100 protein-coding genes, 3 tRNA genes and 1 other RNA gene (1 of these 104 only partly in view) are annotated in these 112,872 nt (G+C 56.7%); 62 read left to right on the top strand and 42 right to left on the bottom strand.

What is annotated here, in order from left to right; all coding sequences use genetic code 11:
• The 3 genes in view from ACLPGZ_RS07315 to rsmA are tightly spaced (at most 8 nt apart) and all read left to right on the top strand, a layout consistent with a single transcriptional unit that may run on beyond the window.
• Positions 1 to 1,856, top strand: the 3' portion of a protein-coding gene (locus ACLPGZ_RS07315) for an LPS-assembly protein LptD (protein ID WP_309544372.1). The gene continues 532 nt to the left of window position 1, outside the view; only the last 1,856 of its 2,388 coding nucleotides appear in the window; its start codon lies off the left edge, out of view; it ends in the stop codon at positions 1,854 to 1,856.
• Positions 1,849 to 3,300: a peptidylprolyl isomerase gene (locus tag ACLPGZ_RS07310; RefSeq protein WP_035271041.1), complete on the top strand. Its 1,452-nt coding sequence runs from the start codon at positions 1,849 to 1,851 to the stop codon at positions 3,298 to 3,300. Before ACLPGZ_RS07315 ends, ACLPGZ_RS07310 begins: the two co-directional genes overlap by 8 nt.
• A gap of 8 nt (positions 3,301 to 3,308) precedes the next feature.
• A complete protein-coding gene (gene rsmA / locus ACLPGZ_RS07305) occupies positions 3,309 to 4,100 on the top strand; it encodes a 16S rRNA (adenine(1518)-N(6)/adenine(1519)-N(6))-dimethyltransferase RsmA (protein WP_137431391.1) in 792 nt (263 codons plus the stop codon).
• A 166-nt stretch (positions 4,101 to 4,266) separates the two neighbouring features.
• Here rsmA and ACLPGZ_RS07300 read toward each other — a convergent pair whose 3' ends face one another.
• The 7 genes from ACLPGZ_RS07300 to glyQ form a co-directional block, all read right to left on the bottom strand.
• The gene (locus ACLPGZ_RS07300; protein WP_239055177.1) at positions 4,267 to 5,496 is read right to left on the bottom strand and encodes a nucleoside recognition domain-containing protein; all 1,230 of its coding nucleotides are present in this window, start codon (positions 5,494 to 5,496) and stop codon (positions 4,267 to 4,269) included.
• 192 nt (positions 5,497 to 5,688) lie between these two features.
• Positions 5,689 to 6,084: a lactoylglutathione lyase gene (gloA, locus tag ACLPGZ_RS07295; protein WP_035271035.1), complete on the bottom strand. Its 396-nt coding sequence runs from the start codon at positions 6,082 to 6,084 to the stop codon at positions 5,689 to 5,691.
• Positions 6,085 to 6,113: 29 nt separating this feature from the next.
• A complete protein-coding gene (locus tag ACLPGZ_RS07290) occupies positions 6,114 to 6,995 on the bottom strand; it encodes a M48 family metallopeptidase (RefSeq protein ID WP_060185621.1) in 882 nt (293 codons plus the stop codon).
• The gene (locus tag ACLPGZ_RS07285) at positions 6,961 to 7,710 is read right to left on the bottom strand and encodes a lysophospholipid acyltransferase family protein (protein ID WP_009454973.1); all 750 of its coding nucleotides are present in this window, start codon (positions 7,708 to 7,710) and stop codon (positions 6,961 to 6,963) included. Before ACLPGZ_RS07285 ends, ACLPGZ_RS07290 begins: the two co-directional genes overlap by 35 nt.
• A 1-nt stretch (position 7,711) precedes the next feature.
• Complete coding sequence (gene gmhB, locus ACLPGZ_RS07280; protein ID WP_026485199.1) at positions 7,712 to 8,251, bottom strand: D-glycero-beta-D-manno-heptose 1,7-bisphosphate 7-phosphatase; 540 nt, start codon at positions 8,249 to 8,251, stop codon at positions 7,712 to 7,714.
• Positions 8,251 to 10,383 carry a glycine--tRNA ligase subunit beta gene (glyS, locus tag ACLPGZ_RS07275; RefSeq protein ID WP_239055178.1) on the bottom strand — a complete coding sequence of 711 codons (2,133 nt, stop codon included), beginning with the start codon at positions 10,381 to 10,383 and terminating at the stop codon, positions 8,251 to 8,253. Before glyS ends, gmhB begins: the two co-directional genes overlap by 1 nt.
• Positions 10,383 to 11,288, bottom strand: a complete 906-nt coding sequence (gene glyQ / locus ACLPGZ_RS07270; protein WP_026485201.1) for a glycine--tRNA ligase subunit alpha — start codon at positions 11,286 to 11,288, stop codon at positions 10,383 to 10,385. The genes glyS and glyQ overlap by 1 nt, the downstream gene beginning before the upstream one ends.
• Here glyQ and ACLPGZ_RS07265 point away from each other — a divergent pair.
• From ACLPGZ_RS07265 to ACLPGZ_RS07255, 3 genes are read left to right on the top strand one after another with little or no spacing between them, the layout of a single operon-like run.
• Positions 11,235 to 11,480 (top strand): hypothetical protein, encoded by a 246-nt coding sequence (locus ACLPGZ_RS07265; protein WP_162089543.1) that lies wholly within the window; start codon positions 11,235 to 11,237, stop codon positions 11,478 to 11,480. The genes glyQ and ACLPGZ_RS07265 overlap by 54 nt on opposite strands.
• A gap of 50 nt (positions 11,481 to 11,530) precedes the next feature.
• Entirely contained in the window at positions 11,531 to 12,298 is a 768-nt protein-coding gene (locus tag ACLPGZ_RS07260) for a crotonase/enoyl-CoA hydratase family protein (RefSeq protein ID WP_060185623.1), read from the top strand.
• 39 nt (positions 12,299 to 12,337) lie between these two features.
• Positions 12,338 to 13,858 carry a fumarate hydratase gene (locus ACLPGZ_RS07255; RefSeq protein ID WP_239055179.1) on the top strand — a complete coding sequence of 507 codons (1,521 nt, stop codon included), beginning with the start codon at positions 12,338 to 12,340 and terminating at the stop codon, positions 13,856 to 13,858.
• Positions 13,859 to 14,183: 325 nt separating this feature from the next.
• Here the strand turns inward: ACLPGZ_RS07255 and ACLPGZ_RS07250 are convergent, their stop codons facing one another.
• Positions 14,184 to 14,771, bottom strand: a complete 588-nt coding sequence (locus tag ACLPGZ_RS07250; protein ID WP_035271028.1) for a TetR/AcrR family transcriptional regulator — start codon at positions 14,769 to 14,771, stop codon at positions 14,184 to 14,186.
• A gap of 133 nt (positions 14,772 to 14,904) precedes the next feature.
• Here ACLPGZ_RS07250 and ACLPGZ_RS07245 point away from each other — a divergent pair, with 133 nt between their 5' ends.
• From ACLPGZ_RS07245 to ACLPGZ_RS07225, 5 genes are all read left to right on the top strand, one after another.
• The gene (locus ACLPGZ_RS07245) at positions 14,905 to 16,107 is read left to right on the top strand and encodes an MFS transporter (RefSeq protein ID WP_239055180.1); all 1,203 of its coding nucleotides are present in this window, start codon (positions 14,905 to 14,907) and stop codon (positions 16,105 to 16,107) included.
• A gap of 24 nt (positions 16,108 to 16,131) precedes the next feature.
• Positions 16,132 to 17,319, top strand: a complete 1,188-nt coding sequence (locus ACLPGZ_RS07240; protein WP_429641107.1) for an MFS transporter — start codon at positions 16,132 to 16,134, stop codon at positions 17,317 to 17,319.
• Between the two features lie 219 nt (positions 17,320 to 17,538).
• On the top strand, positions 17,539 to 17,817 hold the full coding sequence (locus tag ACLPGZ_RS07235) for a hypothetical protein (RefSeq protein WP_022983473.1): 279 nt from the start codon (positions 17,539 to 17,541) through the stop codon (positions 17,815 to 17,817).
• A gap of 139 nt (positions 17,818 to 17,956) precedes the next feature.
• The gene (locus tag ACLPGZ_RS07230; RefSeq protein WP_009461276.1) at positions 17,957 to 19,162 is read left to right on the top strand and encodes a putative DNA modification/repair radical SAM protein; all 1,206 of its coding nucleotides are present in this window, start codon (positions 17,957 to 17,959) and stop codon (positions 19,160 to 19,162) included.
• A 52-nt stretch (positions 19,163 to 19,214) separates the two neighbouring features.
• On the top strand, positions 19,215 to 20,735 hold the full coding sequence (locus ACLPGZ_RS07225) for a UdgX family uracil-DNA binding protein (protein WP_239055183.1): 1,521 nt from the start codon (positions 19,215 to 19,217) through the stop codon (positions 20,733 to 20,735).
• Here ACLPGZ_RS07225 and folK read toward each other — a convergent pair.
• Genes folK through hda form a run of 4 tightly spaced genes read right to left on the bottom strand, consistent with a single transcriptional unit; the run spans position 20,719 to position 23,994 of the window.
• Positions 20,719 to 21,171, bottom strand: a complete 453-nt coding sequence (folK, locus tag ACLPGZ_RS07220) for a 2-amino-4-hydroxy-6-hydroxymethyldihydropteridine diphosphokinase (RefSeq protein WP_060185774.1) — start codon at positions 21,169 to 21,171, stop codon at positions 20,719 to 20,721. The genes ACLPGZ_RS07225 and folK overlap by 17 nt on opposite strands.
• A gap of 29 nt (positions 21,172 to 21,200) precedes the next feature.
• On the bottom strand, positions 21,201 to 22,580 hold the full coding sequence (gene pcnB / locus ACLPGZ_RS07215; RefSeq protein ID WP_009461279.1) for a polynucleotide adenylyltransferase PcnB: 1,380 nt from the start codon (positions 22,578 to 22,580) through the stop codon (positions 21,201 to 21,203).
• 10 nt (positions 22,581 to 22,590) lie between these two features.
• The gene (locus ACLPGZ_RS07210; protein WP_009461280.1) at positions 22,591 to 23,292 is read right to left on the bottom strand and encodes an HAD family hydrolase; all 702 of its coding nucleotides are present in this window, start codon (positions 23,290 to 23,292) and stop codon (positions 22,591 to 22,593) included.
• Positions 23,293 to 23,295: 3 nt separating this feature from the next.
• Positions 23,296 to 23,994, bottom strand: coding sequence for a DnaA regulatory inactivator Hda (gene hda, locus ACLPGZ_RS07205; RefSeq protein WP_022983475.1), 699 nt, complete (start codon positions 23,992 to 23,994; stop codon positions 23,296 to 23,298).
• Between the two features lie 54 nt (positions 23,995 to 24,048).
• On the opposite strand from hda, the gene purM reads away from it, so the two are divergent.
• On the top strand, positions 24,049 to 25,098 hold the full coding sequence (gene purM, locus ACLPGZ_RS07200; protein WP_022983476.1) for a phosphoribosylformylglycinamidine cyclo-ligase: 1,050 nt from the start codon (positions 24,049 to 24,051) through the stop codon (positions 25,096 to 25,098).
• Between the two features lie 285 nt (positions 25,099 to 25,383).
• Positions 25,384 to 26,844 (top strand): NCS1 family nucleobase:cation symporter-1, encoded by a 1,461-nt coding sequence (locus ACLPGZ_RS07195; protein WP_022983477.1) that lies wholly within the window; start codon positions 25,384 to 25,386, stop codon positions 26,842 to 26,844.
• 100 nt (positions 26,845 to 26,944) lie between these two features.
• Here ACLPGZ_RS07195 and miaA read toward each other — a convergent pair whose 3' ends face one another.
• Both miaA and mutL read right to left on the bottom strand, forming a co-directional pair.
• Positions 26,945 to 27,883 (bottom strand): tRNA (adenosine(37)-N6)-dimethylallyltransferase MiaA, encoded by a 939-nt coding sequence (gene miaA / locus ACLPGZ_RS07190; protein WP_115634191.1) that lies wholly within the window; start codon positions 27,881 to 27,883, stop codon positions 26,945 to 26,947.
• Positions 27,880 to 29,751: a DNA mismatch repair endonuclease MutL gene (mutL, locus tag ACLPGZ_RS07185; protein ID WP_239055184.1), complete on the bottom strand. Its 1,872-nt coding sequence runs from the start codon at positions 29,749 to 29,751 to the stop codon at positions 27,880 to 27,882. Before mutL ends, miaA begins: the two co-directional genes overlap by 4 nt.
• 145 nt (positions 29,752 to 29,896) lie before the next feature.
• On the opposite strand from mutL, the gene ACLPGZ_RS07180 reads away from it, so the two are divergent.
• Positions 29,897 to 30,547, top strand: a complete 651-nt coding sequence (locus tag ACLPGZ_RS07180; protein ID WP_026485215.1) for a VTT domain-containing protein — start codon at positions 29,897 to 29,899, stop codon at positions 30,545 to 30,547.
• Positions 30,548 to 31,141: 594 nt separating this feature from the next.
• On the opposite strand, the gene ACLPGZ_RS07175 is transcribed toward ACLPGZ_RS07180, so the two are convergent.
• From ACLPGZ_RS07175 to ACLPGZ_RS07165, 3 genes are read right to left on the bottom strand one after another with little or no spacing between them, the layout of a single operon-like run.
• Positions 31,142 to 32,509, bottom strand: coding sequence for an N-acetylmuramoyl-L-alanine amidase (locus tag ACLPGZ_RS07175; protein ID WP_009461284.1), 1,368 nt, complete (start codon positions 32,507 to 32,509; stop codon positions 31,142 to 31,144).
• Positions 32,473 to 32,973, bottom strand: coding sequence for a bifunctional alanine racemase/tRNA (adenosine(37)-N6)-threonylcarbamoyltransferase complex ATPase subunit type 1 TsaE (locus ACLPGZ_RS07170; RefSeq protein ID WP_009461285.1), 501 nt, complete (start codon positions 32,971 to 32,973; stop codon positions 32,473 to 32,475). The genes ACLPGZ_RS07175 and ACLPGZ_RS07170 overlap by 37 nt, the downstream gene beginning before the upstream one ends.
• A 9-nt stretch (positions 32,974 to 32,982) precedes the next feature.
• The gene (locus ACLPGZ_RS07165; protein WP_009461286.1) at positions 32,983 to 33,879 is read right to left on the bottom strand and encodes an AEC family transporter; all 897 of its coding nucleotides are present in this window, start codon (positions 33,877 to 33,879) and stop codon (positions 32,983 to 32,985) included.
• A gap of 208 nt (positions 33,880 to 34,087) precedes the next feature.
• Here ACLPGZ_RS07165 and ACLPGZ_RS07160 point away from each other — a divergent pair, with 208 nt between their 5' ends.
• A complete protein-coding gene (locus ACLPGZ_RS07160; protein ID WP_022983479.1) occupies positions 34,088 to 35,026 on the top strand; it encodes a tripartite tricarboxylate transporter substrate binding protein BugE in 939 nt (312 codons plus the stop codon).
• 72 nt (positions 35,027 to 35,098) lie between these two features.
• Here the strand turns inward: ACLPGZ_RS07160 and ACLPGZ_RS07155 are convergent, their stop codons facing one another.
• A complete protein-coding gene (locus ACLPGZ_RS07155; protein WP_035271015.1) occupies positions 35,099 to 37,387 on the bottom strand; it encodes an NADP-dependent malic enzyme in 2,289 nt (762 codons plus the stop codon).
• Positions 37,388 to 37,530: 143 nt separating this feature from the next.
• Here ACLPGZ_RS07155 and ACLPGZ_RS07150 point away from each other — a divergent pair, with 143 nt between their 5' ends.
• Complete coding sequence (locus tag ACLPGZ_RS07150) at positions 37,531 to 38,532, top strand: LysR substrate-binding domain-containing protein (RefSeq protein WP_035275544.1); 1,002 nt, start codon at positions 37,531 to 37,533, stop codon at positions 38,530 to 38,532.
• A 218-nt stretch (positions 38,533 to 38,750) separates the two neighbouring features.
• Here the strand turns inward: ACLPGZ_RS07150 and ACLPGZ_RS07145 are convergent, their stop codons facing one another.
• Genes ACLPGZ_RS07145 through dctP form a run of 6 tightly spaced genes read right to left on the bottom strand, consistent with a single transcriptional unit; the run spans position 38,751 to position 44,756 of the window.
• Complete coding sequence (locus tag ACLPGZ_RS07145; RefSeq protein ID WP_088450989.1) at positions 38,751 to 40,235, bottom strand: aldehyde dehydrogenase; 1,485 nt, start codon at positions 40,233 to 40,235, stop codon at positions 38,751 to 38,753.
• On the bottom strand, positions 40,236 to 41,123 hold the full coding sequence (gene dapA / locus ACLPGZ_RS07140; RefSeq protein ID WP_035271009.1) for a 4-hydroxy-tetrahydrodipicolinate synthase: 888 nt from the start codon (positions 41,121 to 41,123) through the stop codon (positions 40,236 to 40,238).
• A gap of 35 nt (positions 41,124 to 41,158) precedes the next feature.
• Positions 41,159 to 41,809: a GntR family transcriptional regulator gene (locus ACLPGZ_RS07135; protein ID WP_035271006.1), complete on the bottom strand. Its 651-nt coding sequence runs from the start codon at positions 41,807 to 41,809 to the stop codon at positions 41,159 to 41,161.
• 24 nt (positions 41,810 to 41,833) lie between these two features.
• Positions 41,834 to 43,153 carry a TRAP transporter large permease gene (locus ACLPGZ_RS07130; protein WP_045930984.1) on the bottom strand — a complete coding sequence of 440 codons (1,320 nt, stop codon included), beginning with the start codon at positions 43,151 to 43,153 and terminating at the stop codon, positions 41,834 to 41,836.
• The gene (locus ACLPGZ_RS07125) at positions 43,150 to 43,671 is read right to left on the bottom strand and encodes a TRAP transporter small permease subunit (RefSeq protein ID WP_009461299.1); all 522 of its coding nucleotides are present in this window, start codon (positions 43,669 to 43,671) and stop codon (positions 43,150 to 43,152) included. Before ACLPGZ_RS07125 ends, ACLPGZ_RS07130 begins: the two co-directional genes overlap by 4 nt.
• Positions 43,672 to 43,697: 26 nt before the next feature.
• Positions 43,698 to 44,756 carry a TRAP transporter substrate-binding protein DctP gene (gene dctP / locus ACLPGZ_RS07120; RefSeq protein WP_035271004.1) on the bottom strand — a complete coding sequence of 353 codons (1,059 nt, stop codon included), beginning with the start codon at positions 44,754 to 44,756 and terminating at the stop codon, positions 43,698 to 43,700.
• On the opposite strand from dctP, the gene ACLPGZ_RS07115 reads away from it, so the two are divergent.
• The 3 genes from ACLPGZ_RS07115 to ACLPGZ_RS07105 all read left to right on the top strand — a co-directional run bounded on the left by ACLPGZ_RS07115 (position 44,755) and on the right by ACLPGZ_RS07105 (position 46,831).
• Positions 44,755 to 45,030: a hypothetical protein gene (locus ACLPGZ_RS07115; RefSeq protein WP_239055186.1), complete on the top strand. Its 276-nt coding sequence runs from the start codon at positions 44,755 to 44,757 to the stop codon at positions 45,028 to 45,030. The genes dctP and ACLPGZ_RS07115 overlap by 2 nt on opposite strands.
• Positions 45,031 to 45,309: 279 nt before the next feature.
• A tRNA-Arg gene (locus ACLPGZ_RS07110) sits at positions 45,310 to 45,384 on the top strand.
• 967 nt (positions 45,385 to 46,351) lie between these two features.
• On the top strand, positions 46,352 to 46,831 hold the full coding sequence (locus tag ACLPGZ_RS07105; protein ID WP_026485221.1) for a low affinity iron permease family protein: 480 nt from the start codon (positions 46,352 to 46,354) through the stop codon (positions 46,829 to 46,831).
• Between the two features lie 28 nt (positions 46,832 to 46,859).
• Here ACLPGZ_RS07105 and ACLPGZ_RS07100 read toward each other — a convergent pair whose 3' ends face one another.
• The gene (locus ACLPGZ_RS07100) at positions 46,860 to 47,471 is read right to left on the bottom strand and encodes a hypothetical protein (RefSeq protein WP_035270998.1); all 612 of its coding nucleotides are present in this window, start codon (positions 47,469 to 47,471) and stop codon (positions 46,860 to 46,862) included.
• Between the two features lie 325 nt (positions 47,472 to 47,796).
• Here ACLPGZ_RS07100 and ACLPGZ_RS07095 point away from each other — a divergent pair, with 325 nt between their 5' ends.
• The gene (locus ACLPGZ_RS07095) at positions 47,797 to 48,222 is read left to right on the top strand and encodes a PACE efflux transporter (protein ID WP_009461311.1); all 426 of its coding nucleotides are present in this window, start codon (positions 47,797 to 47,799) and stop codon (positions 48,220 to 48,222) included.
• A gap of 62 nt (positions 48,223 to 48,284) precedes the next feature.
• Here the strand turns inward: ACLPGZ_RS07095 and ACLPGZ_RS07090 are convergent, their stop codons facing one another.
• A complete protein-coding gene (locus ACLPGZ_RS07090; protein ID WP_203145041.1) occupies positions 48,285 to 48,674 on the bottom strand; it encodes a winged helix-turn-helix transcriptional regulator in 390 nt (129 codons plus the stop codon).
• A 151-nt stretch (positions 48,675 to 48,825) separates the two neighbouring features.
• On the opposite strand from ACLPGZ_RS07090, the gene ACLPGZ_RS07085 reads away from it, so the two are divergent.
• Positions 48,826 to 49,437, top strand: a complete 612-nt coding sequence (locus tag ACLPGZ_RS07085) for an NAD(P)-dependent oxidoreductase (RefSeq protein ID WP_009461315.1) — start codon at positions 48,826 to 48,828, stop codon at positions 49,435 to 49,437.
• A 16-nt stretch (positions 49,438 to 49,453) separates the two neighbouring features.
• The gene (locus ACLPGZ_RS07080) at positions 49,454 to 49,933 is read left to right on the top strand and encodes a nuclear transport factor 2 family protein (RefSeq protein ID WP_239055188.1); all 480 of its coding nucleotides are present in this window, start codon (positions 49,454 to 49,456) and stop codon (positions 49,931 to 49,933) included.
• Positions 49,934 to 50,155: 222 nt separating this feature from the next.
• Here ACLPGZ_RS07080 and ACLPGZ_RS07075 read toward each other — a convergent pair whose 3' ends face one another.
• The 3 genes from ACLPGZ_RS07075 to xerD all read right to left on the bottom strand — a co-directional run bounded on the left by ACLPGZ_RS07075 (position 50,156) and on the right by xerD (position 53,091).
• The gene (locus tag ACLPGZ_RS07075; RefSeq protein WP_060185640.1) at positions 50,156 to 51,379 is read right to left on the bottom strand and encodes an MFS transporter; all 1,224 of its coding nucleotides are present in this window, start codon (positions 51,377 to 51,379) and stop codon (positions 50,156 to 50,158) included.
• A gap of 305 nt (positions 51,380 to 51,684) precedes the next feature.
• Positions 51,685 to 52,179, bottom strand: coding sequence for a Cys-tRNA(Pro) deacylase (gene ybaK, locus ACLPGZ_RS07070; protein ID WP_035270993.1), 495 nt, complete (start codon positions 52,177 to 52,179; stop codon positions 51,685 to 51,687).
• A gap of 15 nt (positions 52,180 to 52,194) precedes the next feature.
• The gene (xerD, locus tag ACLPGZ_RS07065; RefSeq protein WP_239055189.1) at positions 52,195 to 53,091 is read right to left on the bottom strand and encodes a site-specific tyrosine recombinase XerD; all 897 of its coding nucleotides are present in this window, start codon (positions 53,089 to 53,091) and stop codon (positions 52,195 to 52,197) included.
• 187 nt (positions 53,092 to 53,278) lie between these two features.
• On the opposite strand from xerD, the gene modA reads away from it, so the two are divergent.
• From modA to ACLPGZ_RS07050, 3 genes are read left to right on the top strand one after another with little or no spacing between them, the layout of a single operon-like run.
• Positions 53,279 to 54,028 carry a molybdate ABC transporter substrate-binding protein gene (modA, locus tag ACLPGZ_RS07060; RefSeq protein ID WP_026485228.1) on the top strand — a complete coding sequence of 250 codons (750 nt, stop codon included), beginning with the start codon at positions 53,279 to 53,281 and terminating at the stop codon, positions 54,026 to 54,028.
• 18 nt (positions 54,029 to 54,046) lie between these two features.
• Positions 54,047 to 54,727 carry a molybdate ABC transporter permease subunit gene (modB, locus tag ACLPGZ_RS07055; protein WP_009461324.1) on the top strand — a complete coding sequence of 227 codons (681 nt, stop codon included), beginning with the start codon at positions 54,047 to 54,049 and terminating at the stop codon, positions 54,725 to 54,727.
• Positions 54,724 to 55,425 (top strand): sulfate/molybdate ABC transporter ATP-binding protein, encoded by a 702-nt coding sequence (locus ACLPGZ_RS07050; protein WP_035270991.1) that lies wholly within the window; start codon positions 54,724 to 54,726, stop codon positions 55,423 to 55,425. The genes modB and ACLPGZ_RS07050 overlap by 4 nt, the downstream gene beginning before the upstream one ends.
• Here the strand turns inward: ACLPGZ_RS07050 and ACLPGZ_RS07045 are convergent.
• On the bottom strand, positions 55,415 to 56,227 hold the full coding sequence (locus tag ACLPGZ_RS07045) for a TOBE domain-containing protein (RefSeq protein WP_239055191.1): 813 nt from the start codon (positions 56,225 to 56,227) through the stop codon (positions 55,415 to 55,417). The genes ACLPGZ_RS07050 and ACLPGZ_RS07045 overlap by 11 nt on opposite strands.
• 108 nt (positions 56,228 to 56,335) lie before the next feature.
• On the opposite strand from ACLPGZ_RS07045, the gene ACLPGZ_RS07040 reads away from it, so the two are divergent.
• The 13 genes from ACLPGZ_RS07040 (at position 56,336) to ACLPGZ_RS06980 (ending at position 74,264) form a co-directional block, all read left to right on the top strand.
• Positions 56,336 to 58,984 carry a hypothetical protein gene (locus ACLPGZ_RS07040; RefSeq protein WP_239055192.1) on the top strand — a complete coding sequence of 883 codons (2,649 nt, stop codon included), beginning with the start codon at positions 56,336 to 56,338 and terminating at the stop codon, positions 58,982 to 58,984.
• Positions 58,984 to 62,286: a UvrD-helicase domain-containing protein gene (locus ACLPGZ_RS07035; protein WP_239055193.1), complete on the top strand. Its 3,303-nt coding sequence runs from the start codon at positions 58,984 to 58,986 to the stop codon at positions 62,284 to 62,286. Before ACLPGZ_RS07040 ends, ACLPGZ_RS07035 begins: the two co-directional genes overlap by 1 nt.
• 16 nt (positions 62,287 to 62,302) lie before the next feature.
• An RNA gene (gene ffs / locus ACLPGZ_RS07030) (signal recognition particle sRNA small type) lies at positions 62,303 to 62,400 on the top strand.
• A 115-nt stretch (positions 62,401 to 62,515) separates the two neighbouring features.
• A complete protein-coding gene (gene dnaX, locus ACLPGZ_RS07025) occupies positions 62,516 to 64,909 on the top strand; it encodes a DNA polymerase III subunit gamma/tau (protein WP_239055194.1) in 2,394 nt (797 codons plus the stop codon).
• Between the two features lie 41 nt (positions 64,910 to 64,950).
• Positions 64,951 to 65,277 carry a YbaB/EbfC family nucleoid-associated protein gene (locus ACLPGZ_RS07020; RefSeq protein WP_009463063.1) on the top strand — a complete coding sequence of 109 codons (327 nt, stop codon included), beginning with the start codon at positions 64,951 to 64,953 and terminating at the stop codon, positions 65,275 to 65,277.
• Positions 65,277 to 65,888, top strand: a complete 612-nt coding sequence (gene recR, locus ACLPGZ_RS07015) for a recombination mediator RecR (protein ID WP_003803396.1) — start codon at positions 65,277 to 65,279, stop codon at positions 65,886 to 65,888. Before ACLPGZ_RS07020 ends, recR begins: the two co-directional genes overlap by 1 nt.
• 104 nt (positions 65,889 to 65,992) lie before the next feature.
• Positions 65,993 to 67,033, top strand: a complete 1,041-nt coding sequence (locus ACLPGZ_RS07010) for an ABC transporter substrate-binding protein (protein ID WP_035271448.1) — start codon at positions 65,993 to 65,995, stop codon at positions 67,031 to 67,033.
• Positions 67,026 to 67,832 carry an ABC transporter ATP-binding protein gene (locus ACLPGZ_RS07005; protein ID WP_115634139.1) on the top strand — a complete coding sequence of 269 codons (807 nt, stop codon included), beginning with the start codon at positions 67,026 to 67,028 and terminating at the stop codon, positions 67,830 to 67,832. The genes ACLPGZ_RS07010 and ACLPGZ_RS07005 overlap by 8 nt, the downstream gene beginning before the upstream one ends.
• A 1-nt stretch (position 67,833) precedes the next feature.
• Positions 67,834 to 68,628: an ABC transporter permease gene (locus ACLPGZ_RS07000; protein ID WP_009463067.1), complete on the top strand. Its 795-nt coding sequence runs from the start codon at positions 67,834 to 67,836 to the stop codon at positions 68,626 to 68,628.
• A 352-nt stretch (positions 68,629 to 68,980) separates the two neighbouring features.
• Positions 68,981 to 69,484: a sigma-70 family RNA polymerase sigma factor gene (locus tag ACLPGZ_RS06995; RefSeq protein WP_115634138.1), complete on the top strand. Its 504-nt coding sequence runs from the start codon at positions 68,981 to 68,983 to the stop codon at positions 69,482 to 69,484.
• Complete coding sequence (locus ACLPGZ_RS06990; protein ID WP_239055195.1) at positions 69,474 to 70,460, top strand: FecR family protein; 987 nt, start codon at positions 69,474 to 69,476, stop codon at positions 70,458 to 70,460. The genes ACLPGZ_RS06995 and ACLPGZ_RS06990 overlap by 11 nt, the downstream gene beginning before the upstream one ends.
• Positions 70,461 to 70,654: 194 nt before the next feature.
• Positions 70,655 to 73,078: a TonB-dependent receptor gene (locus ACLPGZ_RS06985; RefSeq protein ID WP_239055196.1), complete on the top strand. Its 2,424-nt coding sequence runs from the start codon at positions 70,655 to 70,657 to the stop codon at positions 73,076 to 73,078.
• 85 nt (positions 73,079 to 73,163) lie between these two features.
• The gene (locus ACLPGZ_RS06980; RefSeq protein WP_239055197.1) at positions 73,164 to 74,264 is read left to right on the top strand and encodes a YncE family protein; all 1,101 of its coding nucleotides are present in this window, start codon (positions 73,164 to 73,166) and stop codon (positions 74,262 to 74,264) included.
• Positions 74,265 to 74,405: 141 nt separating this feature from the next.
• Here ACLPGZ_RS06980 and tal read toward each other — a convergent pair whose 3' ends face one another.
• Positions 74,406 to 75,368 carry a transaldolase gene (gene tal, locus ACLPGZ_RS06975; protein WP_009463071.1) on the bottom strand — a complete coding sequence of 321 codons (963 nt, stop codon included), beginning with the start codon at positions 75,366 to 75,368 and terminating at the stop codon, positions 74,406 to 74,408.
• Between the two features lie 169 nt (positions 75,369 to 75,537).
• Between tal and carA the strand changes: the two genes are divergently transcribed.
• The 4 genes from carA to ACLPGZ_RS06955 all read left to right on the top strand — a co-directional run bounded on the left by carA (position 75,538) and on the right by ACLPGZ_RS06955 (position 81,774).
• Complete coding sequence (carA, locus tag ACLPGZ_RS06970) at positions 75,538 to 76,701, top strand: glutamine-hydrolyzing carbamoyl-phosphate synthase small subunit (protein ID WP_035270978.1); 1,164 nt, start codon at positions 75,538 to 75,540, stop codon at positions 76,699 to 76,701.
• An 8-nt stretch (positions 76,702 to 76,709) separates the two neighbouring features.
• Entirely contained in the window at positions 76,710 to 79,952 is a 3,243-nt protein-coding gene (gene carB, locus ACLPGZ_RS06965) for a carbamoyl-phosphate synthase large subunit (protein WP_088450966.1), read from the top strand.
• A 141-nt stretch (positions 79,953 to 80,093) separates the two neighbouring features.
• Positions 80,094 to 80,990, top strand: a complete 897-nt coding sequence (lpxO, locus tag ACLPGZ_RS06960) for a lipid A hydroxylase LpxO (RefSeq protein WP_026485242.1) — start codon at positions 80,094 to 80,096, stop codon at positions 80,988 to 80,990.
• A 13-nt stretch (positions 80,991 to 81,003) separates the two neighbouring features.
• Positions 81,004 to 81,774 carry an SDR family oxidoreductase gene (locus tag ACLPGZ_RS06955; RefSeq protein ID WP_035270976.1) on the top strand — a complete coding sequence of 257 codons (771 nt, stop codon included), beginning with the start codon at positions 81,004 to 81,006 and terminating at the stop codon, positions 81,772 to 81,774.
• Positions 81,775 to 82,086: 312 nt separating this feature from the next.
• On the opposite strand, the gene ACLPGZ_RS06950 is transcribed toward ACLPGZ_RS06955, so the two are convergent.
• Entirely contained in the window at positions 82,087 to 82,725 is a 639-nt protein-coding gene (locus ACLPGZ_RS06950; RefSeq protein ID WP_035270975.1) for a histidine phosphatase family protein, read from the bottom strand.
• Positions 82,726 to 83,044: 319 nt separating this feature from the next.
• On the opposite strand from ACLPGZ_RS06950, the gene ACLPGZ_RS06945 reads away from it, so the two are divergent.
• Both ACLPGZ_RS06945 and greA read left to right on the top strand, forming a co-directional pair.
• The gene (locus ACLPGZ_RS06945; RefSeq protein ID WP_035270974.1) at positions 83,045 to 84,370 is read left to right on the top strand and encodes a solute carrier family 23 protein; all 1,326 of its coding nucleotides are present in this window, start codon (positions 83,045 to 83,047) and stop codon (positions 84,368 to 84,370) included.
• A gap of 407 nt (positions 84,371 to 84,777) precedes the next feature.
• Positions 84,778 to 85,254 carry a transcription elongation factor GreA gene (gene greA, locus ACLPGZ_RS06940; protein ID WP_022983494.1) on the top strand — a complete coding sequence of 159 codons (477 nt, stop codon included), beginning with the start codon at positions 84,778 to 84,780 and terminating at the stop codon, positions 85,252 to 85,254.
• A gap of 96 nt (positions 85,255 to 85,350) precedes the next feature.
• Here greA and ACLPGZ_RS06935 read toward each other — a convergent pair whose 3' ends face one another.
• Complete coding sequence (locus ACLPGZ_RS06935) at positions 85,351 to 85,947, bottom strand: YhbY family RNA-binding protein (RefSeq protein WP_026485246.1); 597 nt, start codon at positions 85,945 to 85,947, stop codon at positions 85,351 to 85,353.
• Positions 85,948 to 85,964: 17 nt separating this feature from the next.
• On the opposite strand from ACLPGZ_RS06935, the gene ACLPGZ_RS06930 reads away from it, so the two are divergent.
• The 5 genes from ACLPGZ_RS06930 to ACLPGZ_RS06910 all read left to right on the top strand — a co-directional run bounded on the left by ACLPGZ_RS06930 (position 85,965) and on the right by ACLPGZ_RS06910 (position 91,684).
• Positions 85,965 to 86,603: an RlmE family RNA methyltransferase gene (locus ACLPGZ_RS06930; RefSeq protein WP_009463090.1), complete on the top strand. Its 639-nt coding sequence runs from the start codon at positions 85,965 to 85,967 to the stop codon at positions 86,601 to 86,603.
• Positions 86,604 to 86,710: 107 nt separating this feature from the next.
• On the top strand, positions 86,711 to 88,624 hold the full coding sequence (gene ftsH / locus ACLPGZ_RS06925; protein WP_009463092.1) for an ATP-dependent zinc metalloprotease FtsH: 1,914 nt from the start codon (positions 86,711 to 86,713) through the stop codon (positions 88,622 to 88,624).
• Positions 88,625 to 88,650: 26 nt separating this feature from the next.
• The gene (folP, locus tag ACLPGZ_RS06920; RefSeq protein ID WP_031232995.1) at positions 88,651 to 89,493 is read left to right on the top strand and encodes a dihydropteroate synthase; all 843 of its coding nucleotides are present in this window, start codon (positions 88,651 to 88,653) and stop codon (positions 89,491 to 89,493) included.
• Complete coding sequence (gene glmM, locus ACLPGZ_RS06915) at positions 89,490 to 90,833, top strand: phosphoglucosamine mutase (RefSeq protein WP_009463095.1); 1,344 nt, start codon at positions 89,490 to 89,492, stop codon at positions 90,831 to 90,833. Before folP ends, glmM begins: the two co-directional genes overlap by 4 nt.
• Positions 90,834 to 90,901: 68 nt before the next feature.
• Positions 90,902 to 91,684 carry a GNAT family N-acetyltransferase gene (locus tag ACLPGZ_RS06910; protein WP_009463097.1) on the top strand — a complete coding sequence of 261 codons (783 nt, stop codon included), beginning with the start codon at positions 90,902 to 90,904 and terminating at the stop codon, positions 91,682 to 91,684.
• 278 nt (positions 91,685 to 91,962) lie between these two features.
• On the opposite strand, the gene ACLPGZ_RS06905 is transcribed toward ACLPGZ_RS06910, so the two are convergent.
• Positions 91,963 to 93,453: a Ppx/GppA phosphatase family protein gene (locus ACLPGZ_RS06905; RefSeq protein ID WP_026485250.1), complete on the bottom strand. Its 1,491-nt coding sequence runs from the start codon at positions 93,451 to 93,453 to the stop codon at positions 91,963 to 91,965.
• A gap of 239 nt (positions 93,454 to 93,692) precedes the next feature.
• On the opposite strand from ACLPGZ_RS06905, the gene ppk1 reads away from it, so the two are divergent.
• From ppk1 to pstB, 5 genes are all read left to right on the top strand, one after another.
• Positions 93,693 to 95,765 carry a polyphosphate kinase 1 gene (gene ppk1 / locus ACLPGZ_RS06900; RefSeq protein WP_009463101.1) on the top strand — a complete coding sequence of 691 codons (2,073 nt, stop codon included), beginning with the start codon at positions 93,693 to 93,695 and terminating at the stop codon, positions 95,763 to 95,765.
• A gap of 96 nt (positions 95,766 to 95,861) precedes the next feature.
• Positions 95,862 to 96,905, top strand: coding sequence for a phosphate ABC transporter substrate-binding protein PstS (pstS, locus tag ACLPGZ_RS06895; protein WP_026485252.1), 1,044 nt, complete (start codon positions 95,862 to 95,864; stop codon positions 96,903 to 96,905).
• A gap of 220 nt (positions 96,906 to 97,125) precedes the next feature.
• The gene (gene pstC, locus ACLPGZ_RS06890) at positions 97,126 to 98,064 is read left to right on the top strand and encodes a phosphate ABC transporter permease subunit PstC (protein WP_026485253.1); all 939 of its coding nucleotides are present in this window, start codon (positions 97,126 to 97,128) and stop codon (positions 98,062 to 98,064) included.
• Between the two features lie 12 nt (positions 98,065 to 98,076).
• Positions 98,077 to 98,940 (top strand): phosphate ABC transporter permease PstA, encoded by an 864-nt coding sequence (pstA, locus tag ACLPGZ_RS06885; protein WP_022983498.1) that lies wholly within the window; start codon positions 98,077 to 98,079, stop codon positions 98,938 to 98,940.
• Between the two features lie 33 nt (positions 98,941 to 98,973).
• The gene (gene pstB, locus ACLPGZ_RS06880) at positions 98,974 to 99,753 is read left to right on the top strand and encodes a phosphate ABC transporter ATP-binding protein PstB (protein ID WP_009463840.1); all 780 of its coding nucleotides are present in this window, start codon (positions 98,974 to 98,976) and stop codon (positions 99,751 to 99,753) included.
• A gap of 230 nt (positions 99,754 to 99,983) precedes the next feature.
• Here pstB and ACLPGZ_RS06875 read toward each other — a convergent pair whose 3' ends face one another.
• Both ACLPGZ_RS06875 and ACLPGZ_RS06870 read right to left on the bottom strand, forming a co-directional pair.
• Positions 99,984 to 101,609, bottom strand: a complete 1,626-nt coding sequence (locus ACLPGZ_RS06875) for an acyl-CoA synthetase (RefSeq protein ID WP_239055198.1) — start codon at positions 101,607 to 101,609, stop codon at positions 99,984 to 99,986.
• A gap of 209 nt (positions 101,610 to 101,818) precedes the next feature.
• Positions 101,819 to 102,235 carry a hypothetical protein gene (locus ACLPGZ_RS06870; protein ID WP_035270962.1) on the bottom strand — a complete coding sequence of 139 codons (417 nt, stop codon included), beginning with the start codon at positions 102,233 to 102,235 and terminating at the stop codon, positions 101,819 to 101,821.
• Positions 102,236 to 102,458: 223 nt separating this feature from the next.
• Here ACLPGZ_RS06870 and ACLPGZ_RS06865 point away from each other — a divergent pair, with 223 nt between their 5' ends.
• From ACLPGZ_RS06865 to ACLPGZ_RS06855, 3 genes are read left to right on the top strand one after another with little or no spacing between them, the layout of a single operon-like run.
• Positions 102,459 to 103,007 (top strand): PepSY domain-containing protein, encoded by a 549-nt coding sequence (locus ACLPGZ_RS06865; protein WP_239055199.1) that lies wholly within the window; start codon positions 102,459 to 102,461, stop codon positions 103,005 to 103,007.
• Between the two features lies 1 nt (position 103,008).
• Positions 103,009 to 103,674, top strand: a complete 666-nt coding sequence (locus tag ACLPGZ_RS06860; RefSeq protein ID WP_009457946.1) for a response regulator transcription factor — start codon at positions 103,009 to 103,011, stop codon at positions 103,672 to 103,674.
• Positions 103,671 to 105,032 (top strand): sensor histidine kinase, encoded by a 1,362-nt coding sequence (locus ACLPGZ_RS06855; RefSeq protein WP_239055200.1) that lies wholly within the window; start codon positions 103,671 to 103,673, stop codon positions 105,030 to 105,032. The genes ACLPGZ_RS06860 and ACLPGZ_RS06855 overlap by 4 nt, the downstream gene beginning before the upstream one ends.
• A gap of 196 nt (positions 105,033 to 105,228) precedes the next feature.
• Here ACLPGZ_RS06855 and ACLPGZ_RS06850 read toward each other — a convergent pair whose 3' ends face one another.
• A complete protein-coding gene (locus ACLPGZ_RS06850; protein ID WP_009457944.1) occupies positions 105,229 to 105,630 on the bottom strand; it encodes a DoxX family protein in 402 nt (133 codons plus the stop codon).
• 82 nt (positions 105,631 to 105,712) lie between these two features.
• Here ACLPGZ_RS06850 and ACLPGZ_RS06845 point away from each other — a divergent pair, with 82 nt between their 5' ends.
• Positions 105,713 to 106,438 (top strand): transporter substrate-binding domain-containing protein, encoded by a 726-nt coding sequence (locus ACLPGZ_RS06845; RefSeq protein WP_060185658.1) that lies wholly within the window; start codon positions 105,713 to 105,715, stop codon positions 106,436 to 106,438.
• Here the strand turns inward: ACLPGZ_RS06845 and ACLPGZ_RS06840 are convergent.
• Entirely contained in the window at positions 106,422 to 107,327 is a 906-nt protein-coding gene (locus ACLPGZ_RS06840; RefSeq protein ID WP_035270956.1) for a LysR family transcriptional regulator, read from the bottom strand. The two genes, ACLPGZ_RS06845 and ACLPGZ_RS06840, sit on opposite strands and share 17 nt — an antisense overlap.
• Before the next feature lie 97 nt (positions 107,328 to 107,424).
• On the opposite strand from ACLPGZ_RS06840, the gene ACLPGZ_RS06835 reads away from it, so the two are divergent.
• Complete coding sequence (locus ACLPGZ_RS06835) at positions 107,425 to 107,862, top strand: PACE efflux transporter (RefSeq protein WP_009457937.1); 438 nt, start codon at positions 107,425 to 107,427, stop codon at positions 107,860 to 107,862.
• Positions 107,863 to 107,932: 70 nt separating this feature from the next.
• Here ACLPGZ_RS06835 and ACLPGZ_RS06830 read toward each other — a convergent pair.
• Positions 107,933 to 108,009: transfer RNA gene (locus ACLPGZ_RS06830), tRNA-Pro, on the bottom strand.
• A 286-nt stretch (positions 108,010 to 108,295) separates the two neighbouring features.
• On the opposite strand from ACLPGZ_RS06830, the gene ACLPGZ_RS06825 reads away from it, so the two are divergent.
• The 3 genes from ACLPGZ_RS06825 to ACLPGZ_RS06815 are packed head-to-tail and all read left to right on the top strand — an operon-like array spanning position 108,296 to position 110,851.
• Positions 108,296 to 109,918, top strand: a complete 1,623-nt coding sequence (locus ACLPGZ_RS06825; protein WP_239055201.1) for a flavin monoamine oxidase family protein — start codon at positions 108,296 to 108,298, stop codon at positions 109,916 to 109,918.
• A gap of 2 nt (positions 109,919 to 109,920) precedes the next feature.
• On the top strand, positions 109,921 to 110,337 hold the full coding sequence (locus tag ACLPGZ_RS06820) for a c-type cytochrome (protein ID WP_026485261.1): 417 nt from the start codon (positions 109,921 to 109,923) through the stop codon (positions 110,335 to 110,337).
• A gap of 19 nt (positions 110,338 to 110,356) precedes the next feature.
• Entirely contained in the window at positions 110,357 to 110,851 is a 495-nt protein-coding gene (locus tag ACLPGZ_RS06815; RefSeq protein ID WP_009457931.1) for a DUF421 domain-containing protein, read from the top strand.
• Positions 110,852 to 110,885: 34 nt separating this feature from the next.
• On the opposite strand, the gene ACLPGZ_RS06810 is transcribed toward ACLPGZ_RS06815, so the two are convergent.
• The 3 genes from ACLPGZ_RS06810 to ACLPGZ_RS06800 all read right to left on the bottom strand — a co-directional run.
• Positions 110,886 to 111,146 carry a hypothetical protein gene (locus tag ACLPGZ_RS06810; RefSeq protein WP_026485262.1) on the bottom strand — a complete coding sequence of 87 codons (261 nt, stop codon included), beginning with the start codon at positions 111,144 to 111,146 and terminating at the stop codon, positions 110,886 to 110,888.
• 119 nt (positions 111,147 to 111,265) lie between these two features.
• Positions 111,266 to 111,342, bottom strand: a tRNA-Pro gene (locus ACLPGZ_RS06805).
• Positions 111,343 to 111,401: 59 nt separating this feature from the next.
• The coding region (locus ACLPGZ_RS06800) for an LTA synthase family protein (protein ID WP_429641106.1) at positions 111,402 to 112,872 on the bottom strand (1,471 nt) is incomplete at its 5' end.

The following is a 112,872-nucleotide window of genomic DNA, read 5'->3' as shown; positions in this document are numbered from 1 at the left end:
AGTCGCCCAAGGTTGATCTGTATTCCAAGGAAAACGAAGGGGTGGCGCGTAATGGCGTCTTGTACTTCAAGGGTATGCCCCTGTTGTATTCCCCTTACCTGACCTTTCCGCTCCGTAAAGAGCGCAAGTCCGGTTTCCTTTTGCCTACTTACGGCATGACGACGCGGGGTGGTGTAGACCTGAGCGTGCCGTATTACCTGAATCTGGCCCCTAATTACGACGCCACCCTGACGCCCCGCTTCATGGCTAAACGCGGCGCCATGTTGGGGGGGGAATTCCGTTATCTGGGTGACAGCTTCTCCGGAGAGTTGACCGGTAACTATCTGCCTGATGACAAGGAGCTGGGTTATAAACGCTGGCTGTTCATGGGGCAGTATCGTCAGAGCCTGCCTGCCAGTTTCTATTTGAATGCGGATATCCGCCGTGTCTCGGATGATGATTATTTCCGTGACTTCAGCAGTTTTGGATTGAACGATTCCACCATTCAGGATCTGGCCAGCACGGTGACTCTGGGTTGGGGCGGTTCCAAGTATTTCCGTTCTCATGTCAGTGCGACGCGCTATCAGACTTTGCAGGACTCCTCGTCCTGGTATCGTCAGCCGCAGTACGACAAATTGCCAGAATGGTATTTGGGCGCATCCCGTTATAACTGGGGTGGCTTTGATGTGGTCAGCGATAACTACGCGACGCGTTTCCGCATGCCCTTTTATAGTGGCAACCTGAGCGAATTCGATAATATGCGCAGTACCCGTCTGGCTCCAGATGGTACGCGTTTCTCGTCCTACACAACGGTGGCTTACCCCATCGTTCGCCCAGGTTGGTACATCACGCCCAAAGCTGGCTTGCATATGAGCCAATACCAGACAGACTGGTATGTGGGTGATCCTAATATGGCGCGTTTCGCGGACCGGGCCCGTACGCAAAGTCGTGTTTTGCCTATCCTGTCCCTGGATACCGGCATGACCTTCGAGCGTGACACCACCTTGTTTGGCAACGACTCCATTCAAACCCTGGAGCCGCGTGTTTACTATCTGTACGTGCCTTATCGCGACCAATCCTCGCTGCCCTTGTACGACACCAGTCTGGCCAGTTTCAACTTTGCCCAGGCTTTCAGCGAAAATATCTTCTCCGGTGGTTGGGACCGTATCTCCAATGCGAACCAGGTCACCGTCGGCCTGACGTCCCGCTGGCTGGATGCGGACACGGGCTTCGAGCGTCTGGTTCTGCAGGCCGCTCAGCGCTTGTATTTTGATAAGCAAACCGTAACACTGGGCGATGAAAAAGCGCGTACCAGCACTCGTTCCGATTATCTGGTCGGTGCCAGTGCGGCTTTGACCAATACGTTCTCGGTCAACTTCGATGCGCAATTCAACCCGGACGAAAAACGCCGCAACCGTCTGGCCTCCGGTATTCGTTGGCGTCCTAAACGCCTGGCAACACTGGGTTTGAACTATCGTTATGAGCGTGACCCCCGTCAGGTTGTTGATCCAAACTTTACGCCCGTTGACGAAGATCATCGTGGCAAGGAATACGTCTCCATGACTGGCCAATGGCCGTTGAGCAACAAGGTGTACGCTGTGGGACGTTACGATTACTCCATTCAGGAAAGCCGTGGCACGCAAACGGTGCTGGGGCTGGAGTATAAAGGCGACTGTTGTTGGGCGGCTCGTGTGGTGATGCAACGCTATGCGGTTTCGGCCAGGGAAACCAATAAGGCCCTGTTCTTCCAGCTGGAGCTATCCGGTTTGGGCGGAATTGGCAACGACCCTATCAAAATGCTGCGTGACCGTGTGATTGGCTATGAACCCGTCACCAATCCCGTACAGGAAAAAATGATTCATGAGAGGTATGAATAATATGCGTTTCAGCTTGAAAAACCGTACCCTGTCATTGGCTTTGATGGCCGTCATGGGGCTGGGCACGGCTCAAATGGCTCAGGCGCAGTCCAAGCCCGCTGCAGCCAAGGCGGCACCCGCTGCTTCCTCCCAATTTGTGGATGGCATTGCTGCCGTGGTCAATGACGAGGTGATTACCCTGCGTCAGGTTGATCTGGAAGCCGCACAGGTGCTGGAACAGTTAAAGCAGCAGAAAATTCCTGCTCCTGATCATGACATCTTGCGCAAACAGGTTTTGCAACGGTTGATCAATGAGCGCCTGGAGCAGCAGGAAGCTCGCGCCATGGGGATTTCAGTCGGTCCACAGCAAGTGGATGAAGGTGTGCGCATGATTGCTTCGCGCAACAATATGACCGAGGCCCAGTTGCGAGCCGAGATTGAAAAGAATGGCATTAGCTGGGAGCAGTACCGTGCCAATCTGAAGCAGGAAATCCTGCTGGATCAGTTGCGCATGCGAGCGGTCGACAGCAGCATCAATATTACGGACGCCGACATTGATATTTACCTGCGCTCTCAAGGTGGCGCAGGTTTGGGCAATTTGGGACAATCGGCGGCACAGGCGCAAAATGCACCTGTCAGTCTGGCGCAGATCCTGGTGCGTGTGCCTGAAGGCGCGAACTCCAGCGAAGAAGCGCGTTTGCGGACCAAAGCAGAAGGCCTGCTGGCCCAGGTTCGTTCCGGCGCAGACTTTGCTGGTTTGGCTGCCTCCAACTCGGATGGTCAAGAGGCCCTGAGCGGTGGTGCGTTGGGAACTCGTTCCTTGTCCGACTGGCCTGACTTATTTGCACAAGCTGTCCATAACCTGGCCCCCGGCCAGGTTTCCGACCTGATTCGCAGTGGTCAAGGCTTCCATATTCTGAAGGTGTTGGAGCGTGGCGGTGCTGCGCCTAGCAATACTTCGCCTGTGCCTAGTGCGGCATCGGCGCAGTCCGGTCCCATGATGGTGACCCAGACTCATGCTCGCCATATTCTGGTCAAGCTGTCCAAGGTTATGACTTCCGAGCAGGCTCGTCAGCGCATTGAGCAACTGCAAGTGCGTTTGCGCAATGGCGAGTCCTTCCAGGATCTGGCCAAGCGTTACTCGGAAGACAGCAGCGCACCACAAGGTGGTGATTTGGGTTGGCTCTCGCCTGGCGAGACTGTGCCTCCGTTCGAGCAAGCCATGGACAAGCTGCAACCCGGCAACGATACCGCCGTGGTGGAGTCCCAGTTTGGCTGGCACCTGATCCAGGTGATCGAGCGCCGTACCCGCAATATGGAAGGTGAGTACAAGCGCATGCAGGCCCGTCAGGCTCTGTTCCAGCAGCGTGCCGAGCCTGCCTTTGAAGATTGGCTGAACAGCCTGCGCGGCCGCGCTTACATTGATAACCGTTTGGACCCCGAGTCCAGCACCCGCCGTCGCTAAGGATAAGTATGGCCCAGCATCAGGCGCGCAAGCGCTTTGGACAGAACTTTCTGGAAGATGAGGCCATCATCGACCAGATCATCCGTGCGATTGGCCCTCGGCCTGTCGATAATATGGTGGAAATTGGTCCGGGCCTCTCGGCCCTGACCCGACCGCTGACGCAGGCGCTGGAGCGCTTGCGTGTGGTCGAGATTGACCGTGATCTGGCAGCCCGTCTGCGTAATCACTATTCGCCCAGCAAGCTGGAAATCATTGAGGCTGATGCCTTGAGCGTGGACTTCGGTGCTTTAGGCCCGAATCTGCGTATTGTGGGTAATCTGCCGTACAACATCTCCAGCCCCTTGCTCTTTCATTTGCTGGACTATGCCGATGCCGTGGTGGATCAGCACTTCATGTTGCAACGCGAGGTGATTGATCGCATGGTCGCTAAACCCGGCTCCTCAGACTACAGCCGCCTGTCGGTGATGTTGCAGTCGCGCTATCGCATGGTGAAGTTGTTTGAAGTGCCGCCCGAGGCATTCAACCCACCACCGCGTGTTGTGTCGGCAGTCGTGCGTATGGTGCCTTTGGCGGCAGATCGTCCCCAGGCTCGTGATGCGCGTGTATTCAGCCAGGTTGTGGCGCGGGCCTTCTCGCAAAAACGCAAGATGTTGCGCGGTGGTTTGGGTGACTGGACGGCTCATATCGACTGGGAGGCGCTGGAAATTGCACCTACCAGCCGTCCGGCTGATTTGTCCCTGGAACAGTACATTGCCCTGGCCGATCACCTGATGGATAAGGGCGTTATCCAAGCCGTCTGATAGACAAAACCCCGTAAAGAAAAACACCCCAAAATTGGATATCGATTCCGTTTTGGGGTGTTTTTTATGGTGGGTCGTGTAAGGCTACTCGTCCTTGGAATGATCTGTTATGCCAGCTTGAATCTGCTGGGAAAAAGGTCTTGCCCCCACGCTGAGTCCTGGGCTCCTAGCCAAAGAACCAATAACAAACTGCAATCGAGGCCAGCACGCCTGCCAGATCAGCAATCAAGGCGCAGGAAACCGCGTGGCGGGCACGTTGGATGCCGACCGCACCAAAGTAAACCGCCAGCACATAGAAAGTTGTCTCTGTGCTGCCCTGCACGGTCGCACCCAGCAGGGCCGGGAAGCTGTCCACGCCGTGATGCTGCATGGTTTCAATCAACAGGGCACGAGCGGCACCGGCTGAAAAGGGTTTGACCAGAGCGGTAGGCAAGGCATCAATAAAACGCGTATCCAGTCCAGTCAGGTTCACCAGCCAGCGGATCACGTCCAGCACGATATCCAGAGCGCCAGAGCTGCGTAGCACGCCCACAGCGCACAGCATGGCAACCAGATAGGGCAACAGATCCCTGGCAACACTAAAGCCTTCTTTCGCGCCTTCTACAAAGGCTTCATACAGAGGAATCTTGCGCCGCCAGCCCATCAGCAGGAAAAGCCAGATGATGGACAGCAAGGTTAGATTGCCCATCAGAGAGGACAGCGACTGGATGGCTGCTGCACTGAGCGTAGCCAGCAAGGCCATGAAAGAGCCCAGGATCAGCGCAAAAACGCCAAACCACAGCATCAGAACGGGATCAAATAAACGCAGGCGCTGAACCAGGGCAACGCTGAGCAAGCCCGCCAGGGAGGAGGCAGTGGTGGCCAGCAGAATGGGCAGGAACACCATCGTCGGGTCGGGAGCACCTTGCTGAGCCCGGTACATGAAGATGCTGATGGGGATTAGCGTCAGGGACGAAGCATTCAGCACCAGAAACAGGATCTGTGCATTGGTCGCGGTGTCCGGATGCGGGTTCAGTGTTTGCAGGGACTTCATGGCCCGCAAGCCTATAGGCGTGGCGGCATTGTCCAGGCCCAGGCCATTGGCCGCGAAGTTCAGGGTGATCAGCCCCAAAGCAGGGTGGCCTGCGGGTACGCCGGGCATCAGGCGGCTGAACAAGGGGCCCAGCCAGCGAGCCAGGATATCGATCAGCCCGGCCTTCTCGGCAATTTTCAAGAAACCCAACCACAGGGTGAGCGTGCCAAAAAGCAGCATCATCAGTTGCACGGACAGGGCGGCCATATCGAACAGGCTGCGCACCATTTGTGCAAAAATTTCGCTATTTCCCCCGACCAGCCACTGGTAAAACCCGCTGACGGCGGCAATCAGGAAGAAAAACAGCCAAAGAGTATTGAGCATAGTGTTGGCAGTAAACAGGGCAGGGAAAAGCCAAGCTAGATTGTCGCAGAATACAGGCGGGTTTTAGCGGCTACGGTATGTAAGGGTAGCGGCACAAATAGTCGCAAAGTATGATTCGGACACCTTTGTGCCAAGTTGAATAATTAGGGGTGCATAAAAAAAACCGGCCAATTAAGGCCGGTTCTGTTTGCTTTAATCCACGCGCCCTTTGGCCTGGATCAGTTCAATCTTGTAGCCGTCCGGATCTTCCACAAAGGCGATCACGGTGGTGCCGTGCTTCATCGGGCCTGCTTCGCGTACGACTTTGCCGCCACGAGCCTTGATGTCCTCACAGGCTTTGTAGGCATCAGGCACTTCCAGTGCAATGTGGCCATAGCCGTCGCCCAGATCGTAGGAGGGGGTGTCCCAGTTGTGGGTCAGCTCCAATACGGCGGCTTCGGACTCGTCCTGATAGCCAACAAAAGCCAGGGTGAAGCGGCCGTCCGGGTAGTCGGACTGGCGCAGCAATTTCATGCCCAGCACTTCGGTGTAAAAGGCCAGAGAACGGTCCAGATTGCCGACACGCAGCATGGTGTGCAGGATACGCATAAGGTAGAGCTCCTAGAGTTCAACCTGCCTTAAAGCAGGGGCAGGGTGCCTGGATCATATTGTCGTAACTGATTGCGCGCATTGACAAAATCAGGGTAGAGCGTTTCGACCAAGGCCCAGAAACGTGGGCCGTGATTCATCTCTTGCAGATGCGCGACCTCGTGAGCGACGACGTAATCAATGATGGATGGGTGAAAGTGTATCAGGCGCCAGTTCAGCATAATCGTGCCGTCACTGTTGCAGGAGCCCCAGCGTTTGGCAGGGGCCGCCAGCCGCAATTTGCTGGCACTCAAGCCCGACAGGTTCAAATAATGTTGCAGCCGCTGCTCAAACCACTGTTTGGCTTGTTTTTGCAGCCAGGCCTGAGTCAGTTCCTGAACACGTTGTGGTTCGGCATCGACGGGCAGGGGGAGTGACAGGCGTTGACCTCCTTGAACCTGACCGGCTCGTCCGTCGAAATGTACCTGCTGAATCTGCGGGTTCAGGCTAAGGCGGATGGGCTCACCCATAAAGGGCAGGGTGTCGCCATCGACCCATTGCAGGCTTTGCAAGGCCAGTTGTTCACGACGCTGCTGGTATTCGCGCAGCTTGCGCAGTATCCAGGCGCTTTTGCTGTGCAGCACCTGCTCGGCCTGACTGATCTTGACCCAGGAGGGCAGGGCAACGGTCAGGCCACTGTCGTTGATGGTCAGGCCCAGGGTACGGCGGCGGGAGCGTTTGAGCTGATAGCCAATGGTGTGGCCATCCAGCTGCACCTGCTGCCATTGCACGCCTTCCGGCAAGCTTTCGGGCCGGACAGTCAGGGCACTTTTGGGGGGCAGAGCAGAACCGGCGGGCGGCTTTTCTTGCCGCTGCGCCGGGTGGGGAAAGGCCGTGTCAGGAAACAGAGCCAGTTGTGGGGGGACCGTCATAGCGTTCCGGATTCAAGACGCGCATTTCGGTTTCAATCCATGTCTGTACGCGTTGGTTTACTTCTTCAGGGGTCAGCCCGGCAGGATCAATGGGAGGACCAAAAGAGATAGTAACCAAGCCCGGCGTCTTGATAAAGGCATTGCGACGCCAGCATTCGCCCGCATTATGCGCCACGGGAATAATGGGCGTGCCAGTACGGCTGGCCAGCAAGGCGCCACCCATCTTGTAGCGGCCGGTAGAGCCTGGGGCGGTACGGGTGCCTTCGGGAAACAACAAGGGCCAGCGGCCTTCGTCAATGCGCTGCTGCCCGATCTTGATCACCTGTTCAAAGGCATCCCGGCCTTTGGCACGATCAATAGGAATCATGCGCAGCAAAGCCAGCCCCCAGCCAAAGAAAGGGACTTTGTGCAGTTCACGCTTGTACACAAAGCACACCTGACGCGGCATGTAAGAAGGAAAGAACAGCGTTTCCCAGGCCGACTGGTGCTTGGACAGGATGATGGCCTTGCCATCGGGCAGGTTTTCCCAGCCCTTGGTCTGCCAGCGTATGCCCAGGATCGTGCGCGCACCCCAGACAGCCAGACGTGGCCAGCCAGTGGTAAAGCGATAGCGTATATCCAGGGGCAGTGGCGCAATAATCAGGCAGGCAAAGGCGTAGGGGATAACGGTAATCAACAAAAAGAGTTGATAGAGTGAAGCGCGGATAATGCCCATATCAGTTTCCGTGGAGCCATTTGTCGACAACAGCGGCCAGATCGGCCTCGACGCGCGTGCCTTCGGGCAAGCCGCCTTTCTCTAGGGTACGCATGCCTTTGCCGGTCTGGACCAGCCAGGGGGCACAACCGGCTTGGCTGGCCGCTTGCAGATCGCGCAAGGAATCGCCCACCGAGGGTACGGCTTGCAGGTTCACTTCATAGCGATGTGCAATGTCGCGAAACATGCCGGGGGCCGGTTTGCGACAGGTGCAGCCATCATCCGGGCCGTGCGGGCAAATAAAGATGGCGTCGATAAAGCCACCCAGCAAGGCCAGTTCCCGGCGCATCTTGGCATGGATGGCATTGAGCGTGGTCATGGAAAACAAACCACGCGCCAGACCGGACTGGTTGGTGGCAATGACCACCTTCCAGCCGTTTTCGGTCAGGCGAGCCAAGGCCTCCAGACTGCCTGGGATGGCCTCCCACTCTTGTGGGCTTTTGATAAAGGCATCGCTGTCATGGTTGATGACACCGTCCCGATCAATGATGGCAAGTTTCACTAGTTAGCCAGCCTGGAAAGATCCGCAACCTGGTTCATCAGTGCATGCAGCTTGGCTAGCAAGGCCAGGCGATTGGCACGGATGGCAGGGTCTTCGGCCATGACCATGACGTCCTGGAAGAAGTTGTCCACGGCACCACGGGCCTGGGCCAGCGTGGCCAGGGAAGCATCAAATTCACCGGCTTCAAACTGGGCCTGGGCAACGGGCTGCAATTCCTGAATCTTGGTAGCCAGCTCGCGCTCGGCGGGCTCGACCAGCAGTTGGTCGTCCAGTGTTGCCAGTTCGCCTTCGGCTTTCTTGAGCAGATTGCTGACGCGCTTGTTGGCGGCAGCCAGGCTCTCGGCTTCAGGGCGTTGGGCAAAAGAGGCGCAAGCCTGAATGCGGGCGTGAACCTGTTCCAGCGGTGGACGCAGGGCCAGCACGGCATCGACCACGCTGCGCTCGTAATCGTTGCTGAGCTGATTGCGGTAACGCTCGTAGATGAAGGTCTGAACCGCATCGACCGTGTCATCGGCCAGAACCCCGTCCTTGAAGAAGGAAGCGGTGGTGTTCAGCAGCGTATCCAGATTCAGGCTATTGGCCTTCAATTGGGAACCGGCTTGCAGTTGTTCGTAGGCGCTGATCAGGCCCAGAGCCGCACGGCGCAGGGCGTAGGGGTCGCGTTCGCCAGTTGGAGCCAGACCAATGCCCCAGATACCGACCAGAACTTCGGCACGCTCGGCCAGGAACAGAATGGCTTGGGTCAGGCTGGCTTCTGTGACAGGCTGGTCCAGACGGTGACGGTATTGCTCGCGAATAGCCAGCACGATGTCCTCGGGCTCGCCATCGCCTTGGGCGTAGTAAGCGCCCATCACGCCTTGCAGCTCGGGGAATTCGCCCACCATATTGGAGTTCAAGTCCGCCTTGGCCAGCAAAGCGGCACGACGGGCGTGCTCTTCATTCGCGCCCAGTTGCTTGGCAATGTAGCCAGCCACGGACTGCAGGCGCTCGATGCGGTCCAGCTGCGAACCCAGCTTGTTGTGGTACACGCTGCCGGCCAGCGTAGGAACACGCTCGGCCAAAGTTTGCTTGCGATCAGTTTCAAAGAAGAACTGAGCGTCCGCCAGACGGGGGCGCACCACACGCTCGTTACCTTCGATGATGTTGCTGGGATCATCCACCTTCATATTGCTGACGATCAGGAAGCGATTGGTCAGCTTTTGTGTGGCGGGGTCAAACAGCGGGAAATACTTTTGATTCAGACGCATGGTCAGAATCAGACATTCGGATGGCACTTGCAGGAACTGCTCGTCAAACTGGCCCACGTACACGGTGGGGTATTCGACCAGAGCGGTGACTTCGTTCAGCAGGGCTTCCACTTCGGGATCGTTGCCCAAGGTGGAGTTCAGGCGTTTGGCTTCAGCTTCCAGGTCGGTGCGAATCTGCTCGCGACGAACTTCGAAGGAAGGAACCACCCAGCCTTGCTCCTGGACTTGTGCGGCCCAGCTGTCGGCATCACGGATGTCGAAGGGGACATCGCACATGAAGCGGTGACCGTGTGTCTGGCGACCGGCTTGCAGGCCCAGGGCGCTGACGGGAACGATGTCCGACCCCCACAGGGCGACCAGGCCGTGAGCAGGGCGTACAAAGCGCACGCTGCTGACACCATCGGCCAACTGATAGCGCATCACTTTAGGGATGGGCAGGTGCGTAATGGACCATTCCAGAGCTTCTTGCAGCCCGTCTTTCAGGGCGGCGCCAGTGGCAATGCCGCTGGCGTACAGGTAATCCTGCTTGCCATCGGATTCGCGCAGCAGGTCGCTGGCCTTCAGATGCTCCAGGCCTTTGGCAGCCAGGCGCTTGGCTAGTGCCGGGGCGATCTCACCATTGGCATCCAGGCCAATATGGGCGGGCATCAGCTTTTCGGTATAAGGCTGGTCTTCGGCTTGCTGGTACGCAGCGCTGAACCAGGCCGCCAGACGGCGAGGCGTAGCATAGGCGCGCACTTCACAGTTCGGGGCCAGCAGGGCTTGCTCGCCCAATACTTTTTGCAGACCTTCGCTAAAGGCTTGCCCCAGCTGTTGCAGCGCTTTGGGGGGCAGTTCTTCGGTGAACAGTTCAATCAGCAAAGGCTGTGTCGTGGAGGCATTCATTACTTGGCCTCCGAGGATTTGTTGCTCAGCATGGGGAAACCTAGGCGTTCGCGGGAGTCGTAGTAAGCCTGTGCGACAGCGCGGGACAGATTGCGGATACGGCCAATATAGGCAGCGCGCTCGGTCACACTGATGGCGCCACGGGCATCCAGCATATTGAAGGTGTGGGCAGCTTTCAGCGTTTGCTCGTAAGCGGGCAGGGCCAGCGGCACGTCAATGATGCGCTTGGCTTCGGCTTCGTAGTCGTTGAAGTGTGCAAACAGCACATCGGTGCTGGCGTGCTCGAAGTTGTAGGTGGATTGCTCCACTTCGTTCTGGTGGAACACGTCGCGGTAGTAAATGCGCTGGCCGTTGTGACCTTCGGTCCAGACCAGATCGTAGACGCTTTCCACACCTTGCAAGTACATGGCCAGACGCTCCAGACCGTAGGTGATCTCTCCCGTGGTTGGCGTGCAGTCCAGACCGCCTACTTGCTGGAAGTAGGTGAACTGGGTGACTTCCATACCATTGAGCCAGACTTCCCAGCCCAGACCCCAGGCGCCCAGTGTCGGGTTTTCCCAGTCGTCTTCAACAAAACGGATGTCGTGCGCTTTGGGGTTGATGCCCAAGGCTTCCAGCGAGCCGATATACAAGTCCAGAATGTTTTCAGGTGCGGGCTTGAGCACGACCTGAAACTGGTAATAGTGTTGCAGGCGGTTGGGGTTGTCCCCGTAACGCCCGTCTTTGGGGCGGCGCGAAGGCTGCACATAGGCAGCGCGCCACGGTTCAGGGCCGATGGCCCGCAAAAAGGTTGCCGTATGAGAGGTTCCGGCACCGACTTCCATATCGTAGGGCTGAAGCAGAGCGCATCCGTGCTTGTCCCAGTATTGCTGGAGCGTAAGTATGATTTGCTGAAAGGTGAGCATGAGCAATGGCCAGTAAAGCGAGAATCTGCAAAATTTTTCTATTTTAGCGTGAACTGCGCCCTTGCAGCAGAAAAGCGCCCGCAATGGGCTATTTTGGCCGTCCGGGCCATGGGCAAGGCCGCTGTGTACCGGGCGGTCAGGTTGTTTTTAGACGTATCATATGCGTTTGTCCAAATACTGCTTATTTGCTGACCTGATCTTGAAACAGAATCTCGGGCGGCAGTCTAAAGGAGGCTAGGTCCATGAGTGAACTTGTCACGCTTGAACGTATCGGCAAGGTGTTGTTGATTACTTTGAACCGTCCCGAGGCACGCAATGCCATCAACCTGGAAACCGCGCAGGCGCTGGCCCAGGCTCTGGATGAGTTCGATGCCGACCCCAGCATTGCCGTAGGCGTGCTGACAGGGGCCAACAATACCTTCTGCGCCGGTATGGATTTGAAAGCCTTTGCCAAGACTGGCCAGCGCCCCTATGTAGGCGACCGCGGTTTCGCTGGTATTTGCGAGCGCCCGCCTGCCAAGCCATTGATTGCCGCCGTGGAAGGCTACTGCCTGGCCGGTGGTTTTGAAATTGCCCTGTCCTGCGACCTGATTGTTGCGGCCGACAGCGCCAACTTTGGCCTGCCTGAAGTGAAACGCGGCATTGTCCCCGGATCGGGCGGCATGGTGCGCTTGCCTAGCCGTATTCCTTACCACATGGCCATGGAAATGGTGCTGACCGGTGGTATGTACCCTGCAGCCCGCATGGCCGAACTGGGTCTGGTCAGCCGTCTGGCCGAACCCGGCAAAACTACCGAGCAGGCGCTGGCACTGGCCGAGCAGATCGCCGCCAACGGTCCTTTGGCCGTGCAAACCGCCAAGAGCATCATTTCCCAGTCGCGCGACTGGCGTCAGTCGGATCTGTTCGATCTGCAGCGCCCCCGTATCGCCGGCATTTTTACCTCTGCAGACGCCAAGGAAGGCGCGACGGCTTTTGCCGAGAAGCGCGAACCTGTCTGGCAGGGCAAATAGTTTCTCCTTGTTCATCCCGTTTTTTATATAGACGCCACCATGACCACGATCAAAGAAGACGATCTGATTCAGTCCATCGCTGATGCGGTGCAGTTCATCAGTTACTACCATCCCACCGACTATCTGGAACATCTGGCCCGCGCTTATGAGCGCGAACAGAACCCGGCGGCCAAAGATGCCATCGCCCAGATCCTGACCAACTCGCGCATGTGTGCCGAGGGCCATCGCCCCATCTGTCAGGACACCGGGGTGGTGAACGTATTCCTGAAAGTGGGCATGGGTGTGCGCTTTGATACCAAGCGCTCCTTGCAGGAGCTCTGTGACGAGGGGGTGCGTCGCGGTTATCTGAATCCGGATAATCCACTGCGTGCCTCCATCCTGAACGACCCCTTGTTCACCCGTAAAAACACGCGCGATAACACACCCTGTATTGTGAGTGTGGAACTGGTCGCTGGGGATCAGGTCCACATTCAAGTGGCAGCCAAGGGTGGTGGTTCGGAAAACAAGAGCAAGTTCGTGATGCTCAACCCCAGCGATTCTCTGGTGGACTGGGTGCTCAAGACGGTTCCTACGATGGGCGCTGGCTGGTGTCCTCCGGGCATGCTGGGTATTGGCGTGGGCGGCACGGCTGAAAAAGCCATGCTGATGGCCAAGGAAGCCCTGATGGAAGACATCGATATGTACGAGCTGCTGCAACGCGGTCCGCAAAACAAGCTGGAAGAGCTGCGTATCGAACTGTACGAGAAGGTCAATGCCCTGGGTATTGGCGCCCAAGGCCTGGGTGGTTTGACGACCGTGCTGGACGTGAAGATCAATACCTTCCCGACCCACGCGGCTTCCAAGCCTGTGGCCATGATCCCCAACTGTGCCGCGACCCGTCACGTGCACTTCTCGCTGGACGGCAACGGTCCCGCCGAGCTGGCACCTCCACCGCTGTCGGCCTGGCCTGACATTCACTGGGCACCGGACTACAACAAGTCCCGCCAGGTGAACCTGGACGAACTGACTCCTGAAGAAGTGGCTTCCTGGACGCCAGGTCAGACCTTGTTGCTGTCGGGCAAGATGCTGACGGGCCGTGATGCGGCTCACAAGCGTATTCAGGACATGCTGGAAAAGGGCGAATCCCTGCCTGTGGACTTCACCAACCGCGTGATTTACTACGTGGGCCCGGTTGATCCTGTACGTGACGAAGCCGTTGGCCCAGCAGGCCCAACCACGGCCACTCGCATGGACAAGTTCACCGAGATGATGCTGGCCAAAACCGGCCTGATCTCCATGATCGGCAAGGCCGAGCGTGGCCCAACCGCGATTGAAGCCATCCGTGCCCACAAGTCGGCGTACCTGATGGCTGTGGGTGGTTCCGCGTACCTGGTGTCCAAGGCCATTCGCAATGCGAAAGTGGTGGCTTTTGAAGACCTGGGCATGGAAGCCATTTACGAGTTTGAAGTTCAGGACATGCCCGTGACCGTGGCCGTGGACTCGCAAGGCGTGTCCGTGCACAACACTGGCCCTGCCGAGTGGCGCAAGCGTATCGCAGAGATCTCTTTGGTCGCTGTGTAAGACGTGAAACGGGAAGCTTGGGCTTCCCGGCGCTATCGATACAAAACCCGCCTGAGTGTTTCTGGTCTGCTTGTAATAGCAGCGTCAGCACAACATTCAATGCGGGTTTTTTTATGTCTGTCGTTTGTATGAGCTTTGCTTGGCTGCCTGAATGTTCTGGTTTTAGGAGAGGTTCATTACCGCTATAGATGCCAGGGCCGTATATTTCTGGTGGCTCAAGATGTCGCGTAAAAAAGAATTCGATCTGTTGATCTGCCTGCCGTTAGAAGCAGATGATCCCAGACCCGCTCTTTGCCTGGGTACTGGCTTTTTCAGCATCGCCCGTTCAGGACTTGATCAGCAAGCCGCGCAGTAATAAATCCAGTGCAGCCAGCCCTTTTACCAAGCGGGCATCCCCATCCTCTCCCTGCGCAATCCAGAAGGCGGCTTCGGCCAGACTGCCGTAAATCAGGGAAGCCAGGGCGTGGGGATCTGCCTGTTCAATCCGACCTTGATCCATCAGTGCCTGAATCAAGCCTTCCATGGAACCCACGCAATACTGATGCGATTCGGGTGATGCGCCCCCCAGTACGGCCTTGGCATCACACAAGACAATGCGCTGCATTTCCGGTTCCAGCGCCATTTCCAGATAGGCATGGCAGCGGCGTACAAACCCGTCCCATGCGTCCTCGGCATTGTTTGAAATAGCCTGCAGGCGCTCGTCCATTTCTGCATCGATCTGGTCGACCACCGCCGCCAGTAAACCCTTTTTGTCACCGAAATGATGGTAGAGCGCACCACGTGTCAGGCCCGCTTGCGCCGTCAACTCGTCCATGGATGTGTCGGCATAGCCACGTTCTGCAAAGAAAGTGCGAGCGGTGGCCAGCAGCGTGGCGCGGGTTTCTTCCATCTCGGCGCGAGTACGGCGTGCCATAGTTTCTCCTTACATACGATCTGAATGTATATTTACATGCACAGCGTATGTATATATCATTTTAAACATACGCCCTGTATGTATTGTCGACGCATCACCGTGTCGTGGCAAGCGGGCGCTCACGGAGAATGTAATGGCTCAGCCTTATCGAGAACTTTTTGCCGCGCCTGGCACACGGGGATTCGCCCTGGCCGGGCTGCTGGCTCGGATTCCGCTGCCCATGATAGGGATAGGAATCATCACCATGCTGTCGCAACTGCGGGGCAGCTATGCCTTGGCGGGGGCGGTGTCCGCCTCCTTTGTATTGAGCTATGCGCTGGTGTCGCCGCAGGTGTCCCGTTGGGTGGACCGGCGTGGGCAAAGCCGTGTTCTGCCGCTAGCAACAGCCATTAGTGTTCTGGGCTTGTTGCTCTTGTTGGGGGCGACATGGTGGCAAGCGCCTGACTGGACCTTGTTTGCAGGCGCGGTGCTGGCCGGTTTCATGCCTAGCATGTCGGCCATGGTGCGTGCTCGCTGGACGGCGATTTATCGTGGGCAGGATCGCTTGCAAACAGCATATTCGCTGGAAACCGTGCTGGATGAAGTCACCTTTATTGCCGGGCCGCCTTTGTCGGTGGGTTTGGCGGTCCTGGTGTTTCCACAAGCCGGTGTGCTGGCTGCTGCGCTATTGCTGATTGCCGGTGTGTCGGCTCTGTTGTTGCAAAAGGGGACTGAGCCGCCGATCCAAGCACAGGAGCAGGGCAGCCGCCCTTCGGTCCTGCGTCTGAATAGTGTGCGTTTGCTGGCACTGCTGATGGTCGCCATGGGCGTGATCGTGGGCACCGTGGATATTGTCAGCGTGGCCTTTGCCCAGCAAATGGGGCAGCCGGGGGCGGCCAGCCTGGTGCTGTCGGCTTACGCCCTGGGTTCTTGCGCAGCAGGTCTGGTGTTTGGTGGTTTGAAGCTGAACATCCCTTTGCATCGCCTGCTGCTGTTGGGCGGTTTGGCTACCGCCGCTACGACCTTGCCTTTATTGCTGGTGGCCAGCGTGGCACAGCTGGCAGGGGCGGTTTTGCTGGCTGGTCTGTTTTTCGCTCCCACCATGATTGTGGCCATGTCGCTGGTCGAGCGTGTGGTGCCGGAGCAGCAATTAACCGAGGGCATGACCTGGCTGCTGGCTGGTCTGAATATTGGTGTGGCTATGGGGGCTGCCGCTTCGGGGCGGATGGTGGATCAGGGCGGAGCCAGTTCCGGCTTTATGGTTGCGCTCTATGCCGCTGCCCTGATCGTCTTGCTTGCCTTGTGCAGCTATCAAAGTTTGCGCGCACCTGTAGTAGCCCGCTCCTGCGCTGTCTAGACTTCTTTCTTTGAGCATGTAGCGATGAATACTTCTTCTCTATCCATGGCCGGGCAGCCCAGCAAGCGGCAGTCCTGGCTGGCTGTTATTGCCGTTGGCCTAGCCACTTTTTCTGTGGTCACGACGGAAATGCTGCCCGTAAGTTTACTGACTCCCATTGCAGACAGTTTGCAGACTTCCACGGGGACGGCTGCTTTGCTGATTTCCTTGCCTGCCTTGTTGGCAGCCCTGTTTGCGCCTCTGGTGGTGCTGGCCTCTGGTGGCGTGGACAGACGCCGCATTCTGTGCGGTTTGCTGGCCTTGCTGGTGATGGCCAATATAGCGTCCGCCCTGGCTCCCAGCATCGGCTGGATGCTGGCCGCCCGTGTTCTGGTTGGTTTTTGTATGGGAGGCATCTGGGCCATTGCAGGTGGCTTGGCATCCCGTCTGGTTCTGGCTCAGTCTGCAGGTTTGGCAACCTCGATCATCTTCGGTGGGGTTGCCGCCGCTTCTGTGTTGGGCGTGCCATTGGGCGCATTGATGGGTGAACTGGCTGGATGGCGCTGGGCGTTTGGCGGCATGGCGCTGCTGAGCGCTTTGGTGTTGATCTTCCATCTGGCCGTGATTCCGCCCCTGTCCGTGTCGCGCTCGACCACATGGCGTCAGTTCGCCGAGCAGTTTGGCAATCGGCAGTTATGGTTTGGTTTGCTCTTGACCCTGATTCTGGTCGCGGGGCACTTCAGCGCATTTACCTTTGTGCGTCCGCTTTTGCTGGCTGTTTCCGGCATAGGTGTTCAATGGATAGGAGCCTTGTTGTTTGCTTATGGAGTGGCCGGGATTGTGGGCAATTTCCTGATCGGGATGTCGGCGGCCAAACGCACTGAAGCCAGCTTGATGGCGATAGCGTTGGGTCTAAGCATCACTGCTTTGCTTTTCTTGACAGTGGGTAGATCACCGCTGAGTGGAGGTGCGATTTTGCTGCTTTGGGGCCTGGCGTATGGCGGGGTGTCGGTAGGGCTGATGAGCTGGATGATGAAGGCCGCTGCCAATGCTGTTGAGGTGGCTACGGCGTTGTACGTGGCTGTGTTCAATATCGGCATAGCGCTTGGCTCCTGGCTGGGCGGGCAGACTGTGGATGCCTACGGTTTAAGCGCGAATCTGGGATTGGCTGGAGCCGGATCGTTTGTTGTGTTTTTGCTGCTTTTCGGAACAATTTTGCATCAAAAAAAATGAGCAGAAAAAACGGGCCCGGACTGATTTTTCCGGGTTTGCCAGGGCGCAAGCGCGGGTTATTGCTTATTGGAGTCTTGGAGGAGCGCTGCGACGATGTCTGTCAGAACTCCTTGAAATATTCTGTACATCGTTATGTTGTACGGTATAGGGATGCTTTCTGGCTGACCTCCCTTATGGGCACACAACGTCGGTATGGGTGGTCTTAATTAAGGGCCTTGTATGACGCAACTTCAGCGCTCCATCACTATTCCGCAGCTCAACCCCACAATCTGGAACACTCTTGAGCTCGTGCGCTTACGCCAAACCCCCTGGCACAAGAAACAAGCAGTTTTTGAACAATTACAGTCGCTGGGATTAGTCCAAGCCATCCCGCAAACGACGCAGACTCCTTCCCCTTTCCCCGCTCCCCTGATAGCCATGTTGACCGAAGAAGGGCGGCAATTGCTGGAAGCTCGATCCAATCATCAAGAGGCCTTGATCAAGCTTTTGGACGCGTGATCCTTTAGCTTGAACTGGTTTGCCTGGCTTGTCCTTTGCCGGTCAGGCCAGGCCGCTTGCCCTCTTTGAACGTTTTCTGGATAAGTGACGCCTTGAGCGAAAACTGTATAATGCTGTTTTTATATACAGTATTTCGATCATGGAGCTATCGCGCAAACTCGAGATTCTGGCCGACGCGGCAAAGTACGATGCCTCTTGCGCCAGCAGTGCCGCGCCCAAACGGGATTCCCGTGGGCGTACGGGTCTTGGGGCCAGTACGGGGGCCGGCATCTGTCATAGCTTTACGCCTGACGGGCGCTGCGTATCGCTGCTCAAAATACTGCTGACCAATTTTTGTCAGTATGACTGCCTGTATTGCGTGAACCGGCGCTCCAGCAACGTGCCACGCGCGCGTTTTCGGCCTGCCGAAGTGGTTGATCTGACGCTGGATTTTTATCGGCGTAACTATATAGATGGTCTGTTTCTGAGCTCGGGCATCATACGAAGTTCGGACTACACCATGGAGAGCCTGGTCGAGGTGGCGCGCTCCTTGCGCGAAGATCACCATTTTCGCGGCTATATCCACCTTAAAACCATTCCTGATGCAGATCCCCAGCTGATTACGTTGGCTGGTCTTTATGCAGACCGCCTCAGCGTCAACATCGAGCTTCCCACAGACGCTGGCCTGAGCCGTCTTGCGCCCGAGAAAAGTGGGCATACGATCAAGCGCGCCATGGGCGTCATTCGTCTGTCCCAGGAACAGGCTCAGGAGGAGAAGCGGCCTAAAGTGCCTGCCGGGCAAAGTACACAAATGATTGTCGGTGCGGATGCAGCGGATGACCGCAATATCTTGCAAACGGCGCAGACCTTGTACGGAGCCTACAAGCTCAAGCGGGTGTATTACTCGGCATTCAGCCCCATCCCGGACAGTTCGTCGGCGCTGCCAGCCCAGCCGCCGCCGCTCTTGCGGGAGCATCGTCTGTATCAGGCCGATTTCCTGCTGCGTAGCTACGGTTTCCGGGCCGAGGAGCTGTTTCAGGATAAGGGCGATTTACCCTTGGATATTGATCCCAAGCTGTCTTGGGCCTTGTCCAATCGAGCGGTTTTTCCGGTAGATCTGAATCGGGCGCCCGAGCGTCTGATTGCGCGTGTTCCGGGTATAGGCATACGCAATGCCAAGCGCCTGGTCGAGCTTCGTCAGATGCGGGCGATCCGATATCAGGACTTGATTCGCTTGCGGTGTTCCATCAAGACATTGCAGCCGTTTGTAGTGGTCCAGGATTACCGTCCCGGCCTTGCTGAAGCCGCGTCAGACAAGCTGCGACGCATGCTCTCGAGCAATCCGCAGCAACTGAGCTTGCTATGAATCCTCCTTGTGTGACGACCTTGCTTCTTTCTGGCAGCAGGAGCCAACAGTCATGATGACTCTGATGGTGAACGGCGGTTATCTGGCCTGGCGCGAGCAGGCATTACGCGCTTTGGCCGAGGGCTGGTCGCCGGAGGAGCTTTGTTGGGCAGAAGCAAGCCCGGATTTAGGGCGGCAAGGGCAGCAAATCGGGTTGGAGTATGAAGCGTCCCATGCGCCGCTTCCCTCTCCTGTTTCCTTGCAAGAGCCCCAGGCGCAGCAGCCCGTTTCCAGTGTGTCTGTGCGTATTTCCAAAGGGCTGGCTGCCTTGCTGCAGGATGCGGCCCTGTGTCGTGCGCCGGCGCGTTGGGCTTTACTTTACCGTGTCCTGTGGCGCTGGCATCAGGGTGATCGCAGTGTGGAGTCTGTAGCAGACGAAGATGGTGCCCGTTTGTACGAGATGGCCAAAGCGGTGCGTAAGGAAAAACACGACATGATGGCTTATGTACGGTTCCGCCATTGTGGCAAGGGCATGCAGCCCGAGTACTGGGCCTGGTTTGAACCCGAGCATGATGTGCTGGAGTGGATTGCAGACTATTTCTCCAAACGCATGGGGGGCACGTCGTGGTGTATCGCGACGCCGCAAGGGCTTGCACTGTGGGATGGTCGGAATCTGCAGCTGCAGGATGCCCCCGACAATATAGAGGCGTTACGGGCTGGCCCGGCCGATGATCAGGTGGAGGCCTTGTGGTTGCGCTATTACCAAAGCATTTTCAATCCGGCTCGGCTGAATGAAACCGCTCTGCAGCAGAGCATGCCAGTGCGATTCTGGAAAGGCCTGCCCGAAGCCAGCTTGATTCCCGCCATGATTAGCGAGGCACGTAATGGCGCCCGGCGAGTGGGGCAGTTTAGTGCGGTAGCCCGGATGCCAGGCAAGTCAGTCGCGGTGGAGGCCCACAGCGCACAGCCTTACCGCAGTGAACCGTCTGTACTGGAAGCCTGTCGTCGCTGCGGCCTTTGGGAACATGCTACGCAAGCCGTGCCGGGAGAAGGCCCGGCAACAGCGCGCATGATGTTGCTGGGCGAGCAACCCGGTGATTACGAGGATTTGGCCGGGCGTGTCTTTGTCGGTCCTGCAGGGCGGGTTCTGGATCAGGCTTTGCAGCGTGCCGGTATTGAACGCAATGCGCTGTATCTGAGCAATGCCGTCAAGCATTTCAAATGGAAAGGGCGAGGCAAGCAGCGTTTGCATGTCAGCCCCTCTCAAGCCGAAGTGCAGGCATGTGGGCACTGGTTACAAGAAGAGCTGGCGCGTCTTGAACCTGCTGTCATCGTCACCTTGGGAGCGACGGCCTTGACTGCTTTGCTGGGAACCCAAGTGCCGCTTGCTCAGTATTTGGCCAAGCCGTTTCTTTTAGGGCAGACGTGGGTAATTGCAGCTTGGCATCCTTCGTATGCGCTGCGTGTGGACTCTGCGGCCCGCCGCGAGGAAATTGTCAGCAGTATTACCCAGGTCTTGCAAATGGGATGGCGGCTGGCGACAGGCTCCGCTACGGACGAGGGCCTGGCCGCGGGTATCAACTCAGCCGCTTGATTTCCTGATCTTGCACATTGACCAGTAACTCCCTGATGTGGCCTTGAGCCAGTTCAAGTTCAGGAGCCAGATCAGCCAGCGGTACCAGCACAAAAGCACGTTCATGCATGCGGGGGTGGGGTACGATCAGCCGCTCCGTGTTGATCTGCTCTTGCCCGTAAAGCAGCAAGTCCAGATCCAGAGTACGGGGTGCATTACGGTACAGGCGCGTGCGGCCGTGCTCTTGCTCGATGTGTTGCAGACGGTCCAGCAAGGTCTCGGGAGCCAGGGTGCAGGTGAAGCGAACGACTGTATTGACGTAATCCGGGCCACTGGAATCGACGGGAGCCGTGCTGTAGAAATGGGCCAGCGTCAGATCCTGGATGCCAGCAGTAGCGGCCAGTTCAGCCGCTGCTGTGTCCAGAGTTTGTCGTGCTTCGCCCAGATTTGCGCCCATGGCGACGAAAACGGTGGTGCTGCCTGGAATCACGATTCGCTTCCACCCGTTGCGTTGCTGCGCTTGGCGTTGGAGCGACGGCGGCGGGTACGGCGCTGGCCGCTGCGCGAGCCGGTAGCGGCGGTGCCAGCGGGTTTACGTACGGCAATCATATTGCTGCGTTCTTCATCACCGGCATCGGCCAGATCCATCCACCACTGCGCCTGCACGCTATCCACCTCTTTGGCTTCGGCGCGTAGTTGTAAAAAATCCACAGCGGCACGGAAACGAGGTTGTTCCGTCATGCGCCAGATAGCGCGATTGGCGATGCGCTCAAAACGGGGCTGCATGAACCAGATTTCGCGCATATCCGACTGGAAGCGCTTTTGAATCGGCATGATGCGGCTTTGTTTTTCCAGGATCAGGTCGGCGGCTTCCAGCAAGGCTTGCTGGGGATGCATGTCCTGGGCACTGCGTCGTTCCCATTCTTGCTTGACCAGCTTCCAGAGCAGGCAGGCATAGATAAAGCTGGGGCTGACCGATTTGCCAGCACGAACGCGGGTGTCGGTGCGGGCCAGGGCCATATCCAGGAATTCAGAGCCACCGGGCAGGCGTTGAACCGGCTCGACCATAGGCAAGAGCTTGCTGTGCAGACCCAGCGCCTGCAGGCGCTGGATGCAGTCCATGGCGTGGCCGCAGTTCAGCAGCTTGAGTGTTTCGTCAGCCAGACGGGACTCGGGTACGTTCTCGATCAGACGCGACAAGGAACGAATGGGCGCATCCGTTGCCGGTTCGATGGTGGCATCCAGCTTGGAGGCAAAGCGCACGGCACGCAGCATGCGCACCGGGTCTTCGCGATAGCGGGTTTCCGCATCACCAATAATGCGTACCTGGCGGTCTTTCAGATCGGCTACCCCGTTGTGGTAGTCGATGACGGTTTCAGTCAGGGGATCGTAGTACAGCGCGTTCAGTGTGAAGTCGCGGCGTGCGGCATCGTCTTCGATGGTGCCGTACTCGTTGTCGCGCAGGATGCGGCCATGTTCGTCCGTTTGCTTGCCGCTATCATCGGCCCGGAAGGTCGAGGTTTCGATGATTTCCTGGCCAAACACCACGTGAACCAGGCGGAAGCGACGGCCAATGATGCGGGCACGACGGAACAGGGGGCGGATTTGCTCGGGTGTGGCGTTGGTTGCCACGTCAAAGTCCTTGGGCTCCAGGCCCACCAGCAAATCGCGCACCGCGCCGCCCACGACATAGGCTTGATAGCCTTCGTGGTTCAGGACCTCGCACACTTTGATGGCATGACGCGAGACCAGACGCCGGTCTATGCCATGTTCTTCTCGTGTGTAGCGGCGCGGCCCTTTGGGACGCGCGCTTTTGGCTGGTTTGAGCAGCCGGTCGACAAATGTTTTTATTGTTCGCTTGAGCATGCGTCTGATTTTACGATTTGCTGTCCATCATGTCAGCGAACAAATCGATGACGACCCAATTGCGTTCGGTGGCCACGGCACGCAGCTTGTCGCTGGGGTTGGTTGCCACGGGGTCGGTCACCACTTCCATCAGGGGCAGATCGTTGGGCGAATCGCTGTAAAACCAGCTGCGCTCGAAGTCGGCCAAAGTTTTGCCCATGGTTTGCAGCCACTGTTCTACACGGGTGATCTTGCCAGCCTGAAAGCTGGGCACGCCGCTGATCTTGCCGGTGTAGCGGCCGTCTTTCATTTCGGGGGTGGTGGCGATCAGGTGGTCTACGCCCAATGCCGCAGCAATGGGGCGTGTCACGAATTCGTTGGTAGCGGTCACGATCGCCACCAGATGGCCTTGGTCCTGATGTTGGGCCAACAGTTCGCGTGCAGCGGGGCTGATCGAGGGCAGGATCACGGCCTGCATGAATTCGTCCTGCCAGGCCAGCAACTCTTCCTGGCTGGCATTGGTGAGCAGGCCCAACATGAATTCGGCCGATTCCTCGGCCGTCAGCAATCCCTGGTTATAGCGTTCCATCAGGTCTTCATTCAGACGAATGGCTTCAGCGGGGTCACCGACGCGGCCGGTACGGGCCAGGAAGTCAGCCCACTGGTAATCGCTATCTAAAGGAAGCAGAGTGTGGTCCAGATCAAACAGGGCAATAAAAGAAGAAGCAGTCATGACTCAACTAGAAGATTGGGTCTGGCTGTTGGCCAGAAGTTCTTTGAGCAGGGGTAAAGTGATGGGGCGTTTCTTTACCAGTGAATAATTGTCCAGCGCATCGATCAGTGCGCTCAAGCGGTTCATATCGCGATCGTAGTGAGTCAGTATCCAGCTGAGCACTTCCGCTTGCAGTTGCAGACCGCGGGCAGCGGCTCGCTGTTGCATGGCTTCGGCCCGATGGGCGTCCGACAGGTACTCCAGCCTGAATACCAGGTCCCAGCCCAGGCGTGTGCGCAAGTCCTCGCGCACGGACATGGTTTTGGGAGCCCGGTCGCCGGAGACCAGCAGCGTGAAGGCGTCTGGCCGGGTGGCCGACTCGCGCCAGCGATTGTACAGTGCAAATACGGCAGCCTGTCCGTGCTCGTCAAAACGTTCGATATCGTCGATGGCCAAGAGGCTGGGAGGGGCTTTGTCATCGGTAGCGATGTCAAAGATGGGCTGGGAGGGTGTATCTGAACTAAAATAGCGGCTGTCGTCTTGACTGGCCATCGCCCGCAGCAGATGTGTTCGACCTGCGCCGGGCGGTCCCCACAGGTAAACCGCGCGTCCTGGACTGCATTGACGCAGAGCCTGCAACGCAGCCTGATTCGCTCCGGCAACAAAGTTGTCCAAAGAGGCAGGCGGTGCTGGAGATATATCCAGAATCAGTTGCTCGGTCATGTGTCGTACAATTTCGTCCAACTCGCAATTTTCACATATCCCACGGCTTTTCCCATGAAAAACACTACTTCTGTTTCCTTGACCTACCGCGATGCAGGCGTGGATATCGACGCGGGCGATGCCCTGGTCGATCGTATTAAACCACTGGCTGCCAAAACCATGCGTGCAGGCGTCATGGCTGGAATCGGAGGCTTTGGCGCTTTGTTTGAAGTGCCTACCCACCTTAAAGAGCCCGTTCTGGTGTCCGGCACCGACGGTGTTGGTACCAAACTACGCCTGGCATTTGACTGGCAGCGCCACGACACTGTGGGTATAGACCTGGTGGCCATGAGTGTCAACGACATTCTAGTCCAGGGCGCAGAACCCTTGTACTTTCTGGATTACTTTGCCTGCGGCAAGCTGTCGGTCGACACGGCAGCTCAAGTAGTTGGCGGCATTGCCAAGGGTTGTGAACTGTCCGCTTGTGCCCTGATCGGTGGTGAAACGGCAGAGATGCCCGGCATGTACCCCGAAGGCGAGTACGACCTGGCCGGTTTTGCAGTGGGAGCGGTAGAAAAATCGCGCATTATCGATGGCAAGTCCATTGTTCCTGGTGACGTGGTCCTGGGTCTGGCTTCCAGCGGTGCCCACTCCAACGGTTACTCCCTGATTCGCAAGATTCTCAAGCACGCCAACGCCAAGCCTACCGACGAGCTCGATGGCCGTCCTTTGGCTGACGTGGTCATGGAACCCACCCGCATCTACGTGAAATCCGTGCTGGCTGCCTTGGCTGCCCACGGTGCGGACATCAAGGGCCTGGCTCACATCACGGGCGGCGGCTTGCTGGAAAACGTGCCACGCATTCTGCAAAAGCACCTGACTGCCCGACTGAAGCGCGATTCCTGGACCATGCCTGCCTTGTTCCAGTGGTTGCAAAGCAACGGTAACGTGGCCGACGAAGAAATGTACCGTGTGTTCAACTGCGGTATCGGCATGATCATCATTGTTCCGGCTGACAAGGCAGACGCCATCAGCGCCACCTTGTCCGAGCAAGGCGAAACCGTCTACCAATTGGGCGAAATCCTGGAGCGTCAGGAAGGTCAGGCACAGACCGAAGTGGTCTAAAAACCTCTGATCTTTCCGTCAGTAAAAAAGCCAGCTCATCAAGCTGGCTTTTTTTATTCCTGCATCCTGCTTTGAATTGCCCTGTATTACCGCATCGAATCTGATGTATTTGTTTTTTAAATAAATATTATATGGATTTGATTATGTCGTTTTTCGAGCTAATCCGAATTTAGGTATTACTCGTACATTCCATAATGTTCCCCGAACAGCAAGGCTCCTACAGTAGCGGCAAGCACATAGAAATTTCAGCTGAAATGTTAGAAGCAATTTCTTAGGGGGAAGAAAATGGAGCACAGCGATTTATCTTTGAAAGACCCGCATCCTGCTTTGCACAACGAAGACTTGGCGCCTTTGCCACGACAAAAACGCTTGTGGGGCTGGTTCGAGATTTTCAACGTCTGGTCTAACGATATTCAAAGTCTGTTTGGCTACACCTTGGCCGCCACCTTGTTCATTTCTTATGGTTTGAATGGTTGGGCCGTGTTTGCTGGCATCTTGCTGGCCGGTTTTATTGTGATGGGACTGGTGAACCTGAGCGGTAAACCCAGCGTGCTGTATGGCGTTCCCTATCCTGTGATTGCCCGTATCAGCATGGGGGTGAAGGGCGCCAAGTTTCCTGCTCTTGTGCGCGGAATTGTGGCCATTTTCTGGTATGGCGTGCAGACCTACTTTGCCTCCACGGCCTTGGCGCTGTTGTTCAATGCCTTGCTGGATCATCCCGGCGGAGCCTTGTTCCTGGGGCTGGATTGGGTGGGGTGGGTGTCTTACGTGGTGGTTTGCATCCTGCAGCTGGGTATTTTCCTGATGGGCATGAAGTGGATTACGCGCTTCCTGAACTGGGCGGGCCCGTTGGTGTATCTGGTGATGTTCGCCTTGCTGGCCGTGATCTGGTACAAGGCTGGCGGTGGTTTGCTCGATAAAGTGGGTGAGATCTTTGCCGGTAAAGGCTCTTACGAAGGCGGACCCTTGATGGCCTTTGGTGCGGTGGTGGGCACTATGGTGGCGTACTTTGCTGCCGTTGTGATCAACTACGGCGACTTCTCGCGCTTTGTGAAAGACGAGCGCAGCATGCGTATCGGTAACTTCATGGGCTTGCCTGTCAGCCTGGCCGTATTCTCCTTCCTGGCCTTGTTCATTACCGCCGGTACAGCTGTGTTGTTTGGCGAAACCTTGACCAACCCTACCGATATTGTGGATCGCGTCGATAGTTTGGCTTTGACCGTGATCGCGGCTTTGACCTTCTTTGCCGCAACCGTGGGTATCAACCTGGTGGCGAACTTTATTCCACCGGCCTTTGATTTGGCCAACCTCAAGCCCGAGCTGATCTCTGCCAAGATGGGCGGCATTCTGACAGCCGTAATTGCTTTCTTTATCGGTGCCTTGTGGCTGCCCTTGATCAGCGCTATCGGCATTACGGGTTTTGTGGATACCTTGGGCGCCTTGCTGGCTCCCTTGTACGGCATCATGATTGTGGACTTCTACTTGATCCGCAAACAGCGTGTCGTGGTGTCGGATCTGTTCAGCCTGGCAGAAAGCGGTACCTACTACTTCCAGAACGGCTGGAACAAGCGTGCAATGGCCGCTTTCTTCCTGGCGGCGGTGTTCTCGGTAGCGACCGTCTGGGTGCCTGCGCTGGCGAATATGGCGGGTTACGGCTGGCTGATTGGTGCCTTGTTGGGTGGCGCGTTCCAATACGTGGCCATGCGCACCAAAGTTTTGCCCAAGCTGAGCAGCGCTTCGGTGTAAGAGGCGTCTCGGGTAAAAAAATGGTCTCTTTGAACGGCCCCTTGGCAGTCGGATACTATCCGGCCGTCAAGGGGCCGTTCCTACGAGCGAGCCTGGTGTATCAGGCTGGCCAGATCTGGCGTGCCGCTTGCACAATCTGCTCGGCGGCTTGCGGGCTCTGGCAGTTGAATTGCAGACGTTCGGGTTCGGAGCGTAGCCAGGTCAATTGACGTTTGGCTAGCTGGCGAGTCGCGGCAATCGCCTGTTCGATCGCCACGTCCAGACTGACTTCGCCGTCCAGATACGACCACAGTTGCCGATAGCCCACACAGCGAATGGAGGGCAGACCGGGATGTAAATCAGGGCGTTGGTACAGCTTCTCCACTTCCTGCAGCAGCCCTTGCGCGATCATGTCGTGATAGCGAGCCGCAATGCGCTTATGCAGCCAGGATCTATCTTCTGGCTCCAGGCTCATGGTGACGTACTGATGGCTCTCTTCTTGCGGCTGGGCTTTGTCCTTGAGCCAGTCACTCATGGTCTTGCCGCTGATATGGAAAATCTCCAGCGCACGTTGAATGCGCTGGCTGTCGCGGGGAGCCAGTCGGGCAGCTGTCACCGGGTCGATGCGGGTCAGTTCCTCGTGCATGCCGGGCCAGCCAATCTCCTGGGCACGCTCATCCAGTTGCTGGCGAATGGCAGGGTCTGCCTGCGGTAAATCGTTCAAGCCTTCGCGCAAGGCTTTGTAATACAGCATGGTGCCGCCACAAAGCACAGGGTAATGCCCGCGCGTCCGGATTTCTTGAATAAGACGGGTCGCGTCGGTGGCGAACTCTGCGGCTGAGTAACTCTCTACCGGGTCGCGTATATCCAGCAAGTGGTGGGGGATAGCGGCTTGTTCTTCGGCGCTGGGTTTGGCGGTGCCAATGTCCATGTCACGGTAAATCGTGGCCGAGTCCATCACAATCACTTCAATCGGCCAGTGTTGCGCCAGGATATGCGTGCTTGCGCTTTTGCCACTGGCCGTCGGGCCAGCCAGGCACAGAATGGGTAAATCGTTCATTGTCCACGCATAAAAAGTTTGTCCAGCTCGCTGAGCTTCCATTGGAACCAGGTGGGGCGGCCGTGATTACACAGGTCGGCCCGGTCAGTTTGTTCCATCTTGCGAAGCAGGGCGTTCATCTCGGGGATGCTCAGGCGACGATTGGCGCGTACGGCGCCGTGGCAGGCCATGGTGGAGAGCAGTTCGTTGCGTTGCTCATCCAGGTGGCGTGACGAGCCTACCTGGGCCAGATCGCGCAGTACGGCACGGGCCAGCGATTCGATATCGCCTTGGGCCAGGAGGGCGGGGACGGCACGCACGGCCATGGTGGTGGGGCCTGCCGGGTTCATGCTCAGGCCCAGATCGGCCAGGGTTTCCTGATGCTCATCCAGCAAGGCGATATCACTTTCCGAGCAACTGAATACGACCGGTACCAACAGATCCTGACGAGGCAGTTCGCGGCCATCCAGAGCCTGCTTCAATTGTTCGTAGACCACGCGTTCATGTGCGGCGTGCATGTCCACCAGAATCATGCCCTGACGGGTTTCGGACAGAATATAGATGCCGTGCAACTGGCCCAGGGCCATGCCCAAGGGAAACTCGTCCGTTGTGCTGTCTGCCTCGCTTTGATAGCTGGTGACTGGCGTGTTGCTGGAAGCAGGTTCAATCGGGCGATACATGCTTTTCCAATCGACACTGCCGCCACCAGATGGCTCGCGCAGGCTGAAACTGGATTGCCAGCCTTGGCGGGCCGGATGGCTATACGGCATGGCGGGTTCGCTGCTGGTGTAGGAGCTGCTGGGTGCGCCAGGCGTGGCCGAAGGGTAGGGTGTGCCCGTTATAGGAGGCTGGGTAGCGCCTTCAGGCAAAGGCATGGCGGCAACAGGCGTTTCGCCGGCCATGCTGCCTTGCGCCAGGGTTTGTCCAACAGATTGCAGCACGAAGCGGTACACGGCACCGCTGTCCCGGAAGCGAACCTCGTGCTTGGCGGGGTGTACGTTCACATCCAGCGTGGATGGGGCAATGTCCAGAAACAGGGCATAGGCAGGCTGGCGATCTCCATGCAGTACATCGGCATAAGCACTGCGTATAGCATGTGACACAGTACGATCACGCACAAAACGGCCATTCACGAACAAGAACTGTTTGTCTGCACTGGGGCGAGCATGGGCGGGGTGAATCACCAGACCACGCAAGCTGATCAGACCTTGCTCCTGGGCGACAGGCAGGCTTTGCTCAATAAACTCTTTGCCCAAAATATCCAGCAGGCGTTGCTCCAGTGTGCCGCTGCGCCAGTGGCGTTGGGGCTTGTCATTGTGAAACAGTCGGAAAGCGATTTGCGGCTGTGCCAGGGCGATGCGCTCCAGCGCGGTCACGCAATGGCCGTACTCCGTGCCTTCCGTACGCAGGAACTTGCGACGGGCAGGGATTTCGTCAAATAGCTGACGTACATCCACATGCGTGCCAATCTGCCCGGAGGCGGGCTGGGGTTCGCTTTGACCCAGTGAGTACTCCCAGGCGTGCGGGTCGTCCTGAGTGCGCGAGTTAATCGTCAGGCGGGCTACCGAGGCAATTGAGGGCAGGGCTTCACCCCGAAAGCCCATGGAGGCCACGGACTCCAGTTCTTCCAGCGAGCGAATCTTGCTGGTGGCATGTTGCAGCAGCGCCAGGGGCAATTCTTCCTGGGTGATGCCGTGGCCATCGTCGCTGACAGAGATGCGGCGTATGCCGCCGCCGTCCAGGCGAATCTCGATGGCACTGGCTCCGGCGTCAATCGCGTTTTCCAGCAATTCCTTCAGGACAGATGCCGGGCGCTCGATAACTTCACCGGCTGCAATTTGGCTTACAAGCAAGTCCGGGAGTGGGATAATACGGCGTCTTGATGACATAGGGCGGCTGGCCTTGTGTGTATTCAGGGTTGAACATTACACGTTCAACGGGTTTCAAACGGTAGCGGCTTATTTTAACCGCTTGCTCTATGGTGTCGGTCTGGTCAGTATTGGACTGGCTGGATTGTTATTTTGGTGTGGAACTATGCCCGATTTACTCAGCATGATCCTTCATATTGACCAGTACCTGGGTGTGTGGGTCGAGCAGTATGGAGCCTGGATTTATCTTGTTCTGTTCTTGATTATATTTGGCGAGACCGGGCTTGTGGTTTTGCCCTTCCTGCCGGGCGATTCCTTGCTGTTTATTGCCGGGGCCTTTGGCGCTTCGGGCATGCTGGACCCGGTCATGCTGGGTGGCCTGCTGATCGTGGCAGCCGTGCTGGGTAATACCGTGAACTATCACGTGGGTCGGTATATAGGCCCGAAAGTCTTTACCCAGGAATCCCGATTCCTGGATCGTCGTGCGTTGGTCAAAACCCATGCTTTCTATGAAAAGCATGGTGGCAAGACCATCGTCATTTCCCGCTTCCTGCCCCTGTTTCGCACCTTCGCGCCTTTTGTGGCCGGTGTGGGCCATATGAATGCCATGCGCTTTCAGATGTACAACATTACCGGCGCGGTGCTGTGGATTTGCAGCTTGATTACCCTGGGCTACTTCTTTGGTAATGTGCCTTTCATCAAGGCGCATTTGAACACCATTGTGCTGATTGGTATTGCGGCAGCGGCAGTGCCTGTTGTGGCTGGGGCCTTGTGGAAGATCTTCAAGCGCAAGAGCAAGGGTGATGCGACTTTGTAGGATTGGAGATCGGATTGTTTGCTTGTTAAAGGTTAAGGAAAGGACGCCAATAGGCGTCCTTTTTTATTTCGGGAACCTGTCAGATATCGCTGTTGTTGGCGAGGGGGTAAAAGCCGTCGCAAAATCTGGGTTCAAGTGTTCAAGTGTTCAAGTGTTCAAGGTAACTATTGGCACTCTCGGTATTTTTGAAAAAGCTGCCTCTGTTTCAGCCGTTAGCGAAGAATGCCTCAGTTTTCTTGAGGGGGAGCCGCTAGTCTGCAGGCGGGGCCCTGGCCCGTGCTGCGCACGGGTACCCTTGTCTCTTGAGCTATCCAGGCGCCCCGTGAACTCGCGCGATAGCTCGTCCCCCGGACGAGCTATAAGCGTCGCGCTCAAACAGCACGGGGCTTGTATCCTGGATAGCTCAAGAGCCTGCGGCCAGAACCCTGACTCGCCTGCAGACTAGCGGCTCCCCCTCAAGAAAAGGCCATGCCGATTCAGGTTCAAACAGGTCCTTGCCCAAAGATGTTCTCTTTTTCGAACAGCCTCAGACTCTACGGAAACAAAAAAGCGCAGCATTTTTGCTGCGCTTTTTTCATCGAACCAAGCAGATAGTTAGCTACGGCTGGCCAGTGCCGGAAACTCGGCAAAATATCCCCGGATGCCGGTCAGAATGGCTTGGGCAATCTTGTCCTGATGCGAAGAACTACGTAGCAGACGTTCTTCTTCCGGATTACTGATAAACGCCGTTTCGATCAGAATCGATGGAATATCGGGTGCTTTCAGCACAGCAAAACCAGCGCGTTCAACATTGCGCTTGTGCAGGCGGTTGATCTTGCCGATCTCGCCCAGCAGGCGCGAGCCCACTTTCACCGAGTCGTTAATCTGTGCGGCTGTGGACAGGTCCAGCAGAATCTGTGCGACCTGACGGTTGTGGGAACCCAGGTTCAGACCACCGATCAAGTCAGCATCGTTCTCTTTCTTGGCCAGCCAACGGGCCGCCGAGCTGGTTGCACCGTTCTGGGACAGGGCGTAGATGGACGAGCCACGCGCACTGGGCTTGATCCAGGCATCAGCATGAATACTGATGAACAGGTCCGCTTTCACCCGACGCGCTTTCTGTACACGCACTTGCAGCGGCACGAAGAAGTCCGAGTCGCGCGTCAAATAAGTACGCATATTGGGCTGCGCATCAATCAGACGCTTCAAGCGGCGGGCGATATTCAGCACCACATCTTTTTCACGGGTCCCACCGGGGCCGATGGCACCGGGGTCCTCTCCACCGTGGCCGGGGTCCAGCGCAATCAGCAAAGGACGATTGGGAGTACCCGGCGTGGCTGCAGGCGAAGGGGAGCGCGGCGGAGTCGTGACAGGAGGCGGCGTACGAGCGACGGGCGGCAAGGTTTGCCCTTGTACCGTAGGGACAGGCGCGTCAGGCGAGTTTTGAGCCAGGCTTTCCAGGACGGAAGCCAGGGGGTCGTTATCGTCCTGAATTTGCAAGGCCAGCAGCGGGTCTTGCGCCACACGCGGGTACAAGTCCAGCACCAGACGGTACTTGTATTCGCCAACGGGCTTGAGCGTAAAAATCTGGGGAGCGACGGCCTGTTTCAGATCCAGCACCAGACGCACGACGTCGGGGCGGTTCTGGCCCACGCGCACGGAGCGAATGTAAGGGTCATTGGGGCGGACCTTGGAAACCAGCTCCTCGATGGTGCGGTTCATGGTCAGGCCCTGGATGTCCACCACCATGCGATGGGGGTTTTCCAGTGTGAAGTGCTCGGCCTTGAGCTCGCTATCCATTTCCAGGGTGACGCGGGTGTATTCGTCTGCCGGCCAGGTACGGACGGCCACGATGGTGCTGGCGTTCGCCAGCCGCGGTATGACGGGAAGCAGGAACAGGGTGGTGGCCGTGGCGACGAATCGGCGACGGGCCTTGCCGGCTGGGGCTACTTCTGCAGGCTGGGGGCGAGTGTCGTAATCCATAGCGTTCCTTTGGCGCTGCGTGCATCCAGGGTGGCCAAACGACCGTCACCGCAATAATCCAGGTGTAAATCCAGATCGGGCTCGGGCAATAAATCCCCTGCTTTTTCGGGCCATTCGATCAGCACAACAGCATTGTCTTGCAAAATATCGCGAAAACCTGCGTCGACCCATTCTCTTGGATCGCTAAATCTATAAAAATCAAGATGATAGAAGTATAAGCTAGAAACTTTATAACTTTCAAGCAAAGCGTAGCTAGGACTTTTGATACGACCGGTAACGCCACAAGCCCGTAACAGGGCCCGAACAAAGTGGGTTTTACCGGCGCCCAGGTCACCATGAAGATGAATTCGGCCACCCACAGGCACACCGGGAACCTGACCGCTTAGCAGCGGGGCAAGGCGCTCGGCCAAGGCGGTGGTAGCGTCCTCGTCAGGCAAGGACAGGGTTAAAGCTTGCGGATTCATAGGCTTGGATCAGGTAGCGAGGGATAACCACAATGGAATGGTCAAGCCCGCTAGTATAGTGCCGATCGACATGGTCAGTGCGACCAGACGGCTATCGGCTCCCATGCGGGCAGCCAGTACGTGGGCAGAAGAGGCCGTAGGCAGGGCAGCAAATACCAGTAACATCTGGCGCTCCAATGTGCTCATATCCAACACCCAGGCAATTGCCAGGGCCGCCAAGGGCAAAGCCAGCAGCTTGATGGCCGTAATCCAGCCGATCAAGGCCCCCGCACGCCGCGAGCCTTGCAGGGACAAGGTGGCGCCTACACACAACAAACCAATCCCCAGGGCACAAGCCCCCAAGCGGCTAAAGGCCAATTGAACCGGGCCTGGTACGGACAAACCAGCCAGATTCCAGGCCAGTGCAGCAACAGTAGACAGAATCAGGGGATTTTTAAGCAGCTCAATGGCGATACGGCCTTGCTGCCCCCGCGCCAGCACGGTCACTGCCACCATATTGGCCATGGGAACAGAAAAGCCCACCAGCAAAGCCATAACGGCGACACCCGATGGCCCGGCAATCGCACTGGCCAGAGACATCCCCAAATAGGTATTGAAGCGAAAGGCGCATTGAGTCAGGGCCGCGTGCTGCAAATGTTCGGGTTTAAGAATGGGCAGGGCCAGCCAGGCCAGAACCGTGCCTACGGCAATTAAAACAGCCGCAGCGACCAATAAAGGCCAGGTATCGCCCAGATTGAGCGGAATGCGGGTAATGGAATCAAACAGCAGGGCTGGAAACAGGACGTAATAGACTAGCTTCTCCGCACCCTGGAAAAAATCCCGGCTGAAATGAAAGCGATGCAGCAGTAAAGCCCCCAGTGCAATTAACAGGAAATCGGGCAGAATCAGCGGGAATATTGTGGCCATGATGAGGGTAAATAGAAGCAGATATAGGTATATCCCCTGTAGGTATCTGCTTTCAGAATTAACAATTGATGGGGATTAGCTGCGCTATTATTGGTTAGTTCCCCTTACCCAGGGGATGGATCTACAAAAAGACTAAAGAGGAGATGTTCCCATGATAGAGAAGTTTCCCAAGAAATTTGCGCTGCTATCCCTTTGTGCAAGTTTGTCCATGATCGGCACGGCTAATGTCGCTCATGCTCAAGCGGATTATCCTAATCAAGCGATTCGCGTCATTGTTCCTTTTGCGCCAGGCGGCTCCACCGATATTGTGGCGCGCATTGTGACCAAGGGCATGAGCGAAGTGCTGGGCCAGTCCATGGTGGTAGAAAACAAGGGTGGTGCCGGGGGCGCTATTGGAGCGGCGGAAGCGGCTCGCGCCAAACCTGACGGCTATACCTTGTCAATTGCCACCATCTCGACTCTGGCAGTGAATCCCGCTTGCCGCCCCAATGATTTGCCTTACGACCCCTTGAAAGACTTTGTGCCGGTCAGCAACTTTGCCAACCTGCCCAACGTGATCGAGGTCAACCCCAAATTCCCGGCACAGAACTTCAAGGAGTTCGTGCAGCAACTGAAAGACAATCCAGGTAAGTATTCTTACGGCAGCTCGGGCACTTGCTCGGTGCTGCACTTGTTTGGCGAAGCCTTCAAGCTGGAAACTGGCACCGACATCGTGCACGTTCCTTACCGTGGTGCCGGCCCGGCTGTAACGGATGCGGTCGGTGGCCAGATCAATGCCATGTTTGATAACCTGCCTTCGTCCATGGCCCAGATCCAGGCTGGCAACTTGCGCGCATTGGCTATTGCCTGGCCCGAGCGCCTGCCTGCTCTGAAAGATGTGCCGACCCTGGCTGAAGAAGGCTACCCGCAGTTGAACAGTCCGGCCTGGTATGGTCTGCTGGCTCCCAAGGGTACGCCGCCTGAAATCGTTGCCAAGCTGCATGCCGCTGCTGCGGAAGCCTTGAAGAAACCCGAAATTATTTCGGCTTTGGAAAAGCAGGGAGCAACACCGTCGGGTAACTCGCCTGAAGAGTTCGCCAAGGAAATCAAGGAGCAGTACGACTGGGCCCACGACGTGGTCAAGAAAGGCAATATCAAGCTGGAATAAGCCTTGGACTTTAAATGTCAGCCATAAAAAAACCGGCCTGCACAGGCCGGTTTTTCATTTCAGCCCTAAGGCCTAGCCACGATTGGCTTGCAGCACGGTCAAGGCCGTCATATTAATGATGCGGCGTACGGTGGAGCTGTAAGTCAGGATGTGTACAGGAGCATTGGCGCCCATCAGGAAAGGACCGATGGCCACGTTGCTGCCAGCAGCAGTCTTTAGCAGGTTGTAGCTGATGTTGCCAGCGTCCACGTTCGGGCAGACCAGCAGGTTGGCCGAGCCTTTCAGCGAAGAGTTAGGCAAGGTGCGGCTGCGCAGGGCTTCGTCCAGCGCGCAGTCGGCGTGCATTTCGCCGTCCACTTGCAGTTCGGGAGCCTGTTCCTGAATCAGCTTCAGGGCCTCGCGCATCTTGGGACCGGAAGCGGCCGAGTCCGAACCGAAGTTGGAGCGCGACAGCAGGGCGACCTTGGGTTCCAGGCTCAGCGTGCTCAACATGCGGGCGGCTTCAATCGTGTATTCCGCAATTTCCTGTGCGTTCGGGTCGTCGTTGACGTGCGTGTCAGTCAGGGCAACGGTGCGCTCGCCCAGCAGCAGGATGTTCATGGCGGCGTACACGCTGGAGTCGGGTTTGCGACCGATCATCTCGTCGATGTAGCGCAGGTGGTTGTGGTAGGAACCGATCGTGCCGCAGATCATGCCGTCGGCATCACCCAGGTGCACCATGGTCGAGCCAATCAGGGTCAGGCGGCGACGCATTTCCACGCGAGCCATTTCCTTGCTGATACCGCGACGGCACATTTTTTCCCAGTACGTGGTCCAGTACTGGTGGAAACGGTCGTCAGACTCGGGGTTGGTCACTTCCACATCCACGCCCAAGCGCAGGCGCAGACCAAATTTCTTGATGCGGGACAGCAGCACGGCAGGGCGGCCAACCAGAATCGGGTGGGCCAGCTTCTCGTCCACAATCACTTGCACGGCACGCAGCACACGTTCTTCTTCACCTTCGGTAAAGACGATGCGAGCCTTGCCGCCTTCGCGCACCAATTGCTTGGCTACGGCAAACACGGGCTTCATGAATGCGCCGGAATGGTAGACGAACTGTTGCAGCTTGGCGATGTAGCCTTCCAGGTCAGCGATAGGGCGGGTTGCCACGCCTTCTTCCATGGCGGCTTGAGCCACGGCGGGGGCGATGCGCACGATCAGACGTGGGTCGAATGGCTTGGGAATCAGGTAGTCGGGGCCAAAGCTCAGGCCGTAACCACCGTAGGCTGCGGCCACGGCTTCGTCTTGCTCTTCTTCAGCCAGAGCCGCAATCGCGCGGGCAGCAGCTTTTTCCATGCCACGGGTAATCGTGGTGGCGCCCACATCCAGCGCACCGCGGAAGATGTAGGGGAAGCACAGCACGTTGTTGACCTGATTCGGGAAGTCCGAACGGCCGGTTGCCATGATGACGTCATCGCGAGCGGCTTTGGCGACTTCAGGCAAAATTTCGGGGGTGGGGTTGGCCAGCGCCATCACGAAGGGACGGTCTGCCATTTTCTGCAGCATTTCAGCTTTCAGTACGCCACCGGCGGACAGGCCCACGAACACGTCAGCATTTTCGATGACATCAGCCAGCTTGCGTGCTTCGGTTTCTTTGGCGAAACGGGCCAGTTCAGGAACCTGGTGACCAGGGCGGCCTTTGTAGACTACGCCGTCAATGTCGGTGACCCAGACATTTTCTTCGGGCAGGCCCATGTCCACCATCAAGTCCAGGCAAGCCAGCGCGGCCGCACCGGCACCGGAGGTCACAACCTTGATCTTCTTGATATCTTTGCCGACCACTTTCAGGCCGTTCAGGAAAGCCGCCGTCACGCAAATGGCGGTACCGTGCTGGTCGTCGTGAAAGACGGGGATGTTCATGCGTTCGCGCAGCTTGCGCTCCACTTCAAAACACTCGGGTGCCTTGATGTCTTCCAGGTTGATGCCACCGAAGGTGGGCTCCAGACCGGCGATGATATCCACCAGCTTGTCGGGATCGGTTTCGTTGATCTCGATGTCAAACACGTCCAGGCCAGCAAATTTCTTGAACAGAACGGCCTTGCCTTCCATCACGGGTTTGGAGGCCAGGGCACCAATATTGCCTAGACCCAGCACAGCGGTACCGTTGGAGATCACGCCCACCAGATTGCCCCGGCCGGTGTAGCGGAAGGCGTTTTTCGGGTCGACCACGATTTCTTCGCAGGCGGCAGCAACACCAGGGGAATAGGCCAGGCCCAGGTCACGTTGGCTGACCAGGGGTTTGGTCGCGGCAATGGTGACTTTGCCGGGAATGGGGAACTCGTGGTAATCCAGGGCGGCTTGTCGATCTACAGGTGAACTCATCGTGTCCTCTTGCTCAGGCGCCAAACAGGTGTTTGGTGAAATCCAGGGAAGGCGTGGCGAATAGTGCGCCAGCGCCGGCTTTCAACAAGTGTAGATAATTAAACAGTCCGCAGTATTAGGGCTTATTATTGCCCTATTAGTAAATGCTTATAGATAGGGGTAAAGGCTTGGAAACAAACGATATCGCCCATCGCCTGGTACAACGACTCAGGTTGCGTCACCTGGCTCTGCTGATCGAAATCGACCGCTTGGGCTCGCTGACCAAAGTGGCGGATTTAATGGCGATGACTCAGCCTGCGGTCACTCAAGCCTTGGCCGAGGTGGAGCAAGTCTTTGGCACACCGCTATTCCTGCGTTCATCGCGTGGTATGGAGGCAACAGCGCAAGGGCAGATCGTGATTTCACGTGCTCGGGCCATGGTGCAGGACATGGAGTTGTTGAGTCTGGACTTGCAGGCGCACAGCATGGGGCGGCAAGCACATTTGCGGCTGGGGGTGATTCCCCTGGTGTCCGGCAAGCTGGTTTCCACGGCCTTGCGGGCAACTCGCCCTCAAGGGCAGGTCGTGTCCGTCAGCATCACCGAAGGGCTAACGGAAACGCTGCTGGAACAACTGCGTGATCACGCTTTGGATGCAGTGGTGGCGCGCAGTTCTCCGGACTTGAATATGAAAGGGCTGCGCCATGAAGCCTTGTACGCGCAGCAACCACGCTTGATTGCCAGCCGGGAACTGGCGGGGCGATTGGGCCGACGCAAGTTGGATTGGGCGCAATTGCAGGATCTGGACTGGATTCTGGGACCGCGCAATACCCCGATGCGGCGGCAGGTGGCGAATCTGTTTTTGCGGGCAGGCTTGTTGGAGCCGGTGCCCAGTGTGGAAACCTCTTCACCCAAGCTGATCGGTGAACTGATCGTGAATCACTCCCGTGCTGTGTCTGTGGTCCCGACCGAAATTGCTGAAGAACTGGTGCGCGTGTCCGGCGTGGCGATTGTGCCGTACTCCTTTGAGTGGGGCTTGTCGCCTATTGCGCTCTTTACGCGGGTGGCCGGCCAGCAGCGTCCGGTGGACACGTTGTTCGCGCAGGAGCTGAAACGGGTGTGTACTGATAAGACGGTGCCTTTGGAGCGGGGGGCTTTTTTCTACTAATGTCGTTCTGTCTGCTGCGGGCTGATTGCTAGTGTTACACCGTGAGCGCCCTATGCTGAGCGGGCCGGGCAAGAGCTGGAAGCAGGATGTCATACCTGCTCAAAAAACCGGAGCAGCTCAGTGGTAAGAACCACCCCCCGCTTGTATGCCCAGGAGTCTGGAAGGGGGGCGGTGTGCAGCGCCCGGTTTATTGATGCCGGGGCTATGCAAGCAGTGGCTTACTGGTTCACATACCAGATGGCCTTGGTTTGCTGGTACTGATCCAGGGCTTCCATTCCCTTGTCTTTGCCGCCAAAACCGGACAGTTTGAAGCCGCCAAAGGGCGCGGTGATATCACCTTCGGAAAAGCCATTTACCGAAACGGTGCCTGCCTTGATTTTGCGCGAGACACGCTGCGCCCGCCGTACATCAAGCGTGTAGAGGGAGGCGGCCAGGCCATATTGGGTATCGTTTGCCAAGGCGATGGCTTGCTCTTCTGTCTCGAAGGTCGTGATGGCCAGAACGGGGCCGAACACTTCCTCCTGGAACAGGCGGTCTTCCGGGGTGATGTGATCGAAGATGGTGGGCTCGATATACCAACCACTGCCCAGGTCACTGTGAATGCGCCCCCCATGAACCAACTTGGCGTTTTTGCCGGGGTTCTGCAGAAAGCTGGCCACTTTTTCAAAGTGCGCTTGTTCTACCATCGGCCCGATAGACACATCCGGGTCCGTAGGCAGACCTACTTTCCAGGAGCTTAGCCCCTGTTTGAGTTTTTGCAGTAGCGTATCTTTCAGGCTGCTGTGTACGATCAGGCGGGAGCCGCAGCTGCAGTTTTCGCTCATGTTCCAGAATGCGGCCGCCAGGATGGACGGAACTGCTTCGTCCAGCAGGGCATCCTCAAAAACGACCTGGGGGCTTTTCCCGCCGCATTCCAGCACGACCTCCTTCAGATTGCTTTCTGCGGAATACTTCAGAAACAGGCGACCCACTTCGGTGGAGCCGGTAAACGACACAATGTCCACGTCCCCGTGCCGGCCCAAAGGCTCTCCGACTTCCTCGCCTGTGCCTGTGATCAGGATCAGGGCTCCTGCGGGAACGCCTGCCTGATGTGCCAGCTGTGTCATGCGGTAGGCGCTCAGGCTGGTTAGCTCGGACGGTTTCACAATGACCGAGTTGCCGCACACCAGCGCAGGGGCAACTTTCCAGGCGTACATTTGAGCCGGGAAATTCCAGGGCAGGACGGCCGCCACCACACCAATGGGCTCCTTGGTGATCAAACCCAGTGCGTCGGAGCCGGTTGGGGAAATTCGACCAAAGCATTTATCGGCCGTCTCTGCATACCAGCTGAAGGTATCGATGGTGGCGGGCATGTCGGTATTCAGACATTCGGTGATGGGCTTGCCTGCGTCCACACAATCAAGTGCGGCCAGTTCCTCGGCGTGTTGCTCCAGCAAGGCCACCCATTTGAGCATGATTTTTTTGCGTTCTGCCGGAGACAACTCAGACCATTCGCCGGACTCAAAGCTTGTGCGCGCGGCAGCGACCGCTGCTTGTACATCCGAGGCTTGGCCGGCAGCGATTTTGCCAATTACGGCCAGGTCGATAGGGCTGACGTTATCGAGCAGGGCCGAAGCCGTGGTTTGATAGCCAGGAATCAAATGGGAAGCGTGCAGCTTTCCGGTGCGGGCCAACTCAAAGACAGTCTCTTGTTGCGTGGGCATTCAAGCCTCCTGTTCTACTTGATAAGCGTTGATCTGGGCCAGGAAGTCATCTCGTTCCTGCGCGTCGACTGGCAGCAGAGGCAAGCGTACCGAACCGACATCAATGCCGTGACGCACGCAGCCCAGTTTGGCTTTCTGGTTGTAGTTGCCCGACTCCATGGCGGCAATGGCGGGCAACATGGCAGCCATCATGCGACGTACCGTGTCCCAGTCTTCTTGCTCGGCGGCTTTCAGCATTTGGACCTGCTCGGCCGGAAACACATTGGCTCCGCCACTGATCCAGCTGCGCACGCCCCAGAACAGGAAATCGGCCGCCTGGTCATCGCAGCCGCAAACAACCTGGAAGTCGGGCAGATTGGCATTGACCATGGCAACCACCCGGCTGAAGTTGCCGCTGCTCTCCTTGATGCCCACAATGTTCTTGACCTTGGCCAGTTCGTAAACGGATTCAAGCTCGATCTGGATGCCAATGCGTGCCGGGAAGTTGTACATGACGATGGGCAGTTCAGTGGCCGCGGCGACCTCCTTGAAATACGCCACCACTTCATTCTGGCCGGGCAGGCTGTAAGGGGTGGGAGAGAGCATCAGTGCCTCATACCCTAGCTCTTCCGCTTCACGGATTCGGCTGATGGCTTCGGCAGGTGACATGGAGTTCACGCCGGCAATCAGTGTTGTGCGGCCACGGCCAGTTCTGGCAACAATCTCCAGCACGCGGCGACGCTCCTGTGCACTGAGCGCGTAGTATTCGCCTGTGGTTCCACAAGCCACGATACCGCCTACTCCGGCTTCAATAAAACACTCAACCAGACGCTCCAGCGCAGCTTCGTTTAACTGGTTGTTGGCGTCAAAGGGGGTAACGATGGGAACGAGGATTCCGTTCAGATTCATGATGTCTCCAGATTATTAATAGTTGATCTATCGGTTTATTCAATGACTTTGCGGGTGAAGGCGCTGAGGTAGGCCATCAGCGTCTCGGAGCCCTGCAAGGCCTGTTCGGGGTTTCCATCCTGGATGCCTTCGGCCAGGGTCAAATGAGCTTGGGCTCCGGCCTCCAGGTCCCCTTCATATTGATAGGCGTACCAGAACCGTCGGCACTGAACGATCATGGGAGTGACCGCTTGCACAGCAAAGGTGTTGCGACAGGCCTGGTGGATGACTTCGTCCAGATGCTGGTCGGCCAGCATGTAGGCGTCGATATCCTTGGCGTCGGCAGCATCCACCATGGCCTGGGCGTGACCGAGCAAGGCGCTGCGCTGGGCTGGAGTCGCCCAGCGAGCGGCGCCCTGCACAATCAGGCGCTCCAGGACACGGCGCGTTTCAATCAGAGTCAGATGTTCAGCCACACGGATTTCACTGACACGCAGGCCGCGGCGGGGCTGTTGCTCGATCAATCCCAAGGCCACCATGCGCATCAGGGCTTCACGCAAGGGGGTGCGTCCCAAACCTGTCATTTCCACCAGATCACTTTCTACAATGGCCTGACCAGGCTCCAGTTTGAGAGTGGCAATTAACTGCTCAATCGCTTGATAGGCGATTTCAGCGGCACGAGAAGAGGGGGTGGGGGCGCTACTCACGGAGACTCCAATATAAAAATTGCGTTAAAAGCCGGATACTTGCTGGGGTAGCCAGGTGGCAATCGCCGGAAACAGGGCGACGATCAGCAAGGTCAGCAATTGAGCAAGAATAAACGGCACTACACCTCGACAAACTTGTCCGTAGGTCATGTCTTTCGGGGCAATGGACAGCAGGTAGAAAATGGATGAGGCCAGGGGCGGTGTCAGATAGCTGGTCTGAATGACAACGATCACCATCACGCCAAACCATAAGGGGTCCAGCCCGGTAGCCACAATAAAGGGCAGGAAAAGCGGAACGCAAATCAGCACGTTCGCTGTCCAGTCCAGTACAAAGCCCAGCAGAAAGACGATGCCCAGGAACAGAATGATCGTACCTGTACTGCCCAGTCCCAAGTCGCTGGTCAGCATCTGTACCAGCTTGGCACCACCATTGGCCGCGAAGGCGCCGGTAAACATGGTGCCTCCCGCCACGATCAGCATGATCATTGCCGTAATGCGTACCGTGATTCGCAAGGCCCCACTGAAAACTTCCCAGTTGAACTGACGGTAGAAGATGCACAGAACAGCGGCGGCAGCAGCGCCCAAGGCGGCGGCCTCGGTGGGTGATGCGATGCCTTTCATCAAGGAACCCAGAACAGCGATGATCAGCAGCATCATGGGAACCAGACCACGCATCGTGATACTGATTTTTTCTCCCAAAGGTCGGCGCATATCCTCGTCATCTGCCCGTGGGCCCAGCTCCGGCTTGAGCGTGGTGGCGATCAGGATGTAAGCCACAAAGAGCGTGGTCATCAACAGGCCCGGAAAGAGCATGGCAGCAAACAGCTCGCCAACCGGAACCTGTGCCAGAGAGGCATAGACGACTGCGACCACCGAGGGAGGAATCATGGTGCCCAGGGAACCCCCGGCGCAGATCGTGCCCGCGATCAGTGAGTTGTTGTAGCGAAAGCGCTTCATGGCCGGGATGGCCATCAGCCCCACCATGATTTCTACCGCGCCAACCACGCCTGCTGCAGCGGCAAAGGTCGCCGCCATGGCGATGGTGGCAATGGCCAGCCCGCCTGGCAGGCCGCCCAGCCATAACTGCATGGTGCGAAACAGGCGTGCGGCAATGCCCGAGCGCTCCAGCAGGGCTCCCATCAGCACAAACATGGGAATCGCTGACAGGATATGGTTGGTGGCCGCTCCATACAAAGCACCATACATCTGGTCAAAGACCATGGGGCCAAAGGCGTACCAACCGGCCAGAAAAGCGGGCAGGATCAGCGCAAAAGCCACAGGCATGCCCTGAAAAATCAGCAGGAACAGAGCAGGGAACATCAGTCCGGCGATCCATAAATTCATGGGCTCACCTCGACGTCAGCAGTGTTCTGTTCTTTGACCGCACAGCGCAAGCCATGGGCCAGCAGTTGCAAGGTAAAGGCGATCAGGCCAATGGCAATGCAGGCGTAGAAGGGCCACATCACCGGCGCCCAGGGGCTAACCATTTCGACTTCGTTCAGCTTCCAGGCCATCCAGGCTTTCTGTATCCCGACTTTGCTCAAGATGGCAAACAGCGGAAACAGCACCAGCAGGTACAGGAGCACGTCAGACATACGGGCCAGGGACTTGGGCAAGTGCTTGCGAACCACATCAATACTGATGTGTTCGTTCTGACGCATCACCCAGGCCATGCCCAGCAGAAAAATAGCCCCATTCATCATGTACGCCACATCAAAGGCCCAGACGGTGGGGGCATGCAGAACATAACGGGCAAAGACTTCCCATACCATGGCGGTGACCAGGATTGCCGCCGCCATTTCCGCCAGCCGAGCGCTTGCAAGAGCGATAAAGTCGATCAGTTTTGAAATAGGCTGCAGCATGGCAGCTCTCCTTCAGAAAGTGGGACTTAGTCTCGGATCAGGTAATTGCTTTCACTGCGCCAACGGTTCAGGAATCCGTCGTAATCAGTCAGCAAATTCTTCATGTAGTCGTTGCCCGATTGCGCTTGCGCTTCGGCTTTCTTGTGTACCCAATCATTGCCGGCATCCGCCAATTGCTTGATGAAGGCCGGGTCCAGAGTGATGACTTCATTGCGACCCTGGCGGTACTTCTCCATGGCTTTGATGTCGGCGTTGTAGAAGTAGTCCAGGGATTGGTGGGTGGTCAGTTCAGCAGCGGCCTCGATCAGTTGCTGCAAATCGGCCGGCACTTTATCCCAGGTTTCCTGCTTCAGGACGACTTCCCACATAAAGGTGGGCTGATGCACACCAGGGACCACAATGTATTTGGCGGCCTGATGAAAACCTTCGGGGGTATTGGAGGAGGGGGTAGCCCATTCCACCGCATCGACCCCTTTGCGCTGCAACAGGGTGTACGTGTCGCCGGGTGGCACCACGGTGGGAACGGCACCGAAATAGTCTTTCATTACGTCCGCCCAGGCACCGGAAGTGCGATATTTCAGGCCTTTCAAGTCCTCTGCAGTTCGGATGGGGGTGTTGGAGTGGGCCAGCACTTCCGTCGAACCCAAACCGACAATCATGGTTTTGAGACCGTTTTTGGAACGCAGCTCCTGCAGTTTTTCCTTGCCGCCGCCTTCATACAGCCAGACGCGATAAGCATCAGGTCCCATGCCACCGGGGTAGCCAGCAAAAATGGCATTGGCCGGGTCCTGGTTGACCAGGTAGCTGGAGGTGGAGTGCCCCGCCTCTACCACGCCGGTCTCTACCGCTTCAAAAACTTTAAGGGCGGGAACAATAACACCTGCTCCAAAGGGCTGAATCTCGACACGATCCCCCGTCATGAGCTTCACGTTCTTTGCAAAACGCTCCAGAAAATTCTGATAAAACGGGGAGCCTTCGGGTACGGAAGTTGGTACGCGCCAACTGATTTCGGCCGCTTGCGCCGAGGCCATGCTGCTCAGCAGAAACAGGCCGGCCAGGGTGGATGCAACAAGTTTGGATTTCATGTTTGTCTCCGGTGGGTTTTTTTATAGTCCAGCTCCGTCGCAGGCTGGCGGCCAGCGTCAAAGCATGGGATGGATCTTAATATTTTCTAAATATATTAACAACATATTTAGATTGGGGTTTGTCCTAGAAAGCGCCGGAGGTGGCTTGTTGATTGGGTTTCGGTGTTCGTTTTGGATGGTGGAAGGACAGGGTAAGGGCGTTCCAGACCTGGTTTTGACGCGGATTTTCAGCGGTGAAATCATTCGTGATGCGGATTTTTTCATGCTTGTTTGAAGCACTGCGGGGCAGCCTTGTTGAGCTGTTTCAATCCTTTCGTCCCCGCGGTCTAGCTGGTACACTTTGCGACTGCTTTTTTAGAAGCGCACGGCGGCAGGACAGGGTCTTTGGACCGTTCTTTTGCTGTAGCACTTTCGGTAGCAGCAGGCAGGAAAATAGCTGGTTGTTTACAAACAAGAGAGGGCGTCGAATCTACTCTTGCGTGTTGTAAAGCCTGGATTCCTGCGGTGCATGTAGTGTCTGGCCCGCCTGGGCCCACTGCGCAGACAAGCCACCGGGCCCATAGTTAAATGGATATAACTTTCCCCTCCTAAGGGAAGATTGCAGGTTCGATTCCTGCTGGGCCCGCCATTCTTATGCATAACGCCTGCCCGGCTTCATGGTCCTGAAGGCTCGTTCTGATAGGCCGAGCTTTGATATCCCACTTGATGATTAGCATCCTGTGCTTTTTGCGCAGGGCTGTTCGTGCCCGCTCGTTTTCTTTTTTCGAGCCAGCCCTGTTTTGAGCAACAAGGCTGGCTTGAGCACCTGACTAATCGTTCATGATGACAATTCAAGAGTCATGCGCGCTATGGAATGCGGGAGGCGCTAATGGAACGGTCGATTGTCAAAACCCGGAGATGAGCTTCTGGGGTTCTGTTGCTGTCCCCATGCTTTGCCGGGATTTCTTGTTGAGGACAGATAGTCATCTACATTTCCGGTCCAGAGCTTGAATCCCAGACAACTTTTCCATTTGTCTTGTTGATAAAGCCAGTGAGTTTGGCAAACGGAGCAGCGAAACAGGCTCTGTGCTCCCTGGTCTCCATAGTCCTCTGTTTTAGTGACGCGTTCCATATAAGCATGCTTAGGTGTATGCGCTTTGGAAAGCGGCAGAGTCTGGCACAAAATACACATGGTTTTATGGTCAATCTTGCCCACTTCTTGCTCCTTTTTAAATAAAGGCTATGGGAAATAGCGTGTTTTAAAAAAAGACAGCAATGTACTTTCTACAAAAACTATCAAACTGAAAGCAAGATAGTCAGCCCGCATCTTACAAATCTTGTTGGGGCTTGGGTAGTGTCAGCTGTAAAAGGATATTTCGTTCGCAAATACCCGTAAAAAAAACAGAGGAGTTCTTGGCTATCCTTGCATCAGACAAGGGGATAAGGCTGGGTCAAATCGTTTGGCTGGCTTGTCGTCGGTGTGACTCAAGTCGGTGGCAGGAAAATCAGGTGTGTCCTTGATCGAGCTCTGTTTGAGTTTTGCCCAGTTTCGTTTTTATTTGAAATATATGAGGCGGGCTCCCGACTAAACTGCTTTTATTTATAAGGAATTTGCCATGAAAAACGACAAGCGTTCCTTGGAAAAAGATCCGTTTTCCTCCTCTGCGTGCAGGCAGGAGGAGCCACCCGTGGTCAAGCCTTGCAAGCCAGATTCTGTAGACAGTTTGTTTGACTGCTTTGCCAAGACCGTGACCCGCTTTGCGGGCTCGCCCATCATGTTCTCTGTTGCTGTTTTAGCCGTGCTGGTCTGGGCCTTGTCGGGTCCTTATTTCAATTATTCGGAGACCTGGCAGTTAATTATCAATACCGGAACCACGATTATTACTTTCTTGATGGTGTTTTTAATTCAGCAAAATCAGAATAAAGATAGCAAGGCACTGCATATAAAACTTGATGAGCTGATTATTTCACTGACCGATGCCAATGAGCGCTTGATTGATGTTGAGGAGCTGGATGAAAAGCAGCTCAAGAAATTGGAGGCCTATTATTCCTCCATCGCGTTGAAAGCACGCCGACGTCTGGACGGCGATACATAAAGATAAAAGGGCCTTGCGGCCCTTTTTTTTACAGCATCTTGTTGCGTTGCTGCTCGGCCCGCGAGGCCCCGATCGGCGTTTCGACTTGCTTTTGCTCTTCTGGCGGGGGCAGCACGGCAGGAAATCCCAAGGATTGAATCCACAGCTCGCGAGACCATCCCTGGGTATGGTACAGGTGATGGCCCTCATCGGGAGCGACGGCGTCATGAGCCTGTTTGAGTAAAGTCGCCAGTTTCTTGTCTTTGCTCTGCTCGCCAACCAAGCCAATCAACTGCCAATTCAGATGGTCTTTGGTTTCGGCCAGAATGACACATTCGGATGCGACCAGCTCTGCCGCTTTCGGATCCCCTGCCTGTTTGGCCAACCCCATGGCCTTGACCAGTGCAGAGGCGATCTGTTTCAGTACTTGTCGGCCGGGTGTTTGTTTGGCGGGGTCCAGTGCCAGCTCCTCAAAGATACTTTTCAGCACCTGTTGGTGTGTCAGTGTTTCTTCCAGGTAGCCTTCCCATTCTTTTTTCAGGTCCGCGTTATTGGCACAGGAAATGGCTGCTTTATAGACTTGCTCCCCACCCAATTCAGTTTCCAGGGCTTGATACAAGAGTTCATGCAGCTGTTCGGTGTTGGCTTTATGTAATGTCATTGTTCGCTCCAGTCCAGAGGTTGAGGGTTGGAACTGACACCATAAATGCTGCGGGGCGTACAGATTATGCGATTTGATGAGGAGTGATACGGGCTGTGAATGGCGTAAGGCTTGGGTAACAATATTGCCCGATCGGGTTTGAAAAGGGTTATTGGAGCTGCCCTGCAAACCGTCTGCTTGCCTGTGGTAGGATTGTGCGCTTTATTGCAGCTTCGATGCGGGCTGAGGGCCTGTGCATCGGATTTGCCACTCCATTTTTGAACGCATCGTCTCGTCCGGCTGAATCTCTTTCAGTGCCAGGCTGATGCACCGCAGCAGGGTAGTCATGACACTCCAGGGTTGGAAACGCCGCGTTTTTTACGTGGGTTTGTTCGAGTTTTTTGCCATTGTTTTTTCTTCTTTCTTGCTGGCGTACTTTGCCGGTGGGGAGGCTTCAGAGTCCGCGCCCATTGCTGTGGCGATCTCGGTGATTGCGATTGTCTGGAACTACGTGTTCAACACGGCGTTCGAACATTGGGAATCCCGCCAAGCTGTCAAAGGCCGCAGTTTGTTGCGCCGCAGTGTGCATGCCATCAGCTTTGAGGCTGGCCTGGTGATTGCTATCGTGCCTTTGTATATGTGGTGGTATCAGGTCGGCTTGCTGGAAGCCTTGCGTATGGAAGTAGCCATTCTGGTGTTCTTTCTGATTTATTCCTTTATTTTCAGCTGGACCTTTGACCGGGTATTCGGTTTGCCGGCCAGTGCGGCTTGACCCCGTCGTCCAAGAAAAAGCCGCGTAATGCGGCTTTTTTTGTTTCTGCTGGATTGGCTTTATCACTGCACCTGAGCTTCCCGCCGCGCCTGACAGATACGGGCGTGGTGTACGTCTGCCCACTTCACCAGTTCTCGCATAGGTACCAGAAAAGACTGCCCCAATTCGGTGAGCGTGTATTCCACGCGGGGCGGTACTTCGGCGTACAAGGTTCGTTGTACAAATCCATCAGTTTCCAGCCGCTTGAGTGTGCGTGAGAGCATTTGACGGGAAATATCGCCGATTTCCCGGCCCAGCTCATTAAAGCGCAGGGTGCCCGGTGCCAGCGATTCCAGGATCAGCAGGCTCCATTGGTCGCCAATCCGATCCAGTACATCCCGGATGGGACAGGGTTGCTCAAATTCTTCCTGTATGGGGCTGGAAGCCAGTGTGGCTGCGCTTGATGAGGACATGGCGGCTTGCTTTCCTGTGTTCAATAGTCACTTCCGTGTGACCTGGTATGGCCTGCGTGACTTCTTGTGGACGGTCAAAAAACTGTCTAGCATCACGCTTAATGGTCTACTTTCTAGACCAGGTCTTTATTTGAGCACACAAGGAGCTGTTATGTCTCGTATTGCATTGATAGGTGCTTCTGGCGAAGTCGGTTCGCGCCTTTTGAAAGAACTCTCGGATCGCGGTCATACGGTGACAGCGATTGCTCGCCATACTGAAAAAATTGCCAGCCTGCCCAATGTCACCGCGGTTCAGGGCGATGTGAATGATCTGGATGGTTTGATTGCGCTATTGAAAGGGCACGATATTGCAATTAGCGCGGTTCGTTTTGCGTCGTCAGATCCTTCCAAGCTGATTACGGCGGTTCGTGCGGCCGGTGTGCCGCGTTATCTGGTGGTAGGCGGTGCCGCCAGCCTTGAAGTGGCCCCCGGTCAGCGATTGATTGATCAGCCTGCTTTCCCGGATGCTTACCGGACCGAGGCCTTGGGTGGCATCGCCTTTCTGGATCAGTTGCGTCAGGAAAAAGAACTGGATTGGACTTTCCTGTCGCCCTCGGCAGAGTTTGGCCCCGGCCAGCGCACAGGCAAATTCCGTATCGGCAAAGACAGCCTTTTGGTCTCCGACCAAGGCAGCAAGATTTCTTATGAGGATTACGCCATCGCTTTGGTGGACGAGATTGAACGTCCTGCCCATTCGCGTCAGCGCTTCACCGTAGGTTATTGAATAGGGAGTGGGACTGATGAAAGGTTTAATCCGATGGGTATCTCCAGTTTTATTAGCGGGCTCTTTCTTGTTGAGCACAAATGCAGCGTTGGCTGCCAATTCGCTGACTCGTGATGTGGCTCAGGAAGAGAGCAATCGCAAGCTGGTGGTCGATTTTTACGACAGCTTCTTTAATAAGCATCAGGTGCAGGAAGCGGCGGCGGTCGTAGCTGAGGACTATATCCAGCACAACCCGGAGGTGCCGGACGGAAAAGCGCCTTTTGTGGGGTATTTTGATGGCTATTTCAAAGATAACCCGCAGTCTCGCGCACGGATTGTGCGTAGTGCCGCAGACGGCGATCTGGTTTATCTGCATGTGCATTCGACCAATGGCAAGGCCGATCGCGGGCAGGCTGTGATGGATATTTTCCGGGTGCAAGACGGCAAGATTGTGGAGCACTGGGATGTGATTCAGGCCGTGCCAGAGCAGGCGGCCAATAGCAATACCATGTTCTAAGCTCACTATTCGGGCAACCCGTTCTTTACCACCGATACGGCAGCAGCCTTGCGCGGCGCCGTAAGGGGGCGAGACTTTGCCCCGTTATAACCAGGACTTATGCTTACGCCAAATAAAAGACCCGCCAGCCATGGCGGGTCTTTTTGATAAGGGGGGTAAGCGGAGTTCTTCTTTGGGCAACCGTTTGTGTTGTTGCTTGGTGAAGTTTCGATTGCGAGTTGTCTAAGCCGCCTGCATCTTGATCTTGGCTTCGCGAATCGGCAGGTTGACGATGGCCGCCAGTACGGCCAAGACAATATCAGCCCACCACATCCAGCTGTAGTCACCAAAGCGGGTCAAGGCGATCCCCCCCAGCCATGCGCCCAGAAAGCCGCCGATCTGGTGCGAGAACAAGGCCAGACCAAACAGGGTTGCCAGATAGCGCGTGCCAAACAGCTTGGCGACGATATTGGCGGTAGGGGGCACGGTAGCCAGCCAGGTCAGCCCCAGGCCGATGGCAAAGATGTAAAACACCAGATCGGTTTTAGGCATCATCAAGTACCACAGGATCAGCACGGCGCGCGAGGCATACATCAGGGCCAGCACGTACTTGCTGCGCCAGCGGGCAATGCAGGAACCGGCGGCAATACTGCCAAAGATATTGGCCAGGCCGATCAAGGCCAGCGACCAGCTTGCTACCGAAGGTGGCAGCCCGCACAAGTCAATTTCCCCCGGTAAGTGGGTGACTAGAAAAGCAATGTGAAAACCGCAGGTGAAAAAGCCCAGACTCAGCAGCAAGTAGCTGCGATCCTTCATGGCGCTTTTCAGTGTCTCGGCCAGACCGGGACCGCTGACAACAGGAGCTGGGGTGGCTGCGGCTTTTTCGGGCTTGCTGCCCGGACTTAGCTTGCGAATCAGAGGCAGGGTCAGCAGGGCGGTCAGGGCCAGAACCCAAAAGGTCGACATCCAGCCGACCCAGCCGATCAGCTTTTGCACCACGGGGGCAAAGACGAACTGCCCGAAGGAGCCGCCGGCATTGATCAGGCCCGAGGCCTGACCGCGGGCGTGATCCGGAATACGTTGGGCGGCAGCGCCAATCAAGGTGGAGAAACTGGCCGCGCCCGAACCAATATTGGCCAGCAGGCCCAGCGTCAGGGTCAGCCCTAGCCCGGTACCAATAAACGGCGTTACCGCACAGCCCAGTGCCAGAATCAGAAGGCCCGCGATCAGAACCCGGTCCGGGCCCCAGCGGTCGGAGCAGGCACCGGCAATAGGCTGGATGGCCCCCCAGGCAAGTTGGCCCACGGCCATGGCAAAGCTGATGGACATGATGCCCATGCCGGTTGCCTTATCAATGGGGCCAACGAACAGGCCAAAGGATTGGCGTATCCCCATGGTAACCATCAGGATGCCAGCAGCCGCCAAAGTCACCGTCATGACGGCGGGCTGGCGCAAGGATTGAAACATGGGGTCCCCTCTTATTATTCAGGTTTGAATTATCTGGCGAAATGTCACACAGGTGCAATCTCCTGCTTTTGTGAAGAGCGATGGAGCGGACAGTGTTGTAATCCGCTGCTATCCAGTTCCAGTTCCAGTTCCAGGAGGAGGAGGAGGAGGAGGAGGTGGTGGTGGTGGAGGTGGCTGCGCGTGGCAGGAAGTGCAGGGAGCAGAACCAGGCTGTTTATTATGGCGTTTGAGGGTTCAAACAAGCGCGAGACATAAAAAAAGACGGGCTGACAGCGCCGTCTTTTTATACCTGCCGCTAAGTAAGATCAGCCTTTTTCCAGACCGGCCTGCACTGGGCGCGCGCCCAGTTTGTCGATTAGAACCTGGGGATTGATACCCAGCAAATAGCCGCGTCGGCCACCATTGATGTAAATGGTGTCGAACTCCAGCAGCTCTTCCTCCAGCCATACAGGCATGGCCTTGCGAGTGGCAAAGGGCGAGGTGCCGCCAACCATATAGCCCGAATGGCGTTGAGCCACATCCGGTTTACAGGGGGCGATCTTTTTCGCGCCGGTTTGGCGGGCCAGATTTTTGGTGGAGACTTCACGGTCGCCGTGCATCACGATAATCAGGGGCTTGGCGCTTTCATCTTCCATGATCAGGGTCTTGGCCACCCGGTGCAGGTCCAGACCCAGCTGGGCTGCCGCTTCCATGGCCCCGCCATGATCGACATAGTTGTAACTATGCTCGGTAAAGGAAATGCCATTTTTACGTAGCCACTGTGTGGCCGGTGTTTCGCTAACGTGTTTTTCTTTAGCCATATCTTGGTAGTGCGCTCAGGCGCGTGGATGATGGGCTGCGTGCAAGGCTTTCAAGCGCTCACGTGCCACATGAGTATAAATCTGGGTCGTGGAAATGTCGGCGTGTCCCAATAGCATCTGCACCACGCGCAAGTCGGCGCCGTGATTGAGCAAATGGGTGGCAAAAGCATGGCGCAGAACGTGCGGGGACAAGGGGGCCATAATACCGGCCTGAACCGCATATTTCTTGACGATCAACCAAAAAGACTGGCGGCTCATGCAAGTGCCGCGTCCTGTAATAAATACAAAGTCGCTGCGGCGCTGGCCCAGCAAGGCAGGGCGGGACTCCTGCATATAACGTTCGATCCAGTGCAGGGCCTCCTGTCCCAAAGGCACCAGCCTGTCCTTGCCCCCCTTGCCCTGGTCGATGCGCAGCACGCCATCGCTCAGGCTCAGGTTCTGCAAGGGCAGTTCAGTCAGCTCCGTGACGCGCAAACCGCTGGCATACAAGGTTTCCAGCATGCAGCGATCGCGCAGCCCCAAGGGATTATGTATGTCCGGGGCAGCCAGCAGGCGCTCTACCTGTTCTTCGGATAAGGTGTGCGGGACGCGTGGGGCCTGTCGGGCGCTGCTCAATTCCAGGCAGGGATCGTCCTGCCGCATGCCTTCTTGCACTGTCCAGTTGTAAAAGCGACGTAAGGTGGCCAGCCTGCGATTGGCTGTGCTGGCCTTGCTCTGATCTGCCTGGCTGGCCATCCATTCCCGCAAATCCTTGGCTTCCAACTGTTCCAGCGCTTTGCCTTCGCGCTCTTGTTGAGCCCATTCCTCCAGGCGTTCCAGATCCTGCCGATACGCTTGTTGGGTGTTGGCAGACAGGCCGTCCTGCAACCAGAGCATGGTGATGAAATCGGAAATCAGACTGGCTTGCGTCATGGGGATGAAAAATTCGGAAAGCGTGGCTGTTGGCGTGCTTTTGGGAGCCGGGATGAGGCAGGAAAGCCCTCATGCTATCACTCCGGGATGATGAGCTTCATTCAGTAGAGGGGTAGATTTACGCTATATACCTATATATATTTCCTGATTATACTAATTCGTTACACCCGTCCCGGAGGAGAAAACAATGTTCAAACGCGTCGTATCGGTCGCTGCCTTATCACTGTTTCTGCAAGGCACAGCACAAGCTGATGAGTTGGTTGTGGCTGCGGCTGCCAGCCTGACCAATGCTTTCAAGGAACTGGCAGGCCAGTTTGAGGCAGAGCACCCCGGCACCAAGGTGCTGACCAGCTTCGCCGCATCGGATGTATTGCTGCAGCAGATCGTCAATGGTGCTCCGGTGGATGTGTTTGCCTCGGCCGACCAGAAAGCCATGAACAAGGCGGAAGAAGCCAAGGCTGTGGATCCTGCTACCCGCAAGAATTTTGTACAGAATCAGGTTGTGCTGATTGTGCCGACAGATAACCCCGCCAAAGTGAGCAACGCTGGCGATCTGGGCAAGGCAGAAGTCAAACGTGTGGCTTTGGGTAACCCGGCTGTTGTGCCTGTAGGCCGCTACACCCAGGCTGCTTTGGAAAAGGCCGGTCAGTGGGATGCAGTCAAACAGCGTGAAATTCTGGGCCAGAACGTGCGTCAGGTGCTGGATTATGTCGCTCGTGGTGAAGTGGAAGCCGGTTTCGTGTTCGCGACTGACGCGGCCATCATGAAAGACAAGGTGGAAGTGCTGGAAGTGCTCAAGACCACGGAACCTGTCACTTACCCGATCGCCTTGGTGCAGCGCGAAGGCCGTAATGACAAGGCTCAGGCTTTCCAGGATTTCGTCATGTCTGAATCCGGACAGCAAGTGCTGGCAAAATACGGTTTTGCCAAGCCTTGACAGGATTTTGATCGTCGGATGACTTCACTTTGGATTCCCCTGTGCTTATCGCTCAAGGTCGCCGGTTGGGCGACCTTGTTTGCCTGTGTGCTGGGTATAGGAGTGGCCTATGCCTTGTCGCGCTGGCAGTCGCGCTGGTGTGATCTGCTTGATTCCATCTTGACCTTGCCCATGGTTTTGCCGCCTACCGTCATCGGCTATTACCTGCTGGTCTTGCTGGGTCGGCGCAGTGCCTTTGGGCAATGGCTCTCCAGTATGGGGATTGAACTGGTCTTTACCTGGCAGGGCGCGGTGATTGCCGCCACTGTCGTGGCCTTTCCCATGATTTTGAAGGCAGCGCGTGCGGCTTTTGAGGACGTGGACCCCCGCCTGGAAAATGCGGCCAGCGTGCTGGGCCTGAAACCCCTGGCCATCTTCTTTCGTGTCAGTCTGCCTTTGGCAGCGCGTGGCATCATGGCAGGCGTTTTGCTGGCCTTTGCCCGCGCTTTGGGCGAGTTCGGCGCTACGTTGATGATCGCGGGCAGCATACCGGGGCGCACCCAAACCATGTCCATCGCCATTTACGAGGCAGTCCAGGCAGGGGAGGATCAGCAGGCATTGGTGCTGGTCGCTATTATTTCGATTACTTGTGTGCTGGTCTTGTGGAGTACCAGTGCCTTGTCACCCCGTCACGTACGCCGTAAAAGAGGGATGCAATGAGCCTGACTGTACAGATTCAACGCACCGTGGTCAGCGAGGCCCGTCATTTTGACTTGAATATCCAGATTCAAACCGAAGCCCGTCATATTGCCCTGTACGGGCCTTCGGGTTCGGGCAAGTCCTTGACGGTGCAAAGCGTGGCGGGCTTGTTGCGGCCCGACCATGGCCGCATTCAAATTGGCGATCAGGTCTATTTTGATTCTGAAAAAGGCATCAACCTGAAACCACGCGAGCGTCGGGTGGCGTACCTGTTTCAGGACTACGGCCTGTTCCCGCATCTGACGGCGGCACAGAATATTTGCTTTGGTCTGAACACGGGCTTGTTCAACCGCTCCGTGCGAGACATGCCTGCGGCTGCCCAGCGTTGGGTAGAAGCGTTTCAGCTGGAGTCGGTATTAAGCAGCTATCCCGCCCAGTTGTCTGGCGGGCAAAAGCAGCGTTGTGCCCTGGCGCGAGCCTTGGCTATTGAACCTCAGCTGCTTTTGCTGGATGAGCCTTTGGCGGCCCTGGATCAGGACTTGCGTGCGCGTTTGCGGGCTGAACTGGCTCAGTTGCAAAGCCAGATCGATATTCCCACTATCCTGATCACGCACGATCCTGAGGATGCCAGGGCCCTGGCCCAAGAGGTCTATCGTATTCGCGATGGACGCATTATCGAATGCTGTACCAGCGCGGATCTGGAAGTTCTTACAGCGTAGCGATCATCACGCTGGATGCCTTGAACAGTGCATAGGCGGACTGGCCTGCTTCCAGGTGCAAGCGCTGTGTGCTGTCCAGGGTGATGCTGGCGGTGACTGTCAGGCCCTGTGGCAGTTCCAGACGTACTTCTGCATTGACGGCACCGGTAATGACATCGGTAATCGTGCCGGGCAGTTGATTGCGTGCGGACAGGGAGTTACGGGTGTCGCCCGTGCCAATCATGATCGAGGACGCTTTCAGAAAGGCCAGAACTTTCTGCCCCTCACGCAGGCCCAGGTTTTCCGTGCTTTCTCGTGTGATGGACGCGACCACGATTTGGCCCTGGCCAATATCCACATGAATTTCGTCGTTGACGGCTCCCGTTTTAATCGTGGTAACGATACCGGCCAGTTGGTTGCGAGCCGAAGTTTGCATGATCATGGTTTGGAGTAACTCCATTTGAGTCGCCACGGAAGGCATTAAACGACCAATACGGCTCATGAAGCGTTGATGCAGCCGGTCGTAGGTTTGATACAGCTCCAGCAGTTCGACGGCTTTGGGAGTCAGGGTGGCACCGCCACCACGATGACCGCCCGTACTGCGCAGCACCAGAGGTTCGCCCGCCATATTATTCATGATGTCGATGGCGTCCCAGGCCGCCTTGTAGCTGATGCCAATATGACGGGCAGCGGCAGAGATCGAACCCTGCTCGGCAATCGCTGCCAGCAAGGCCATACGGCGGGCGCTACCCCAGGTATGGTCGCCAGTGCGCAGCGACAGGCTGCCGGTTAATTCGGTATTGGGGGTGTGTGAACTAGACATGGTGATAAGTGTAAGGGCGGGAACAAACTAGGGATAGAGCGCCGGTACAATGGCCGGATCAGCGCTGCTGGCCGTTCTGTTTTCTTGCAACCTTAACTGGTTTTTTCTATGTACGACACCCCTGCTGTTTCCATGGCTCAATTGCAGGAGCTCAATAGTGCCGAGACGGTTGTCTTGACCGTGAACAAGCGCTATGCGCGCCGCCTGCTGGGACATTTGTCGGCCCGTCTGGCGGGTGCTGGCGGGACGGTTGCCGTACCGGAAATTGTGCCTTTGGGCGCGTGGCTGGCACAGGCCAGCGATCAGCTCTGCTTTTCAGAACAGTGGCAACCGGCCGCGCATCAGATGGATCGCTTTGCCGCTTTGCAGCGCTGGGAACACAGCATCGAGCAGTGCGAGGAAGAAGGCTATTTTCTGGATGTAGGTCAGGCGGCGCGTCTGGCTTGTGAAGCCGATACCTTGCTGGATGAATGGAATATCGAGCTGAAGCCCGGCGAGGCCAGCGTGGATTTTGAGCGCTTCATGCAATGGCGCTCTCACTACCGGCAAAGCCTGGAGCAGGCAGATCTGGATGATGCAAACCTGGCTGCGGAGCGTGTGCTCAAAGCGGTGCAGGCAGGCGCCTTGCACATGCGTCATCGCCATATGGTGCTGCATGGTTTTCATGAATATTCGCCACGCCTGCAAAGATTGTTGAGTGGTTTGCAGGACATGGGGGTAGAGATTCTGCAGCTGCAGCACGAAGAGGCTCCGGCGACGGAAGTTTATCGGGTGCAGGCGCAGGATGCGGATACGGAATGGCGCCTGGCGGTGCAGTGGGCGCGCCGTCAATTGGACGAGGACCCAAATCGCACGGTAGCCATTGTGGCGGCACAGCTGGAAACGCAATTGCCGTTGGTGCATCGTCTTTTGCGACAGGCCATGCACACGGATCAAGGTGCTTTGCCCTATAACGTGGCGGCAGCCCGATCCTTGGCTGAGTGGCCAGTGGTTGAAGCGGCCATGGCCTGGTTGAAGGCCTTGTTTACCTTGGCGACCAAGGGGCAGGCCGAGCCCGCCATGCTGGGCGAAGCCTTGCGTTTGGGAGCGTGTCAGGCAGAACAGTCTGAAGCAGGTGGCCGTGCCCGCATTGACAAGGCCTGGCGCGACAACCGCATTACACAAGTTAGCCGTAAAGAATTTGCCGACATGCTCAGCTTCCACACACCCGAACTGGCTCTGGCCTGGGGCAAGGCGGTGGAACGCTTCGAGTCCGTATCGGCAGGCGCTCAAGGAGTGGATACCTGGGCGTCAGTCATGCGCCAATGCCTGGAGGCTTTGGGCTTTCCGGGCACTAACCGTCTGGATAGTGCCCAGTTTCAAACTCTGGAGGCTTTGGAAGCCTTGCTGCTGCAACTGGCGCAGCAAGCGCCGGTCTTGGGTCGCATCAGTGCCTTGAAGGCACAAAGCGCTTTGGCCCGCATGGCCCGTGAAAATTTGTTCCAGCCACAACGAGACCCACGTTCCCGGCTGGACGTGCTGGGTTTTCTGGAAGCGGAAGGCGGGCGCTGGGATGCCGTATGGGTGCTGGGCCTGACCGATGATATTTTGCCTGCTGCGGTCAAACCCAATCCTTTGATTCCTGCCCAGGTGTTGCGTCGAGTCTCGGCACCTCGCAGTACGCCAGAGCGGGAGCTGGAATGGGCGCGCTGGATGCTGAGTGCCTTGCTACGCTGTGGCAATCAGGTTTTGCTAAGTGCACCTTTGCATCAGGGTGAACAGGAACTGAGACCCAGCCCCTTGATTGCTCATTGGCCTGTGCTTGAAATGCCTTGGGCGGTGCAGGCAGAGCAGGCCGTCGCACAGGAAGCCTTGCTGGATGAGCAAGGCCCCAGCCTGAAGCTGGAAGAACGCATACGCGGCGGGATCAGCGTGCTGGATACGCAGGCCCGCAACCCCTTGTGGGCTTTCGTGAAGTTCCGTTTGCATGGTCAGGCCTTGCCCGATTACGCCCGTGTCGGCGATATGAATACACGTGGGATGTTCCTGCACCGCGCCGTCGAATTGTTCTGGCTGCGTGTGAAGGATCAGGACAGCCTGCATGAGCTGATTGGTGAGGGCTCACTGCTGGATGTGGTGCAAACGTGCATCGATCAAGCGGCGCAAGAAGAGCTGGCCGATTACGGTCCAGTGCTGCGCAGCCTGGAAATGGAGCGGGGTCTGGCCGTCTTGAATGAGTACGCTCATCAGGAAGCCCAGCGCCCACCGTTCGCCCTGGGGGCGACGGAGCATGAGTTGAGTTGGAACCGTGGCTTGTTACGTCTGAACCTGCGTCTGGACCGCTTGGATGATCTGGCTGATGGCGAGCAATTACTGTTGGATTACAAAACCGGCATAGGCGAGCTGCGGCCTGATAAAGACTGGCTGCGGCCCAGACCCGTGAATCTGCAATTGCCGTTTTATGCCGCCGCCTTGCAGGATGAGGGCCGCACCGTCAGTGGTTTGGCCTTTGTACGCTTGCATGCCCGTCAGGTCGGTTTAAGCGGTTTGGCCGCGCCCGGCATGGATATTGAGGGTCTGACCGAATTGGAGAGCGCCCAGCAGTGGACCGCCCAAATCGCGCAGTGGAAACAGGCGGTGGAAGGCTTGGCAGATGAGTTCCTGCAAGGGCAGGCCGCCAACCAGATCTGGAACCGCAACGATTTGCTGTATTGCGATGTTTTGCCCTTTTTACGTTTGTTCCAGGAAGGCCTCCAAGACAATGGAGGAGAGGTGTAATGGTGACAGTCCCTAGCGATAGCCCCGCCCGTGCACGGGCACTGGACCCCGAGTCCTCCTTTCTGGTCCAGGCCCCAGCCGGTTCCGGCAAGACAGAGCTGCTGACCGATCGGATTCTGGCCTTGCTGGCTCGCGTGCAGCGGCCAGAAGAAATAGTGGCCATTACCTTCACCCGTAAAGCTGCGGCTGAAATGCATGCGCGTGTACTGGAGAAGTTGGCCGCTGCCAATCAGGAACGGCCTGCCGAGCCCTACCGGGTACGCAGCTGGGAACTGGCGCGTGCCGCCATGCAGCGCAATCAGGAGCAGCAGTGGGATTTGCTGGCTTACCCGGCCCGTTTAAGCATCCGGACCATCGACTCCTTGTGTGCCCACCTGGTACGCGCCATGCCCTGGATTACGGGGCTGGGCGGGGTTCCGGCCATTACCGATAAGGCCCAGGAGCATTACGAAGCGGCGGCTTGGGCCACGCTGGAGATGGCGGAAAGCGTGCCCAGCGTGGCGCGTTTTCTGGAGCACATGGATGTGAACTTGCTGCAGGCGCAAGCTCTGTTGGCCGGTATGTTGGCCAGCCGCGATCAGTGGTTGCCAGCGGTGGGGCAGGGCGGTGATGTAGCCTTTTTACAAGACAGTTTGCGTGAGGTGGTGGAGCAGCAACTGCAGCAGCTAAGCGATTCACTGCCACCCGGTTGGGCGCGAACCTTGGCCCCCCTGGCCTGCTTTGCGGCCTCGAATCTGGAAAGTGGCGATGTGCTGGCCTTGGCGGATTGGCAAGGCGATAACCTGGCCCCGGTCATGGACGATTTGCCGCGCTGGCGTGGTCTGGCAGCCTTGTTGCTGACGGATAAAGGCGATCTGCGCAAAAGCCTGACGGTGCGTAATGGCTTTCCCCCAAAAACGGCACAAAAAGAAATGCTGACCGAGTGGTTGAGCAATTGTCTGGGGGCTGAGCCCTGGATTGCTCGCCTGGCCAGTGCACGCCTTTTGCCCGAGCAATACTCCCCCCAACAGCAAGAAGTCCTGTCCAATCTGATTCAGGTCTTGTGGCTGGCTGCGGCGCAATTGAAACTTCGCTTTGCCGAGAAAGCTGAGGTCGATTTCACCGAGATTGCCCAACGTGCCTTGCAAGCCTTGGGTGATGCCGACGAGCCGGGCGAGCTGCTCTTGCGCATGGACAGGTCCATACGCCATTTGCTGGTAGACGAGTTCCAGGACACCAGCCAATCCCAGGTGCAGTTGCTGGAACGCCTGACCAGCGGCTGGGAGCCTGGCGATGGGCGCAGTCTGTTTTTGGTGGGCGACCCCATGCAGTCCATTTACCGTTTTCGCAAGGCGGAAGTGGGTTTGTTTTTGCAAGTCTGGCAAGCTCGACGCTTGGGCGAAGTAGAGCTGGAGCCACTGAATCTCAGTAATAACTTCCGTTCACATCCGCGCTTGGTGGAATGGGTTAACAAGGTGGGGGCGCAACTGTTTCCGGCTCGACCTGATCCGGATCTGGGCATGGTCACCTACGAACATTCGACCGCCTTCAAGCCCGATATTCCCGAGTGGGCGGTGCATTTTCACCCGTCCTGGCATTTCCGAGTGGCTAGGGGAGAGGATGCTGTGCCGTCGCAGCAAGCGGCTCAAGAGCGTGCAGTGCAGGAGGCGGTTCAGTGCGCAGCTCAAGCTCTGGAACGTTATCAGGACAGTGAGCATCCGGTGGCAATTCTGGTGCGAGCACGCTCGCACTTGCATGGTCTGGTGCGCAAGCTGGGCGAGCAGGGCATCCCGTGTCGAGCCGTAGAACTGGAGCCCTTGCAACAGCGTCCTGTGGTGGCTGATCTGGTGCAATTGGTCCGTGCCTTGGCGCATCCGGCTGATCGACTGGCTTGGCTGTCTGTCTTGCGCTCGCCATTGATCGGCCTGCGTTTGGAGAGCCTGCACCGCCTGTGCGCCTTGCATCCTACACAGACCTTGGCCGAGCTTACACACAATCAGGATTTTGAAGACTGGGATGCCAACGAGCGTGCTCGTCTGCTCTTTGCTTGCCAGATCTTGCTGGACAAACGCAATCGCAGTGGCTTGATGCCTTTTGCTGCCTGGGTGCAGGAGTGCTGGACGCGCTTGGGCGGGCCGCAAGTCTATCCAAGCCTGGCTGATCAGGCGGATGCAGAACAAGTCTTGCGTCTGCTGGAGGAGTTATGCCCTTACGGACCGCCCGACCAGCAACAATTGCAGGCCCGTGTGGAGTCGCTGTATGCCACCCCGCAAGGTACGGGCAAGGCCGTGGAGGTGATGACGATTCACAAATCCAAGGGGCTGGAGTTCGAAACCGTCATCTTGTTTGGCTTGCACAAGCAATCGGCAGCCGATTCCGAGCCGTTGATTCGTCTGGAGCACAGCGCCGAGCGCTTGATTCTGGGGCCGATCAGTCACAAGGGCAGCGAGCAGCGCGATCCGGTGTCGCAGTTTCTGGCGGCGCGGGAGCGTATCCGGGCCGAGCAGGAAAGCCACCGCTTGTTATATGTGGCCCTGACGCGTGCCCGTCAGGAGCTGCATCTGTTTGCGGAATTGAGCATCACCCAGGATAAGGGCCTGCGCGAGCCGGATGGCCGCTCCTTGCTGAGCCGTGTCTGGCCGGTCCTGGATCAGCCACAGGCTCCTGTTTGGCAAGCCGAGCAGGGCGGACAGCAAGAGGAATTAGGGCAAGGTTCTGCGGCATTGTTGCAGCGTGTGGTGAGCTTGCCGGCCGTGCCGCCCGAGCAGTTGCAGGCCGACAGCCCGCAGTATCAAAGCTGGCAGTGGTCCCTGGACACGACTCATGAAAAAGCCATTGGTACGGTTGCCCACGACTGGCTGGAAAAGCTGGGCCGTGAAGGGCTGGAGCAATGGCCGGTAGAACGCTTGCAGCAAGGCCGCGCCGTGATGCGTCGTCAACTGTTGCGTGCTGGTGTGCCAGCGACCTATCTGGATGAAGCCGCCCAATCCCTGTTTGAAGCGATTACTGCGACCGTACAGACGGAACGGGGCCGCTGGCTGCTGGGTGTCAGCCGAGCTTACCGGGAATGGTCCTTGCTGGACGTCAGTGGCCGGGTGTCGATTATTGACCTGGCCATTTCCCAGGAAGATCACTGGCTGGTGGTGGATTACAAGACCGGACGACCTGCCGAGCATGAAAGTCTGGACGATTTCAAGGCACGGATGCTGGAGCGTTATGCGCCGCAATTGCAGCGGTATTGTGAGCAGGTGCAGGCTCTGGATGGCCGGCCCGCGCAGGCTGCGCTTTATTTCCCGAGAGCCGATCTTTGGCTGCCGTATTGATGCTACACTATTGGTCGGCGGGCCCCTCCGCATGGTTCGGCGGTGAATCTGGTCAGGTCGGGAACGAAGCAGCCACAGCCGTGCAGAATCAGTGCCGGAGTCAGGCTCGCCACTTCATTTGCTTATCGGGTTATGCGCGCCCGGTCTATCTGCTTCCCTTCAGCACCGAATCCGGTACACTTTTCCTTTCGCTTATTTGTATTGATGGTTCACGCCGTCCGGAATTCGCATGACCTATCTCGTTCTGGCCCGCAAGTGGCGCCCCCGTTCCTTTGACACCTTGGTTGGTCAGGACCACGTGGTGCGCGCTCTGACGCACGCCCTGGATACCCAGCGCCTGCACCATGCCTGGCTGTTTACGGGCACACGCGGCGTGGGCAAGACCACCTTGTCGCGTATTCTGGCCAAGTCGCTGAACTGCGAAACCGGCATCACTTCCAAGCCCTGTGGCGTTTGCCGCGCTTGTACCGAGATTGATGCTGGCCGCTTTATTGATTATGTAGAGCTGGACGCCGCTTCCAACCGTGGTGTGGAAGAGATGACCCAGCTGCTGGAGCAGGCGGTCTACGCCCCCAGCTCGGGCCGTTACAAGGTCTACATGATTGACGAAGTTCACATGCTGACCGGGCACGCCTTTAATGCCATGCTCAAGACGCTGGAAGAGCCGCCAGCGCACGTCAAATTCATTCTGGCCACGACCGATCCGCAAAAGATTCCGGTCACGGTCTTGTCGCGCTGTCTGCAATTCAATTTGAAGCAGATGACAGTGCCCGCGATTGTGGGTCACCTGCAAGACATTCTGACCCAGGAAGAAATGCAGTTCGAGCTGCCTGCCTTGCGTTTGCTGGCACAGGCAGCCGATGGCTCCATGCGGGATGCCTTGTCGCTTAGCGATCAGGCCATTGCTTATAGCGCGGGCGATCTTAGCGCCCAGGCTGTACAAGCCATGCTGGGCACCATTGATCAACGCCACCTGGCGCAATTGCTGCAAGCGCTGGTTGCTTATGATGCGCAGGCCATTATGGGTGTGGCCGATGATCTGGCCTTGCGCGGCCTGTCTTATTCGGGCGCTCTGGCTGATCTGGCCACCTTGTTGTCCCGTATCGCCATCGAGCAGCGCATTCCCGGCACGATTTCTGATGATGATCCTCTGGCAGAGGCGGTGCGCCAATTAGCGCCCATGCTCTCGCCCGATCATGTGCAGTTGTTTTATTCGGTAGCGGTGCATAGCCGTCAGGAGCTGTCTTTGGCTCCGGATGAGTACGCCGGTTTTGTGATGGCGTGCTTGCGTATGCTGGCTTTGCTGCCCGAGCCTGTCTCGGCGTATGTGCCACCGCCAGCAGGGCCTTCGGGGTCTGATACTGCTGGTGCTGGTGCGGCTCAGGCTGCTCCCGCTCCTGCGGCAGCCCTCGCTGCCTCTGTTGATGCCGCCGCCTCTGCCGCGCCTCTACAGCAAGCTGCGCAGGGTGCGCAAACAGAGCCGAGCGCACAAACTGCACAAGCAGCGCAAACCACTCAGCCTGCGGTTAACCCACAGGCCGCGTCTCAGCAGGCACAGGCTTCTGCCCCTGCAGCCGCCCCGGTCGCTGATGTTGCCAGTGCACATGCAGCCCAAGCAGCGCCTGTCGCAGAATCCATCCCTGCTGACGACGATTTTGTCCCGGCCTGGGAAGACGCTCCTGAGCCTGACGGCGCGCAGGCCAGCTCTGACTCTTCAGAGTCTGCCCCAGCGGATGCAAGCTTTGAAGCCGGTTCCGCGACCAGTCAGCCTCAAGAAGCTGCGACTGCAGTTGCTGACAGCAGCGCTGTTGAAGCCGCCCAAGCGGCATCGACGCCGTCAGCCCAGCCAGCCGCAGAGCCCACCTCCGCAGCCCAGGCTGATTCCTCTGCCGACCCTGTAGCGGAATCCTCCAAAGCCCAGGGCAAGAGCAGTGCTCAGCCCCTGATGTCGTCTCAGGCCCAGGCCGCTGCCCGAGTAGACCCGGTGGCAGAAGAAGCGCCGCCAGCCGTCTCCACCCAGGACGGTCCGGAAGAGCCCGCCTGGCTATCCGAGGGCATGGACGAAGAGTTCGAGAATTACCAACCTTTGGATATGGACGCGGCTCGTGCCGAAGAAGATGGCGATGTACCGTCTGTGTCCCTGTCTGATCGCTTCATGCCCGACACTGAACTGGGCCTGCCTGTACCGCAAAGCGGTTCGGACAGCCCGCGTACCGTCCGTCTGGGCGGCATGAAACCGGAAACCTGGCCCGAAGTGGCAACCAGCCTGCCCTTAAGTGGCTGGGCCGCTGAATTGGCCCGCCAGAGCGAATGGCTGGGCGTGAAAGGCCAGGAAATCCATCTGCGTGCCAAAATCAAGGCCACTGAAGGCAGCCAGGGCAAAGCGCGCTTGCGCACCGTTTTGTCGGAATACTTTGCCCAGTCCATTCAGTTGGTGATCGAATACGGAGATACGGGCGATGCTACCGCGCATGCCGTGGAGCAGGCCAAGCTGGCCGAGCGCCAGCGACAGGCCGAAGAGCAGGTTGCCCAGGATCCCTTTGTCTTGAGTCTGATCCAGGACTTTGACGGCAGCGTCAAAGCCGGGTCGATCAAGGCCACTCCTTTGGTTCGGGCCGCCTGAATGGCCCCTTGTCAATTTATATCAATCAGGAAAACCAAACCATGATGAAAGGTCAGATTGCCGGCTTGATGCGCCAGGCGCAGCAAATGCAGGAAAACATGAAAAAGGCCCAGGAAGCCTTGGCCGATATCGAGGTCGAGGGCGTTTCCGGCGGTGGTCTGGTCAAGGTCATCATGAACTGCCGCCACGATGTGCGCCGTGTCTCTATCGACCCCAGCCTGCTGGAAGACGAAAAAGAGATGCTGGAAGATTTGATTGCTGCTGCCTTTAACGATGCACAGCGCAAAGCCGAGGCAACGTCGCAGGAAAAAATGGCGGGTGTTACCGCTGGCCTGCCACTGCCACCCGGTATGAAGTTCCCGTTCTAATGAACGAACCGCAGATCGCTGAGCCCGAACCGCTTCGGGCTCTGATCCAGGCTCTGCGTCGGCTACCCGGTGTGGGCGAGCGTAGCGCTCGCCGCATGGCCTACCACTTGTTGCAACACGACCTGGTAGGCGCCGACCAATTGAGCCGCGCTCTTGAACATGCCACGACGGCACTGCAGCACTGTCAGCGCTGCAATGGTTTCACTGTTCAACCTATCTGTGAAACCTGTGCCAATCCCCGCCGTGATCCGGCGTTGTTGTGTGTGGTGGAGACGCCTGCCGATCAAAACATGATCGAGGCTACGCATGGCTATCGAGGCCTTTACTATGTGCTGATGGGGCGTTTGACGCCGCTGGAAGGCATAGGCCCGGATGCCTTGCAATTTGACCGCTTGCTAGAGCGAGCCGGTGATGGCCAAGTGCAGGAAGTGATTCTAGCGACCAATTTCACCGCAGAGGGCGAAACCACCGCCCATCATTTGGCGGAAATGCTCACTAGCCAAGGTTTGAAAGTGACTCGACTGGCACGCGGTGTGCCAGCCGGGAGCGAGCTGGAGTACGTAGACCCCAGCACCATTGCCTGGGCCTTGATGGAGCGTCGCGCCACGTAAACGGGTTTGACCGCTTGGCGGACAAGGGGGGACACCCCCCTTTGTTTTTTAGTATAAGTATCAGACCTAAATAATTAATGACCAACAACAAGAAGGGGATTGCCATGAAACTGACTCGTCGTCATGCACTCAAGCTGGTTGGAGCATCGGGATTGGCACTGTCGCTGCCAACATTGGCCCGTGCACAGGAAATCGAGAAAAAAAGCATCACGATTGCCGTCGGTGGCAAAGCGTTGATCTATTACCTGCCTTTGTCCATTGCCGAGATTAACGGCTATTTTGATGATGAAGGCCTCAAGGTCAAAGTGGCCGACTTTGCCGGTGGCTCCAAGGCCCTGCAAGCGGTTGTCGGTGGCAGTGCCGATGTCGTCTCGGGCGCTTTTGAGCACACCATCAACTTGCAGGCCAAAGGGCAGATGTACCGTGCCTTTGTGCAGCAAGGACGCGCACCGGCCATCGTTTTGGCCGTGTCCAACAAGACGATGGCTGACTATAAGTCGCCTGCGGATTTGAAGGGCAAGAAAATCGGTGTGACCGCACCGGGTTCCTCGACCAATATGATGGTCAACTTCTATCTGGAACAGAACGGTCTGAAACCCTCGGACGTGGCCTTTATCGGCGTAGGCGCTGGCGCGGGTGCGGTCACCGCCATGCGTACGGGTCAGATCGATGCCATGGCTAACCTGGACCCGGTTATCGGCACCTTGCTCAAGGAAAACGAGGTACGTGTCATTGCTGACACCCGTACCGTTGCCGACACCAAGACCATTTTTGGCGGCAATATGCCTTCGGCTTGCTTGTACGCTTCTGAAGACTTCATCACCAAGAATCCGAACACGGCTCAGGCCCTGGCCAACGCCATCGTGCGCGCCGACAAATGGATTCAGGCCAATGACGCTGAAACCATTGCCAAAACCGTGCCTGCCACCTACCTGCTGGGTGATGTAGAGCTGTACAAGCAATGTCTGGACGCCAATAAAGAAGCACTCTCGCCAGATGGTCTGGTCGATGCTGATGGCCCCGCTACCGCCTTGAATGCGCTGGCCGCTTTTGTGCCGAATCTGGACGCATCCAAGATTGATACCAGCAAGATCTTCACCAACGAATTTGCTGAAAAAGCCAACAAGAAGTATCCCAATGTCTGAGGCAGCACTTTCTTTAGATAACATCAGCTGTGTTTTTGCCTCCCGCGATGGCAAAGGTACGTACACAGCGGTTCGTGACGCCAGCCTGAACATTGCTCCAGGCGAGTTTGTGTCGGTTGTAGGCCCAACGGGCTGCGGCAAATCCACGCTCCTGAACGTAGGGGCGGGTTTGCTGAGCCCTTCGTCGGGCGAAGTGCGTGTGTTCGGTAAACCCCTGGAAGGGGTGAACGAGCGCGCTGGCTACATGTTCCAGGGCGAAGCACTCATGCCCTGGCGCAGTGCCGAATCCAATGTGATGGCCGGTCTGGAGTTTGCCGGTGTTCCGCAGGATGAGGCCCGCGAGCGTGCCCAGGAATGGCTCAAGCGAGTCGGCCTGGGTGGTTTCGGGGATCGTTACCCGCATCAGATGTCCGGCGGTATGCGCAAACGCGTCATGCTGGCCCAGACCCTGATTCGCGATCCCGACATCATTCTGATGGATGAGCCTTTCTCGGCGCTGGACATTCAGACCCGCCAATTGATGGAAAACGAAGTGCTGGAGATCTGGATGGCGCAGCGTAAAGCCGTGCTGTTCATCACGCACGACCTGGACGAAGCCATTGCCATGAGCGATCGGGTGGTGGTTCTGTCGGCCGGGCCGGGCACTCATCCCATCGGCGAATTTCATGTCGATCTTCCACGCCCTCGTGACGTGGCCGAAGTACGCAACGACCCCCGCTTTGTCGAATTGCATGCGGCAATCTGGGCCGTCTTGCGTGATGAAGTTCTGAAGGGTTATGCCCAGCAAAAGCGTGCCTGATATGTCTAAATCTATTACTCAATCCAAGCTGGCCCTGCGCGGCTGGCAAATTTCGCTGCTCATCGTCATTCTGGCTGCCTGGCACTTTTTTACGCTGGACCCCAAAGTAGCCTTCTTCTTTGGCCAGCCACTGGAAGTGGTCAAGGTGATCTGGGCCTGGTTCGTCACCAATGGTGATATTTACCTGCACCTGGGTGTGACCTTGAGCGAAACCTTGCTGGCCTTTGCCATCGGTACGATTGCCGGCCTGGCTTGCGGTCTGTGGCTGGGCCTGTCGCCGCGTGCAGCTGCCTTGCTGGACCCGTACCTGACGGCAGCCAACTCCATGCCGCGCGTCATTCTGGCGCCTATCTTCGGCATGTGGTTTGGTCTGGGCATCTGGTCCAAAGTGGCTCTGGCCGTGACACTGGTGTTTTTCATCGTGTTCTTCAACGTGTACCAGGGTGTACGTGAGGTCAGCTCCACCTTGCTGGACAACGCCCGCATGCTGGGTGCCAGCCGTCGCCAGTTGCTGCGCCACGTCTATATCCCTTCGGCAACCAGCTGGGTGTTCTCCAGCCTGCACACCTCGGTCGGTCTGGCCTTTGTGGGTGCTGTGGTGGGTGAATACCTGGGTTCAGCCAGTGGGGTCGGTTATCTGATCCTGCAGGCAGAGGGCACATTGGACGTGAATACGGTGTTTGCCGGTATTGTGGTGCTTACGGTATTTGCGCTGATTCTGGATGGACTGGTCAGTGTGTTTGAAGACCGCTTGTTGGCCTGGCGGCCACAAGGTGGCGGTACAGAAAAGCTCTGATCCATGTCGCTTGCGGTCAGATAGCGATCTGACAGGGCTTGCCCCGAAAACCGGCTTCTTTTTGGAGAGGCCGGTTTTTTTGTGCCGGCATTTTTGTGGCTCGGCATTTTGGTGAGCGCTGAAAGTTTAAAAAACTGAAGCCTAGTGGGGAGCACGTCGTGCCTTGAGGAAGCCATGCACGGCTTGAGGTGTTTTTCTGCTTAGAGTCACTTTGGATAGGACTCAGCGCAAAGCAGAAAGCAGGTCTATTTAGGCTGATATATAACCCTTGATCAAGATCCGTTCATTTGTTTGGAAATGAGAATTGTTGTTATTATCAGCCTTCTCATTTCCTTGCAGGCTCTTTGCTTTCATGTCCGACCGCCGTGCCTTTCGTAAAACCTGGCTTGCTCACTACAGCGAGCTGCTGGGGGCGTGGCGGCGTCGATCTCAAGTTGATCACGATGTGGAAGATGCCATGCACGACGCCGTGCTGCGCATACTGGAAAACGGCTCGGTTTCGGCTGATAATCCGGCCGCCTATCTGCAACGCAGTACCTCCAACGGTCTGATCGACCGACACAGACGGGAGGAAAAGCTGCCCATGGTGCCTTTGCATGAACTGCATGAGTCCGAGCATCCGCTAGCAGTTGGCCCGGAGTCCCAGGCTTATTCCAGCCAGATGGTCGATGATTTAAGAACGGTTCTGGATGAACTGCCGGACATTTGCAGGCAGGTGTATATTTACCAGCGCCTGGAGGGAAGCTCCCATGCCGAGATTGCCAGTGAACTGGGTATCTCCCGTGCCATGGTGGAAAAGCATATGAACAAAGCGCTGCGACATTTGAGTACAAGGTTACAGAAGTATGCCCCCTGATGTCCTGAACGCAGCGACCGCACAGGATCAGGCGGCCGCCTGGTTTTCTCATCTGCGCTCGGGTGATGCCTCGCCCGAGGATTGGCGTGCCTTCGAGCAATGGCGTCAGTCCGATCAGGAGCATGATCGCTGTTACCGCCATCTGGAGGCGATCTGGCAAGCGACCTTGCAGATTCCCGAGTCCGAGCTGCGGGCTGCCTTGCGGGCTTCGCGCCCATCGGCTCCGGTCAACAAGCCACGTCGTCGTTTTGCCTGGGGCATGACGGCAGGACTGTGTGCGGCGGGTGTGCTTGCCGCTGTGGGCATACGGGCTAGCCTGGATACTGAGCCTTCCTATCAAGCCACATTGACGACCCCACGCGGGCTGCACGAGGAATTGCGTCTGCCCGATGGCTCTATCCTGATGGCCAATACCGGCACACGCGCGCAGATTCATTTTTACGAGAATGAGCGTGTCGTTGACCTTTATGCAGGCGAGGTGTTCTTTGATGTGCAGCCTGATCGGTCCCGGCCGTTTGTGGTGCATGCCGGGCAAAGCAGGGTGGTGGTCACAGGTACGCGCTTCAATGTTCTGCATGAGCAGCAGCAATTACAGGTGACGGTGGAGTCCGGTTCAGTCAAGGTGCAGCAGGGTGCCTGGTGGGACCGGGATACACGCTTGCTGGAGCGTGGGCAATCCGTTCACACGGCTGAGGATGCTCCTCTGGGAGAGGTACAAAAGGCGGATCTGGATACCAGCCTGGCGTGGCGTAACGGCATGATTGTGTTCGAAAACACGCCGCTGGAGCAGGCGGTAGCGCAGATCAATCGTTACTTGCCGCAAGCGGCCGTTTTCGATGCACCCCGTTTTTCCTCCTACAAGGTGGCTGGGGTTTTCAGTGTGAATGAGCCTTTGGCCCTGATCCATACCTTGCCGGATCTGGTGCCAGTGAAAGTTCAAACCTTGCCCAGCGGACAACTGCGAATCAGCGAATAGAGCACGAGTTTGCCTGGCAATCCGGGCTCTATTTTTTATTTATCAAAAATAATTCTCATTTTTGTTCCGGTGTTTTGATTCTGGTTCGTCGATAGAGTAAGGGGAGCTGTTTTATGTCGCAGACGGCAGCGCCCATCACCTTGCCTTGAGGCCGCCTTGCGCGTGCCTTGCTACTCTTTGGACCTAGTCAGACTGTGAATACACCGACCTTTTCTGTGTGGCGCAACAAGCCCGCGATCAATACACGCTTGACGATTCTGGCAATCAGCCTGGCCTGCGCCGTCAGCGCCTTGCCGCTGGACGTACGTGCGCAGGCTCAAGCCACCTCCATCAATCTTCCTGTGCAGCCCCTTAGCAAGTCCTTGTTGCAGTTGGCGCAGCAGGCCTCGGTCCAGATTTTCTTTTCTCAGGAATTGGTGGATGGCCATCAGGCGCCGGCCTTGTCGGGCAGCTATTCCCCTGAGCAGGCCTTGCAGCAGCTCTTGGCGGGCACGGGCATCACGTACAAGCGCAAGGGTAATACCATCAGCCTGACGCCGGACCCGGCCTCCTCGGTGGCCGAGCTGTCCACCATTACCGTCAAGGGCGGGATTCTGGGCGACTTGTCGCCTGCCTATGCGGGCGGGCAAGTGGCAACAGGGGGTAGCCTGGGTTTGCTGGGTTCCGTGGATGTGATGGACAACCCCTTTAGCACCACCAACTACACCTCCGAATTGCTCTATGACCAGCAGGCCAGAACTCTGGCCGATGTGGTGGTGAATGATGCGGCTGTACGGACGACGACTTCTACCGGCGGTTTTGGTGAGGACTTTGTGATTCGCGGCTTTGCGGTAGGCAGTGGTGATGTCAGCGTGAACGGCTTGTATAGCCTGGTGTCTTCCAGCCGTGTGCCCGTGCAGATTCTGGAGCGTGTGGAAGTCCTGAAAGGGCCCGGCACCTTGATGCGCGGTATCCCACCCGGAGGGAGTATAGGCGGGGCGATCAATCTGGTGACCAAGCGGGCCGAGGACGAGCCGCTGACCCGCGTGACGGCCAGTTATGTCAGCCAGGCAAATGTGACGGCACAGCTGGATGTGGGTCGCCGCTTCGGTGAAAACAAGGAATGGGGCGTGCGCTTTAACGGCGTCAAGCGCGGTGGAGAAGCCACGTCACGCGATGGCAAGCAGGATCTGGGCATGGCCGCCCTGGGCGTGGATTATAGAGGCGCCCGTTTGCGCTGGTCTGCGGATGTCATCCACCAGGAAGACACGCTGGAAAATATCCGTTCACAAATTGGCTTTCAAAGCGATCTGACCGAGCTGCCTGCACCTCCGGATGGCCGTACCAATTTCTACCCCGGCACTCGCCTGACCCAGCGCGACAACACCATCATGTCCCGTCTGGAATATGACTTCAGCGATTCGGTAACCGGGCATATCGGGGTGGGCTATCGCCACGGCAAGAACCGCCAGATTTTCCCGGTGAATGTGAAACCGGGGAATCCCAATGTGCGCCAGTCTGTAGATGCTGACGGCAATTTCAGCGTGATCTCCACGTTCTATGACTCCTATTCCAAAACGCTAAGTAGCGATGCGGGTTTGAGCGTGGATTTCGACACGGGCAGCGTGGCGCACAAGCTGGCTTTCGGAGTGAGCTATATGGATCAGGAGCTGGGCAATGCCTACAGCCCTGGCACGGAAGTGGCGGACTCCAATATCTATAATCCTGTGCCTATTCCGGCAGGTCCAACAGAGCGGCTGACGCCACAAAAAGCGTCCAGTACCGGCCTGCTCAGCTTTGCCGTGGCAGATACCTTGTCCTTTGCGGATGACCGTGTCTTGCTGACGGTGGGGGCGCGTCGTCAGACCGTGGATGTCACCAGCTTCAATACGACTACAGGTGTAAAAACCTCCGATTACAAGGCCAGCTCCATCTCGCCTTTGGCGGGGATTGTGGTCAAGCCGATGGAGAATGTCTCGGTCTTCGCCAACTTCACCGAAGGTTTGACGCGCGGCACGATTGTTGGGGACACCTACGCGAATCGTGGCGAGATTCTCAAGCCTTTCAAGTCCCGTCAGTATGAGGCGGGTGTGAAAGTGGATTGGGGTGGCATCATGACCTCGGCCTCCCTGTGGCAGATTGCCCGACCTGCAGGGCAAGAGGATGGAAACAATGTGTATGGCTACTTTGGCGAACAGCGCAACCGTGGTTTGGAGCTGAGTGCCTACGGTGAATTGATGCCAGGTTTGCGCATGATGGCCAGTGCTGGCTTTACCCAAGGCAAGCTCACCAAAACCCAGAACGGTGTGAATGAAGGCAACCGGGCACCGGGTGTACCTGCCAGCACCTATAACCTGGGTCTGGATTGGGATACGCCTTGGGTACAAGGCCTGAGCCTGAATGGTCGCGTGATTCATACCTCGTCCCAGTATCTGAACAACACCAATACCTTGAAGCTGCCCGCCATGACCCGCTTTGATGTAGGTGCGCGCTACTACACCGATATTGCGGGCAAGGATGTGGTGATCCGCGCCAATATCGAAAACCTGACCGACAAGCGCTACTGGCTGGCTTCCAGCAACTTTGCCACGAACGGGGCAGGGCGCACGTTCATGTTGTCGGCCTCCGTGAATTTCTGATTCGCTGATTGTTAACGTCAGGCAGGGCTTCGCGGCTGTATTCGATACCGCCTGGCCCTACCTGGACCTGGAAGGGAAAAACAAAATGTTGAAACGATGTTTTCTGATGTCCGTTCTGTCGGCGGCCCTGTTGAGCGTGACCGCGTATGCTCAACCTACCCAGCCATCTGTGCAGCCCTTGAGTCCAGAGTTGGCGCAGCGCAGCTTGATCACGGCCGATGGCGCCTTGCGCAAGGAACTGGCTTACGGGATTTATCAGATGGCTTTCAGCGCGTCTGAAAAGGCCCTGTATGTAGCCTCGGCAGAAATGCTTGATGGTGTGCGGGGCGGGGCGCTCTACAAGCTGGACCCGCAGACTCTGGATGTGCTGGGTGTGATTCACACCGATGAAAGCAATTTTGGCTTGAGCAGCAATGCCGAGGGGAATGTGCTGTTCATGACGAACAGCCTGAACCCGGCAGTTGCGCGCGTGGAGCTGGGCGAAAAGGGCGGTTTGAAACGTACGGCCTTCAGCAATATGGGGACGGATGGTTTCAAGGTGGGGCCACGTACGGTGAAGCTGGATGAGGCCCATAAGCGTCTTTATGTAGGGGGCGTAGGCAATCCGGCGGTAATCTGGGTGCTGGACACGAGCAGCATGGAAGTGCTCAACACCATTGAGAATGCGGGCAAATGGGTGACCGGCTTGTTGTTGGACACGGATCATCGCCGTATGTACGCAGGCAATGGCGACGGTGAAGTGCTGGTGATTGATACGGACAAGAACCAGATCCAACAGCGCTGGAAACCTGCCGGGGACAAGCCGGCGATCTTGCTCAACTTTGCTCTGGACCCGAAGCGCAACCGTTTATACGCCACGGAAAACCAGCATCAGAAAACGGTTTATGTGCTGGATGCCAGCACAGGCAAGCTGCTGGAGCAACTGGACGTAGGGGACGCGCTGGATATTGTCTATAACCCCAAGCGTGACGAGCTGTATGTGTCGCACCGCCAGCAGGGCAAGGTGTCTGTGCTGGATGCGGGCAGCTATGCGAAAAAGGCGGAATACAGCTTGCCTGCTCATCCCAACAGTCTGCTGCTGGGGCCGGACGATCAACTGTATGTCACGGTGAAAGCTCCCTTCACGCCTGACCATAAGGTCAGCGCCCGCGAAAGTGTGGTGCGTATTGATCTGAGCAAGATCTGATTGCAGCCTGAAGGTTCAAAGTAAATCAGCCCGGCGCAATGCCGGGCTGAGTCTTTTTGCTGCTCAAGTTCTTGATCAAGCAGGGATTCTGCTTTCTGGGCTTTGCAGGGTGCAAAGCCTTTTATATTGCTGTGCCTGGGATCAAGCCTGCTGACGCGCTTGCTGAATCAAGGAGTCCAGCTTGATGCCATCCGCGGTGAACTGACGGATGCCTTCGGCCAGCTTTTCAGTAGCCATCGCGTCCTGGTTCAAATCCGTGCGGAAAGTGATTTCATTGCTGGCACGCCATTCGGGGGCAACCGCCTTGGCGCGCGCCACATCCAGCATGGCAGGGACTTCACCCTGGGCTGCATCCAGCTGGCCCAGCAGATCCGGGCTGATGGTCAGCAGATCGCAACCGGCCAGCGCCTTGATCTGGCCGACATTGCGGAAGCTGGCACCCATGATCTCCGTGGGGATGTCATAGGTTTTGTAGTATTCGTAAATGCTGCGGACCGAGCGCACGCCGGGATCGTTCTCGCCCTGGTTGGCGCTTTCGTCCCAGTCCTGGCCAGCGGTTTTCTTGAACCAGTCGTAGATGCGACCCACAAAGGGCGAGATCAGGGTGACTTTGGCCTGGGCGCAGGCGATGGCTTGCGGCAGGCAGAACAAAAGGGTCAGGTTGCAGTTGATGCCTTCGGCTTGCAGCGTACGGGCGGCCTGAATGCCTTCCCAGGTGCTGGCCAGCTTGATCAGTACCCGTTCGCGCGGCACACCGGCCTTTTCGTAATGCTGAATGATATGGCGGGCGCGCTCGACACTGGCCAGGGTATCAAAAGACAGGCGGGCATCCACTTCGGTGGAGACGCGGCCGGGAACAATGTCCAGAATTTGTTGGCCAAAGGCAACCAGCAACAGATCGCTGGTTTCAGCCAGGCTGGCGTGAGGGTGGTCGGCGATGACACGGTCCAGCAAGGGGCGATAGGCCGCCTGCTGGACAGCCTTCAAGATCAGGGAAGGATTGGTTGTTGCATCGGTAGGGCGATACGCACGCATCGCTTCAAAATCGCCTGTGTCGGCCACTACGGTTGTGCACTGGCGCAGGGAGTCAAGCTGAGTAGTCATGTCTGTTACTAGTCCATCGCAAAGCCATCAAACCAATCAATTACTGTAGTCGATTTTCCAGGTTTTCGTGCCTGGTTTCGGTGTTATTACCGATAAACTACCGGAAAAACCCCGTTTGAGCATATAATTAGAAGGTTTAATATTAATTTCAGAATCCGGGGTTTTTAACGTGCTGCCGTCTTTATTTCCTGAGGAGTCCCGCACTATCACTAGTGCCGTCCTAGCCCTGGCGGATGGAACCCTATTCAAAGGGGTATCAATCGGTGCCGAGGGGCACTGTGTTGCTGAGATCGTTTTCAATACAGCCATGACGGGCTATCAGGAAATCCTGACAGACCCAAGCTACAGCGGTCAAATTGTTACGCTTACCTATCCGCACATCGGTAATACCGGTGTCAATCCAGAGGACTCCGAATCCACCAAAGCCCACGCTGCCGGGCTTGTCATTCGCGATTGTCCCGCCCGCCTGTCCAACTTCCGCTCCACCCAGTCTTTGCCCGACTACCTGAAAGCTCAGGGCGTTGTGGCCATCTCCGGTATCGACACCCGCAAGCTGACTCGCATTTTGCGCGAGAAAGGCTCCATGGGTGCCTGCATCCTGGTGGGTGATGATGCCGAACGTGCACTGGAACTGGCCCGCTCTTTCCCTGGCCTGAAAGGTCAGGACCTGGCCAAGGTGGTTACCACCGACAAGTCCTACAACTGGACCGAAGGTTCGTGGGAACTGGGCCAAGGTTTCTCCAAGCCCGAAGGCGACCGCTTCCACGTGGTGGCTTACGACTTTGGCGTCAAGGCCAACATCCTGCGCCTGATGGCGGACCGTGGCTGTAAGGTCACCGTCGTGCCTGCGCAAACTCCATTGGCCGATGTGCTGGCTTACGAACCTGATGGCGTGTTCCTGTCCAACGGCCCTGGCGATCCGGAGCCTTGCGATTACGCAATCGAAGCTTGCAAGGGCTTGCTGGAGCGCAAGTTGCCTGTGTTTGGTATTTGCCTGGGTCATCAGATCCTGGGTCTGGCCGTAGGTGCTCAGACCTTGAAGATGAAAAATGGCCACCACGGTGCCAACCACCCTGTGCAGGAACTGGCCAGCGGCCGCGTGTTCATCACCAGCCAGAATCACGGCTTTGCGGTGGATGCCACAACCTTGCCAGCCAATGCCAAGGTCACGCACATTTCTTTGTTCGACCAGAGCCTGCAAGGCTTCGAGTTGACAGATCGCCCCGCGTTTTGCTTCCAGGGTCACCCCGAAGCCACTCCCGGCCCGCGCGATATTGCCTCGCTGTTCGACAAATTCATCAGCCTGATGGCTGCCCACCAGGCCAATAAATAAATCGCACTATGCCAAAGCGTTCAGACTTAAAAAGCATTCTTATCATTGGCGCAGGCCCGATCATCATTGGTCAGGCTTGTGAATTCGACTACTCGGGAGCCCAGGCATGTAAGGCCCTGAAGGCCGAGGGTTACCGGACTGTGCTGGTCAACAGCAACCCGGCCACCATCATGACGGACCCGGATACGGCCGACGTCACCTACATCGAGCCCATCACCTGGCAAGCTGTCGAGAAAATCATTGAAAAAGAGCGTCCCGATGCGCTCTTGCCCACCATGGGCGGCCAAACCGCGCTGAACTGCGCCCTGGATCTGGCCAAGCATGGCGTGCTGGAAAAATTCGGTGTCGAGCTGATCGGTGCCAACGCCGCTGCTATCGAAAAAGCCGAAGACCGCCTGAAATTCAAGGACGCCATGACCTCCATCGGTCTGGAGTCCGCCAAGTCCGGCGTGGCTCACAGCATGGACGAAGCCTGGGCGGTTCAAAAGCGTATCGCTGAAGAAATCGGCACCGCCGGTTTCCCCGTCGTGATTCGCCCCAGCTTCACGCTGGGCGGTACGGGCGGCGGTATTGCCTACAACCCTGAAGAATTCGAAACCATCTGCCGTCGTGGTCTGGAAGCATCGCCAACCAACGAACTGCTGATTGAAGAATCCCTGCTGGGCTGGAAAGAGTTTGAAATGGAAGTCGTGCGTGACCGCGCCGACAACTGCATTATTGTGTGCTCCATTGAAAACCTGGACCCCATGGGTGTGCACACCGGTGACTCCATCACTGTGGCTCCTGCCCAAACCCTGACCGACCGCGAATACCAGATCATGCGTAATGCATCGATCGCCGTATTGCGCGAAATCGGTGTGGATACCGGTGGTTCGAACGTTCAGTTCGCGGTGAACCCCGATAACGGCCGCATGATCGTTATCGAAATGAACCCGCGCGTGTCTCGTTCCTCGGCTCTGGCTTCCAAAGCCACGGGTTTCCCTATCGCCAAGATCGCTGCGCGTCTGGCCGTGGGTTACACCCTGGACGAGCTGCTGAACGAAATCACCGGCGGTGCGACCCCCGCTTCGTTCGAGCCCACCATCGACTACGTGGTTACCAAGGTGCCACGTTTCGCTTTCGAAAAATTCCCTCAGGCCGATTCGCGCCTGACCACCCAGATGAAGTCCGTAGGTGAAGTGATGGCTATTGGCCGCACTTTCCAGGAATCCTTCCAGAAAGCCCTGCGTGGCCTGGAAGTGGGTGTGGATGGTCTGAACCAGAAAACCACCGACCGCGAAAAACTGCAGGTCGAACTGGGCGAACCCGGCCCAGAGCGTATCTGGTACGTGGGCGATGCTTTCGCTCAAGGCCTGACCCTGGACGAAGTTCACAACCTGACCAAGATCGACCCCTGGTTCCTGGCCCAGATCAAAGAGATCGTGGACATCGAACTGGCTCTGGAACAAAAGACGCTGGCCGATCTGGACCGCGACACACTGTTCGGTCTGAAGCGCCGTGGTTTCTCCGATCGCCGTCTGGCTTTCTTGCTGGACACCGTGGAATCGGAAGTGCGCAAACTGCGTCACCAACTGAACGTGCGTCCTGTCTACAAGCGTGTGGACACCTGCGCGGCTGAATTCTCCACCGATACGGCCTATATGTACTCGACCTACGAGGAAGAGTGCGAATCCAATCCTACGAACAAGAAGAAGATCATTGTTCTGGGTGGTGGTCCTAACCGTATTGGTCAGGGTATCGAGTTTGACTACTGCTGCGTGCACGCTGCTCTGGCATTGCGCGAAGATGGTTACGAAACCATCATGGTCAACTGCAACCCCGAAACCGTTTCTACCGACTACGACACCTCCGATCGTCTGTACTTCGAGCCTCTGACTCTGGAAGACGTGCTGGAAATCGTTCACATCGAAAAACCCGTGGGCACCATCGTTCAGTACGGTGGCCAGACTCCGCTGAAATTGGCACGTGCTCTGGAAGCCAACGGTGTACCTATCATCGGTACCAGCCCTGAATCCATTGACGTGGCTGAAGACCGTGAGCGTTTCCAGAAGCTGCTGACCAAGTTGGGTCTGCGTCAGCCGCCAAACCGTACGGCTCGTACCGAAGGCGAAGCCATTGCTCTGGCTGCTGAAATTGGATACCCCCTGGTGGTGCGCCCAAGCTATGTGCTGGGTGGCCGCGCCATGGAAATTGTGCACGAGCAGCAAGACCTGGAGCGCTACATGCGCGAAGCGGTCAAGGTCAGCAATGACTCGCCCGTGCTGCTGGATCACTTCCTGAACAACGCTACCGAAGTGGACGTGGACTGCCTGGCCGATGGCGAGCGCGTGTTTGTGGGCGGTGTGATGCAACACATTGAACAAGCTGGTGTTCACTCCGGTGACTCCGCTTGCAGCTTGCCTCCTTACTCGCTCAGCGACGAAACCGTAGCTGAAATCAAGCGCCAGACCGCACTCATGGCCAAGGCCTTGAACGTGAAGGGCCTGATGAACGTGCAGTTCGCCATTCAGGATGGTGATGTGTACGTGCTGGAAGTGAATCCACGTGCTTCGCGTACCGTGCCGTTCGTGTCCAAGGCTACCGGTTTGCAGCTGGCCAAGATCGCCGCTCGCGCCATGGCTGGTCAGACTCTGTCCGAGCAAGGCATTACTGAAGAAGTCACGCCGTCTTACTACAGCGTGAAAGAAGCCGTGTTCCCCTTCGTGAAGTTCCCTGGTGTGGATACCATTCTGGGACCTGAAATGAAGTCCACCGGCGAAGTCATGGGTGTGGGCACCTCGTTTGCCGAAGCCTTCGTGAAGTCGCAGATGGCTGCCAGCGTGAACCTGCCCAAGGGCGGTCTGGCCTTCATCAGCGTGCGTGCTCAGGACAAACCACAAGCGGTTGAAGTGGCTCGTGGCCTGATCTCGCTGGGCTTCAAGGTTGTGGCTACCCGCGGTACCGCCAGCGCCATCGAGCAGGCCGGTCTGGCTGTTCAAGTGGTGAACAAGGTTACCGAAGGTCGTCCGCACATTGTGGACATGATCAAGAACGGTGAAGTTTCCTTGGTCATCAATACGGTTGAAGAGCGTCGCAACGCCATCGTTGATTCGCGTACAATCCGTACACATGCGCTGGCTGCCAACCTGGCCTACTACACCACCATTGCCGGTGCTGTGGCGGCGGTTCAAGGCTTGCAGTATCTGAGCCAAGGTGAGGGCTTGAAAGTTTACGCGGTTCAAGAGCTGCACGCTCTGCTCGCGAAACACTAAGTCTTACCCGGCTGGAAAGGCGCACCTTAGTGGTGCGCCTTTTTTTGTTCTTGCATCAGACAAGACCAAGCCGTCGTATTGGGGCAGCACGCAGGCCACCGCCTGCACAGTGCAGAAGTTTTCTTCTTTGGAGATCATGTCGTGAAATGGTTCATTCTTGCCTTGTTCATCGTGTGCACGATTGTTGTGCACTTCAGGGGTCGAGTCAGGCACCGGTTTTCTCGCCAGTTGCTGGATCATTCCACCTTCACGGCTCCTCTGAACGTCTTCATGTACGGCTTTTCGGCAGTACCGAACGAGCCGTATCTGGATTTGAAACACTTTCCCGAGCTGAACAAGCTGCTGGAGCACTGCGATGAAATTCGCGCCGAGGCCGAGCAGCTATTTGGCGAAGGCCATATCAAGGCCTCGGACAAGTACAACGATGCGGGTTTCAACTCCTTCTTCAAAACCGGCTGGACGCGTTTTTACCTGAAGTGGTATGACGCGGATCATCCGTCAGCACGCGAACTGTGCCCGGTGACGACCAATCTGCTCAAGGACATTCCTTCGATCAAGGCGGCCATGTTCACCTCCTTGCCACCCGGTGCCCGTTTACCGCGTCACCGCGACCCTTATGCGGGTTCGCTGCGCTTTCACATGGGGCTGATGACGCCTAATAGTCCGGATTGTTATATCGAAGTGGATGGCCAGCGCTACCACTGGCGTGATGGCGAGGCCGTGGTGTTTGATGAAACCTTTATTCACTACGCCGAGAACAAAACGGATCAGAACCGCATTATCTTGTTTGCGGACGTAGAGCGCCCCATGCGTTACCGCTGGGCACAGGCGATCAATCACGCAGTAGGTGGTTTCTTGCTGCGCGCCGCTGCCGCTCCTAACCAGGAAGGCGACCGCACGGGTGGTATCAACCGTATTTTCGGCACGGTTTATGCTGTGCGTCGTTTCGGCAAGGCGATCAAGAAAAAGAACGAAACCCTGTACTACATCCTCAAGTGGTTGCTGGTGCTGGGCATTGCTGCCCTGATCTTCCTGTAAAAAGCAGGCAAAGATGCAAACCGTCTTTATCACGGGTGCCAGCAGCGGTTTGGGCAAAGCGCTTGCTCAGGAATACGCAGCTCAAGGTGCTTGCCTGGGTTTGCTGGGCCGGCGTCAGGAAGAACTCCAGGCGTTGGCTGAGAGCTTGCCCGGTGTGCACCGTATCTATGTGGCGGATGTACGTGACAGAGACGCCTTGCATCAAGCGGCCCAGGACTTTTTGCAGTTCACAGGGCAAAAAATTGATGTGGTCATTGCCAGTGCAGGAATCAGCGCTGGCACCTTGACGGAAGAAACCGAAGACTTCGCCGTCTTCAAAGCCATTGTGGATACAAATCTGCTGGCCATGGTGGCGACCTTCGAGCCTTTTATCGGCACCATGAAAGCGGCGGGGAAGGGAACCTTGGTGGGTATTGCCAGCGTGGCGGGTATTCGTGGTCTGCCCGGTGCGGGGGCTTATAGCAGCTCCAAGGCGGCTGTCATTGCCTACTGCGAAAGCTTGCGGCTGGAGCTGTCGTTGTACGGTGTCTCTGTTGTCACCATTACGCCCGGTTATATTCGCACGGCCATGACGGCGCAGAATCCTTACTCCATGCCGTTTCTGATGCCTGCTGAGGACTTTGCCCGCAAAGCCCGCAAGACCATCGAGCAGGGCGTGTCCTATCGAGTCATTCCGTGGCAGATGGGAGTTGTCTCGCGCCTGATGCGTCTTTTGCCTAATTGGCTGTATGACCGTCTGGCTCGTCAGGCGCCGCGCAAGCCACGACTGAACAAAAAAAGCTGATCATTGCCCCTGTAGCTGATTTTTGAGGCCCTTGTTGGCCTCATCGCGGTTTGAAGGGGGGGGCTGGCTATGCTTATGGCCGCAACCGCAACCGCAACCGCAACCGCAACCGCAATAGTGCCTGTGGCTCTTCCTGGTATGGGGCCGTCGCTATCGTAAGGATAAAGCTTGCGGGCGTGGCGCTGGAGACACTGTCAGGAACTGATGAGGTGAGTCAGGCGGACAGGACTCCGCACAAGTCTCAGGCTGGTTTATCGAACGCTGCAGCTAATCCGATCTGCGGGTACCTGCCTGATCATGGCTATGTATGGCTTAGACTTGCTCGTCCAGTGCCGTATTCAGATGTGGCAACTGCCCCCACTGCGTACAGGTCCAGTTCAAGTCTTTATCGATACTGAAGAAATTCAAACTGGTATTCAAAATGGCATGAGTGCGCTTGGCATTCAGTGCCTGCTGGTTCAGCTTGCGCCAAACCATATCGATGACACCACCATGGGCAAAGACCAGCAAGTTCTTGCCCGCATTGTCCTGCGCCAGCGCCTCAAAGCAGCTCAGAACCCGTGTTTGAAACTGACGCAGTGATTCGCCGCCCTCTACGGCGTAATCGATATCGACGGTATCGTCGGGCTGATCCGGCCCATGGCGGCCTGCCGCATCCCAGGCCTGGCCTTCCAGCTTGCCAAAGCCGCGTTCGCGCAGTCCCTGGACTTGCTGGATTTCAATATCCCAATGCTGACAGGCAATTGCCGCAGTTTCCGAGGCGCGTTGCAGATCGCTGCTGATGACGGCATCCACAGGCATGTGAAACGCCGGGGAGCTCAGGTAACTTTGCAGGGCACGGGCCTGTTCGCGGCCGGTCTCGTTCAGCTCTATATCCTGCCAGCCCTGTAAACGGCGTACGGCGTTCCAGGCGGTTTCACCATGGCGGATCAGACAAATAGACGTACTCATGCTGGCGTAATCACTCTGCTAGGGAATCGGACTGCCAAAGGCAGGCTGATTGTCTATTGTAATGGGCCAGTCAAGCACAGGCAGATAGAGGGGGTATATACCGCATATAGCGCGAGCATCGACGCCAAAAGGCAGTTTGAAACCTGTATTGGCTGGATCCATGTTGGGGTTTACCGCGTACTGCCTTATTTTCAGGTGCCTTGTTGAGTCTTTCACGTTTAAAATCATGCCTCAACGAATCAGCCAGTGCCTCAGGGAGCACTGCGCGACCGTGTGACGAATTGCGCTGTATTTCTTTATTCCTTTTCTGGAACCCTTTATGTCTCAGTCTTACTTCCCGCGTTGGCGCCGAGTGTCCGGCAGCGAACCCGGTGCGGTTGTGCAGCCCGACGAATGTCTGGCCACGCCGCAAAACATTGCCATGGGTGCGCAGCACGTGGTGGCCATGTTCGGCTCCACCATTCTGGCCCCCTTGTTGATGGGCTTTGATCCCAATCTGGCCATCTTGATGTCCGGTATTGGTACGCTGATTTTCTTTGTGTTTGTCGGTGGCCGGGTTCCCAGCTACCTGGGTTCCAGCTTTGCGTTTATTGGTGGTGTGATTGCAGTTACCGGCTATGCCGGCAGCGGCCCGAATCCCAATATTGGCGTGGCCTTGGGGGCCATTATTATCTGTGGTCTGGTCTATACGCTGATCGGTGTTCTGGTCTGGGTGTTCAACGCCCGTACCCAGGGTGGGGCAGCGCGTTTGATCAACCATTGGATGCCTCCGGTTGTTACCGGCTCGATTGTGGCGGTGATTGGCCTGAACCTGGCTCCTATTGCGGCCAAGGGCGCGATGGGTAGCGGCACCTTCGATTCCATGATGGCCTTGATGACCGTATTGTGCGTGGGTGGTATTGCGGTCTACACCCGTGGGGTGGCTCAACGCTTGCTGATTCTGGTGGGTTTGGCTCTGGCTTGCGTGTTGTACTGGGTTTTCACCAATGTGATGGGCTACGGCACCCCAATCAACTTTGCGCCGGTTGCTGAAGCCGCCTGGCTGGGTCTGCCCAGCTTTTCTGCGCCTGTGTTCCAGGCTCATGCCATGACCGTGATTGTGCCGGTGGCCATTATTCTGGTGGCCGAGAACCTGGGTCACATCAAGGCGGTTAGCGCCATGACCGGTCAGGATCTGGACGGTTATCTGGGTCGTGCTTTCGTGGGTGATGGCGTGGCGACCATGCTGTCCGGCTCCGTAGGCGGCACTGGTGTAACGACTTACGCTGAGAATATCGGCGTGATGGCCGCTACCCGTATCTACTCGACGTTGGTGTTTGCCTTTGCTGCCGTGATCGCGATTTTCCTGGGCTTTTCGCCCAAGTTTGGTGCCGTGATCCAGTCCATTCCTGGTCCTGTACTCGGTGGCATGTCCATCGTGGTGTTTGGTTTGATCGCTATTGCCGGCGCCCGTATCTGGGTGGTGAACCAGGTGGATTTCAGCGATAACCGCAATTTGCTGGTGGCAGCCGTCACCTTGATTCTGGGGGCTGGTAACTTCTCCTTGCAGTTTGGCGTGATTCGTCTGGACGGCATTGGCTGCGCCACCTTTGGTGCCATTTTGCTGCACGCTTTGTTGCGAGGCCGTCGCCAGAATATGGTGTAGTCGGCCCAAGGCGGATCAAGACTGGCCTGGCTCTGACTAGTTTGGCCATCAGCCTGTCGCCAGTCTCGAAATAGCCTGCGCTAAACCCGTGGCCCTTGAGCTTCTGTTTTTTTACACAGGGGTTTCAGGGGCTTGCTATTTTCAGGCAGTTTGCCGACAATAGATCTCACACCCCGGTTCTTCGCGGGGTTTTTTTCTGCCGCAGAATTTCTCTGTGTCGGAAAAGCCATATTGGGGCAGCCGGCAGGTTTGGCTTGAGCAGTGTGTTTGAATGTACGCTGTAGGGTCAGCAGGACTTTCAAGTCGGCCGATTCAACCTGTTTGATTGTTTGCCCCATCATCGTTATCCCCCTATCTTCCAGGCGCTCCTGCTACGGAGCGTCTTTTACTTGTTGAGCAGGAATACTATGTCTGCGATCCCATTGACTGCGCAGGGCGCACAACGTTTGCAAGTCGAATTACACCGCCTCAAGACGGTGGAACGCCCGGATGTAATTAACGCCATCGCCGAAGCGCGAGCACAAGGCGATTTGTCCGAGAACGCCGAGTATGATGCCGCGCGCGAGCGCCAAGGCTTTATCGAGGGTCGGATTGCCGAATTGGAAGGCACTTTGTCCAATGCCCAGATTATCGAACCGGCCGCGCTGCAGGCGGATGGCCGCATCGTGTTCGGTGCCACGGTTGAAATCGAGGACCTGGAGTCCGGCAACACCGTGACTTACCAGATCGTGGGTGACGTCGAGGCCGACATCCGTGCCAACAAGATTTCCATCTCCAGCCCTGTGGCTCGTGCCCTGATTGGCAAGAGCGAAGGCGATGTGGTCGAGGTCAAGGCGCCCGCCGGTATTCGTGAATACGAAATCCTGTCGATCAGTTACGTTTGACCTTGCTTCTGACAGCAGGCTTGTCCTGCTGTTGATTCGAGCACGCAAAAGAAAGGCCCCTGCACATTGTGCGGGGGCCTTATAATTTACGGCAGTTTAGCGTTTGCCCGAACCGCCCAGTCCGCGACGAGCGCCTGCCCGCAAGGACATGGCACTGCCAGGACGGTTGGTATTGCTACGGGGCGCGGCAGCAGGTTTGACTGCCGAGAACTTTTGAACGCTGCGTGGTGCGGCCGAGGCTTTCTTCTCTTGGGTGCTGCTGCGTTCAGCTTGCATTTCAGCACGGCGAGCACGTTCCGTCTTGCGCGTACGCTGAACACCGGAAGCGGCCAGCTTTTTGGGCGTGTAAGGCTCCGAAGGCTTGCGCACCGCACGGGTAGGTTTTTCAACAGGCGCTCCCAAAACAGGGGGGCGTTCGATATTGGGTCTGTAGATGGTCAGGATTTTGCCCAGATGATGAATAGGGGCAGCATCGAGCGCATCGCAGATTTGTTCTAACATGGTCAGACGAGCCTGACGGTCATCACCGGCCACACGGATCTTGATGAGCTGGTGAGCCTGCAGGTGGACGGTGATTTCTTTGATCACGGCGTCGGTCAGGCCATTGTCTCCAATCAGGACAACTGGGCGCAGAGCGTGAGCAGCAGCACGAAGTTCGCTGCGCTCATGAGGTGTAAGGTTGAGTTTTGGCATAAAGAGATTGTACGGGAATGGCCAAGAAAAAATTCTCTAAAGAGTGGGTTCAGCAGCATATAAATGACCCCTACGTCAAATTGGCGCAACAAAAAGGGTATCGCGCGCGTGCGGCCTTCAAGCTCAGTGAAATATTGGATCTGGAGAAGATTCAGGTTCAGGGCAAGGTGGTGGTGGACCTGGGGTCTACGCCGGGCAGCTGGTCGCAATTGATACGGGAACGCATGGTCGGCCCTGGCGGTGTGCTCAATGGTCGCATTATCGCACTGGATATATTGGAAATGGAACCAATTGCCGGGGTAGAGTTCATGCAAGGCGACTTTCGCGAGGACTCTGTACTGGAGCAATTGCAAGATTCCTTAAAAGGTGCGGCGGTAGACCTTGTGATTTCGGATATGGCCCCCAACTTGTCTGGTGTGGCATCGGCCGATTCCGCCCGCATCCAGCATTTATGCGAGCTGGCACAGGAATTTGCCCTGCAGCATCTGACCGATGAAGGGGTACTGATCGTCAAAGCCTTCCACGGCAGCGGGTTTTCCCAGATCGTGGAGTCTTTCAAGCAGAATTTTGTCAGAGTCGTCGAGCGTAAACCCAAGGCTTCGCGTGATAAATCCTCCGAAACCTTTCTCGTTGCCCGTGGCTTGAAGCGCAGGTAATTTATGACTTGCCGGGCTTTGAATCGGGTAGAATGAACTATGTATGGCGCTTGTTCAGGTATGTGTAAGCATATGGAGCAAGTTATCGCAATCGCAGGAGATTGGCTTTGAACAATTCGTTTTCCAAAGTCGCGATCTGGATGGTTATTGCGCTGGTGCTGTTTACTGTTTTCAAGCAGTTTGACGGCCGGCCACCAGCCACTGATGGCGTCACTTACACACAATTCATGAATGATGCCCGCTCCGGCCGCATCAGCAAGGTGGATATTCAGGGCGATACCCTGCATGTCACGCCGGATTCTGGCCGCAGCTACTCGCTGACGTCCCCCGGTGACCTGTGGATGGTGCCTGAACTGGTGAAATCCGGTGTGCAGGTATCGGGTAAAGCCCGTGAAGAGCCTTCCTTCCTGACCAGCCTGTTCATCTCCTGGTTCCCCATGCTGCTCCTGATTGGCGTGTGGGTGTTCTTCATGCGTCAGATGCAAGGTGGCGGCAAGGGCGGGGCATTCAGCTTCGGTAAATCCCGTGCACGTTTGCTGGACGAGAACTCCAACCCTGTTACCTTTGCGGACGTGGCCGGTTGCGACGAAGCCAAGGAAGACGTACAGGAACTGGTGGACTTTCTGCGCGACCCGAGCCGCTTCCAGCGTCTGGGTGGCCGCATTCCACGCGGTATCCTGATGGTGGGCTCGCCGGGTACAGGTAAGACCCTGTTGGCTCGTGCCATTGCAGGCGAAGCCAAAGTGCCTTTCTTCAGCATTTCCGGTTCCGACTTCGTCGAAATGTTTGTGGGTGTGGGTGCTTCCCGCGTTCGCGATATGTTCGAGACCGCCAAGAAGCAATCGCCTTGCATCATCTTTATCGACGAAATTGACGCCGTGGGCCGCCAGCGTGGCGCAGGCCTGGGCGGTGGTAACGACGAACGTGAACAGACACTGAACCAGTTGCTGGTCGAGATGGACGGTTTTGAAACCGGCCAAGGCGTACTGGTCATTGCTGCAACCAACCGTCCTGACGTACTGGACCCCGCTTTGCTGCGTCCTGGCCGTTTTGACCGTCAAGTGGTTGTTGGCCTGCCTGACATCCGTGGTCGTGAGCAGATTCTGAAAGTGCACATGCGCAAAGTGCCTTTGGCTCCCAACGTGGACGCCGTGGTGCTGGCTCGTGGTACTCCCGGTTTCTCCGGTGCTGATCTGGCTAACCTGGTCAATGAAGCCGCTTTGTTCGCCGCGCGCCGAAATGGCCGCACCGTGGATATGCAGGACTTCGAGCGCGCCAAGGACAAGATCATCATGGGTGCAGAACGTCGCACCATGATCATGCCCGAGGAAGAGCGTCGCAACACCGCTTACCACGAAGCCGGTCACGCCTTGGTAGCTTGCATGCTACCCAAGACGGACCCGGTTCACAAAGTCACCATCATTCCTCGTGGTCGTGCTTTGGGTGTCACCATGCAGTTGCCGGAAGGCGATCGCTACAGCATGGACAAAGAGCGCCTGTTGAACATGATCGCCGTGCTGTTCGGTGGTCGTATCGCTGAAGAAGTGTTCATGAATCAAATGACCACGGGCGCATCGAACGACTTTGAACGTGCCACGCAAATTGCGCGTGACATCGTAACTCGCTACGGTATGACAGACTCTCTGGGGCCTGTTGTGTACGCCGAGAACGAAGGCGAAGTGTTCCTGGGTCGCAGCGTCACCAAAACCACCCATGTGTCCGAAGCCACCATGCAGAAAGTGGACTTCGAAATCCGCAAGATTATCGACGAACAGTACGCGGTTGCCCGCAAGCTGATCGAAGACAATATGGACAAGATGCATGCCATGGCCAAGGCCTTGCTGGAGTGGGAAACCATTGATGCCGACCAGATCGACGACATCATGAAAGGTTTGCCACCACGGGCTCCACACGTGCCCAACAGCAATGACAACACACCCTCCGATGGCTCCACGCCACCAGCCGCTGGTCCTCGCCCAGCCGATGACAAGGGTGCCGCGGCGACAACGCCGGTTGCTTAACTTACAACATAGGCCATGCCTATTTCATGAATTACCCTGAGTGGTCTTGTGGGCGCTTCCAGTTTGGGCTGGAGCGCCCTTTGGTTATGGGGATTGTGAATGTCACCCCAGACTCCTTTTATGACGGCAACGCACACAATGATTTGCCTCGGGCGCTGGACCACGCCCGTCAATTAATCGCCGAAGGCGCAGACATTCTGGATATTGGTGGCGAGTCGACTCGTCCCGGTGCCGAACCCGTTTCCCTGGAACAAGAGCTTGAGCGTGTTATTCCCTTGATCGAGGGCTTGCGCGACAGCGGTGTGGCCTTGTCGGTGGATACGTTCAAGCCTGAGGTCATGCGCGCCAGCCTGGCGGCCGGTGCAGACATGATCAATGACATCTATGCCTTGCGCATGCCCGGTGCCATCGAGGCCGTCAAGGACTCCAATTGCGGCCTGTGCATCATGCACATGCAAGGTGAGCCCCGGACCATGCAAGAGCAGGTGCACTACGATGATGTGGTCGTTGATGTACGTCATTTTTTGCAACAACGATGTGACGCCATAGTGAGCGCAGGCATTCAATCCGAGCGTATCATGCTGGATCCCGGCTTTGGCTTCGGTAAAACAGCGGCACATAATTATCAGTTGCTACGGGATTTGCAGCAGGCGGCAGTGCCTGGTTACCCCTGGTTGATCGGCTTGTCGCGCAAATCCATGATTGGCCATGTCACGGGGAAACCCGCCAGTGAGCGTTTGATTGGCAGTCTATCGGCAGCCCTTGCCTGCGTGGCACGGGGCGCAAAAATTGTCCGTGTCCATGATGTAGCCGCCACGCGCGAAGCGCTGGATGTGTGGAACGCGGTTGAATGTGGAGTCTCTGAATGAGCGATCGTAAGTATTTCGGCACCGATGGTGTCCGCGGTGAAGTAGGTGGCCCAACGATTAACCCCGAGTTCGCTTTGCGCCTGGGTTACGCTGCCGGGCAGGTTCTGGCTGCCCAGTATGAAGGTACAGGCCGCCCCACCGTGGTGATTGGCAAGGACACCCGTATTTCTGGCTACATGCTGGAATCGGCGCTGGAAGCCGGTTTGTCGGCCGCCGGGATCGATGTATTGCTGGCTGGCCCTGTGCCTACGCCCGCTGTGGCCTATTTGACGCGTACGCTGCGCCTGACGGCCGGTATCGTGATCTCTGCCTCGCACAACCCGTATTACGACAACGGTATCAAGTTCTTTTCCGCACAGGGCACCAAGCTGCCTGACGAGATCGAGCTGAAAATCGAGCAAGCCATTGACCAGCCCATGCACTGGGTGAAGTCTGAGTCCCTGGGCCGCGCCCGTCGTCTGGCTGACTCGGCTGGCCGTTATATTGAATTTTGCAAGAGTGCCTTCCCGAACGACTTGAACCTGAACGGGCTCAAGATTGTTGTGGATGCCGCTCATGGCGCGGCTTACAACATCGCTCCGCACGTGTTCCGCGAATTGGGTGCCGAAGTGGTTGCCGTGGGTGTTCAACCTGATGGGTTCAACATCAATCAGGAAGTGGGCGCGACTTATCCCGAGAAGCTGGCCGAAGAAGTACGCAAGCACGGCGCAGATTTGGGTATTGCGTTGGATGGTGACGCAGACCGTCTGCAAATGGTCGATTCCCAGGGGCGCATCTACAATGGCGACGAACTATTGTATCTAATTGTTGCTGATCATCTGCAGACCCAGCCTGTAAAAGGCGTGGTTGGCACGCTGATGACCAACCTGGGTTTCGAGAAGAAAATGCAGGAATTGGGCGTGGAGTTTGCCCGCGCCAAAGTGGGCGACCGCTACGTGCTGGAATTGATGCAGCAAAACGGCTGGGTGTTCGGTGGCGAAAGCTCCGGTCACCTGCTGTGCCTGGACTGGCACACCACAGGCGATGGTATTATTGCCGCCTTGCAAGTGCTGACCGCCCTGTGCCATAGCGGCAAGAGCCTGCCAGAACTGATGGAAGGCCTGAAGATGTACCCGCAAATTATGGTTAACGTGCCATTGCAAGCGGGCCAGGACTGGAAAAACCATGCAGGTTTGCAACAGGCAACCCGTGAAGTGGAGCAAATGTTGGGTGACCGTGGGCGAGTGCTTATTCGTGCATCAGGTACAGAACCCAAGCTGCGCTTGATGGTGGAAGCAGAACAAGCCGATCTGGCTCAAGCAGGCATCGATACCTTGCTTGCAGTGGATTTAATGAAATAGTAATGTGGCTATCAAATACCTGAAACATTGTTTGTGCATGATGCACGAAAGTGTTTGGAGTCATCACGATGCTAAATCTTGAGCGCGAACGTACTGAAGTGGATTGGGCGAATACTTGGGCAGGTCATACCGTTGGAGGCTTGGCCTTGCGCCTGGCTCGTACCCAGGCTGAGCTTGAATGCCTTCAGCGCTTGCGTTTTCAGGTTTTCACCCAGGAAATGAATGCCGTCTTTCCAGACCAGCACAATGGTCTGGATATAGACCGCTTCGACCCCTGGTGCGAGCATTTCATGGTTACCGAACCCGAAGAAAACCGGGTTGTAGGAACCTACCGCTTGCTGACCCCTGAAAATGCCAATAAAGCGGGCGGCTATTACTCAGAGTCCGAATTCGATATCAGCGCCCTGGATGCGCTGCGCCCCAGCCTGGTTGAGGTTGGGCGCTCCTGCATCCATCCCGACTACCGTAATGGCTCGGCCATCATGATGCTGTGGGGTGGCATTGCTGCCCTGACGCGTGTAGGCGGTTACCGTTACCTTCTGGGTTGTGCCAGTGTCAGTTTGCGTGACGATGGCGTCACCGCCGCCGAAGTCTGGCGTGTGGCCCAAAAGTCCATGCAGGACAACAAGCACATTCCGCATGTGCAGCCCTTGAATCGCTATCCGGTTGAACGACTGAACAGCGATTTGCCAGCGCGCATTCCACCGCTGATCAAAGGCTACCTGAAGCTGGGTGCCACGATTTGTGGTGAGCCTGCCTGGGATCCGGACTTCAATACGGCAGACTTTCCTGTCCTGCTGGATCTGGAAGCCATGGACGAGCGCTATAAACGTCACTTTGGCCTGGTCTGATTGCGTACTGCTCAGGCCTGAGCAAGTCGGGCCTGAATAGGGCCTGCGAATAAAAAGAACCCCCGAAAGTTGGATGGCAATCCAACTTTCGGGGGTTTTTTTAGGTTCTGATGATCTGCTTGGCTTGGCAGGCTTTGGCGCTGTCAATGAGCGGCTCGGCCAGCTAGCGTCAGCCATACTCCAATCAACGGGCCTGTCAGCAAGGCTATCGGGGCTGTAAGCTGGGTGGAGTGTTTTTCAACAGGCCCACCTGGCCGCTACACGTCCAGTAGGCCTTGTCAGACCAGCTCCAGGCTCAAATCATTGATATCGCTTTGCCAAGCCTGTACTTCAGCCAGCAAGGAGGCCTGGGACAGGGGATGGCTGGCCATCCATTCGTGATCCAGATGAATCATGACGGTTTTGCCACGCGCTTGCAGGCTCAGCGGCAAGGTCTCCCTGTCCTCGCGACGGCGCATCAGCATGACGGCCAGACGCAGGCTCAGCAATGTCAGCCACCAGGCGTTATTGGACTCAAAGCGCTTGAGCTTGCCCAGCTTGCCCTGGTGACCCAGGCTCAGGAAGCTCAACAAGGCTTGGTCGTCGTTGGAAAAACCGGGCATATCGGCATGTTCCAGCACGTAGGCCGTGTGCTTGTGGTAATCCGCATGTGCAATGCTCAGGCCCACTTCATGAAGATCGGCGGCCCAGCCCAATTGACGCTGCAGTTCCTGCACTTCAGGGGTGTCGGGCAGCTTCAGTTGTGCGAAGAACTTCATCGCCGCGTCGTGCACACGATGGGCCTGGCGTGTGTCGACCTGATAGCGTTTCATCATTTGCTGAACGGTCTGGTCACGCTGATCGTGTTCCGATTCGCGCCCCAGCATGTCGTAGAGCACACCCACACGCAGTGCGCCTTCACCAGGCAGCATCTGGCGAATCTTCAGCTCCTGGAAGGCGGCCATCATAATGGCCAGACCTGCCGCCAGCACGGGCGCGCGGTGAGGCTTGATACCGCTCAGATTGCGTGTGTCCACCTTGCCATCGTGTACCAGGCGTTTGCGCAGCAATTCCATGCCTTCCAGGGTGATCCCCTTTTTGGACATGCCGTTCTCTTGCAGGATGGCGATCAGACCCTTGGCGGTTCCGGAGGAGCCATACGCTTCCTGCCAGCCCGTTTTGCGGTATTGGCGCGTAATTCCTTCCAGTTCGCGACGAGCCGTCAGGATCGCATTGCTCATGCGCTCTTCGGTGATCACGCCATCGGAGAAAAATTTGTCGGTATAGCTGACACAGCCCATGTAGAGCGAAGACAGCAGCAGAGGTTTGAGGCCCTTGCCAATAATGACTTCGGTCGAACCGCCGCCGATGTCGATCATTAGACGGCGATTGGGGGAGGGGGGCAGCTCGTTGCTGATCCCCGAGAAAATCAGGCGGGCTTCCTCGTGGCCGGAGATGACCTCGATAGGAAAGCCAAAGGCCGCCTCGGCAGCCGGCAGAACCTCGCTTAAATTGCGTGCCACCCGGAAGGTATTGGTGGCCACAGCGCGAACGCGATTGGGGTGAAAACCGGCCAGACGTTCGTTGAAGCGTTTCAGAATGACTACGGCGCGTTCAATGGCATCGGGACTGATGTATTTGTCGGGACCCATGCCAGCGGCGAGTCGGACGGATTCATTCAGGCGGTCAATGGTGTAGATCTGGGCATGACCGTTGTGCTGAACCACTCGTCCAATGGATAAACGAAAGCTGTTGGAGCCCAGGTCCACAGCGGCAAGAAGTTGTTCCATGAGGCATCGCTCGGGATGATTACTGTGCGATTATAAGGACATTAATCATGGGTTTTGTTACATAAACCGGAAAATTAAGAAAAGTTAGACGAAAGCATCTTGGGAAAGGCGATGTGATATTTGCGCTCCTGCCAGGCAGAGCTGTTTTAGACTTGAATTGCTACGGGTCATAGAGCTGTAACATTCATGTAGTAAAAGTCTCACGATCCCATTTTCTTTGGCTTTTTAACGACCTCACCATGCTGCCTTCTCCAGATTCAACCTTGCTAAACCGTGAGTTGTCCTTGCTCAAGTTCAATGAGCGAGTGCTGGCCATGGCCGAAAATTCGACCACGCCTTTGCTGGAGCGCTTGCGCTACATCTGTATCGTGAGCTCTAACCTGGATGAATTCTTTGAAATTCGTATTTCCAGTCTGAAAGAACAGATCTTGCAAAATCCTCATCAAGTGGGGGATGACGGGTTTTTGCCTCAACAAGCGTTTGACAAGGTGCAGGCTGCGGCTCACCAATTGGTCGAGAAACAAAACGACTTGCTGATGGACGAGGTCTTGCCGACCTTGATGGATGAAGGCATAGGGCTGCTGCTGACCGCGCTATGGACACCTGCTCAGCGTGAGTGGGCGTATCAAACCTTTTTGCGTGACGTTATGCCTTTGCTCACGCCTATTGGTCTGGACCCGGCGCATCCCTTTCCGCGCGTCTACAACAAAAGCCTGAACTACATTGTGGAGTTGAGCGGTGAAGATGCCTTCGCCCGCACCGGCACGATTGCCATTGTGCAGGCACCCCGTGCCTTGCCACGTGTGATTCGTGTGCCAGACGATATCGCCGGCATTCCCCAGGGCTATATGCTGCTGACTTCCCTGATCAGCGTTTTTGTGGGCGAGCTTTTTCCCGGCATGGACGTAAAGGGCTGCTATCAGTGGCGCGTTACCCGTAACAGCGATCTGTTTGTGGACGAGGAGGAAGTCACCAACTTGCGCGCCGCCTTGCAGGGCGAGCTGTCGCAACGTAACTTTGGTGCGGCCGTACGTCTGGAAATTGACCGTTCCATGCCCGAGCGCCTGGAGCGCTTTTTGCAAAGCGAGTTTTCGCTGGATGTGCCAGATACTTATCGCGTCAGCGGCCCGGTCAATCTGACGCGCCTGATGCAGCTGTGTAATGTGCCAGACCGTCCGGATCTCCTGTTCCCGGATTACCGTGCGCCTATTCCGGCGCCGTTTGATTCTTCATTTGAATCCCCCGCACAGTTTTTTGAGGCGATTTCCCGCAAAGACCAACTGCTGCACCATCCGTATCAGTCCTTCCAGCCCGTCTTGAGCTTCTTGCGTGCCGCAGCGGCGGACCCGGCCGTCGTCGGTATCAAGCAGACGATTTACCGTACTGGTGAAGATTCGGAGTTGATGAATATCCTCCTGTCGGCGGCGCGTGCTGGCAAAGAGGTAACGGTGGTGGTGGAGCTGATGGCTCGTTTTGACGAACAGACCAATATCAATTGGGCCGCCAAGCTGGAAGAGGTGGGAGCACACGTCAGTTACGGGGTGGTGGGGCACAAGACCCACGCCAAGATGGCCCTGGTGCTGCGTCGTGAGGGGGGCTCGATCCGTCGTTATGGCCATTTGGGTACCGGTAACTATCACCCGCGCACCGCTCGCTTGTACACGGACTTTGGCCTGATTACCGCCAATCAGGAAATTTGCGAGGACATGGACAAGGTGTTTTCCATGCTGACCGGGCTGGGTGCCTGGCGGCCCCTGAAGCGCTTGCTGCAGTCGCCGTTCACCTTGCATGACAGCATGATGGATCGCATCCAGGCGGAAACCGAGCGCGCCCTGGCAGGCAAGAAAGCCCGCATCATGGCCAAGATGAACTCCCTGCTGGAGCCCAAGATCATTCAGGCGCTTTATGATGCCAGCCAGGCCGGAGTCAGGGTAGACCTGATCGTGCGTGGTGCTTGCGCCTTGCGTCCGGGGGTCAAGGGTTTGTCGGAGAACATCCAGGTGCGTTCAATCATCGGACGCTTTCTGGAGCACTCGCGTGTTTTCTATTTCTACAATGGCGGTCAGGAAGAGGTCTTTATTTCCTCGGCCGACTGGATGGACCGGAACTTCTTCCGTCGTGTGGAGCTGGGTGTGCCAGTGCTGGACCGCAGCCTGAAAAAGCGGGTCATTGCCGAAGCCTTCACTTATGCCTTGCGTGACAACCAGTTGTCCTGGAAGGCCAATCCGGATGGCACTTATAACCGCATCCGCAGTCGCGGTGCCCCGTTCAATCTGCATCTGAGCATGATGCAGCGCTTGGGCGGTGTGTGAAATACAGACTGTCATGAACGTGTCATATAGTCTGTTTACTATGACGACACATACAGGGTGGGCCTGTGATCTGACTATCATCAAGAGGATTTCTCGATGTTAAAACGTGTATTCAACAAGGTAAGTATTGCTCTGGCGTTCAGCGCTTTTGCGGCTACTGCCACAGCTGCAGACGTAACCGGTGCTGGTGCGTCGTTCCCTTACCCAATCTATGCCAAATGGGCGGCTGAATACGCCAAACAAACGAATAACCGCGTCAACTACCAGTCGATTGGTTCGGGTGGTGGTCAGCAGCAGATTATTGCCAAGACCGTGGATTTCGGTGCTTCGGACGACCCAATGAAGGTCGAAACACTGGAAAAAGAAAACCTGTTGCAGTTCCCCGCCGTGATCGGTGGTGTGGTGCCTGTGATCAACGTCGAAGGCATTGAGCCTGGCAAGCTGAAACTGTCCGGTAAAGTACTGGGCGATATCTACCTGGCCAAGATCACCAAGTGGGACGATGCAGCCATTAAGGAACTGAACCCCGATTTGACCTTGCCTAACAAGGACATCGTGGTGGTTCACCGCTCCGACGGTTCGGGCACCACTTTCGGTTGGACCAACTACCTGTCCAAAGTGTCCCCGGACTGGAAGTCCCAGGTTGGTGAAGGCAAGGCTGTGAAGTGGCCTACCGGTCAAGGTGGCAAGGGTAACGAAGGCGTGGCTGCTTACGTACGTCAGCTGCAGAACTCGATCGGCTACGTTGAATACGCTTACGCCAAGCAAAACAAACTGTCCTGGACCCAGTTGCAGAACAAGGACGGCCAATTCGTCCAGCCTGGTCAGGAAAGCTTTGCTGCCGCCGCTGCCAACGCAGACTGGGCCGGTACGCCTGGCATGGGTGTGATTCTGACCGAAGAGCCTGGCGCAAAATCCTGGCCTATCACTTCGGCTACCTTCATCCTGATGCACAAGGTCCAGGATAAGCCCGAGAACGGTAAAGAAGTGCTGAACTTCTTTAACTGGGCCTTCGAGAACGGTGCCAAATCTGCTGAAGAGCTGGATTACGTTGCGTTGCCTAAGGACGTAACCGACCAGATCAAGGCGGCCTGGGCATCGGAGATCAAGTCCAAAGACGGCGCTGCGGTCTGGAAGTAAGATTCGTGTTCAAATACAGGTCAGTTGTAAATTGATCCTGCGAGACGGCCCACCTCTAGGTGGTGCCGTCTTTATTATGTAAAAATTACGGTTTTGTCTTGAACGCACAGCGCGTAGCGTTATCCGGTTTGTTGGGCTGGAGCAGTCTTGGCTGTTACAGAATCTGTGAATCGGTTGCAGTGCGTTCGTCCTATTCCGGCCTGACCCTTCATCTGTCTACATGAAATCAAATCAGAACGCCTTTATGGACGGCATTTTCAAGAACATGACACGCTCGTTTGCGTTTCTCGTGTTCATATTGCTGGCTGCCATCTCTATTTCCCTGATCTATGGAAGCCGGGAATCCATTGCCGAATACGGTTTCTCTTTTCTCTGGACGAATAACTGGGATCCGGTCAATAACGAATATGGCGCATTGGTGCCCATTGCCGGTACCTTGCTGACTTCTTTCATCGCACTCTGTATTGCCGTGCCGGTCTCGTTTGGCATTGCGATGTTCCTGACAGAGCTCTCGCCAGCCTGGTTGCGTCGCCCTCTGGGTACGGCCATTGAAATGCTGGCTGCGATTCCCTCCATTATTTACGGTATGTGGGGCCTGTTTGTTTTTGTGCCCCTGTTCCAGCGCTATGTACAGCCTGGCCTGATCTCCTTTTTTGACGGGGTGCCAGTGCTGGGTCAGATCTTTGCGGGCCCTCCCTTCGGGATTGGTGTGTTCACCGCCGGTCTGATTCTGTCCATTATGGTGATCCCCTTCATTACCGCCGTGATGCGCGACGTGTTCGAGCTGGTGCCTCCCATGCTCAAGGAGTCCGCTTATGGTCTGGGCAGCACGACCTGGGAAGTGATGTGGCGTGTGGTGCTGCCTTTCACCAAGAACGGGGTGATTGGCGGGATCATGTTGGGTCTGGGGCGCGCCTTGGGTGAAACCATGGCTGTCACCTTTGTGATTGGTAACTCCTTTAACTTGCCAAGCTCGCTGTTTTCGCCTTCGAACTCGATTGCGTCTGCACTGGCCAACGAGTTTAACGAAGCCGGTGGCATGCAGAAATCCGCCTTGCTGGAGCTGGGTCTGATCCTGTTCCTGATCACCACGGTTGTATTGGCGATCTCCAAGTTGCTCTTGTTGCGTCTGGCCAAGAACGAAGGCACGTCGCGCTAAGGATCACCTATTATGTTTGATAAAAAATCCGCAATTAGTCTGAGCAACCCGATTTACAAACGCAGGCAGGTGTTTAACCGCCTGATGCTGGGTGTGTCTTTTACTGCCTTGATCTTCGGCCTGTTCTGGCTGTTCTGGATCATCTGGACCCTGATCGAAAAGGGCAGCAGTGCCATGGCCTGGTCCCTGCTGTTTGAAAGCACCCCGCCTCCTGGTGGTGAGGGTGGTTTGCTGAACGCCATTGTCGGCAGCGTCATGATGGCTGGCGTCGGTACTCTGATCGGCACACCTATCGGCATTCTGGCCGGCACCTATCTGGCCGAATACGGTCAGCGTGGCTGGCTGGCTCCGGCCACCCGCTTTTTGAACGACGTGCTGTTGTCGGCACCGTCCATCATTATTGGTCTGTTCATCTATGCCGTATACGTGGCACAGGTGGGGCACTATTCGGGTTGGGCCGGTTCCTTGGCTTTGGCTATTTTGGTGATCCCCGTGGTGGTACGTTCCACAGACAATATGTTGATGCTGGTTCCCAACGGTCTGCGCGAAGCTGCGGCGGCTCTGGGCTGCCCCAAGTGGAAGATTGTGATGTCCATCTCCTACCGTGCTGCCTTGCCCGGTATCGTGACGGGCGTTCTGCTGGCTGTGGCTCGTATTGCGGGTGAAACGGCTCCCTTGTTGTTCACCGCCTTGAACAACCAGTTCATGTCCCTGAACATGAACGCGCCGCTGGCCAACTTGCCAGTGGTGATTTTCCAATATGCTGCCAGCCCCTTTGAGGACTGGAACCGTCTGGCCTGGGCAGGTGCGGTGCTGATTACCTTGCTGGTCTTGGGTATCAATATCCTGGCTCGCAGCCTTTTCCGCCAAAAATAACGTTTTCACGGAGCGCCCTAGTCGGCCAACGCTATGAGTCAAATTATTACCTCCGACGAATCGACCAAGATTGAAATCCGCAACCTGAATTTCTTCTATGGCAAATTCCATGCCTTGCGCAATGTGAACATGTCTATCAAGGAAAAGAAGGTCACGGCCTTTATCGGACCATCCGGTTGCGGTAAATCCACCTTGCTGCGCACGCTGAACCGCATGTACGAGCTGTACCCCGGCCAGCGCGCTGAAGGTGAAATCCTGCTGGACAATGAAAACCTGCTGACTTCCAAGCAGGACATTTCCCTGATCCGCGCCAAAGTGGGCATGGTGTTCCAGAAACCGACACCGTTCCCCATGAGCATTTATGACAACGTAGCCTTTGGCGTGCGTTTGTTCGAGCGCCTGAGCAAAGGCGAAATGGACGAGCGCGTGGAGTGGGCCTTGTCCAAAGCCGCGCTGTGGAACGAAGTGAAAGACAAGCTGCACCAAAGCGGTAACGGCCTGTCCGGTGGTCAGCAACAGCGTCTGTGTATTGCCCGTGGTGTGGCGATCAAACCCGAAGTTCTGCTGCTGGACGAGCCTTGCTCGGCACTGGACCCGATTTCCACGGCCAAGATTGAAGAGCTGATTGCTGAACTGAAAGCGGATTACACCGTGGTGATCGTGACCCACAACATGCAGCAAGCGGCACGTTGCTCGGATTACACCGCCTATATGTATCTGGGCGAGTTGATGGAGTTTGGTGAAACTGACCAGATCTTCGTGAAGCCCGCTCGCAAGGAAACCGAAGACTACATCACGGGTCGTTTCGGTTAATCAGACGGATGCGGGCAGAGCGGCCTTGCAGTGCTTTGCCTGGAGTTTGAATAAAGCCATACCCCCACATCGGGACAGTCGTTCCTGTGTGGCACACACCCCAATCGCTGGATTTACGTCCAAGGATTGGGGTGTTTTTTTATCCATTGGGGCGGCGATACAGTGTTGGCTCCAGTAAAGGGAGTAGCGACGGCCTTGTGTTGTGCGGGTGCCGCCTGCAGCTAGTGCCTTTACTGGCTCAATTTGCGTAAAGCATGACGTATGACTTTGCCGGTGGTTGTCATGGGCAGGGCATCGACAAACTCAATCAGCCGTGGGTACTCATGTGCAGCCACCCGGCGTTTGATGTGCTCCTGAATCTCCTTGACCAGTTCCTGGGACGGTTCGATATCCTCCTTCAGCACCACAAAAGCTTTCACGACTTCGGTGCGTTCGGGGTCGGGGACACCGATCACTGCCGCCATGGCGACAGCGGGATGCCCCATCAGGCCATCCTCAATCGGGCCGGGCCCAATGCGGTAGCCGGAGCTGGTGATGACATCATCATCGCGGCCTACGAACTGGATATAGCCATCCTCGTCCTGCATGCCTTTGTCGCCGGTCAGCAGCCAGTCGCCTACAAATTTCTCGCGAGTGGCCTCGGGTCGTTGCCAGTAGCCCAGGAACATAACCGGATCGGGTGCTCGCACGGCAATATGGCCTTCGATGCCGGGTTTCTGAATTTGCCCCTGATCATCCACAATCGCGACCTTGTGACCAGGCACGGCCTTGCCGATCTTGCCCGCCTGTCCTGGAAACCAGGCCGAGCAAGAGGACACGATCATATTGCACTCGGTTTGTCCGTAGAACTCGTTGATGGTGATGCCCAGTTCCTGCTTCGCCCAATCCAGCAACTGTACGCCTAGTGACTCCCCGCCACTGGCAATGGATTGCAGCTTCAAAGGCCATTGCTCGCGTGACCATTGGCTGCGACGCAGCATTTTCAGGGCAGTAGGGGGCAGGAAAGTATGCGTGACACCGTGCTCGGACATCAGTTTCCAGGTAGCCTCAGCATCGAATTTGGGGAAGCGGTAGGCCAGCACGGGTATGCCGTGATGCCAGGCCGGTAGCAGCACATCCAGCAGGCCGCCAATCCAGGCCCAGTCGGCGGGCGTCCACATCAGGCCTTCGCCTGTGGGCAGGAAGTTGTGCGACATCTCTACGCCCGGCAGATGCCCCAGCAGCACGCGGTGGGCATGTAGAGCACCTTTGGCCGAACCTGTGGTGCCGGAGGTATAGATCAGCACGGCAGGGTCGTCTGCGCGGGTGTTCAATGTGCGCGGTGCCGGTTCGGGGTGGGCGGCAATGGCTTGCCATAAGGAAAGTGCATCGCCCTGATCCTGCTGGCTGTCACTTTGGTAAAGATGTTTGAGCTGTGGCAGGTGCTCGCGCAAGGGCAACACCGTCTCCAGGCCTTGTTGATCGGTAATCAAGGTGCTGGCACCGGAATCATTCAGCCTGTAGCGCAGCGCGTCCGTGCCAAACAGGGTGAACAAGGGCATGGCAATGGCGCCAATCTTGTAGGTCGCCAAATGCGCCAGCGCCGTTTCGAGTCCTTGAGCCAGAAAGATGGCGATACGGTCGCCTGCCTGAATACCCTGGGCTTGCCAGGCAGCCGCTAAAGAATCGGACCAGGCTTTGAGCTGATCGAAGGTGTAGCGTTTGATCTGACCATCGGGCAATTGCTGGATCAGGGCCAGACGCCCGGACCCGTCAGCCCATTTGTCGCAGGTGTCGTGAGCGATGTTGTAGTGCTCGGGGATGGACCAGTGAAATTCCGAGTAGCTTTGTGAGTAAACCGAATCAGCAGACAGCATGAGAGACACTTTTCCAAAAGGTGAAACAGACTCCCATCCTAACGCCTTGAGCGGGATGACCCTATCCGGGCTAATCAGTAGAAAAGAAAAACGGCGCTGGGGGGGCGCCGTTTTTCGTCCTGCTACCGACTTCTACTGCTAAAACAACTGCGTGTTGTCACTGCTACTGCTTGCGAACATCAACTGCTTAGGGGAAAGTGATGTGATGATCAGGACTTGGTGGCCTCTTTCGTGGCGCTGTCACGTTGTTGATCGTGACCGGAGCGGTGGCCGCGACGATGCTGACCGTCGTTCTTGCGCTCTACAACCGTAAACTCGCCATTGGCACCCTCGGAACGGACACGTACAACCTTGCCGTCCTTATCGACCACCATGGCCATGATGTTGTCGCCTCGCTGATGCAGGCTGCCCACTTTGGTGTAGCCGGCATCTTTCAGGCGCTGGTAGGCGGGACCGATATCGGTGACTTGATCAGCGGTCAGCGGTTTGTGGTCGCGGGCCTGACGGGCTTGTTTCTGCGTGCTCTGTGTTTGGGCTGCGCTTGTGGCTTCCTGTGCAATGGCAGCGGTGCCACCCAACAGACTTGCGCTCAATACCAGGGCAGAAAAGAGGGAAGTGCGTTTCATGTATAGCTCCTTCATGTAATCAAAAAGTGGTGCTGTCAGATTCCTGGGTAGCTTCCTTTTGAGGTGGGAAGGTTTGTTTGTCCTGTCAGCCTGGTGCCCATTATGGACAGGTGGCTCTGAATCTAAACTGAAGCCGCTGTTCATGTTATGTTCATCCGCAGCTTGCTATATAAGGGGGAGTGATCGTTTGATCCCTCTTTTTTTTCTGCACGTACCGATTCTTATGACGTCCATTAAACAATCCGCCTTGCTGATGAGTTTGGCCGCCGTTTTGACGGCGGTGATGCCATTGGCACTGGCCCATTCTCACGATTATCTTGACTGCGGCAGCAAAAAGCAGAAGGGTGATTCGTCGTGGGACAGGGATCAGCGTTCGGATTGGTCTGGACATGATTACCTCGGGGACGATGACTGTTTTCGTCGTTTGCCCCCTCCGCCGCCTCCACCCCCGCCTCCCCCTCCTAACGAGCGTTTCGGCCCCAGCCCGTACTGGCCTCCGGGCCCGGCCTATCGGGGCCACGATCAGGCCCGCGAAGCCGTGCGCCGTGGAGAAGCCTTGCCGCTGCGGGAAGTCCTGAAGCGGGTGCGCGAGACCTATCCCGGACGAGTGCTGCGTGTGCAGTTTGAATATGACGAGCGCTTTGAGCTTTGGGTGTATGACTTGCGTATGCTGGTTGACGACAATCGCCTGTTGCGTCTGAAAGTGGACGCCTTGACCGCCAAAGTGTTGCTTGTGCGCGGCGTGAAACGCTCGCATTCCCGAGGACATTAAGATGCGGATACTGGTTGTTGAAGACGAACCTACCTTGGCAGCGCAATTGCAGCAGGCTCTGGAACGGGCTGGCTATGCCGTTCAGGTGGCTCATGATGGTGAGCAAGGCCATTATCAAGGCGAGGTAGAAGCCTTTGATGCGGTAGTTCTGGATCTGGGTTTGCCGGGCATGGATGGGGTATCAGTCTTGCGTCGTTGGCGTGCTTCGGATATCAATATGCCGGTGCTGATTCTGACCGCACGCAATGATTGGCACGACAAGGTCGAAGGTATGGATGCGGGTGCCGACGATTACGTGGCCAAACCCTTTCACATGGAAGAGCTGCTGGCTCGTATGCGCGCTTTGCTGCGCCGTGCGGCCGGTCAGGCGAACCCACGTTTGCAGCTGGGCAAATTGGAGCTGGACGCGCGCTCGTCCTCGATCAGTTGTGCGGGCATGGTCTTGTCGCTGACCAGCCATGAATACCGTTTGCTGGCGTTCATGATGCATCACCCTGGCCAAGTGCTGTCGCGTACTCAACTGACCGAGCATATTTACTCTCAGGACTTCGAGCGCGACTCCAATACCATCGAGGTTTTTATCGGCCGTCTGCGCAAGAAATTGCCCGCCGGTTATATCGAAACGGTGCGAGGTATGGGCTACCGTCTGGTGGACCCTGAAGCATGATCGCCTTGCGGGGTCATACCATTCTGGGCTCTCTGCGTGGCCGCCTGCTGCTGGGGACTTTGGCCTGGATTCTGATCAGTATTGTTCTGGCCGGTTTGGGCCTGAACCGCTTGTTTCAAGACCACGTTTACCGTCAGTTCGAGCAGCGTTTGCAAACCCACCTGGACCAGATCATGGCGGACGTGAATCTGGACAATGCGGATGGGGTGACTTTGCAATCGCGCCTGAGCGATCCTTTATTTGAGCAGCCTTATTCGGGCATGTACTGGCAGATTGCCCGCCAGGAAGCGGGCAGTGAGCAGTGGACGGTGGTTTTGCGCTCGACGTCCTTGTGGGACGAGGCGCTGGATGTGAATGCTCCCGATTCGCCCAATGGCGTCTTGTCGCTGACGGGGCCGGAAAAGCAACGCCTGGTTGTGTTGCGTCAGGAGCTGGACGAGGTGAATGACAAGGGACAAAGCTTGCAGATCATGGTGGCCGGCAACCGGGAGCTGCTGGCCGAACCATTAGCCCGTTTTGAGCGGATTCTGTTCCTGTCGCTAGGTGGTTTGGCCGTGGGTTTGATCCTGGCGGCAATCTTGCAAGTGGTGCTGGCCTTGTACCCTCTGCATCTTTTGCGACGTCGTTTGCTGGATGTGCAGGAGGGGCGGGAGCCACAAGTCAGTGGCAATTTCCCCAGTGAAATTCAACCCTTGGTGGATGATTTCAATGCTGTACTCAGTGCTAATGCGGGTATGGTGGATCGCGCACGGGCGCAGGCGGGAAATCTTGCCCATGCGGTCAAAACCCCGCTAACAATTATGGGCAACGCCGCGCAAGCCGAAGATCCGCATTTGGCGGCTTTGGTTAGTGAGCAGGTGGCCTTGGCCCAGCGTCAGGTTGACCACCACTTGTCTCGTGCACGGGCCATGGCGGTACGCGCCATAGGTGTGCGTACGGATGTGTCTAGTTGTCTGCAGTCCTTGTGTCGGGTGATGGGGCGTTTGCATAGCGACAAGCAGATTCATCTGGATTTACCCGATCAGGAGTTGATCTTTAAAGGCGAAGAGCAGGACTTGCAGGAGATGGCTGGAAACCTGTTGGATAACGCCTGCAAATGGGCGACGCAGAATGTGTGGTGTCAGGTGTGGCAGCAGGACAATGTGCTGCATCTGGTGGTGGAAGATGATGGTCCTGGCCTGGAGCCGGAGCAGTTGGAGCGTGTGTTTGGTCGTGGCCAGCGTGCGGATGAGCGACATCCAGGCTTTGGATTGGGACTGGATATTGTGCGTGAGCTCGCGCGCAGCTATCAGGGGAAGGTGCAAGCCAGTGCGTCGGAGAAAGGGGGGTTACGACTGGATTTGACCTTGGCGAGTTAAGGTAGGAAGCCAGGTGCCAACGCCAACTAACTTTAACTCCCGTGCAAGTGCAGTAGCGTCGAGCGTAGAGGTACCTGAGACCAGCGGACTGAGTGGCTAGGGCGAACAAGGGGGGGGCAGGTGGGGGTTATGCTTGATCATCCATGAAAAACGCCCGGCGAAGCGGGCGTTTTTCAGCACATGAATCGGGCCAGCCTTAGTTCCAGGGGCCGCCATCGCCACCCAGGCTGTAGCGTCCGGCGCCAATCAAGCCGACTGTGAGCGCGCCAATCAGGAACATGCCTTGCAACTCCAAGGCCCAAATACCTTGGGCATTGAAACTGCCGATCTGGTTGCTATGGGCCAGCAACAAGGCAATGACCATGTTCATGGCTACAATCAAACCGCCGGCACGGGCGTAAAAACCCAGAATCATCAGGACGGGAGCAATCACTTCGCCTATGTACACGCCCCAGGCCAGAAAGCCGGGCATATTGTTGGCGATCAGCATTCTTTCGATTCCTCCGATGCCATAACGTATCTTGGCGATGCCGTGCAGCAGGATCAACACACCGACCGTGACACGCAGCAAGAGTTTTCCAAGATCATCACGAGACATACAGGCGCTCCATTATGTAGTGGGACAGGAAGGTGCGTTATTGTAGAAGACCGGGTTCTTAAAAGTATGACGGAGCATTTACATGACACAAAAGCAGGCTGTCGCAGCAGAACTGGCCCCCAGCGGGGTTTTACGTGTTGCCATGAATTATGGCAATCCCGTCCTGGCCCAACGCGGTGCCAATGAGCAGTCGCCCAAAGGGGTCTCGGCGGACCTGGCGCGCAGTGTGGCGCAAGAGCTGGGCCTGAGCGTGCAATTTCATGGCTACGATGCGGCCCAGGCTGTCGTAGAGGCGGTCTACAGGGACGAGTGGGATCTGGCTTTTTTGGCGATTGATCCCAAGCGTGCGGAAAAGATTCGCTTCAGTGAAGCCTATGTGCATATCGAAGGCACCTATCTGGTGCGTGACGAGTCCGCCTTTCAGAACGTGGATCAGCTGGATCAGCAAGGCGTGTGCATTGCCGTTGGCAAAGGGGCGGCCTACGATTTGTTCCTGAGCCGTCATTTAAAACATGCCGATCTGGTACGGGCAACGACCTCTGCCGATGCGATTGATCTGTTTGTGGAAGAAGAGCTGGATGCCGCTGCGGGCGTACGACAGCCTTTGGAGCGCTATGCCCGCTCCCGCAGCGGCTTGCGTGTGCTGCCCGACAGTTTCACTGTGATTCGTCAGGCCATGGCGGTGCCGTCAGAGCGTACGCTGGCCCATGCCTGGGTTGAGGCCTTTATTGCCCGGCAGAAAAAGGAAGGGATGGTGGCGCAGTTCCTGGCTGATAGCGGTCAGGCGAATGTCACCGTACCGGAATAGGCGCAAGGCGCGTATTCAATTCGTCTTGCAGGGCCTGTCTGAACAGGGCCTGCGCCTTGCCCACATCCTGTCCCTTGGATTGCAGAAGATAAATGGGCAAGTCCAGACCATTGCTGCCGGTAGAGAACTGGATACGGTGCAAACGGCCAGACTCCAGTGAGGGCCGCAGGCAAGACAAGGGCAGATTTGCCCAACCCAATCCCCGTTCCACCAGTTCCAGTGTCATGGGCAGACTGTCCGTTTTCCATTGACGCAGGCTAAGCATGGAGCGGTCCTTGCGTATATCCTTGTCGGGGCTGGTAATCACAATCTGCCGGTAGGCTTTCAAATCTTCCAGGGGCCTGGGGCTATCCTGTAGCAAGGGATGGCCAGGTGCAGCGACAGCGCTAATGGTTTCGGTCCACAGCGATTGCACAATCCCCACGCTTTCCAGTTCCCGCCCGCCATAGGCAATGCACAGATCCAGCTCGCGCTTTTGCAATGCTTCGACCAGTGCGTCTTGGGGCGCGGTTCGCAGTTCTATGTCCAGACCGGGATAGCGTTGCTCCAGAGCCTGCAAGGCAATCAACGCCGGTTCGGGATCGACATCGCACACGATACCCAGCCGTAAATGGCTTTCCAATCCCCCCGATAATTCCTGCAAATGCAGTCGCAAACTCTGCAAGCGGCTGGCGATCAGCTTGGCGTCGGGCAGCATGGCCAGTAGTTCGGCCGTGGGTACAGGTTCACGTCGGCTGCGGTCAAAAAGCGACAGATCCAGCTCGGCCTCCAGATTGGCCACGGCCATGCTGACGGCCGATTGTGTGCGGCGCAACGCCCGCGCGGCGGCGGAGAAGGAGCCGTGTTCAACCACGGCAAGCAAGAGCTCAAGATGATCACTGGTAAGCATGGCTAAACCATAAGTAAAACTGATGGAATCTGACTTTTTCTAGAAGCTGTACTGCGGATAATCATGCTTTCTGAGCTTTTGATCAAGGATATTTATCGTGCAGGGATGGAAAAGAAGAGTCGTCTACATAGGGATGTTCGAGTTGCTGGGCATGATGGTAGCGGCAACCGTATTGGGGCACTTGAGTGGGGCAGGGGCCATGGAAAGCGGGATGCTGTCTTTCATGATCAGCACCTGCGCGGTATCGGTGAACCTGTTCTACAACATGCTGTTTGAAGCCTGGGAGCGCCGTCGTCAGATTCAGGCGCGTACGTTCTGGCACCGGGTGCTGCACGTGGCCGGTTTTCAGATTGTGCTGGTGTCTTTGCTGATCCCGCTGATTGCGTGGTGGCTGAATGTCAGCTTGTGGAAAGCTTTTTTGATGGAAGCGGTGTTGCTGGCTTTCTTTCCCATCTTCGCCTTTATCTACAACTGGGCATTTGATTCTATTTTTGGTTTGCCCGACTCGGTGGGTGTGAGCGCCAGCCAAAGTTAAATGACGCAGTGAACCGAACTGGCAAAACTAAAAGGCCTTGCAGATTGCTCTGCAAGGCCTTTGAATTTTTTGGTCGGGGCGGCGGGATTCGAACTCGCGACCCTCTGGTCCCAAACCAGATGCGCTACCAGGCTGCGCTACGCCCCGACTAAGAAAAAAATTATATCCCGTCGTGGTGAACTTGGCAAGCATAGGCCCACATCAAAAAGGGGCTTGCACGCATTTATCGGGAGTCAGCTAATTTTCAGCCCTGTAAAGATGTGTTTCTTATGTTGGGCTTAAACATTTTAGGTGCTTATAGTTAAGTGACAAGCTGATCATAAGGCATTGTGTTCTTTGTTTTTTTCCACACGAGTAGCATTCATGCACCGGGGGCAGGCAAAGAAGTTGGGGGCGAATGCTGCTCATCATTTTTCCAAAAGGAGAAAGGACGATGAGCCAAGTTTCACAGGGTGGAATACTGACACGGCGACATTTCCTGACGATGGTCGGGTATGCCGCAGGTGGCGCGGCCATGTATCAGGCCATGATGCGTCTGGGCCATGCGGCGGAGGGCAGTTACGATGGCCCGATTCGCCTGGAAGGCAAGCCCAAGCCAGGGACCTCTGTGGTGATCCTGGGGGCGGGTCTGGCTGGCATGGTGGCCGCTTTGGAGCTGCGCAACGCAGGGTACAAAGTCAAAATCCTGGAGTTTCGGGAAAAAGTGGGGGGGCGCAACTGGTCCTTGCATGGCGGGGACAGCTATACCGAGCTGGGGGGCGCCAAGCAGGATGTCAAGTTCGACAAGGATCAATACATCAACCCCGGCCCGTGGCGGATTCCTTTCCATCACCGGGCCTTGCTGGATTATTGCAAGCGGCTGAAAGTCAGGCTGGAACCGTTTATCCAGTACAACTACAACGCCTATCTGCATAGCAAAGAGCATTTTGGTGGCAAGCCTCAGCGGTTTCGCCATATCCACGCGGATTTTCAGGGGCAGGTCTCCGAGCTCTTGTCCAAAGCCATTAATACTCAGTCGCTGGATGCACCCTTGTCCAAGGAGGATCAGGAAAAGCTGCTGGAAGCCTTGCGCAGCTGGGGGGCCTTGGACAAGAACATGGCTTATGTGAAAGGCCATGCCAGTTCCGAGGTACGTGGTTTTGAGCGTGATCCGGGAGGTGGTCTGAATGCACAACCCGAGTTTTCCGAGCCTTTGAAACTGGCCGATATTGTGCGCTCCAGTGTTTGGCACAATATGGGCATTCATGATCTGTACGAGTTCCAGCAGACCATGTTTCAGCCGGTGGGTGGGATGGACCAGATCGGCGCTGCTTTTGGCAAAGAGCTGGAGGGCCTGTTTACCTTTAATGCCAAGGTCACTGCGATCAAGCAGAGCGATGGCAAGGTGACGGTTAGCTACAAGGATCAAAGCAAGGGCAGCGAGCACACTGAAACAGCAGACTGGTGCGTATGTACCATTCCCTTGTCGATTCTGAGCCAGATAGATCTGGATGCCAGCAAGGAAATGCACGCTGCCATTGACGCTGTGCCCTACGCTCCCTCGGTCAAGATCGGGCTGCAGTTCAAACGGCGCTTCTGGGAAGATGATGACGCGATCTATGGCGGCATCAGTTATACCGACCTGCCCATCACACAAATCTCTTACCCCAGTGGCGGCATGATGGCCGGTGGCAAAGGCGTATTGCTGGGGGGGTATATGTTCGGTCCCAGCGCCGTGGAATGGTCGTCGCTCAGTCCCGAGGATCGGGTCAAGAAGGCCCTGGCATATGGTGCGCAAATCCACCCTCAATATAAGGATGAGTTCGAGAGTGGGGTGGCGGTCGCCTGGCACCGCGTTCCCTGGACATTGGGCTGCTATGGCATGTGGACGGACCAGACACGGGCCGCGCACTACGAGAACCTGTGCCAGATTGATGGTCGACTGGTTTTGGCGGGTGAGCACGCTTCTTACGTCAACGCCTGGCAGGAAGGCGCGATCCTGTCGTCCCTGAACGCGATTTCCCGCTTGCATAGCCATATTGTGGGTAATCAACAAGCCGATTCCAAAGGAGCCTAGTCATGATGATGCGATCTCTAGCGGTTTTTCTGGCCTCGGGACTGTTGACCATCAGCCATGCGGATACGGCGGTGGTAGGGGGTGATACGGTGGTCTTTACCCAGAAAACCGGCCAGGAAATTTATGAGCAGGTCTGTGCGTCTTGCCACATGATCGATGGCAAGGGCGCTCAAGGGGCGGGCATGTATCCGTCCCTGTCCAAGAATCCGAAACTGGGGGCGCCTGCTTATGTGGTGTTCATGGTGAACCAGGGCAATAAGGGCATGCCCGGTTTTGGTGGCGTACTCAATGACGAGCAAATAGCCGAAGTCGTCAACTATGTGCGTTCCCACTTGGGCAATGAGTTCAGTGACAAGATTACGGCCAAGGACGTGGCAGGCCAGCGTCCCAAGGACCACCAGTACTTTGATCTGAACTGATCAAAGGCTGCTTGTCGTCATGCTGACACCTGATTGGAGCACGGTCTTCGCACTGGAAATACCTGTGTTGGAGTCCGTGCTGCGAGGCACAGTGGTGTACTTTGTTCTGTTCGTCCTGCTGCGGCTGGCAGGACGACGTGAACTGGGATCGCTGGGCGTTGCGGACCTGTTGATTCTTTTGCTGATTGCCGATGCCAGTGGTAATGCGATGTCAGGCGGCAGCAATTCCTTGACGGATGGTCTGCTGGTGGCCGCAACCATTGTGGCCTGGGGGTACATAGTCGATTGGCTGATGTACCGATTCCCGGCGCTCAATGCACTAGCCACTCCGCGCAAAGTGTGTGTGGTCAGGGACGGGCAATTGCAGTGGCGCAATATGCGTCGGGAGTTTGTGACCCGCGATGAAATCCTGAGTGAAATGCGTTTGGCCGGAATCCAGTCGCTGGAAGAGGTAGCGGCGGCTTATATTGAGCCTAATGGCAAACTCAGCTTTTTGAAGGACACATCCGTGTAGTGTGAACGGGTAAGGAACAGGCGGGGCTGAAGGCTCAGGCCCGATAGCCCTGCGAAATCCATTGCATGCAGAAAATAAAGGTGAACACCGCTACGGGGAAGGGCAGCAAGGCAAAAAGCCGAATAGCCAGACTGCGAGTTTGTCCGCGCAGGCCACGCTTGTAAACATAGAGGCCGATCAGGCAGGCGATCAGGGGGAAGAGAAAGACTGGCAGGAGCAGAAACAGGGTAGGGACGGTCAGGAGGCACAGCAGTAAGGCCAGGCTGCTCAGACCTAGAATTTTTGAATTGCTCATTTCCGATTCCTGATCAGGGTAGGTCGTCAGAGCATAACGCAAATAAGGCGATGCCCTGGGAGCAGGCAAAGAAAAAGGCTTAGTTCACTGTGCAATGAACTAAGCCTTTAATTCTTTAATGGTCGGGGCGGCGGGATTCGAACTCGCGACCCTCTGGTCCCAAACCAGATGCGCTACCAGGCTGCGCTACGCCCCGACTAAAGACAAACATAGTAGAACGAATTCAGGACTTCGTCAAGCCCTGAGCCCTAGGTTTTAGCGTTTTTGCAGGTGGGGCAGGGTGTAAGCCTGTTCGTGATACGCCCAGCTAGGCCAGAGCACGTGGGCAAGGGCTTCCTTGGCCAGCCCTTCGTCTATCTGTTCCAGCGGCTCGTACTTGTCCGGCGCGGTATAGCGATACTGACAAGGCGGCAGGTGTGGCATCAGCACGGTCAGGATGTCGCCTTTCAAATAGCCATAGTTCTCGAAGTACTGCATCATGGCCCGGTCGCTGTCCTGCTGGGTCAGGTCGCGCCCGATCATGGGGTGCTCGCTTTCAATGCCCATCAGAGATAGCAGGGTGGGAGCCAGGTCAATCTGGCTCATGATGCGTTCGTCCTGACGGCTGGGAACGCCTGCGCCCAGAATCAGGGCAGGAATATGGAAGTGACGCACAGGCACCAGATTGGCACCGCCCACGCGCGAGTCATGGTCGGCCACGATCAAGAATACTGTGTTGTCCCAATAGTCGGATTCACGCGCTTTCTTGAAGAAGTCCCCAATGGCCCAGTCGGCGTAACGTACCGTGTTCTCTACCGTGGCGGGATCGCCTTCCACCTGAATACGGCCAGCCGGGTATTCCCAAGGCGAGTGGTTGCTGACGGAGAACGCCAGCGTCAGGGTGGGTTGCTCCTTGTCCTGGCTTAGCAACTGGTGCAACTTGTTGAACATATCCTCGTCGCTGGCGCCCCAGGTGCCGACGAACTCGGGGGACTCAAAGCTGGATTGCTCATGCAGCTCATCAAAGCCATTGCCCAGGAAAAAGCTCTTCATATTGTCAAAGTGGGCTTCGCCGCCATAGATAAAGCGTGAGCGGTAACCTTGTTCCTTGAGCAATTGGGCCAGGGTAAAAAAGCGGGTTTGCGAGCCGGGCAGGCGCAGTACAGCGTCTGCCACGGTTGGGGGGAAACCGGCAGAAACCGCTTCCAGACCCCGTACCGAACGCGTGCCGGTAGCGTAGGCGCGGCGAAAGTTCCAGCCCGTTTGGGCCAGTTTGTCCAGTTCGGGGGTTAGATTGGCGCCGCCCAGATTGCTGACATATTGCGCCCCCAGGCTCTCCTCCACGATCAGGACCAGATTGGGTTTGCGCTCACGTTTTTGCACTGGCGTCTGACGATGCAGGGTGGGGAGTGTGTCAGGGCCAGCCGGCAAGGCAGCCGCATCGCGCACGATCTGGTTCATTTCTGCGACGTCCAGGCCACCGTAAATATCCTCGGCCGAGCGCTCGTTTTTCATGCTGTAGATGGCGTAGGCCACGTTATACAGCGAGTTCAAGGGCAGCGTGTTGAGCATGCTGTCGCTGCTCCAGGCGACCGAAGAAGGATTGATGGGGCGGTGGGCCAAGGTGCCCCGAATTGCCAGGATGCACAGGGCCGCAGCAATCAGCATCCCCCCCGCTGTCAGAATAGTTGGAACCTCAGTTGCTGTTAGAGTCCCAAACCATTGGGGGCAAAGAGAAGGTTCCGAT

Source organism: Alcaligenes sp. Me129 (assembly GCF_050487245.1).
Classification (GTDB): Bacteria; Pseudomonadota; Gammaproteobacteria; order Burkholderiales; family Burkholderiaceae_B; genus Alcaligenes; species Alcaligenes phenolicus.
The sequence above is the reverse complement of the archived record's forward strand: the minus strand, read 5'-3'. Positions and strand labels throughout refer to the sequence as shown.

Coding starts and splice junctions, on each gene's coding strand:
- ACLPGZ_RS07310 (WP_035271041.1), top strand. CDS start 1,849: ATGAATAATATGCGTTTCAGCTTGAAAAACCGTACCCTGTCATTGGCT.
- rsmA (WP_137431391.1), top strand. CDS start 3,309: ATGGCCCAGCATCAGGCGCGCAAGCGCTTTGGACAGAACTTTCTGGAA.
- ACLPGZ_RS07300 (WP_239055177.1), bottom strand. CDS start 5,496: ATGCTCAATACTCTTTGGCTGTTTTTCTTCCTGATTGCCGCCGTCAGC.
- gloA (WP_035271035.1), bottom strand. CDS start 6,084: ATGCGTATCCTGCACACCATGCTGCGTGTCGGCAATCTGGACCGTTCT.
- ACLPGZ_RS07290 (WP_060185621.1), bottom strand. CDS start 6,995: ATGACGGTCCCCCCACAACTGGCTCTGTTTCCTGACACGGCCTTTCCC.
- ACLPGZ_RS07285 (WP_009454973.1), bottom strand. CDS start 7,710: ATGGGCATTATCCGCGCTTCACTCTATCAACTCTTTTTGTTGATTACC.
- glyS (WP_239055178.1), bottom strand. CDS start 10,383: ATGAATGCCTCCACGACACAGCCTTTGCTGATTGAACTGTTCACCGAA.
- glyQ (WP_026485201.1), bottom strand. CDS start 11,288: ATGCTCACCTTTCAGCAAATCATACTTACGCTCCAGCAATACTGGGAC.
- ACLPGZ_RS07260 (WP_060185623.1), top strand. CDS start 11,531: ATGAGTGAACTTGTCACGCTTGAACGTATCGGCAAGGTGTTGTTGATT.
- ACLPGZ_RS07255 (WP_239055179.1), top strand. CDS start 12,338: ATGACCACGATCAAAGAAGACGATCTGATTCAGTCCATCGCTGATGCG.
- ACLPGZ_RS07250 (WP_035271028.1), bottom strand. CDS start 14,771: ATGGCACGCCGTACTCGCGCCGAGATGGAAGAAACCCGCGCCACGCTG.
- ACLPGZ_RS07245 (WP_239055180.1), top strand. CDS start 14,905: ATGGCTCAGCCTTATCGAGAACTTTTTGCCGCGCCTGGCACACGGGGA.
- ACLPGZ_RS07240 (WP_429641107.1), top strand. CDS start 16,132: ATGAATACTTCTTCTCTATCCATGGCCGGGCAGCCCAGCAAGCGGCAG.
- ACLPGZ_RS07235 (WP_022983473.1), top strand. CDS start 17,539: ATGACGCAACTTCAGCGCTCCATCACTATTCCGCAGCTCAACCCCACA.
- ACLPGZ_RS07230 (WP_009461276.1), top strand. CDS start 17,957: ATGGAGCTATCGCGCAAACTCGAGATTCTGGCCGACGCGGCAAAGTAC.
- ACLPGZ_RS07225 (WP_239055183.1), top strand. CDS start 19,215: ATGATGACTCTGATGGTGAACGGCGGTTATCTGGCCTGGCGCGAGCAG.
- folK (WP_060185774.1), bottom strand. CDS start 21,171: ATGGGCGCAAATCTGGGCGAAGCACGACAAACTCTGGACACAGCAGCG.
- pcnB (WP_009461279.1), bottom strand. CDS start 22,580: ATGCTCAAGCGAACAATAAAAACATTTGTCGACCGGCTGCTCAAACCA.
- ACLPGZ_RS07210 (WP_009461280.1), bottom strand. CDS start 23,292: ATGACTGCTTCTTCTTTTATTGCCCTGTTTGATCTGGACCACACTCTG.
- hda (WP_022983475.1), bottom strand. CDS start 23,994: ATGACCGAGCAACTGATTCTGGATATATCTCCAGCACCGCCTGCCTCT.
- purM (WP_022983476.1), top strand. CDS start 24,049: ATGAAAAACACTACTTCTGTTTCCTTGACCTACCGCGATGCAGGCGTG.
- ACLPGZ_RS07195 (WP_022983477.1), top strand. CDS start 25,384: ATGGAGCACAGCGATTTATCTTTGAAAGACCCGCATCCTGCTTTGCAC.
- miaA (WP_115634191.1), bottom strand. CDS start 27,883: ATGAACGATTTACCCATTCTGTGCCTGGCTGGCCCGACGGCCAGTGGC.
- mutL (WP_239055184.1), bottom strand. CDS start 29,751: ATGTCATCAAGACGCCGTATTATCCCACTCCCGGACTTGCTTGTAAGC.
- ACLPGZ_RS07180 (WP_026485215.1), top strand. CDS start 29,897: ATGCCCGATTTACTCAGCATGATCCTTCATATTGACCAGTACCTGGGT.
- ACLPGZ_RS07175 (WP_009461284.1), bottom strand. CDS start 32,509: ATGGATTACGACACTCGCCCCCAGCCTGCAGAAGTAGCCCCAGCCGGC.
- ACLPGZ_RS07170 (WP_009461285.1), bottom strand. CDS start 32,973: ATGAATCCGCAAGCTTTAACCCTGTCCTTGCCTGACGAGGACGCTACC.
- ACLPGZ_RS07165 (WP_009461286.1), bottom strand. CDS start 33,879: ATGGCCACAATATTCCCGCTGATTCTGCCCGATTTCCTGTTAATTGCA.
- ACLPGZ_RS07160 (WP_022983479.1), top strand. CDS start 34,088: ATGATCGGCACGGCTAATGTCGCTCATGCTCAAGCGGATTATCCTAAT.
- ACLPGZ_RS07155 (WP_035271015.1), bottom strand. CDS start 37,387: ATGAGTTCACCTGTAGATCGACAAGCCGCCCTGGATTACCACGAGTTC.
- ACLPGZ_RS07150 (WP_035275544.1), top strand. CDS start 37,531: ATGCTTATAGATAGGGGTAAAGGCTTGGAAACAAACGATATCGCCCAT.
- ACLPGZ_RS07145 (WP_088450989.1), bottom strand. CDS start 40,235: ATGCCCACGCAACAAGAGACTGTCTTTGAGTTGGCCCGCACCGGAAAG.
- dapA (WP_035271009.1), bottom strand. CDS start 41,123: ATGAATCTGAACGGAATCCTCGTTCCCATCGTTACCCCCTTTGACGCC.
- ACLPGZ_RS07130 (WP_045930984.1), bottom strand. CDS start 43,153: ATGAATTTATGGATCGCCGGACTGATGTTCCCTGCTCTGTTCCTGCTG.
- ACLPGZ_RS07125 (WP_009461299.1), bottom strand. CDS start 43,671: ATGCTGCAGCCTATTTCAAAACTGATCGACTTTATCGCTCTTGCAAGC.
- ACLPGZ_RS07115 (WP_239055186.1), top strand. CDS start 44,755: ATGTTTGTCTCCGGTGGGTTTTTTTATAGTCCAGCTCCGTCGCAGGCT.
- dctP (WP_035271004.1), bottom strand. CDS start 44,756: ATGAAATCCAAACTTGTTGCATCCACCCTGGCCGGCCTGTTTCTGCTG.
- ACLPGZ_RS07105 (WP_026485221.1), top strand. CDS start 46,352: ATGAAAAACGACAAGCGTTCCTTGGAAAAAGATCCGTTTTCCTCCTCT.
- ACLPGZ_RS07100 (WP_035270998.1), bottom strand. CDS start 47,471: ATGACATTACATAAAGCCAACACCGAACAGCTGCATGAACTCTTGTAT.
- ACLPGZ_RS07095 (WP_009461311.1), top strand. CDS start 47,797: ATGACACTCCAGGGTTGGAAACGCCGCGTTTTTTACGTGGGTTTGTTC.
- ACLPGZ_RS07090 (WP_203145041.1), bottom strand. CDS start 48,674: ATGTCCTCATCAAGCGCAGCCACACTGGCTTCCAGCCCCATACAGGAA.
- ACLPGZ_RS07085 (WP_009461315.1), top strand. CDS start 48,826: ATGTCTCGTATTGCATTGATAGGTGCTTCTGGCGAAGTCGGTTCGCGC.
- ACLPGZ_RS07080 (WP_239055188.1), top strand. CDS start 49,454: ATGAAAGGTTTAATCCGATGGGTATCTCCAGTTTTATTAGCGGGCTCT.
- ACLPGZ_RS07075 (WP_060185640.1), bottom strand. CDS start 51,379: ATGTTTCAATCCTTGCGCCAGCCCGCCGTCATGACGGTGACTTTGGCG.
- ybaK (WP_035270993.1), bottom strand. CDS start 52,179: ATGGCTAAAGAAAAACACGTTAGCGAAACACCGGCCACACAGTGGCTA.
- xerD (WP_239055189.1), bottom strand. CDS start 53,091: ATGACGCAAGCCAGTCTGATTTCCGATTTCATCACCATGCTCTGGTTG.
- modA (WP_026485228.1), top strand. CDS start 53,279: ATGTTCAAACGCGTCGTATCGGTCGCTGCCTTATCACTGTTTCTGCAA.
- modB (WP_009461324.1), top strand. CDS start 54,047: ATGACTTCACTTTGGATTCCCCTGTGCTTATCGCTCAAGGTCGCCGGT.
- ACLPGZ_RS07050 (WP_035270991.1), top strand. CDS start 54,724: ATGAGCCTGACTGTACAGATTCAACGCACCGTGGTCAGCGAGGCCCGT.
- ACLPGZ_RS07045 (WP_239055191.1), bottom strand. CDS start 56,227: ATGTCTAGTTCACACACCCCCAATACCGAATTAACCGGCAGCCTGTCG.
- ACLPGZ_RS07040 (WP_239055192.1), top strand. CDS start 56,336: ATGTACGACACCCCTGCTGTTTCCATGGCTCAATTGCAGGAGCTCAAT.
- ACLPGZ_RS07035 (WP_239055193.1), top strand. CDS start 58,984: ATGGTGACAGTCCCTAGCGATAGCCCCGCCCGTGCACGGGCACTGGAC.
- dnaX (WP_239055194.1), top strand. CDS start 62,516: ATGACCTATCTCGTTCTGGCCCGCAAGTGGCGCCCCCGTTCCTTTGAC.
- ACLPGZ_RS07020 (WP_009463063.1), top strand. CDS start 64,951: ATGATGAAAGGTCAGATTGCCGGCTTGATGCGCCAGGCGCAGCAAATG.
- recR (WP_003803396.1), top strand. CDS start 65,277: ATGAACGAACCGCAGATCGCTGAGCCCGAACCGCTTCGGGCTCTGATC.
- ACLPGZ_RS07010 (WP_035271448.1), top strand. CDS start 65,993: ATGAAACTGACTCGTCGTCATGCACTCAAGCTGGTTGGAGCATCGGGA.
- ACLPGZ_RS07005 (WP_115634139.1), top strand. CDS start 67,026: ATGTCTGAGGCAGCACTTTCTTTAGATAACATCAGCTGTGTTTTTGCC.
- ACLPGZ_RS07000 (WP_009463067.1), top strand. CDS start 67,834: ATGTCTAAATCTATTACTCAATCCAAGCTGGCCCTGCGCGGCTGGCAA.
- ACLPGZ_RS06995 (WP_115634138.1), top strand. CDS start 68,981: ATGTCCGACCGCCGTGCCTTTCGTAAAACCTGGCTTGCTCACTACAGC.
- ACLPGZ_RS06990 (WP_239055195.1), top strand. CDS start 69,474: ATGCCCCCTGATGTCCTGAACGCAGCGACCGCACAGGATCAGGCGGCC.
- ACLPGZ_RS06980 (WP_239055197.1), top strand. CDS start 73,164: ATGTTGAAACGATGTTTTCTGATGTCCGTTCTGTCGGCGGCCCTGTTG.
- tal (WP_009463071.1), bottom strand. CDS start 75,368: ATGACTACTCAGCTTGACTCCCTGCGCCAGTGCACAACCGTAGTGGCC.
- carB (WP_088450966.1), top strand. CDS start 76,710: ATGCCAAAGCGTTCAGACTTAAAAAGCATTCTTATCATTGGCGCAGGC.
- ACLPGZ_RS06955 (WP_035270976.1), top strand. CDS start 81,004: ATGCAAACCGTCTTTATCACGGGTGCCAGCAGCGGTTTGGGCAAAGCG.
- ACLPGZ_RS06950 (WP_035270975.1), bottom strand. CDS start 82,725: ATGAGTACGTCTATTTGTCTGATCCGCCATGGTGAAACCGCCTGGAAC.
- ACLPGZ_RS06945 (WP_035270974.1), top strand. CDS start 83,045: ATGTCTCAGTCTTACTTCCCGCGTTGGCGCCGAGTGTCCGGCAGCGAA.
- greA (WP_022983494.1), top strand. CDS start 84,778: ATGTCTGCGATCCCATTGACTGCGCAGGGCGCACAACGTTTGCAAGTC.
- ACLPGZ_RS06935 (WP_026485246.1), bottom strand. CDS start 85,947: ATGCCAAAACTCAACCTTACACCTCATGAGCGCAGCGAACTTCGTGCT.
- ACLPGZ_RS06930 (WP_009463090.1), top strand. CDS start 85,965: ATGGCCAAGAAAAAATTCTCTAAAGAGTGGGTTCAGCAGCATATAAAT.
- folP (WP_031232995.1), top strand. CDS start 88,651: ATGAATTACCCTGAGTGGTCTTGTGGGCGCTTCCAGTTTGGGCTGGAG.
- glmM (WP_009463095.1), top strand. CDS start 89,490: ATGAGCGATCGTAAGTATTTCGGCACCGATGGTGTCCGCGGTGAAGTA.
- ACLPGZ_RS06910 (WP_009463097.1), top strand. CDS start 90,902: ATGCTAAATCTTGAGCGCGAACGTACTGAAGTGGATTGGGCGAATACT.
- ACLPGZ_RS06905 (WP_026485250.1), bottom strand. CDS start 93,453: ATGGAACAACTTCTTGCCGCTGTGGACCTGGGCTCCAACAGCTTTCGT.
- ppk1 (WP_009463101.1), top strand. CDS start 93,693: ATGCTGCCTTCTCCAGATTCAACCTTGCTAAACCGTGAGTTGTCCTTG.
- pstS (WP_026485252.1), top strand. CDS start 95,862: ATGTTAAAACGTGTATTCAACAAGGTAAGTATTGCTCTGGCGTTCAGC.
- pstC (WP_026485253.1), top strand. CDS start 97,126: ATGAAATCAAATCAGAACGCCTTTATGGACGGCATTTTCAAGAACATG.
- pstA (WP_022983498.1), top strand. CDS start 98,077: ATGTTTGATAAAAAATCCGCAATTAGTCTGAGCAACCCGATTTACAAA.
- pstB (WP_009463840.1), top strand. CDS start 98,974: ATGAGTCAAATTATTACCTCCGACGAATCGACCAAGATTGAAATCCGC.
- ACLPGZ_RS06875 (WP_239055198.1), bottom strand. CDS start 101,609: ATGCTGTCTGCTGATTCGGTTTACTCACAAAGCTACTCGGAATTTCAC.
- ACLPGZ_RS06870 (WP_035270962.1), bottom strand. CDS start 102,235: ATGAAACGCACTTCCCTCTTTTCTGCCCTGGTATTGAGCGCAAGTCTG.
- ACLPGZ_RS06865 (WP_239055199.1), top strand. CDS start 102,459: ATGACGTCCATTAAACAATCCGCCTTGCTGATGAGTTTGGCCGCCGTT.
- ACLPGZ_RS06860 (WP_009457946.1), top strand. CDS start 103,009: ATGCGGATACTGGTTGTTGAAGACGAACCTACCTTGGCAGCGCAATTG.
- ACLPGZ_RS06855 (WP_239055200.1), top strand. CDS start 103,671: ATGATCGCCTTGCGGGGTCATACCATTCTGGGCTCTCTGCGTGGCCGC.
- ACLPGZ_RS06850 (WP_009457944.1), bottom strand. CDS start 105,630: ATGTCTCGTGATGATCTTGGAAAACTCTTGCTGCGTGTCACGGTCGGT.
- ACLPGZ_RS06845 (WP_060185658.1), top strand. CDS start 105,713: ATGACACAAAAGCAGGCTGTCGCAGCAGAACTGGCCCCCAGCGGGGTT.
- ACLPGZ_RS06840 (WP_035270956.1), bottom strand. CDS start 107,327: ATGCTTACCAGTGATCATCTTGAGCTCTTGCTTGCCGTGGTTGAACAC.
- ACLPGZ_RS06825 (WP_239055201.1), top strand. CDS start 108,296: ATGAGCCAAGTTTCACAGGGTGGAATACTGACACGGCGACATTTCCTG.
- ACLPGZ_RS06820 (WP_026485261.1), top strand. CDS start 109,921: ATGATGATGCGATCTCTAGCGGTTTTTCTGGCCTCGGGACTGTTGACC.
- ACLPGZ_RS06815 (WP_009457931.1), top strand. CDS start 110,357: ATGCTGACACCTGATTGGAGCACGGTCTTCGCACTGGAAATACCTGTG.
- ACLPGZ_RS06810 (WP_026485262.1), bottom strand. CDS start 111,146: ATGAGCAATTCAAAAATTCTAGGTCTGAGCAGCCTGGCCTTACTGCTG.